At 69.8% G+C, this 115,343-nt stretch carries 92 protein-coding genes, 3 tRNA genes and 4 pseudogenes (2 of these 99 only partly in view); 52 read left to right on the forward strand and 47 right to left on the reverse strand.

Translation table 11 applies throughout. The features are described 5' to 3' along the window. The 3 genes in view from OG310_RS16715 to OG310_RS16725 are tightly spaced (each overlapping or abutting the next) and all read left to right on the forward strand, a layout consistent with a single transcriptional unit that may run on beyond the window. Positions 1-2,728 carry the 3' portion of a DEAD/DEAH box helicase family protein gene (locus tag OG310_RS16715; RefSeq protein ID WP_329456677.1) on the forward strand. The gene continues 263 nt to the left of window position 1, outside the view, so 2,728 of the gene's 2,991 nt are visible here — the last part of the coding sequence; its start codon lies beyond the left edge, outside the window; it ends in the stop codon at positions 2,726-2,728. After that, positions 2,725-4,344 (forward strand): hypothetical protein, encoded by a 1,620-nt coding sequence (locus tag OG310_RS16720; RefSeq protein ID WP_329456678.1) that lies wholly within the window; start codon positions 2,725-2,727, stop codon positions 4,342-4,344. Before OG310_RS16715 ends, OG310_RS16720 begins: the two co-directional genes overlap by 4 nt. Further along, the gene (locus OG310_RS16725) at positions 4,341-5,894 is read left to right on the forward strand and encodes a class I SAM-dependent DNA methyltransferase (protein WP_329456679.1); all 1,554 of its coding nucleotides are present in this window, start codon (positions 4,341-4,343) and stop codon (positions 5,892-5,894) included. The genes OG310_RS16720 and OG310_RS16725 overlap by 4 nt, the downstream gene beginning before the upstream one ends. Before the next feature lie 56 nt (positions 5,895-5,950). On the opposite strand, the pseudogene OG310_RS16730 reads toward OG310_RS16725, so the two are convergent. The 3 genes and pseudogenes from OG310_RS16730 to OG310_RS16740 form a co-directional block, all read right to left on the reverse strand. Beyond that, a pseudogene (locus OG310_RS16730) lies at positions 5,951-6,950 on the reverse strand (tyrosine-type recombinase/integrase); the annotation flags it as partial. 274 nt (positions 6,951-7,224) lie between these two features. Continuing rightward, on the reverse strand, positions 7,225-8,562 hold the full coding sequence (locus OG310_RS16735) for a ricin-type beta-trefoil lectin domain protein (RefSeq protein WP_329456680.1): 1,338 nt from the start codon (positions 8,560-8,562) through the stop codon (positions 7,225-7,227). 782 nt (positions 8,563-9,344) lie between these two features. Beyond that, entirely contained in the window at positions 9,345-9,938 is a 594-nt protein-coding gene (locus OG310_RS16740) for a snapalysin family zinc-dependent metalloprotease (RefSeq protein WP_329456681.1), read from the reverse strand. Between the two features lie 427 nt (positions 9,939-10,365). Between OG310_RS16740 and OG310_RS16745 the strand changes: the two genes are divergently transcribed. After that, positions 10,366-11,598: a metallophosphoesterase gene (locus tag OG310_RS16745; RefSeq protein ID WP_329456682.1), complete on the forward strand. Its 1,233-nt coding sequence runs from the start codon at positions 10,366-10,368 to the stop codon at positions 11,596-11,598. 156 nt (positions 11,599-11,754) lie between these two features. On the opposite strand, the gene OG310_RS16750 is transcribed toward OG310_RS16745, so the two are convergent. Beyond that, positions 11,755-12,012 (reverse strand): Smr/MutS family protein, encoded by a 258-nt coding sequence (locus OG310_RS16750; RefSeq protein ID WP_329456683.1) that lies wholly within the window; start codon positions 12,010-12,012, stop codon positions 11,755-11,757. Positions 12,013-12,213: 201 nt separating this feature from the next. Here OG310_RS16750 and OG310_RS16755 point away from each other — a divergent pair, with 201 nt between their 5' ends. Further along, on the forward strand, positions 12,214-12,945 hold the full coding sequence (locus tag OG310_RS16755) for a TetR/AcrR family transcriptional regulator (protein ID WP_329456684.1): 732 nt from the start codon (positions 12,214-12,216) through the stop codon (positions 12,943-12,945). Between the two features lie 265 nt (positions 12,946-13,210). On the opposite strand, the gene OG310_RS16760 is transcribed toward OG310_RS16755, so the two are convergent. From OG310_RS16760 to OG310_RS16770, 3 genes are all read right to left on the reverse strand, one after another. Then, positions 13,211-15,484, reverse strand: a complete 2,274-nt coding sequence (locus OG310_RS16760) for an NEW3 domain-containing protein (protein ID WP_329456685.1) — start codon at positions 15,482-15,484, stop codon at positions 13,211-13,213. A 268-nt stretch (positions 15,485-15,752) separates the two neighbouring features. Then, the gene (locus tag OG310_RS16765) at positions 15,753-16,232 is read right to left on the reverse strand and encodes a hypothetical protein (RefSeq protein ID WP_329456686.1); all 480 of its coding nucleotides are present in this window, start codon (positions 16,230-16,232) and stop codon (positions 15,753-15,755) included. Between the two features lie 250 nt (positions 16,233-16,482). Further along, the gene (locus tag OG310_RS16770) at positions 16,483-17,781 is read right to left on the reverse strand and encodes a cytochrome P450 (RefSeq protein ID WP_329456687.1); all 1,299 of its coding nucleotides are present in this window, start codon (positions 17,779-17,781) and stop codon (positions 16,483-16,485) included. A 1,308-nt stretch (positions 17,782-19,089) separates the two neighbouring features. On the opposite strand from OG310_RS16770, the gene OG310_RS16775 reads away from it, so the two are divergent. Beyond that, positions 19,090-20,976, forward strand: a complete 1,887-nt coding sequence (locus tag OG310_RS16775) for a galactose-binding domain-containing protein (protein WP_329456688.1) — start codon at positions 19,090-19,092, stop codon at positions 20,974-20,976. 234 nt (positions 20,977-21,210) lie between these two features. On the opposite strand, the gene OG310_RS16780 is transcribed toward OG310_RS16775, so the two are convergent. Together OG310_RS16780 and OG310_RS16785 are read right to left on the reverse strand one after the other, a co-directional pair. Then, positions 21,211-22,362, reverse strand: coding sequence for a hypothetical protein (locus OG310_RS16780; protein ID WP_329456689.1), 1,152 nt, complete (start codon positions 22,360-22,362; stop codon positions 21,211-21,213). Positions 22,363-22,387: 25 nt separating this feature from the next. After that, entirely contained in the window at positions 22,388-22,732 is a 345-nt protein-coding gene (locus OG310_RS16785) for a PadR family transcriptional regulator (RefSeq protein ID WP_329460213.1), read from the reverse strand. Between the two features lie 159 nt (positions 22,733-22,891). Between OG310_RS16785 and OG310_RS16790 the strand changes: the two genes are divergently transcribed. After that, positions 22,892-24,190, forward strand: a complete 1,299-nt coding sequence (locus tag OG310_RS16790; protein ID WP_329456690.1) for an MFS transporter — start codon at positions 22,892-22,894, stop codon at positions 24,188-24,190. A gap of 221 nt (positions 24,191-24,411) precedes the next feature. Then, the gene (locus tag OG310_RS16795) at positions 24,412-26,079 is read left to right on the forward strand and encodes an L-lactate permease (RefSeq protein WP_329456691.1); all 1,668 of its coding nucleotides are present in this window, start codon (positions 24,412-24,414) and stop codon (positions 26,077-26,079) included. 233 nt (positions 26,080-26,312) lie between these two features. Here OG310_RS16795 and OG310_RS16800 read toward each other — a convergent pair whose 3' ends face one another. Beyond that, positions 26,313-26,897, reverse strand: coding sequence for a flavoprotein (locus OG310_RS16800; protein ID WP_329456692.1), 585 nt, complete (start codon positions 26,895-26,897; stop codon positions 26,313-26,315). A 268-nt stretch (positions 26,898-27,165) separates the two neighbouring features. Between OG310_RS16800 and OG310_RS16805 the strand changes: the two genes are divergently transcribed. Then, positions 27,166-27,852, forward strand: coding sequence for an NADPH-dependent F420 reductase (locus OG310_RS16805; protein ID WP_329456693.1), 687 nt, complete (start codon positions 27,166-27,168; stop codon positions 27,850-27,852). Positions 27,853-28,020: 168 nt separating this feature from the next. Here the strand turns inward: OG310_RS16805 and OG310_RS16810 are convergent, their stop codons facing one another. Together OG310_RS16810 and OG310_RS16815 are read right to left on the reverse strand one after the other, a co-directional pair. Continuing rightward, on the reverse strand, positions 28,021-29,109 hold the full coding sequence (locus OG310_RS16810; RefSeq protein WP_443078858.1) for a HoxN/HupN/NixA family nickel/cobalt transporter: 1,089 nt from the start codon (positions 29,107-29,109) through the stop codon (positions 28,021-28,023). 248 nt (positions 29,110-29,357) lie between these two features. Further along, positions 29,358-31,790 (reverse strand): terpene synthase family protein, encoded by a 2,433-nt coding sequence (locus tag OG310_RS16815; RefSeq protein WP_329456694.1) that lies wholly within the window; start codon positions 31,788-31,790, stop codon positions 29,358-29,360. A 241-nt stretch (positions 31,791-32,031) separates the two neighbouring features. Between OG310_RS16815 and OG310_RS16820 the strand changes: the two genes are divergently transcribed. Next, positions 32,032-32,640 (forward strand): HhH-GPD-type base excision DNA repair protein, encoded by a 609-nt coding sequence (locus OG310_RS16820; RefSeq protein ID WP_329456695.1) that lies wholly within the window; start codon positions 32,032-32,034, stop codon positions 32,638-32,640. A 208-nt stretch (positions 32,641-32,848) separates the two neighbouring features. On the opposite strand, the gene OG310_RS16825 is transcribed toward OG310_RS16820, so the two are convergent. Further along, the gene (locus OG310_RS16825; RefSeq protein ID WP_329456696.1) at positions 32,849-34,438 is read right to left on the reverse strand and encodes a helicase HerA-like domain-containing protein; all 1,590 of its coding nucleotides are present in this window, start codon (positions 34,436-34,438) and stop codon (positions 32,849-32,851) included. Positions 34,439-34,525: 87 nt separating this feature from the next. Here OG310_RS16825 and OG310_RS16830 point away from each other — a divergent pair, with 87 nt between their 5' ends. Next, a complete protein-coding gene (locus OG310_RS16830) occupies positions 34,526-34,828 on the forward strand; it encodes a type II toxin-antitoxin system VapB family antitoxin (RefSeq protein WP_329456697.1) in 303 nt (100 codons plus the stop codon). A 124-nt stretch (positions 34,829-34,952) separates the two neighbouring features. After that, positions 34,953-35,630 (forward strand): LytR C-terminal domain-containing protein, encoded by a 678-nt coding sequence (locus OG310_RS16835; protein WP_329456698.1) that lies wholly within the window; start codon positions 34,953-34,955, stop codon positions 35,628-35,630. A gap of 318 nt (positions 35,631-35,948) precedes the next feature. On the opposite strand, the gene upp is transcribed toward OG310_RS16835, so the two are convergent. Further along, complete coding sequence (gene upp, locus OG310_RS16840) at positions 35,949-36,584, reverse strand: uracil phosphoribosyltransferase (RefSeq protein WP_329456699.1); 636 nt, start codon at positions 36,582-36,584, stop codon at positions 35,949-35,951. 377 nt (positions 36,585-36,961) lie between these two features. Between upp and OG310_RS38565 the strand changes: the two genes are divergently transcribed. From OG310_RS38565 to OG310_RS16865, 5 genes are all read left to right on the forward strand, one after another. Further along, positions 36,962-37,231 carry a hypothetical protein gene (locus OG310_RS38565; protein WP_443078859.1) on the forward strand — a complete coding sequence of 90 codons (270 nt, stop codon included), beginning with the start codon at positions 36,962-36,964 and terminating at the stop codon, positions 37,229-37,231. A 201-nt stretch (positions 37,232-37,432) separates the two neighbouring features. Continuing rightward, positions 37,433-37,975 carry a tRNA adenosine deaminase-associated protein gene (locus tag OG310_RS16850; RefSeq protein WP_329456701.1) on the forward strand — a complete coding sequence of 181 codons (543 nt, stop codon included), beginning with the start codon at positions 37,433-37,435 and terminating at the stop codon, positions 37,973-37,975. 68 nt (positions 37,976-38,043) lie between these two features. Further along, on the forward strand, positions 38,044-38,508 hold the full coding sequence (gene tadA / locus OG310_RS16855) for a tRNA adenosine(34) deaminase TadA (RefSeq protein WP_329460215.1): 465 nt from the start codon (positions 38,044-38,046) through the stop codon (positions 38,506-38,508). 31 nt (positions 38,509-38,539) lie between these two features. Next, positions 38,540-38,627, forward strand: a tRNA-Ser gene (locus OG310_RS16860). 440 nt (positions 38,628-39,067) lie between these two features. Then, positions 39,068-39,763 (forward strand): DUF4232 domain-containing protein, encoded by a 696-nt coding sequence (locus OG310_RS16865; protein ID WP_329456702.1) that lies wholly within the window; start codon positions 39,068-39,070, stop codon positions 39,761-39,763. A gap of 824 nt (positions 39,764-40,587) precedes the next feature. Here the strand turns inward: OG310_RS16865 and OG310_RS16870 are convergent. Continuing rightward, entirely contained in the window at positions 40,588-41,376 is a 789-nt protein-coding gene (locus OG310_RS16870) for a DUF4232 domain-containing protein (RefSeq protein ID WP_329456703.1), read from the reverse strand. A 136-nt stretch (positions 41,377-41,512) separates the two neighbouring features. Here OG310_RS16870 and OG310_RS16875 point away from each other — a divergent pair, with 136 nt between their 5' ends. Next, the gene (locus OG310_RS16875) at positions 41,513-42,382 is read left to right on the forward strand and encodes a PhzF family phenazine biosynthesis isomerase (RefSeq protein WP_329456704.1); all 870 of its coding nucleotides are present in this window, start codon (positions 41,513-41,515) and stop codon (positions 42,380-42,382) included. Positions 42,383-42,655: 273 nt separating this feature from the next. Here OG310_RS16875 and OG310_RS16880 read toward each other — a convergent pair whose 3' ends face one another. Beyond that, entirely contained in the window at positions 42,656-43,636 is a 981-nt protein-coding gene (locus OG310_RS16880; protein ID WP_329456705.1) for a terpene synthase family protein, read from the reverse strand. Then, the gene (locus tag OG310_RS16885; protein ID WP_329456706.1) at positions 43,633-45,504 is read right to left on the reverse strand and encodes a cytochrome P450; all 1,872 of its coding nucleotides are present in this window, start codon (positions 45,502-45,504) and stop codon (positions 43,633-43,635) included. Before OG310_RS16885 ends, OG310_RS16880 begins: the two co-directional genes overlap by 4 nt. A gap of 271 nt (positions 45,505-45,775) precedes the next feature. Here OG310_RS16885 and OG310_RS16890 point away from each other — a divergent pair, with 271 nt between their 5' ends. The 4 genes from OG310_RS16890 to OG310_RS16905 all read left to right on the forward strand — a co-directional run bounded on the left by OG310_RS16890 (position 45,776) and on the right by OG310_RS16905 (position 48,735). After that, positions 45,776-45,940: a hypothetical protein gene (locus OG310_RS16890; RefSeq protein ID WP_225020364.1), complete on the forward strand. Its 165-nt coding sequence runs from the start codon at positions 45,776-45,778 to the stop codon at positions 45,938-45,940. Between the two features lie 53 nt (positions 45,941-45,993). Next, positions 45,994-46,287: a Dabb family protein gene (locus tag OG310_RS16895; RefSeq protein WP_329456707.1), complete on the forward strand. Its 294-nt coding sequence runs from the start codon at positions 45,994-45,996 to the stop codon at positions 46,285-46,287. Positions 46,288-46,456: 169 nt separating this feature from the next. Beyond that, a complete protein-coding gene (locus tag OG310_RS16900; protein ID WP_443078654.1) occupies positions 46,457-47,611 on the forward strand; it encodes a SigB/SigF/SigG family RNA polymerase sigma factor in 1,155 nt (384 codons plus the stop codon). A gap of 233 nt (positions 47,612-47,844) precedes the next feature. Continuing rightward, positions 47,845-48,735 (forward strand): RNA polymerase sigma factor SigF, encoded by an 891-nt coding sequence (locus tag OG310_RS16905; RefSeq protein WP_225020359.1) that lies wholly within the window; start codon positions 47,845-47,847, stop codon positions 48,733-48,735. Between the two features lie 407 nt (positions 48,736-49,142). Here the strand turns inward: OG310_RS16905 and OG310_RS16910 are convergent, their stop codons facing one another. Then, positions 49,143-49,367 carry a hypothetical protein gene (locus OG310_RS16910; protein WP_329456708.1) on the reverse strand — a complete coding sequence of 75 codons (225 nt, stop codon included), beginning with the start codon at positions 49,365-49,367 and terminating at the stop codon, positions 49,143-49,145. A 380-nt stretch (positions 49,368-49,747) separates the two neighbouring features. Here OG310_RS16910 and OG310_RS16915 point away from each other — a divergent pair, with 380 nt between their 5' ends. From OG310_RS16915 to OG310_RS16935, 5 genes are all read left to right on the forward strand, one after another. Continuing rightward, positions 49,748-50,308 (forward strand): MarR family winged helix-turn-helix transcriptional regulator, encoded by a 561-nt coding sequence (locus OG310_RS16915; protein ID WP_329456709.1) that lies wholly within the window; start codon positions 49,748-49,750, stop codon positions 50,306-50,308. Positions 50,309-50,325: 17 nt separating this feature from the next. After that, positions 50,326-52,869, forward strand: a complete 2,544-nt coding sequence (locus tag OG310_RS16920) for an MFS transporter (RefSeq protein WP_329456710.1) — start codon at positions 50,326-50,328, stop codon at positions 52,867-52,869. A 266-nt stretch (positions 52,870-53,135) separates the two neighbouring features. Further along, positions 53,136-53,963 (forward strand): YceI family protein, encoded by an 828-nt coding sequence (locus tag OG310_RS16925; RefSeq protein WP_329456711.1) that lies wholly within the window; start codon positions 53,136-53,138, stop codon positions 53,961-53,963. Positions 53,964-54,040: 77 nt separating this feature from the next. Next, positions 54,041-54,511 carry a PPOX class F420-dependent oxidoreductase gene (locus OG310_RS16930; RefSeq protein ID WP_329456712.1) on the forward strand — a complete coding sequence of 157 codons (471 nt, stop codon included), beginning with the start codon at positions 54,041-54,043 and terminating at the stop codon, positions 54,509-54,511. Positions 54,512-54,531: 20 nt separating this feature from the next. Then, positions 54,532-54,969 (forward strand): nitroreductase/quinone reductase family protein, encoded by a 438-nt coding sequence (locus tag OG310_RS16935; protein ID WP_329456713.1) that lies wholly within the window; start codon positions 54,532-54,534, stop codon positions 54,967-54,969. A 607-nt stretch (positions 54,970-55,576) separates the two neighbouring features. Here the strand turns inward: OG310_RS16935 and OG310_RS16940 are convergent. From OG310_RS16940 to OG310_RS16960, 5 genes and pseudogenes are all read right to left on the reverse strand, one after another. Next, positions 55,577-56,383, reverse strand: a pseudogene (locus OG310_RS16940) (TetR/AcrR family transcriptional regulator); the annotation flags it as partial. Positions 56,384-56,599: 216 nt separating this feature from the next. After that, positions 56,600-57,460 (reverse strand): response regulator transcription factor, encoded by an 861-nt coding sequence (locus OG310_RS16945; protein WP_329456714.1) that lies wholly within the window; start codon positions 57,458-57,460, stop codon positions 56,600-56,602. 81 nt (positions 57,461-57,541) lie between these two features. Beyond that, positions 57,542-58,483 carry an amidohydrolase family protein gene (locus OG310_RS16950; RefSeq protein ID WP_329456715.1) on the reverse strand — a complete coding sequence of 314 codons (942 nt, stop codon included), beginning with the start codon at positions 58,481-58,483 and terminating at the stop codon, positions 57,542-57,544. Positions 58,484-58,570: 87 nt separating this feature from the next. After that, on the reverse strand, positions 58,571-58,711 hold the full coding sequence (locus tag OG310_RS16955; protein ID WP_329456716.1) for a hypothetical protein: 141 nt from the start codon (positions 58,709-58,711) through the stop codon (positions 58,571-58,573). 89 nt (positions 58,712-58,800) lie between these two features. Further along, on the reverse strand, positions 58,801-59,925 hold the full coding sequence (locus OG310_RS16960; protein WP_443078655.1) for a DUF2797 domain-containing protein: 1,125 nt from the start codon (positions 59,923-59,925) through the stop codon (positions 58,801-58,803). An 89-nt stretch (positions 59,926-60,014) separates the two neighbouring features. Between OG310_RS16960 and OG310_RS16965 the strand changes: the two genes are divergently transcribed. Continuing rightward, positions 60,015-60,995, forward strand: coding sequence for an aldo/keto reductase (locus OG310_RS16965; RefSeq protein WP_329456718.1), 981 nt, complete (start codon positions 60,015-60,017; stop codon positions 60,993-60,995). Between the two features lie 130 nt (positions 60,996-61,125). Here OG310_RS16965 and OG310_RS16970 read toward each other — a convergent pair whose 3' ends face one another. Continuing rightward, the gene (locus OG310_RS16970) at positions 61,126-62,556 is read right to left on the reverse strand and encodes a SulP family inorganic anion transporter (RefSeq protein WP_329460217.1); all 1,431 of its coding nucleotides are present in this window, start codon (positions 62,554-62,556) and stop codon (positions 61,126-61,128) included. Positions 62,557-63,320: 764 nt separating this feature from the next. On the opposite strand from OG310_RS16970, the gene OG310_RS16975 reads away from it, so the two are divergent. Further along, on the forward strand, positions 63,321-63,776 hold the full coding sequence (locus tag OG310_RS16975) for a MerR family transcriptional regulator (protein WP_443078860.1): 456 nt from the start codon (positions 63,321-63,323) through the stop codon (positions 63,774-63,776). Positions 63,777-63,800: 24 nt separating this feature from the next. Further along, positions 63,801-64,541, forward strand: a complete 741-nt coding sequence (locus OG310_RS16980) for a peptidase E (protein WP_329456719.1) — start codon at positions 63,801-63,803, stop codon at positions 64,539-64,541. Between the two features lie 188 nt (positions 64,542-64,729). Here the strand turns inward: OG310_RS16980 and OG310_RS16985 are convergent, their stop codons facing one another. Next, positions 64,730-65,233, reverse strand: coding sequence for a PASTA domain-containing protein (locus tag OG310_RS16985; protein WP_329456720.1), 504 nt, complete (start codon positions 65,231-65,233; stop codon positions 64,730-64,732). Between the two features lie 5 nt (positions 65,234-65,238). Continuing rightward, positions 65,239-65,751 (reverse strand): SigE family RNA polymerase sigma factor, encoded by a 513-nt coding sequence (locus tag OG310_RS16990; RefSeq protein ID WP_329460219.1) that lies wholly within the window; start codon positions 65,749-65,751, stop codon positions 65,239-65,241. An 829-nt stretch (positions 65,752-66,580) separates the two neighbouring features. Between OG310_RS16990 and OG310_RS16995 the strand changes: the two genes are divergently transcribed. The 3 genes from OG310_RS16995 (at position 66,581) to OG310_RS17005 (ending at position 70,149) form a co-directional block, all read left to right on the forward strand. Then, on the forward strand, positions 66,581-68,122 hold the full coding sequence (locus OG310_RS16995; protein WP_329456721.1) for an ice-binding family protein: 1,542 nt from the start codon (positions 66,581-66,583) through the stop codon (positions 68,120-68,122). A 301-nt stretch (positions 68,123-68,423) separates the two neighbouring features. Then, on the forward strand, positions 68,424-69,017 hold the full coding sequence (locus tag OG310_RS17000; RefSeq protein WP_329456722.1) for a DUF5819 family protein: 594 nt from the start codon (positions 68,424-68,426) through the stop codon (positions 69,015-69,017). Continuing rightward, complete coding sequence (locus OG310_RS17005) at positions 69,007-70,149, forward strand: HTTM domain-containing protein (protein WP_443078657.1); 1,143 nt, start codon at positions 69,007-69,009, stop codon at positions 70,147-70,149. The genes OG310_RS17000 and OG310_RS17005 overlap by 11 nt, the downstream gene beginning before the upstream one ends. Positions 70,150-70,265: 116 nt before the next feature. Here the strand turns inward: OG310_RS17005 and OG310_RS17010 are convergent. Together OG310_RS17010 and OG310_RS17015 are read right to left on the reverse strand one after the other, a co-directional pair. Next, positions 70,266-70,338: transfer RNA gene (locus OG310_RS17010), tRNA-Arg, on the reverse strand. Between the two features lie 169 nt (positions 70,339-70,507). Next, a tRNA-Ser gene (locus tag OG310_RS17015) sits at positions 70,508-70,598 on the reverse strand. A gap of 316 nt (positions 70,599-70,914) precedes the next feature. On the opposite strand from OG310_RS17015, the gene OG310_RS17020 reads away from it, so the two are divergent. After that, positions 70,915-71,361, forward strand: coding sequence for an SSI family serine proteinase inhibitor (locus OG310_RS17020; RefSeq protein WP_329456723.1), 447 nt, complete (start codon positions 70,915-70,917; stop codon positions 71,359-71,361). A gap of 229 nt (positions 71,362-71,590) precedes the next feature. After that, the gene (locus tag OG310_RS17025; RefSeq protein ID WP_329456724.1) at positions 71,591-75,934 is read left to right on the forward strand and encodes a PAS domain-containing protein; all 4,344 of its coding nucleotides are present in this window, start codon (positions 71,591-71,593) and stop codon (positions 75,932-75,934) included. A gap of 150 nt (positions 75,935-76,084) precedes the next feature. Here OG310_RS17025 and OG310_RS17030 read toward each other — a convergent pair whose 3' ends face one another. The 4 genes from OG310_RS17030 to OG310_RS17045 form a co-directional block, all read right to left on the reverse strand. After that, positions 76,085-76,510 carry a PPOX class F420-dependent oxidoreductase gene (locus OG310_RS17030; protein ID WP_329456725.1) on the reverse strand — a complete coding sequence of 142 codons (426 nt, stop codon included), beginning with the start codon at positions 76,508-76,510 and terminating at the stop codon, positions 76,085-76,087. Between the two features lie 299 nt (positions 76,511-76,809). Further along, positions 76,810-78,462 (reverse strand): long-chain fatty acid--CoA ligase, encoded by a 1,653-nt coding sequence (locus tag OG310_RS17035; protein ID WP_329456726.1) that lies wholly within the window; start codon positions 78,460-78,462, stop codon positions 76,810-76,812. Positions 78,463-78,867: 405 nt separating this feature from the next. After that, on the reverse strand, positions 78,868-79,416 hold the full coding sequence (locus OG310_RS17040; protein ID WP_329456727.1) for a SigE family RNA polymerase sigma factor: 549 nt from the start codon (positions 79,414-79,416) through the stop codon (positions 78,868-78,870). A gap of 604 nt (positions 79,417-80,020) precedes the next feature. Further along, complete coding sequence (locus tag OG310_RS17045) at positions 80,021-80,332, reverse strand: hypothetical protein (protein WP_329456728.1); 312 nt, start codon at positions 80,330-80,332, stop codon at positions 80,021-80,023. Positions 80,333-80,728: 396 nt separating this feature from the next. On the opposite strand from OG310_RS17045, the gene OG310_RS17050 reads away from it, so the two are divergent. Continuing rightward, positions 80,729-81,616 (forward strand): bifunctional DNA primase/polymerase, encoded by an 888-nt coding sequence (locus OG310_RS17050; protein WP_329456729.1) that lies wholly within the window; start codon positions 80,729-80,731, stop codon positions 81,614-81,616. A 285-nt stretch (positions 81,617-81,901) separates the two neighbouring features. On the opposite strand, the gene OG310_RS17055 is transcribed toward OG310_RS17050, so the two are convergent. From OG310_RS17055 to OG310_RS17070, 4 genes are all read right to left on the reverse strand, one after another. Next, positions 81,902-83,002 carry a PRC and DUF2382 domain-containing protein gene (locus tag OG310_RS17055; RefSeq protein WP_329456730.1) on the reverse strand — a complete coding sequence of 367 codons (1,101 nt, stop codon included), beginning with the start codon at positions 83,000-83,002 and terminating at the stop codon, positions 81,902-81,904. A 683-nt stretch (positions 83,003-83,685) separates the two neighbouring features. After that, positions 83,686-85,248 (reverse strand): M1 family metallopeptidase, encoded by a 1,563-nt coding sequence (locus OG310_RS17060; protein ID WP_329456731.1) that lies wholly within the window; start codon positions 85,246-85,248, stop codon positions 83,686-83,688. A gap of 340 nt (positions 85,249-85,588) precedes the next feature. Then, positions 85,589-86,011 carry a hypothetical protein gene (locus tag OG310_RS17065; RefSeq protein ID WP_329456732.1) on the reverse strand — a complete coding sequence of 141 codons (423 nt, stop codon included), beginning with the start codon at positions 86,009-86,011 and terminating at the stop codon, positions 85,589-85,591. 6 nt (positions 86,012-86,017) lie between these two features. Then, positions 86,018-86,500, reverse strand: a complete 483-nt coding sequence (locus OG310_RS17070) for an LLM class flavin-dependent oxidoreductase (protein ID WP_329456733.1) — start codon at positions 86,498-86,500, stop codon at positions 86,018-86,020. Positions 86,501-86,844: 344 nt separating this feature from the next. Between OG310_RS17070 and OG310_RS17075 the strand changes: the two genes are divergently transcribed. After that, positions 86,845-88,032 carry an ISAs1 family transposase gene (locus tag OG310_RS17075; RefSeq protein ID WP_329456734.1) on the forward strand — a complete coding sequence of 396 codons (1,188 nt, stop codon included), beginning with the start codon at positions 86,845-86,847 and terminating at the stop codon, positions 88,030-88,032. 97 nt (positions 88,033-88,129) lie between these two features. Here the strand turns inward: OG310_RS17075 and OG310_RS17080 are convergent, their stop codons facing one another. Continuing rightward, on the reverse strand, positions 88,130-92,347 hold the full coding sequence (locus OG310_RS17080) for a carboxypeptidase regulatory-like domain-containing protein (RefSeq protein ID WP_329456735.1): 4,218 nt from the start codon (positions 92,345-92,347) through the stop codon (positions 88,130-88,132). A 266-nt stretch (positions 92,348-92,613) separates the two neighbouring features. Here OG310_RS17080 and OG310_RS17085 point away from each other — a divergent pair, with 266 nt between their 5' ends. Both OG310_RS17085 and OG310_RS17090 read left to right on the forward strand, forming a co-directional pair. Further along, entirely contained in the window at positions 92,614-93,582 is a 969-nt protein-coding gene (locus tag OG310_RS17085) for a winged helix-turn-helix transcriptional regulator (protein WP_329456736.1), read from the forward strand. A gap of 394 nt (positions 93,583-93,976) precedes the next feature. After that, positions 93,977-94,267, forward strand: a complete 291-nt coding sequence (locus tag OG310_RS17090; protein WP_329456737.1) for a hypothetical protein — start codon at positions 93,977-93,979, stop codon at positions 94,265-94,267. Here OG310_RS17090 and OG310_RS17095 read toward each other — a convergent pair. Beyond that, positions 94,245-94,370 carry a hypothetical protein gene (locus OG310_RS17095; RefSeq protein WP_329456738.1) on the reverse strand — a complete coding sequence of 42 codons (126 nt, stop codon included), beginning with the start codon at positions 94,368-94,370 and terminating at the stop codon, positions 94,245-94,247. The genes OG310_RS17090 and OG310_RS17095 overlap by 23 nt on opposite strands. A 93-nt stretch (positions 94,371-94,463) precedes the next feature. Further along, positions 94,464-95,369, reverse strand: a complete 906-nt coding sequence (locus tag OG310_RS17100; protein ID WP_329456739.1) for an ISAs1 family transposase — start codon at positions 95,367-95,369, stop codon at positions 94,464-94,466. Between the two features lie 142 nt (positions 95,370-95,511). On the opposite strand from OG310_RS17100, the pseudogene OG310_RS17105 reads away from it, so the two are divergent. Then, positions 95,512-95,923, forward strand: a pseudogene (locus OG310_RS17105) (MerR family transcriptional regulator). A gap of 376 nt (positions 95,924-96,299) precedes the next feature. Here the strand turns inward: OG310_RS17105 and OG310_RS17110 are convergent. The 6 genes from OG310_RS17110 to OG310_RS17135 all read right to left on the reverse strand — a co-directional run bounded on the left by OG310_RS17110 (position 96,300) and on the right by OG310_RS17135 (position 102,172). Further along, positions 96,300-96,998 (reverse strand): type 1 glutamine amidotransferase domain-containing protein, encoded by a 699-nt coding sequence (locus OG310_RS17110; RefSeq protein WP_329456740.1) that lies wholly within the window; start codon positions 96,996-96,998, stop codon positions 96,300-96,302. Between the two features lie 420 nt (positions 96,999-97,418). After that, on the reverse strand, positions 97,419-98,675 hold the full coding sequence (locus OG310_RS17115; protein WP_329456741.1) for a hypothetical protein: 1,257 nt from the start codon (positions 98,673-98,675) through the stop codon (positions 97,419-97,421). Between the two features lie 80 nt (positions 98,676-98,755). Further along, complete coding sequence (locus tag OG310_RS17120) at positions 98,756-99,256, reverse strand: SigE family RNA polymerase sigma factor (protein ID WP_329456742.1); 501 nt, start codon at positions 99,254-99,256, stop codon at positions 98,756-98,758. Positions 99,257-99,768: 512 nt separating this feature from the next. Continuing rightward, positions 99,769-100,257: a hypothetical protein gene (locus OG310_RS17125; protein ID WP_329456743.1), complete on the reverse strand. Its 489-nt coding sequence runs from the start codon at positions 100,255-100,257 to the stop codon at positions 99,769-99,771. Positions 100,258-100,572: 315 nt separating this feature from the next. Further along, complete coding sequence (locus OG310_RS17130) at positions 100,573-100,728, reverse strand: hypothetical protein (RefSeq protein WP_329456744.1); 156 nt, start codon at positions 100,726-100,728, stop codon at positions 100,573-100,575. 265 nt (positions 100,729-100,993) lie between these two features. Next, the gene (locus OG310_RS17135; protein ID WP_329456745.1) at positions 100,994-102,172 is read right to left on the reverse strand and encodes a fibronectin type III domain-containing protein; all 1,179 of its coding nucleotides are present in this window, start codon (positions 102,170-102,172) and stop codon (positions 100,994-100,996) included. Positions 102,173-102,513: 341 nt separating this feature from the next. Between OG310_RS17135 and OG310_RS17140 the strand changes: the two are divergent. The 5 genes and pseudogenes from OG310_RS17140 to OG310_RS17160 all read left to right on the forward strand — a co-directional run. After that, a pseudogene (locus OG310_RS17140) lies at positions 102,514-102,786 on the forward strand (UTRA domain-containing protein); the annotation flags it as partial. A gap of 40 nt (positions 102,787-102,826) precedes the next feature. Continuing rightward, positions 102,827-103,174: a hypothetical protein gene (locus tag OG310_RS17145; protein ID WP_329456746.1), complete on the forward strand. Its 348-nt coding sequence runs from the start codon at positions 102,827-102,829 to the stop codon at positions 103,172-103,174. A gap of 817 nt (positions 103,175-103,991) precedes the next feature. Beyond that, entirely contained in the window at positions 103,992-105,800 is a 1,809-nt protein-coding gene (locus tag OG310_RS17150) for an RNA-binding domain-containing protein (RefSeq protein WP_329456747.1), read from the forward strand. Between the two features lie 849 nt (positions 105,801-106,649). Further along, a complete protein-coding gene (locus OG310_RS17155) occupies positions 106,650-107,393 on the forward strand; it encodes a DUF4231 domain-containing protein (RefSeq protein ID WP_329456748.1) in 744 nt (247 codons plus the stop codon). Beyond that, positions 107,390-107,848 (forward strand): hypothetical protein, encoded by a 459-nt coding sequence (locus OG310_RS17160; protein ID WP_329456749.1) that lies wholly within the window; start codon positions 107,390-107,392, stop codon positions 107,846-107,848. Before OG310_RS17155 ends, OG310_RS17160 begins: the two co-directional genes overlap by 4 nt. 145 nt (positions 107,849-107,993) lie before the next feature. On the opposite strand, the gene OG310_RS17165 is transcribed toward OG310_RS17160, so the two are convergent. Both OG310_RS17165 and OG310_RS17170 read right to left on the reverse strand, forming a co-directional pair. After that, positions 107,994-109,241, reverse strand: coding sequence for an XRE family transcriptional regulator (locus OG310_RS17165; RefSeq protein WP_329456750.1), 1,248 nt, complete (start codon positions 109,239-109,241; stop codon positions 107,994-107,996). Between the two features lie 158 nt (positions 109,242-109,399). After that, positions 109,400-109,735, reverse strand: a complete 336-nt coding sequence (locus tag OG310_RS17170; protein WP_329456751.1) for a winged helix-turn-helix domain-containing protein — start codon at positions 109,733-109,735, stop codon at positions 109,400-109,402. Positions 109,736-110,330: 595 nt separating this feature from the next. Here OG310_RS17170 and OG310_RS17175 point away from each other — a divergent pair. The 7 genes from OG310_RS17175 to OG310_RS17205 form a co-directional block, all read left to right on the forward strand. Then, positions 110,331-110,453: a hypothetical protein gene (locus OG310_RS17175; protein WP_329456752.1), complete on the forward strand. Its 123-nt coding sequence runs from the start codon at positions 110,331-110,333 to the stop codon at positions 110,451-110,453. Positions 110,454-110,542: 89 nt separating this feature from the next. Next, positions 110,543-110,845: a hypothetical protein gene (locus tag OG310_RS17180; RefSeq protein WP_329456753.1), complete on the forward strand. Its 303-nt coding sequence runs from the start codon at positions 110,543-110,545 to the stop codon at positions 110,843-110,845. Continuing rightward, a complete protein-coding gene (locus OG310_RS17185; RefSeq protein WP_329456754.1) occupies positions 110,845-111,108 on the forward strand; it encodes a hypothetical protein in 264 nt (87 codons plus the stop codon). The genes OG310_RS17180 and OG310_RS17185 overlap by 1 nt, the downstream gene beginning before the upstream one ends. Further along, the gene (locus OG310_RS17190) at positions 111,105-111,749 is read left to right on the forward strand and encodes a GGDEF domain-containing protein (protein ID WP_329456755.1); all 645 of its coding nucleotides are present in this window, start codon (positions 111,105-111,107) and stop codon (positions 111,747-111,749) included. The genes OG310_RS17185 and OG310_RS17190 overlap by 4 nt, the downstream gene beginning before the upstream one ends. A gap of 92 nt (positions 111,750-111,841) precedes the next feature. Next, entirely contained in the window at positions 111,842-112,876 is a 1,035-nt protein-coding gene (locus tag OG310_RS17195) for a DUF2637 domain-containing protein (RefSeq protein ID WP_329456756.1), read from the forward strand. Then, positions 112,876-113,247: an RRQRL motif-containing zinc-binding protein gene (locus tag OG310_RS17200; RefSeq protein WP_329456757.1), complete on the forward strand. Its 372-nt coding sequence runs from the start codon at positions 112,876-112,878 to the stop codon at positions 113,245-113,247. Before OG310_RS17195 ends, OG310_RS17200 begins: the two co-directional genes overlap by 1 nt. Before the next feature lie 91 nt (positions 113,248-113,338). Further along, positions 113,339-115,343 carry the 5' portion of a cell division protein FtsK gene (locus OG310_RS17205; RefSeq protein ID WP_443078661.1) on the forward strand. 182 nt of this gene lie beyond the right edge of the window, so the window shows 2,005 of its 2,187 coding nt (coding positions 1-2,005); the start codon lies at positions 113,339-113,341; its stop codon lies beyond the right edge, outside the window.

Raw genomic sequence — 115,343 nt, forward strand, 5'->3', positions numbered from 1 at the left:
AAAGCACCCCAAGCGCGCCTGGCAGGGACGCTCCCTGCCCTTCCGCTACGGAACCAACGGCCACGTCTGGCGCTTCCGCAACGCCCTCGACGCCGAACGCCTTGACGGCACGCCTGCTCCCGACGCCCCAGAGGGCGGAGCGCGCAGTCGCTACGTTTTCGCCCCGGCCCGCCCGGCCGCTGTCGCCCGCTGGAAACGCGATGCCGCGCGCAATCCCGAAGCGCCAACCCTGCGAGCCCGACTGCGCCGCCTGCCTACCGTCCTCCTGGATCCACAGCGGCAGTTGTACGAGGCTCAGCGCCGCTCGATCGAGGGTCTGGAGAATTCCCTCGCGGCGGATCAGCCAAGGGCCTTGATCCAGATGGCGACCGGTTCCGGCAAGACGTACACCGTCGTACAGGCGAGCCACCGGCTCCTTGAGCACGCGAACGCCCACCGGGTCCTCTTCCTCGTAGATCGCAACAACCTGGGTGACCAGGCACGCGACGAGTACCGCGACTTCGTCCCGGCGGGTTCGAAGAAGGCTCTGCACGAAGAGTTCCCTCTCAAACACCTCTCGGGCGGGAAGTCGGGCCTGGCCGACTCCGACAAGATTGTGATCACCACAATCCAGAGACTGTGGTGCAAGCTGTCCGGTCAACCCCTGCCGGAACCGGGCAGTGAGGGCGAGGAGGGATTTGAGGCTGATGGCACGGCAGGGCTCACGGCTGGGCGTCCCGAAGTCCTTTACTCGGCCGAGCTCCCGCCCGATTACTTCGACTTCATTGTCATCGACGAGTGTCACCGCTCGATCTACGGGACCTGGCGGCCCGTCCTTGAGTACTTCGACGCGCACATCGTGGGCTTGACCGCGACCCCGATCGGGCCGACATTCGCCTTCTTCAACGAGAACCTCGTCAGCACGTACTCGTTCGAGGAAGCCGTCGCCGACGAGGTCAACGTCGACTACGACGTCTACAAGATCTCGACACGGATCAGCCGTGAGGGCTCGCTGATCCGGGCCACGACGTCAACAGTCGCCCCCGATGGCGCGATCGAGCAGCTGAACACGGTTCTCGCCCACGTAGATCGCGTGACGCGAACACAGCACTGGCGCCAACAGGAGGAGGACGAAGCGTACGCACCGTCCGACCTCAACACGCGCGTGGAGTCCACCGGCCAGATCCGCACGATCATCAAGACCTTCAAGGACAACCTCTTTACGGAGATCTTCCCGCCGCAGGTGGACCTCGGCACCGGCGAGGTTGTCCACGAGCGGAAAGTCGTGCCCAAGACGCTGATCTTCGCGGCAAGCGACAGACACGCAGACGCGATCGTGGACGAGGTGCTTCGCGCGTGGGACGGCGTCGGAGATGGCTTCTGCAAGAAGATCACCAGTGCGGCGTCCCGCCCTAACAAGGCCATCCGAGACTTCCGCAACAAGCCCGAGATCCGGATCGCCGTCACCGTCGACATGATCGCCACTGGTACCGACATCCCTGCTCTGGAGTGCCTCGTCTTCATGCGGGACATCCGAACCTGGTCGTACTTCGAGCAGATGAAAGGCCGCGGTGCTCGGATCATCAAGCCTGAGGTACTGAAACAGGTCACCGAGGACGCTCTGTGCAAGGACCGCTTCGTCATCGTCGACACGGTCGGAGTGACCGAGCACGCCATGGTCGACGCGAGACCGCTCGTACGAGACGGGATGGCAGAGACCCCCAGCCTTGAAAGGCTTCTCAAGGAGTGCGAGGACGGACGTCCGCTGTCGGCTGACGACGTCGCCACGCTGGCCGGCCGTCTCAGCCGTCTCGGCCGGCGCCTGGACGACGAGCAGCTCGCCCGGATCGAAGGCAGTGCGGGTGGCAGGAAGCTGACCGAGCTGGTGACGGGCCTCGTCCTGGCGACCGACCCCGACAGGCTGACAGGGGAGCGAGTGAGGGCCGCTGTGGGGGACGCAGTGTCGGGCCTTCCGCAAGCCGACGACCTGGGGAACGCCGAATCGGACCCGGAATCGGCTGAGGACGCGATCGACGCCATGCTGATCGAGGCGATGCGTCCCTTCATGGAACGGGATGCGCTGCGCGAGGCGCTGCTGGAGGCAGCGAGAGAGCGTCGCTGGATCAAGATCGACCACCTCAGCCGGGACGGCGGTGTGATCGCCGAGGGCGTGACAGATGTCATGCGCGCCGAGCGGACGGTAACGGACTGGCGCAAGTACATGGAGGACCAGCGGGAACGGTTCACCGACCTACGCATCGCCTTCGAGGAACGCTGGCCACTGAGCGAGGTACGGGAGCGGATCGACGAGGTTCTCGGTCTGGTCAGTCCGCCGCAGCAGCGCTGGACTCGCCAGCGGCTCTGGAAGGCGTACGTCGACTTCGGCATTGCGCGTAACGGGCGGCGAAGAGGTGCGGGGCTGCCCGAGCTGCTGTCGGTACTGCGCTTCGAGCTGGGACTCGACGGGGATGAGTTCCGGCCATACCGGGATACCGTGGAGCTCCGCTTCCAGGAGTGGCTCGCGCGGCAGGAGACGGCGGGAGCGACGTTCACGGAGGACCAGCAGGAGTGGCTGCGGCGCATCGTGGGCGTGGTTGCCACCTCGGCAACCGTGTCGTTGGACGCGCTGGACCAGCATGCGGTGTGCCGGGCTGAGGGCGGCTGGAGCAAGTTCAGGGAGGTGTTCGAGGGAGGCCCCCGGACACCGGACGAGCTGATTGATGAACTGGATCGGGAACTGGGTGCGTGAGCGTGGATAGCGGTGAAGGGGCTTTGGGATCGCCGGGCAGCTCGGAGGGAGTGGGGCTGCTGCCGATCGGCTGGGCCTGGGCCGACCTAAACGACCTTCGATCCACAGATGAACGCCCCGTCACGGATGGCCCTTTTGGGTCGAATCTAGCATCACGGCACTACACCGAATCGGGTGCGCGGGTGCTGCGCTTGCAGAACATCGGGGACGGTGAGTTCCGTGACGCGCGAGCCTACATCTCGATGGATCACTTTGAGCGACTGACCTCGCATGAAGCACTGGCTGGCGACCTTGTGATCGCATCCCTGGGAGATGACCTGCCGCGAGCCTGCATCGTTCCGCAGGATGCGGGTCCGGCGATCGTCAAAGCCGACTGCATTCGCTTCCGAGCGCATGCGGACATCTCTACTGGATGGCTGCTTCGGTCCCTGATTTCCCCAGCAACCAAGCGGCACGCGGCTGCCAGTTTGAAAGGCATTGGACGCGCCCGCCTAGGGCTGAACGGAATCCGATCACTCCCCATCCCTGTCCCACCTGCCGCCGAACAGCACCGCATCGCCGACGCCCTGAACGAGCGCCTCGCACGGCTGGAAAGGATCGAGTCGCGTCTCCTAGTTACTCAGCGGCGCTTGGAGAAGCTCCGCGACTTTGTCATGCTCGCCGCAGCGACAGGTGTTCTGGCGTGGGATGCCGCCCCACAGCAGATGCCCATCGCCGGCTCCCCAGCAGTCAAAGACGGCACTCTGCCCCCGCTCGCCGCAGGCTGGCGCTGGGCCCGGCTCCAGGACATCGCCGACGTCGTCGGCGGCGTTACGAAGGACTCCAAAAACCAGGACGACCCCGTCCTGTCCGAAGTTCCGTATCTGCGTGTGGCCAACGCACAGCGTGCCCGGCTGGAACTGTCGCAGGTAGCCACGATCCGCGTCGCGCCGAAGACGCTCGACAAGCTCCGACTCCGTGACGGCGACCTATTGATGACTGAGGGCGGCGACCGGGACAAGCTCGGACGCGGATGGATCTGGGAAGATCGGATCGAGAACTGCATCCACCAGAACCATCTGTTCCGCGCCCGGATCTTGGAACAGTCGACGCGCCCTAAACTCCTTGGCTGGTACGTCAATTCGGCGGCACGTTCCTGGTTCGAGGCAAACGGCAAGCAGAGCGTGAACCTCGCCTCCATCAGCATCTCCAAGGTCAAGCTACTCCCGGTTCCAGTACCGCCAACTGACGAGCAGGCGCAGACGGATTTCGTCGAGCTCGGGGAGCGAGTCCTCGCGCGCGTCGATCGTCTCGTGAACGCCTGCGAAACGGGCCTCGCCCACACCACCGCCCTCCGCCATGCTCTCCTCGCCGAAGCCTTCGCTGGCCGCCTCGTCCCCCAGGACCCCGACGACGAGCCCGCCGAGGATCTCCTCAAGCGCATCCGCGCCGAGCGCGAGGCCGCCGAGGCAGAGCGGAAAGCAGCACGGCGGGCTGCCGCCCAGGCCAAGCGGAAGAGCCAGGCCAAGTCCAAGGTTCCTGTCCCGGCAGACGCCTCGCCGCCCCCTGCCCCCACCACAGACACCCCCCTCCCTGAGGGCGAACAGACCTCCCTCCCCCTGGAGTTCAACGCGTGAAGCTGGAAGCCCGCCGTCTCGTCGAGCGGCTCTGGAACTACTGCAACGTTCTGCGCGATGACGGCGTCTCGAGTCTCGAGTACCTGGAGCAGCTCAGCTTCCTGGTGTTCCTCAAGATGGCCGCCGAGATGGAAGAAGCCGATAGGGACCTTCCCCAGGACAAGCGCCGCCGAGTCCTGCCGGACACCGAGGACTGGCGTAACCGAGGCTGGACGGACCTGCTTGACCGCACCGGCAGCAGCCTGGAAGAGGAGTACACCCAGCTGCTCACCGACCTGGGCAAGCAGGGTGAGGGCGAGAACACCACCCTCGGCCTCATCTTCTACCGCGCCCGCAACCGGCTCCAGAACCCCGCCAACCTCCGCCGCCTCATCGTCGACCTGATCAACAAGGAGAAGTGGCTCAGCTCCAGTAAGGACATCAAGGGCGACGCCTACGAGGCGCTGATCGCCCGGAGCGCCGAGGACACCAAGGCCGGCGCTGGGCAGTACTTCACGCCGCGCGTGCTCATCGAGTCCATCGTGCGGTGCATGCGGCCCACCCCGGACGACACCATCACGGACCCGGCCTGCGGCACCGGCGGCTTCCTGCTCGCCGCGCACGGTTACATCGTGCAGGAGTACGGCGAAGACATGTCCACGGAGGAGTCCGCCCGTTTCGACAAGGGCGCAATCTGGGGCACCGAACTTGTCCCAGCAACTGCCCGCCTCGCCGCCATGAACCTGCTCCTCCACAAGATCGGCAAGCCCGAGGGCGAGCCCCTCATCCATGTGGAAGACGCCCTTGCCAGACCTCCCGCCAAGCGAGCCTCGATGGTTCTCGCCAATCCGCCCTTCGGCAAGAAGTCCTCGATCGTGATCACCAACGTCGATGGCTCGGTCAGCCGCGAGGACATGTCCTACCACCGAAAGGACTTCTGGGAGACCACCACCAACAAACAGTTCAACTTCGTCCAGCACATCGCGAACCTACTCACCGACAACGGCCGTGCCGCCGTAATCCTCCCCGACAACGTGCTCTTCGAAGGTGGTCGGGGCACGAGCATCCGCCGCGAACTGCTCAAGCGCTACAACCTCCACACCATGCTGCGCCTGCCCGCCGGCATCTTCTACGCTGGCGGCGTCAAGGCCAACGTCCTCTTCTTCGACGCTGCCCCACCCCGCCGCAGCGAGGACGAACCGCCGCACACGCAGCAGCTCTGGGTGTACGACCTGCGAACCGGCAATCGCTTCACCCTGAAGCAGAACCCACTGCTCCCCGGGCACCTCGAGGACTTCGAAAAGCGTGCGTTCGGCGTAGGCATCGGCGACCAGGATGGCGCCATCGACCGCCGGGTTCCCGAAGGCCGCCTCCAAGTCTTCGACGGTGCCGAACTCGTTGCTACTAAGGACGTCAATCTCGATATCGGCCTGATCGAACCGGAGGCGGCCGAGGCCAAGTCTCTGACCGAACTAACGCTCGCTCTCTCTGCAGACCTGCACGGGGCGCTGCTGGAACTGGAACACCTTGCAGCCGATTTGGACATTCAGTTGCCGCCGGCGGCGACGTAGCTGCGGCAAGGGAGTTATGTGCATAGCCGGTTAGGACTGGTCTGCTCATCGTCCCCCTACCACTCGTCGATGTCGCCGTACTTCCCCGGGTTCCGAGCGCGGTCCGCAGCCTGTGCACAAGCCTCAGCGAAGGCCGCCTCCACGGCGTCCTTGTCCGTGCCTCGCACCTGGGCCTCGACCTCCTGGCCTGACCGGGTCGTCGGGCCGTGCGCCAGGCCGAGGCCCGGTCGGTGTAGCGGTCGGTCTCGAAGTCCCAGGCCGGTACCGACCACTGCTCAGGGAGTCCAGTCGCTGTGCGTTCCCCACCGGGGAGGAACAAGGCCCGTGCTTGGAAGACCAAGGCCCGCTCCGGCACGCGGTCGCGGATAGCGCTCGTGCCGCTGGGGCACTGGTGCTCCCAGCGCCAGCGGTCCCATTCCTCGACCCCGGCGGTGTGGTCGGGCCAGTCCTCGCTCCAACGTCCGACGACCTCTTCGGCGTGCTCGCGGTGGAGGAAAGGCACACGACGCCCGCCCAGGTAGGCGACGTGAACCACCAGTTCGGCGGGAACGGGACTCTGGCCGGCACCCGGCGCAGCGCTTCCCACGGTCTCGTCCGTGCCCCACAAGAGGCCGCCCACCTTGGCGGCGGTGTCCTTGAGGACGCGGCTGGTCAGGTGCTGGTAGCGGCGTCGCATCCGGGCGGACTTGCCAGGTTCCCAGCCCATGATGGAGTCGACGATCGCATCGGAGACGCCGAGGATGAGCAGGACAGTGGCCGCGGTGTGGCGGGCGTCGTGAAGACGGGCATCACGAACGCCAGCGGCCTTCAATAGCTCCTTCCACTTGTGGTAGTCCGTGTTCGGGTTCAAGGGCTCGCCGGTGGGTGAGGTGAACACGTACCCCTCTCCCTCCACAAGTCACGCGCCCGAGCTCGCTCGTGGGCCTGCTCCTCGCGATGCTGCCGGAGTAGCTGGAGCAGCTCGTCGGGCACGCCAATGGGCCTCTGGCCCGCCCGGGACTTGGCGTTCTTCGTCTCGCGTCGGGTGTTGATCTTCTGAGGGCAGAAGCCCGGCTCATGCTCTCACCGGGCATAGCGTCGAAGGGCCCCACCGGTCGCGGTGGGGCCCTTCGACGTTCCCACGACGGCGCGGTCTCATCCGGAGTCTTAACGAGACCGGCCGGCCCCCTCCGTACCGCTTCGGCCGACCGTGCCGAGCGCGATCAGCCGTTGCGGGTCGATACGGTGCGGGTCGGTGCCGTGCGGGTCGGTGCCGTGCGGGTCCAACTCGCGTCCGCCTTCCCACCGGTCCCCGAGCGGTTTACGGTGACAGCCGACAGCGTCTTGACTCTCATCGCACGGCGAACTTCTGGGCCGCGGAGCCGTTGCAGTCCCAGATCTGCAGCCGCGTACCGTTCGCGGTGGCACCCGACGGCGAGTCGATGCACCGGCCGGTGGTCGGGTTGGACATCGAGCCGTCGGCGTTGGCGACCCAGTTCTGGTAACCCCCGCCGTTGCACGTGGCGAGCTGGAGCTTCGTACCCGCGGCACTGTTGCCGCCGGCGATGTCCAGGCACCTGCCGAGGGTCCGCAGGGTCTGGCCGCTCCAGGTCCAGTGCTGGTCCTGGGCCGCCGACTGGCAGTCCCACAGCTGGACCGCGGTGCCGTCGCCGCCGGTGTCGTCCCCGGCCACGTCCACGCACTTGCCGCCCGGGCCGGCGATCGTCCCCGAACCGCCGCCCCCGGAGCCGGGTGCCTTGTTGTAGACGGCCACCGAATCGATCACCATCTTGCCGCCGGAGACCGTGGCCGCGTTCGGGCCGCCACCGAAGGCGTCCGGGAAGCCGCCGCCCATCGCCAGGTCGTAGATGATGAAGAACGGGTGATCGATCGCGTCGGACCAGGTCGTCGCGTCCACCTGGTTGGCTTTGACGGTGAAGAAGTTGTTCCCGTCGAGGTAGAACCGGATCTGCTCCGGCGACACCGAGCGGTCGATCTCCGCCGCGTAGTCGTGGAAGCCGGTCTGGCAACCGGAACAGGCCCGCTCACCCGAGCCGATGCCGGTCGATTCGTTGCACGGCCCGCCCGGGCTCACCCCGCAGTGGATGGTGCTGAAGTCGGAGCTGCGGCCGTTGATGTCCTCCATGATGTCGACCTCACCGGACTTCGGCCAGGACACACCGGCCCGCAGCGGTGCGCCGAGCATCCAGAAGGCCGGCCAGTAGCCCGCACCGTTGGCGGTGCTGACGTTGGGCTGCTGGAGGACCGACTCGATGCGTACGACTCCGCCGGCCGGAGCGCCGAAGGTTGCCGCCTGGGTCTCCACGCGCCCGGACGTCCATCCGGCCCGCGGGTCGGAACCGGAGTGCTGGGCCTGGAGCACCAGGTGACCCTGGCCGTCGTGGAAGACATTCGACGTGCTGCTGGTCATGGTCTCGATCTCGCCGGTGCCGAAATTGCTGCCCGGCCCGGTGTCGTACTTCCACTGGCTCTGGTCGATACCGGTGCCGGACGCGCCGTTGAAGTCGTCGCTCCAGGTGAGCGTGAAGCCCGACGGCGTCGGGGGCACTGCCGCCCCTGCGTCCGCTGTCGCGACGGCGGTGGCCGCCACCGTGAGCGCGACCACAGGAACCAGCTTGAGCGTTCTCTTCCACCTGTCGAGCTGCGGTCTTGCACGATTGAAGCGCATGTGTCCGACCTCCGGGGAAAGGGCAGGATGCCGCGTGTCCGCTATGCCTCCGGCGGGGCACCACTGGGCGCACGATGCCGACGGACGTCAGCCGGCCCGGCAGGACAGACACGGGACCTTGTCATGGACACAGCTTGTCGATCGGCCCGACATTCGACAAGACGGTCGGCGCTTTTTGCCGTCACGGAGCACCCGAACTCCGGGCACTCGGCAACCCCCGTTTCACCGGTCTCACGGCTACCCCGGCCGACCCGCCTCGTCCCTGTCCGCGACCGCCGTTCCGCGAGATTCTCGCGGCGACCGAGAACCCTTGGTCCGTCACGGCACCGAGCAGCCGCTCTCGCCGACGACCACTGCCCCGGGTCGCATTCGCCGTCCGCGAGGGGTACGACCACTCCCCGAACGGCATCGCGCGACGTACGACGGAACTCACCGGCAGCCATCCGACGGGAGTACGCGCCACTCGACGTCTTCCACCGGCCGCGAGCCGCCCGCTCACCCGGCTCATGCCGGCGGTGGACGATCCAACGTCCCTCGCCGCACCAGGAAGGACCCCGCGTCCTTCGTCGCCGCTCCCACCGGGCGCGACACGGAAAGCCCCGCCTCCCGGCGCCTTCCACGGGGCTCTCCGCGTATGTGCCCCAGTGGGAAGCACCCGGCCGTCCTGCCTGGGTTCCTGGCGTCCTGCCTGGGTCCCTGGCGTCCCGCTTGGTAGCGGGCGTCCCACCTGATCGCGGGCGTCCTGCCTGGTCGCAGATGTCCTGCCTGGTTCCGGGTGCCCGTCAGCGCGCGTCGGCGAGGACCGGCGCCTGCCAGACGTCGATCACGATCCGGTGCTGCTTCGGGCTCAACGCCGCCTGGCCACCCGCGTAGTTCCGGTCGACCTTCGCCGCCTCTGCCGCGCTCGGCTTGGCGTCGGTGCACGACGTACCGGGACCGTGGCCGGACATCAACTCCGAGCACGGACCGGTGTAGTCGTCAGGCAGCCCGAGGATGTGCCCGGTCTCGTGCGCCGCGATCCGGGTCATGTCGTAGCCCTCATCGACCGCTTCCTGGCCCAGTTGCACCTGCCCTCTGCTGCCTCCCGGGACGATCGGCCCGAGCGTCGTCTGGGGCCAGCCACTGGTCGCCACGTAGACGAAGTTGGCAGATCCAGGCGAACTCGCGGGCTGCAGGCGCACGTTGTGTTCTGCGGCGTTCCAGTTCTTCGCGCCTTGCGTGATCGCGCCCGCCCACTGTCCTGCTCGGCTGGCGTCGTAGGTCAAAGTGACCACCGCTGCCGTCGTCTTCGGCGCCGGGTGCGCCAAAGCCGCACCGGACGCGGCGCCCAGCATGGCCGGGATCAGTGCCGCCACGGCTGCTATCCGCTTGATCATGAGCCTCGTTCCCCTCCCTGACGTCGGGTGCCTGTGAGCCACAAGGGCACCACGCCATCAGCGGACGCCACAAGTAGGCCTCATACAAGGGCAGTTGATGGAGATCACCCACAGCCGTGATCTTTTGTGCCGCGTCCTGTGCGTCACGGGCAGCCTGCCTGACGAGGCCCCCACGGGGTTCGGGTGGTTCCCTGGGCGCCGTGTGACGGACGATGGGTGCTGACGGGTGCGCGCGAACGTGAGGGGCAGCGTAGTGACAGACAGCGAATCCATCCGGGCGGAGTCGGACCTCCGGCCACGCGGTGGGGGGCAGGAGAGCACCGCGGCCGCTGCGGCCGTGGACGGGGCGGAGCCCGCACCTGACCCCGTGTCCGAGGAAGGCGAACCGCGTCCTCGGCGGTCCCTGCGTCGACGACTGGGCGGGACCGTGGTCCTGCTCGTCCTCGCGATGCTCTTCTTCCTGCCCTGGTGGACGCTGTTCGCCTCCGGCGCCGACTGGCCGTTGCCGGTCTTCCTCTCCGGCACGGTCGTCTTCGCCGCTTGGCTGGCCTCCTTCCCCTTCCTCATGGGCGCGGGTCACGGGCGGCGTCGGGCCGACCGGGCGGCCCGCATCGCGGACAGCTCCCTCGGGATGATCTGGGTGCTGTTCACCTGGTCGGTGCTGGGCGGCCTGGCGCACCTCGTGCTGATCGCGTTCGGCCTCGGTGGCGCCGAACCGGCCCGGAGCATTGCCGTGGCCGTCGCCGTGGTCTCCGCCGTGCTGCTGGCATGGGGACACCACGAGGCCATGCGCGTGCCCCGGGTGAAGCGGCTGGACGTGCGCGTCCCGCGGCTCGGCACAGGTCTGGCCGGCACCCGTGTCGTGGTGCTGGCGGACACCCACTTCGGGCCGATCGACCGGGCCGACTGGTCGGCGAGGGTCGCCGAGGCTGTCAACGCGCTCGACCCGGACATCGTGGTCCACGCGGGTGACATCGCGGACGGGACCCCCGCCCAGCGCCACGGGCAGTCCGAGCCGCTCGGGACGATCCGGTCGCGGCTCGCGAAGGTCTATGTCACGGGGAACCACGAGTACTTCGGAGAGGCTCAGGGCTGGCTGGATCGCATGGCGCAACTGGGCTGGGAGCCGCTGCACAACCGCCATGTCGTGGTGGAGCGCGGAGGTGACCTCCTTGTCCTGGCCGGCGTGGACGACGTGACCGCCGAGTCCTCCGGCGTGGCCGGACACCGTGCGAACCTGACGGGCGCGCTGGCGGGGGCGAATCCGGAACGGCCGGTCCTGCTCGTCGCCCACCAGCCCAAGTACGTCGGGCAGGCCGCTGCGGCCGGCATCGATCTGCAGGTCTCCGGGCACACGCACGGCGGCCAGATCTGGCCGTTCAACTTCCTGGTCCGCATCGATCAGCCGGTGGTGCACGGCCTGAGCCGGCACGGCGAGCGCACGCAGCTCTACACCAGCCGGGGCACCGGCTTCTGGGGGCCGCCGTTCCGTGTCTTCGCACCGAGCGAGATCACGCTGCTCACCCTGCGGCCGGGCAGCGAGGGGCCCACCTCAGAGCGCACTGAAGAGACGGCCACGGACACCTCAAACGCCACGGACGCCACAGACACCTCAGACGCCACGAACTCGACGGCGGGCACGGGGGTCGACGACAGGTGACCGCGGGGTGACGCCCGGGCTTTCGGCCGGGCTCGGCCGGCAGGGCCCGGGCTTTCGGTCGGCAGGGCCCTGCCGTCGTCGGGTCCGTCCGACCAACTCCGTAGAACGGATCTCGCCAGAGAAGGGCTCGGACAGCAGAACCGACGGTCCTTGAGGTCAGTCCCGCCGGCTTGCGAAGTGCACGAGGATCCGCCCCTCGTTGCCTTGGGCGATCTCGAAACGCTCGTACAGCTTGCGCATGTGGGGCTGGTTCAGGAAGGCGACGACGCGTCCCCGCAACTTCCCCGACCCCTTGCCCGGAATGATCTCGACCGTGGTCTCACCCGTCGCTTTGGCCTGGAACATCGCCTGGCGGAGAGCGACTTCGATGTCGCGGTTGTTGCGGAAGATCGGATGGAGATCCACCGTGAGCATCGCGCCCCCTCCAGTTGAGTCACGCGCCGCGGATCACCGCACGGCTTCGTTCCGCCCAGCCTACGGCCGGTTTTCCCAGGCCCTTGCAGTTGTCCCAAGTTCCCTGCGGCTCCCTGCTCCGGCGCACGCGCGGGTAGCGCCCAAGTCCGACGAAGCCGCTCACAAAAGTGAGACACAATAACGCGGGCCACGATGCATCGCATGGAAGAGACCGCGGGAGCGACGAGGACGACAGGACCGCGGGCCCGCTACCGGGAGCAGACCCGCGGGGAGATCAAGGAGGTCTCCCTGCGCCAGCTGGCCGCGGGCGGCATTCCGGCGATCGCCCTCACGCGGATCGCCAAGGAGCTCGGACTCTCCGGCCCCGCCCTGTACCGCTACTTCGCCGGCCGGGACGACCTGCTCGGTTCCCTCATCGGCGACGCGTACGAGGCCCTTGCCGCGGCCGTCGCCACTGCGGCGGAGGAGTCAGCGAAGTACACCCCGCGCCATCGCCTGCTGTCCCTGGCAGGTGCCGCGCGGGCGTGGGCCGTGCGGCAGCCCCACCGCTACCTGCTGATCGCCGGATCACCGCTGCCCGGTTACACGGCCCCATCGGACACTCTCCTGCAGGCGCGAGCGGCGCTCGGGCCGTTCCTGCGCGTCTTCGAGTCCACGCGGCCCGGCCCCGCGGTCCTGCCGCTCGTCGAGCAGATGACCGTGTGGGCACGCGAGGACCGGACGGTCGCCGACTGGGTGGCGGAGTACGTCACGGCACCGGACGGCGAGGACCGCGCGGGCCCCGCGCTGGCCGGGTCCGTCATGGCGTGGACCCGTATGCACGGAGTGGTGAGTCTGGACGTCGCGGGACAGTTCAGCGGCATGGGCCACAAGCCGGGCACGCTGCTTGAGGTGGAGATGAACACGCTCGCCGACACCTTCGGGCTCGACTGACCCGAACCGTCGTTCTTCTTCGGGCTCGACCGGCCCATCGTTCCTCAAGGACGCCACGGACCGGCCCATCGTTCCTCAAGGACGGCACGGCGGCAGCTTTCGCCGGCGCCGGCCTGCCCTTCCGCGGATCCGTCCCCTTCGTTTTCGTTCGCGGGCGTCATCGGCAGCGACGTCCCGCGCACGTTGTCTTCACACCGCGCAGAGGGCGGCGCCAGCCGGTGGCTCCTCACGGATGCGCGAAGACCCACCGGCCGCCGGGCGGACGCTACTCGGTGGTCAGGTCGTCGAAGTCGACCTCACCGGTGGTGCCCGGGTTGTGCGAGGTGGCGAAGATGCCGACGTCCTGGGTGGCCGCCGCTGTCGGGACGTCGGCGGTGCCTACGGCGTTCCACGTGGTGCCGTCGGTGGAGTAGTAGCCGCTGAACGTGGTGCCGTTGCGCACCAGTTTCAGCCACGAGGGATACGTCGTCGTGCCGGCCGCGCTCTCTGTGTCGAGGTGGCCGTCACCGTCGCTGTCCGAGTCGAGGAGGTACCCGTGGCCGGGTGTCTCCACCAGGATCGCGAAGCCGGGTGAGCCGTCGGCGTCGGTGATGTCGTTGCGGGCCATGAGACCCGTCTTCGCCCAGACGTCGGTGTCCGACTGGGAGTCGATCTTCACCGTGGTCGTCGAACCGTCGTGTTCGGCTCCCGGCAGGTACAGCGCGCCGTACTCGTTGATGCCGTTGTAGAGGTCGGCTCCCTGCGCGCGGATGCCGAGCCGGGTGCCGAGGCGGCTGAAGTCGGCGCTGGTCGAGGAGAACGTCGTGTACGGCGCCCCCACCGGCCTGTCGACGGTGACCGTGGCGCCGGCCGAGTCCTGTGCACGGACGGCCGGCAGGTATCTGTACGTGGCGGTCGCGTCGACCGAGCCGGAGGTGAACAGATCGGTGGACGCCGGGATCGTGACCAGGTAGGTGCCCGTCGCCGTAGCGCCGGCCCGCACCTCACGCACGGTGGTCGCGGAGGTCGGGACCGCCGTCACACCGGCCGACGGGGTCAGCTTGAGGTCGACGTTCCTGACGGGGCTTGAGCCGTTGTCGGAGAAGGTCGTGGTGACCGTGTACGGCGTGCCGTCGGCGGTCGGCGCGGACGGCGCGGACCAGCTCACGGCCACCGCGGTGTCCGGCCTGGTCGCGGGGGCGGTGTGGTCGAGCGGGTGGACACGGAACAGGGCCACGCCGTGCGACGGGACGTCGGCCGCGATGGTGCCCGTCGACTCGCTGCTTCCCCGGGTCCACAGGTCCCGCAGGGAGTAGTCGGAGGCGGCGGGCAGCCCGAGGGCCGCGGCGGTGGTGGACACGGAGCGGGTCTGGAGGCCCGTGTTGAACAGGCCGACGAGGGCGTCGCCGTTCTTCTCCCTCTTCGCGAACACCTGCGAGGTGGCGTCGTGGGCGAGCCGCTTCGCGTCGATACCGTCCTGGTCGACGGACAGGACGTCGGCGTTCTTCAGCAGGGCGAGGTCGGTCGGGTCGAGATGGGTGAGGTCCGTGCCGAGCATCAGCGGCGACGAAGCCAGTGACCACAGACTCGTCTGCGTCTTGCGTTCGTCGAGGGTCAGGCCGTCGTTCGCGCCGTTGCCGACTTCGAGCGAGTCGTAGTCGTTGAACCCGCCGGGGCCGCCGTACGGGGCCCAGGCCGCGGCCTGGTCGAACCGTGTGGAGACCGACCCCCACGAGGTCAGCGGGAAGCTGCTGTCGTCCTTGCCGCAGTAGCACTCGACGTCGCCGCCCGTGCGCCAGCCGTCCGCGAGGTCCGCCCAGGTCGCGGCGTTGTTGATGTCGAGGCTGTTGGACAGTTCCAGATGGATCGGGCGCCCGGTCCGCTTCAGGGCGCTCGACCAGGCCCGTACGTCCTGGACGTCCGGCGTGCCGACGCCGTCGATCTTGAGGTAGTCGACTCCCCAGCCGGCGAACTGGCCGGCCCACGAGTCCACGAAGGCCTGCGCCCCGGGCTTGGTGTAGTCGATTCCGACCATGCCGCCGCAGTTGTAGTTGCTCTCCGCGGCGGACGTGGCGATGTCGTCGGCGTGGTAGGTCGTGCCCTTGATCGCGGTGTTCCGCGCGACGGCCTGGTGCGAAATGCCGGGCGTCACGTACAGGCCGAACTTCAGCCCCAGGGAGTGCACGTAGTCGGCGACGACCTGGACGCCGTCCTCGCCTCCCTTCGGCGGGAACTTCGTCTCGTCGGTGACCCAGCGGCCGTACTGGTCCACGTCCGGGCCCTGGCTTCCCGGGCAGTGGTACCAGAAGTCGTCGACGTTGACGTAGACGTAGCCCTCCTTGGAGAGGCCGCTGCTCTTCATCGCCCTGGCGGCCGCCTCGATGTTCTGCGCTGTCGGGTTCTTACGGACGGCGCTCCAACTGCTCCAGCCCAACGCGGGTCTCGCGCCGGCGCCGTTGTCCGCGGCGTCGGCCGCCGGTGCGCTGGTCGCGGTCAGACCCGCGACGAGCAGTAGTCCCCCGGTGAACGCGGCCAGCAGGCCACGTACGGATCTCTTCATTGAGACGTCCTCCACGGCCGCGCCACGACGGCGCGGCAGCACACAATCGGGTCTGGTCCAGCGGGTGTTCGTGCCGGTAGGCGATCAGCGGCTCAAAATCGACTGCGAAGTGAACACAATCGAACGCGATCCTTCAGATATCACCAACTGGTCAGATCCATGTCAAGGGTGCCTGTCCGCCCGGCCCGCACCCACGACGTGCGGCAGGACGGGGAAAGCACGCCGGGAGAGACGTCGGAGGCACTCGCCCGCGCGTCCGCTCCGGTCGTCAGCCGAGATGCACGCTCCAGATGTCGCCCTGCCCCGGCCAGTCCCCGCGCTCGTCCTCCGCCGCCACCACGACGACCTTCACGGGGCCGGCCGCGAACCGGTACTCCGTGAAGTCGCCCTGCTCGGACCGGGTGCGAACGGGCACGTCCGGGCGCCGGGCGACGGCATCCGCGAGGTCGCGCCACGGCATGAAGCGGGGGAAGGACACCCCGGTGACCCGGCACCACTCCACAACGATCCCCGGCTGGGCGGGAATCCGGTGAAGCTCCAGGGACGCGCCTCCCAGCGTCCAGGCCGGGCCACCGAAGCAGTCCAGAGCGAGTAGCCCGTAATCCCTGCGAAGCCAGTTCCTGCCCGCTGACTCCTGAGTGAAATCCAGCGGCAGCAGCTCATCGATCTCAGTCAGCGGACAACCGGTACCGAACCCGAGCAGGTGCCCGGTGGACACCCATTGGACGAGAAACTCGACGGCTGTCACGGTTCTGCCCCTCAGCTCGATCGCGGCATGGGCACCCCGCCGCTCGTCCGGACCCGGGCGGCCCCGGGCCCGGCCCGGACGAGCGGCGGGCCCGGTCCAGGACGAGCGGCGGGCCCGGCGGCTCCGAGGCCGACCGCCCCGGTCGCGGACAGTTCCGGGTCCCGACGGCCCCTGCCTCCAGGCAGCCACGGATCCGAACGGCGCTTGCCCCCGGACAGCCACGGACCCGGGCAGTACTCGATATGGCGGCTCAGCGCAGGTGGACCGGCAGTGCGTCGACCCCGTAGACGATCGACACCTTCCGGAACGCCAGGTCCCTGGGCTCGACCGCGAGCCGCATCTCCGGGAAACGGCTGACCAGTTGCGGGAAGGCCGCGCGGAGTTCCATCCTGCCCAGTTCCGCGCCGACGCAGCGGTGGATGCCGTAGCCGAAGGCCAGGTGGGGCGAGGCGGGCGGGCGGCTCGGGTCGAAGGTGTCCATGTCCGGCCCGAGGCGCGGGTCGCGGTCGGCGGCGCTGAGGGAGACGATGACGATGTCGCCCTCGGCTATCTGTACGCCGCCGATCTCGTTGTCCTCGCGGGCGAACCGGGGGAACGCCGTCTGCACCACCGTGAGATGACGCAGGAGTTCGTCGACGAACGGTCCGGCGACCGCCGCCGGGTCGGGCGCGTCGCGCAGGGCCGTGAGGTGCTCGCGGTCCTGCAGCATGATGAGCGTGCCGAGGCCGAGCATGCTCGCGGTGGTCTCCAGCCCGCCGGTGAGGACACCGTCGGCGAGACCGGTGAGTTCCTCGTCGGTGACCTTGTCCCCGTGTTCCCGTACGAGCATGCCGAGCAGACCGTCACCGGGATCGCGGCGCTGCTGTTCGATCACGCCGCGCAGGTAGTTGCGGGACTCCGTGATCGCTCCGAACGACGCGCCGACTCCGCCGAGGACGTCGAACCGCGCGACCGAGAACCGCTGGAAGGCGTCCCGTTCCTCGTAGGGCACGCCCAGGAGTTCACAGATGACCAGCGCCGGGACCGGCATCGCGAAGTGCTCGATGAAGTCGACCGTGCCGTCCGGCCCCGCCGCGTCGGACAGCGCCGCCAGCCGCTCCTCGACGATGGCGTGGATGCGGGGAGCGAGGCGGCCCAGGCGCCGCATCGTGAACTCGGGGGTGAGCAGCCGCCGCAGATGCGTGTGGTCCGGCGGGTCCGTGAAGCCCAGACCGCCCGGCTCGTGGTGCTCGTCGACGCCGCTGCGTCCGATGAGGTGCGCGAAGTCGTTGCTGAACGCGCGGGCGTCGCCGAGGACCTGGCGGGCCTCGTCGTAACTGGAGACGAGCCAGACCGTCATGCCGGGAACGGGGAGCCTGCTGACGGGTTCCCGCTCACGCAGCGCACCGAGTTCGGGGAGCGGGTCGAGGCCTTCGCGGCGCAGGGGCAGGAGGGCGGCGTCAGGGAGCTTCGACAGCGTGGAGAGGTCAAGGCCGGTGCCCTTGCGCCGGAGCCGCGAGAAGTAGCGGCGCGCCAGCCAGGCGGTTACGGCCGTACGGGCCGAGCGCACCGAACGGGCGGGGCGGTCGGGGCCGCTGGGGCCGTCCGCCTCCGCGGGGCTGCTGTCCGGACGGCCGGCGGGCGCGGCGGAACCGGGGGCGCGGGTGGAGCCGCTGGGAGAGGAAGGTGCGGAAGGTGGGGACGAAGGGGAAGCAGGGGAAGGGCCGGCGAAGGCGGAAGCCGCGGAAGCTGTGGAAGCTGTGGCGGTGGCGGCGGCGGGTTGTGGTGCGGACGGGCCGGAAACAGCCACGGTGGCGGCAGCGGTACTGGCACCGGCCCCGGCCGAACTAGCGGGCGCGGTCGGCGCCGAGGGCGCCGAAGGAGAGCCGCCGTGCCCGGCCTTCTTGATACGGAGGGAACGCGTGGGGCGGAGAGAACGTATCGGAGGTATCGGCATGTATGCCTACTCGCATCTGTGAGGTGGATCGAACGACGTCGTTGCCGCGGGCCGGCGCGAGGGCCGACCGGAGGGACGGCCGCGGGCCTCTGCGTTGCTCGCGCCGTCCACCGGGCCACGGGCTCCGGCGTCCACCTGTTCCACGAGGACGGGTGTGCGCCACGCTCACTGTCCCCCCAGTTCGGCTCGCAGGTTCCCGCGTCACGGAGAGGCCCGTCGGGGTCCGCGGCCGGCACGTCGAGGCCACGGGGCTGCGCCGCGCCCCCGCGCGCACCACCACGGTCTCCGCTCCCGCCGCGTCCCGATGCCCCCCACGGTCCGCTTCCGGTCCGGTCAGCCTACGGATCCCCGGAGTTGTCCGGTATCCCGGGTCTTCGTACGGTTCACGCCGACCGGTCCGCACGCGGCGATGGGGCGCCGGAACGCTCTGCGCGCACGCCCGCCGGCCCGGACACCGAAGCGCCCTCCCGCCGCACCTCCCGGCCCGTCCGCGGCCCGCCACCCGGACGCCTCCGCCGACACCCGCCGAACCGCAACGACCCGCGCGCCTCGATCGGGGACCACGCCCGTCGGTCGGCGGCCCGCCCGTCGATCAGGCACCACACGCCTCGATCAGCGGGCCCGCGCGCATCGGTCCGCTGGACCTACGCGCGTCCACCGGCCGGGCCTGCACGCTCGATCGGTGAGGTCCGCACACCAGCATCCGGGGACCTACGCGCGTCACCCCGCGCCCTGCGTGCGCGGTCCCCGGCCGGTGCACCGCGTGGGTGCGGCAGCCGGTCGAAAGCGGCGCTGTTCCTTCTCTTGACAGTGGTACGAGCCGGGTCGATTCTCCTGAGAGCGCTCTCAGCTCCCCCTGTTCCGGTTACCGCGCCCCACGGGTTCGGTAACCGTGCACCCCCATGAGGTGAAGGAGTAAGGATGTCGTTCAGACCCAAGCGCCGGCAGAGACGTCTGGCCGGTGGGCTGTTAGCGGTCGTCGCGGCCGCGGCCGTCGCGTTCGCCGGCTCACCCGCCGCATCGGCACAGCCGACGGGCACCACCCACCCCGCTCAGTCCGCCCGCAATACGTCCCCGGCGCAGAAGACCGCATCCCCGGCCACCGCGCAGAAGACCGCCGCGTCCCGGGCAGCCGCCCCGAAGGCGGCCGCCGCCCCGGCCGCCGTGCCCGCGGCCCCCACCGGGTTCACCACCACCTGGAGCGACGACTTCAACGGGCCCGCCAACACCGGCCTGGACACCGGGAACTGGCGGTACGACGCCGGCGAGGGCTGGACCTTCGGCACCGGTGAGATCGAGACGATGACCAACAGCACGTCCAACGTCTACCAGGACGGCAACGGCCATCTGGTGCTCAAGGCCCTGCACTCCGGTACCGATCCCAACGCCGGCTGGACGTCCGGTCGCGTCGAGACGCAGGCCGACGGGTTCGGCGCACAGCCCGGCGGGGTCGTACGGATGCAGGCGTCGATCCAGCAGCCCAACGTGACCACGGCCAACGGCGCCGGCTACTGGCCCGCGTTCTGGATGCTCGGTTCACCGCTGCGGGTCGGCGTGCCCTGGCCGGGCTCCGGCGAGGTCGACATCCTGGAGGACGTCAACGGCCGCAGCTCCGTCTTCGGCACCCTGCACTGCGGGGTCAGCCCCGGCGGCCCCTGCAACGAGAGCAGTGGTGTGGGCAGCGGCGAACACGCCTGCGCCGGCTGCCAGACCGGCTACCACACCTACGCGGTGGAGGTCGACCGCTCGACCTCACCCGAGCAGATCCGCTGGTACCTGGACGGCGCCAACTACTTCACCCTGCGATCCGACCAGGTCGACGCCACCGCCTGGGCGAACGCCGTCGACCACTCGTACTACATCATCTTCGACCTGGCCATGGGCGGCGGTTTCCCCGGCGCCTTCGGCGGCGGGCCGAACGCGAACACCGTCTCCGGCGGCCAGATGAACATCGACTACGTCGCCGTCTACAACAAGGCCCCCGCCGGCAACGCGGGGCTCGGTGCCAACATCGCCCAGGGCAAGCCGACCACCGCGTCCTCCACGGAGAGTGCCGACTTCCCCGCCTCCAATGCCACCGATGGCAACATCACCTCCCGCTGGTCGAGCGGGTTCTCCGACCCGCAGTGGCTCCAGGTCGACCTCGGGCAGTCGTACAACCTCTCCCATGCGACCCTGACCTGGGAAGCCGCCTCCGCGTCGGCGTACCAGTTGCAGACGTCCGACGACGGGACCAACTGGAGAACGATCTACAGCAACAGCAACAGTCCTGCGGACCTCCAGGACACCGCCCTCTCCGGCTCCGGCAGATACGTACGCGTCTACGCCACCTCCAGAGCCTCCCAATGGGGCGATTCGCTCTACGAACTGGCGCTCTACGGCAGTCCGTCCAGCGGCGGCGGCACGGGTGACCCCGGCGGCGGCACCCTCCTGTCGCAGGGGAAGCCCGCCACCGCCTCCTCTTCCGAGAACTCGAGCTTCGTCGCCGCCAATGCCGTGGACGGCAACACCAACACCCGTTGGTCCAGCGGCTTCTCCGACCCGCAGTGGCTCCAGGTCGACCTCGGCGCGACGCACACGCTCAGCAAGGTCGCACTGAACTGGGAGGCCGCGTACGCCACCGGCTACCAGATCCAGACGTCCACCAACGGCACGTCGTGGACCACCGTCTACTCCACGACGACCAGCACCGGTGGTGTACAGACGGTCCCGGTCACCGGCTCCGGCCGCTATGTACGCGTGAACTGCACCGGCCGTGCCACCCAGTACGGCGACTCTCTCTGGGAGTTCCAGGTCTACGGTTCCTGAGCGGTCGGACGACGCGACCTTCGCGGGCGCCCGTCGGACAGCCGATCCCACGACGGTCCGACGGGCGTCTCGCTCCGTTCCCCGCTCCCCGCCCACCACGAAGGGGAAGCAGGTGGGCAGAGGCCGGGGACGCGGGACAACGGAGTACCCGGGCAGACCCCCGTCCGGTCCGGGCCCCGTTCTCCGACAGGGGCGGCCGGCTCAGCTCCCCTGACGTGAGTCCTCGATGCGTTCCTACGTGAGGCCCTCCGACGTCCCGCCGTGCCCCGGCGAACGGCCGTGTCCCGCGGGCCCGGCGGACCGCAGGGACCGCACACCCAGCACCGTCAGGGTCACCGTCGTCGCGACGACCGCCGCCAGCAGGATCACGTTGCCCAGGGTCATCGCCCCGGGGGCCGCGAGCCGGAGCAGCAGGGACAGCATGGCGGCGCGCAGGCACAGCATCAGCACGCCGACTGCCGCCAGCGCCAGTAGCGGGGCTGGGTCGCCGCGTTCGCGACGGGTCGCCACCAGGTAGGCGCTCGCTCCGAGGACGTACACCGCGCCCGTCGCCCACTGGGGGTCGGCGCCCGTGGGCCAGGCGACCGTCGCGGCGCCTATCGCGACACAGGTCGCCATGAGCGCGAGGCCCGACGGGATACCGGGGAGGCGCGCCGGGGGTGCGTCACTGTGAAATCCGGCGTACACCCCTGCGACCGTCAGCCAGGCGAACACCGCCCCGGACACCGTCAGCAGCGCCAGGTCGGCGGCGTCGTCCGTGCCGCTCACGAGCGCCAGCGTGTCGGGAAGCGACGCGAGAACAACCAATCGCCGCGCCGCCCGGCGTTGGTCGCGGGCGAGTGCCCCGTATGCCGCCGTCCACAGCAACGGCAGCGTCCACAATGCGACTTCGCGCGTGCCGGAGACCCAACCGTGGCCGGTGAAGCCGGTGACGAACAGGGCCTGGCCGGTGGCCGAGCTCTGCGCCCAGACGAGCGTCAGCACCCGTTCCGTCAGCGCCTGGGCCGCCAGGAGCAGCACCCCGCAGACGGCGAACATCCGCACCGCCCGGCCGAGCGCCGCGTACCCGGCCGGCGATCCGGCCGCGCCGAGCCGCGTACGGACCGCGAGCGCCGCGACGCTGGCCACCTCGCCTGCGGCCGGGCGCAGTTCGTCCAGGTCGGCGTCGTCGAACCCGTACAGATAGGTCTCGACCATCTCCTCTTCTCGCGCCTCGCGGTAAGAGGAGGGAAGCAACCGCAGGACGCGCCGATAGCGTCTCTCCAGCAGCGTCATCGTGGCGGTCGCGGCCGAGCCAGCCGTCGTGGCGGCCGTGGTGGTCTCGTCCCCCGCCGCGTTCGGATCCGCGGTCGAGCTTGTGTTCCTGCTGGTCCTTGGCCTGGTCATCCCGTGTCCCCCGTCGCACTCCAGGTCATGCCGTGCCTCCTGCCGGGCGTACCGCCCCGGGGCGGCCGCCCGCGGCCATCCGCTCCGTCGCGGCCCGCGCGCCGGCGGCCATCCGCGCCGCCTCCTCGGTGAGCGCGGCGGCCCCCTCGTCCGTGAGCCGGTAGTAGCGGCGGAGCCTGCCCTGCTGCACCTCCTCGCGGTCGAGCACTATCAGCCCGTCCCCCGACAGCCGGTCGAGCACCCCGTACAGCGTGCCGACCCGCAACCGCACGCTTCCCTCCGAGAGTTCGTCGACCTCCTGGAGGATGCCGTACCCATGGCGCGGCTCGTCGGCCAGTGCGGTGAGCACGAAGAAGGCCGCCTGCGTCATGCCACGGGTCGTCGTCATGGAGTCCACTATATCTTGTCTCCCGATATATATCGCGGACCCGAGTCGAAAAGTTTTCAGGACGTCAAGCTTTGTTCTGAAGTCACCTCCGCGAGTGACCGCACCGTTGACATGAATAGGACCAGGTCTTAGCGTCCGCGAATGCTGAATACGGTGTGGCAGCAAGCGCGCGGTCTGACCAAGGACCAGCGCAACGCGTTCATCGCCGCCTATCTGGGCTGGACGATGGACGCCTTCGACTACTTCCTCGTCGTCCTCGTGTACAGCGAGATCGCCGACGAGTTCCACGTCTCGCTCACCGACATGGCGTTCCTGACCACCGTCACGCTGATCATGCGGCCGGTCGGCGCGTTCGTCTTCGGCCTGTGGGCCGACAAGCGCGGCAGACGTACCCCTCTCATGGTCGATGTGCTGTTCTACTCCGTCGTCGGTTTCGCCTGCGCCTTCGCGCCCAACTACGCGGTGCTGCTGGTGCTGCGCCTGCTCTACGGCATCGGCATGGGCGGCGAGTGGGGTCTCGGCGCGGCGCTCGCGCTGGAGAAGATCCCGGCGGAGAAGCGCGGCTTCTGGTCCGGCATGCTCCAGGGCGGCTACTCCTTCGGCTACCTGCTGGCGGCCCTCGCCTTCCTCTTCATCGAGCCGGTCTTCGGCTGGCGCGGCCTGTTCGCGTTCAGCCTGGTCCCGGCGCTGGTCGCGCTGTTCGTGCGGAGCAGGGTCGGCGAGAGCGAGACCTGGAAGGCGACCGCCAAGGCGAACAGCACGCCCGCCCGGAAGATCTTCCGCAACCCGGTCGTGCTGAAGCGGTTCGGCTATCTCGTCCTGCTGATGACCGCGTTCAACCTCATGTCGCACGGCACGCAGGACGTGTACCCGACCTTCATCAAGAAGGGCCTCGGGATGACGCCGACGACCGCCATCTGGATCGCCGTGGTCTACAACGTCGGCGCCATGCTCGGCGGCCCGCTGCTCGGCGCGTACTCCGAGCGGTTCGGACGGCGGCGGATGATCGTGATCGCGGGCATCGCGGCGCTGCCGATCGTCCCGTTCTTCGCCATGTCCCGCACGGCGGGCCTGCTGGCGCTGAGTTCGTTCCTCATGCAGGTGTGCGTGCAGGGCGCGTGGGGGGTCATCCCCGCACATCTCAACGAGCTCAGTCCGGACGCGATCCGCGGCTTCTACCCCGGCGTGACCTACCAGTTGGGCAACTGCATCGCGGCGCTCAACCTGCCGCTCCAGGAGTCGATCGCCGGCCACTACAGCTACCAGACCGCGCTGATGGTGACGGTCGCGCCGACGCTGGTGCTGATGATCGTGCTGACGGCGTTCGGCAAGGAGGCACGAGGGCGGCGCTTCGGGTCCGAGGATCCGCCGGGCGTGGCGTCGTCGGCGCCGGCCGCTCCCCCGGCGGCGGCGGGGGGCGCGCCCGCCGCGTCGACCTGACGGTTCGTACGCCCGACGGGGCCGGGGGGAAGGGGTGTTGCGCACCTCTTCCCCCCGGCCCTTTCCGATGCCACCATGATCGAGCCACATGGACGGACGGCGTTCATGCACGTGAATTTCTGAACGCCGCCGCACCCGAACAGCGCCCGTACACGGGACGACGTCAATCGATCGCTGGCCGCGAACCAGCGCCGTGACCAACGGAGGTGGGCCGCAACCTCATGCACTACATCCAGAACCTCCCCCTGGAGTCCGTCGGCTGGTCCGCCCTGATCGCGGCCATCCCGCTCCTCACCGTCCTCGTCCTCCTCGGTGTCTTCCGCTGGAAGGCGCAGTGGGCCGGACTCGCCGCGCTCGGGGTCTCCCTCGTGGTCGCGCTCTTCGCGTACGGCATGCCGGTCGGCATGACCTTCGACGCGGCCGGATATGGCGCCGCCAACAGCGTCCTGACCGTCCTGTGGATCACCTTCAACGCGATCTGGATCTACAACCTGACCGTGGAGACCGGGCACTTCGCCGTGTTGCGCCGGGCCTTCACCGCCATCAGTGACGACAAACGCATCCAGGCCATCGTCATCGCGTTCTCCTTCGGCGCCCTCATGGAGGCGCTGGCCGGCGGCGGTTCGCCGATCGCCATCTGCTCGGTGATGCTCATAGCCGCCGGATTCCCGCCCCTCAAGGCCGCCGTCATCGCGCTCCTCGCGGATACCGCGCCCGTCGCGTTCGGCGGGATGGGCAACCCGATCACCATCCTCGGTACGGTCACCCATCTGAACCCGGACGACTTCGGCGCCATGACCGGCCGCCAGGCACCGATCCTCGCCTTCTTCGTCCCTTTCCTGCTCGTCGCCATCGCGGACGGGCCGCGCGCGATCAAACAGGTCTGGCCGGCCGCGCTGACCGCGGGTGCCACCTTCTGCGGTACGCAGTTCGCGTTGGCGAACTACTGGGACTACAAGCTCTGCGACATCTTCGCCGCCATCGTCTCCGCGGGCGCGGTCGTGGCCCTGAACCGCGTGTGGCAGCCGTCGGACACCGGCCTCCCCCCTCGCGCTCCGGGCACGCCCCCGGTGATGGCGGGCGGCGCGGCGGACCACGACGCGGTCGCCGAACGGCGCGCGGGGCGGCCCGAGGGCGGCGACTCGCGGCGGGACGTGGTCACCGCGTTCGCCCCGTACCTGATCGTCGTGGTGCTGTTCTCGCTCGCGCAGGTCGGCCCGGTCAAGACCTGGCTCGCCAGGGGCACCGCCAGTTTCCAGTGGCCGGGTCTCGACCACATCACCACCAGCGGCGGGTCCCCTGTCGCGACGGTCTTCACCGTGCCGTGGGCCTCGACGGCCGGCACCCTGCTGTTCGTCTCCGGCATCCTCACCACACTGGTGCTGCGACTGGCCCCGCTCAAGGCCCTGCGGGTGTACGGCGCCACGATCCGCCAGTTCGGCTGGGCGATCTTCACGGTGCTGTGTGTCTTCGCCCTGTCGTACGTGATGAACCTGTCCGGCCAGATCACCACCCTCGGTATCTGGCTCGCGCAGACGGGAGCGGTCTTCGCGTTCCTGTCCCCGCTGGTCGGGTGGTTCGGGGTCGCCGTGACGGGGACCGACGCCGGCTCCGACGCGCTGTTCGGCGGGCTGCAGCTCACCGCCGCGCATCAACTCCACGCGTCACCCATCCTGTTCGGCGCGGCCAACACCACGGGCGGGGTCCTCGCCAAGATGATCTCGCCGCAGAACCTGGCGATCGGTACGGCGGCGGTCGGCGCGGTGGGCGCCGAGGGCACGCTGTTCCGCCGGGTGTTCGGGTGGAGCATCGCGATGCTCGTACTGCTCTGCCTGATCGTCTACCTGCAGTCGACCAGTGTCCTCGGCTGGATGGTGGTGGGCGGCTGACGGGCGAGGAGTGAGGGCCGCCGACCGGGCGGGCCGGGTCGACGGGGTGCGCGCGTCAGCGCCTTGCGGCAGGCGCTACGGGCCCCGCCGAGGCCGCGGGCCCAGCCTCGTTGTGCGGTCAGCGGTCGACGGGCAGCGGTCGGCGGTCGGCGGTCGGCGGTCGGCGGTCGGCCCAGCCGCTCCGCGCCGTTCACGCCCCTGACCGGCGCGTCCACCGCCTGACCTGCTCTTCCTTATGTTCCACGTGAAACATCCCGGCCGGGTCCCACCACCGGCGCCAGCAGTTCCAGGGCCTCCTCCCACCGGAAGGCCTCCCCGCCGCCCTCGGGCGTCGGGGCGTCGGGCGCGTACGACCCGAGGAGCACCCCCATGGACCGCAGTCGGTCCAGACTCTCGCGATAGGCGGGATGAGCGGCCTGCGCACGGTTGAGACAGGGCAGCGCGGCGATCGGAATGCCCATCCCGTACGCCTCGCAGAGAATGCCGACGGCGAGCGTGTCGGACATGCCCGCCGCCCACTTGTTGATGGTGTTGAACGTGGCGGGCGCCACCGCGATCGCGTCGGGTGGCGGCAGCGGTCGCGGCTCTCCCGGTCTGCGCCACGCGGACCTGATCGGGTATCCCGTCTGCGCCTCGATCGCCGCCTGGTCGATGAACCCCAGCCCCTGCGGCGTCGCCACCGCACCGACGTCCCAACCGCCCTCCTGCGCGGCCGAGATGAGCCGGCCCACCGAGCCGGCGACCCCGGCCGCACAGACGACGACGTAGAGGAACGGCTTGGCCTCCGGGCCACCGACCGGAGCGGGTCGCGTCTCCATGAACAGCTCGCTTCCGCCTCGCAGCCGGTAGGACAGGGCCAGCCTACGAGGGGCAGCACGGAGGTACGAGAGAGCCGCCGGTCCGGTCCTGTCCGGCCCAGGTCGTATCGCGCCCTGGGGGACGTCGCGCCTGCGGCGTCCCGATGATCACGTCGGTCCCCCGTCCAGCACCCGGAAGAGACGGGGCAGGACGGCACCGGAGAAACGGGGACCACTCCACGTTCACCGGAACCGGAACACAACCGCCGCCGTGGTGGTTTTAGCCTTCATGGCTACTTTGGGACTCATCGGCAGTGGATACATCGGCGGAACACTCGCGCGTCTCGCCGTGGACGGCGGGCTCGACGTCGTGCTCAGCAACTCGCGGGGCCCGGAGACCCTCGCGGACCTCGTGGCGGAGCTCGGCCCCCGCGCCAGGGCGGCGACCGCGGCCGAGGCCGCCGCTGCGGGCGACTGGGTCGTCGTGACCATCCCGTTCAAGGCGTACACGGCGCTCCCGCGTGAGCCGCTCGCGGGCAAGACCGTGATCGACACGAACAACTACTACCCGCAGCGTGACGGGCAGTTCGAGGCCCTGGACAACGGCTCCACGACCAGCAGCGAACTGCTTCAGCAGTACCTCGGCGAGTCGGCGCACGTCGTGAAGGCGTTCAACAACATCTTCTTCAAGCACCTCGCCGTGCTGGCCAGGCCCGCGGGCGCAGCGGACAGGACCGCTCTCCCGATCGCCGGTGACGACGCGGAAGCCAAGCGCCACGCGACGGAGCTGCTGAGCCTCCTCGGCTACGACACGGTGGACGCGGGCGTGCTGGCCGAGGGCCGGCTGTTCGAGCCGGGCACCCCGGCGTACGGAGCGCCGTACGCCCACAACCCGGAGGCATCCTTCGCCGACCAGGAGGCGGGCCCCGCGCCGGCCGCCGAGGTTCGCGCGTTCCTGGCGAAGGCGCAGGGCTGACGGTCCCGGCCGTCCGGTCCGGGCATCCGCGCGCGGTCAGACCCGGACCGGGCTGACCCAGCGCGGACGCCCGGCGAGGGCGCCGACGTGGGGCCTGCCCGGTACGGCGTCCGCTGTTCCGGGCATCGGCCTCGCGCCCAGGAAGCGCCCTCTGCCGGGCCGACTCGATCAGTCCTGGGCGTCCTCGCCCGGCGACTCCTGTGCCGGGCGCAGGCCCGCGGTCCACTTCTCCTCGATGCGGCCGAACTTCCAGACCGCCATGGCGACCAGCCAGGTCACGAAGAACAGTCCCACGATGACGAACCCGACGATGTTCAGGTCGAGCCCGCCGACCCAGTCCCAGAACGCGCCGTGCAGCCGCAGCTTGTCGGCGAGCAGCCCCAGCAGTTCGACCGTGCCGATGAGCACCGCGACCGCCACGGACAGGCCGGTGATGGTGAGGTTGTAGTAGACCTTGCGGACGGGCTTCGAGAAGGCCCAGCCGTACGCGAAGTTCATGAACGAGCCGTCGATCGTGTCGAGCAGGGACATACCCGCCGCGAACAGGACGGGCAGGCACAGGATCGCGTACCAGGGCAGCCCGGAGGCGGCGCCCGAGCCGGCGAGCACCAGCAGGGCGATCTCGGTGGCGGTGTCGAAGCCGAGCCCGAACAGCAGGCCGAGCGGATACATCTGCCAGGGCTTGGAGATGGACTTCATCAGGCGGCCCAGCAGACGGTTCATCAGCCCGCGCTTGTTGAGCTGCTCCTCCAGCGCGTCCTCGTCGAAGATCCCGGAGCGCATCTCGCGAAACACCTTCCAGATGCCCACGAGCAGGACGATGTTGATCGTCGCGATCAGGTAGAGGAAGGCGCCGGAGACGCTGGTGCCGATGATGCTGGTCGTGTTGTGGAGGCTTGAGTTGTCGTCCTGCACCGGCCCGGCGATCGCCTTCAGGCCCAGCGCCAGCAGGAAGGTGAGCCCGAAGACGATGCTGGAGTGCCCGAGCGAGAACCAGAAACCGACGGACAGCGGTCGCTTGCCCTCGCCCATCAGCTTCCGCGTGGTGTTGTCGATGGCCGCGATGTGGTCGGCATCGAAGGCGTGCCGCATGCCGAGGGTGTACGCGGTGACGCCGATGCCGATACCGAACGACTTGGTACCGACGCTGTAGTGCTCCGGCGCGACGATCGCGATGAGCGTGAACCAGCCGATGACGTGGAGCGCCACGATGAACGCCGCCATTCCGCCGAGGCGGGACCACTCCTTGCGGCTCATGGAGGCGCGCATGCGGCGCGTACGGGAGCCGCCCACGGTCGCGGTGGGGGCGGAATCCGAGCTGGTGTACACGGTGGCGGACCTCATCTTTCGGGCACGGGAAGCCAACTGCCTCGGCCACTTTGATGCTGATCTCCCGTAGTTGCAAGCCGTTCGCAACGAAAAGGTCCTACCAACGCACATTAAACCCGGCGGGCGGCCCTGTGTCCAAACCCACAGAGCCGCCCAAGAACCGCCCGCACCTGCGGTTATGCCACGCCGACGACGCCTGTTCCGGAGGCCGCCGAGGGCAGCCCGAAGGGTCCGCACGGGGGGCCCACGGCGCCCGCGGCCATCCGGGAACCCGCCCCGGCGTCCGCACCGGCCGCCCCGCCGCCGGCGCCCTCGGCGCGACCGAGGTCCGAACCGGCGGCTGCGCCCGTGCGCGGCGACGGCAGGCAGATCCGCGCCGCCGCCGTCCCGGGTCCCGTGAGGGTGGGCGGCAGCCAGCGCGGTTCCCGCCGGTCCTGCAGGAGGTCCGCCTCCGTGTAGCGGTGGCAGCCCTCGTGCCAGACGAGGATCCCGGAGAGCCAGTTCGCCAGTTCCTTCACGTAACCGTCGAGGGCCGCACGCTCCGCGGCGTCCAGGTCGAAGTCGTCGCACAGCACCGGCAGCTCGTGCGCCACGAGGTGCTGGAACTGGCGCATCCTGCCGTGCATCAGGTCCACCACGATGCGCAGCCCGGTCGGGTAGTCGCAGTCGAAGAAGTTCTGCACGACGAGGATTCCGTTGTGCACCTCGCCCTCGAACTGGATCTCCTTCTGGTACGAGAACACGTCGTTGAGCAGGCACGCGTAGTCCTGCGCCGCGTTCTGCAGGGCCTGCACAGTGCCGCTGTCCAGCACCTCACGGGGGATCGTGTCGCCGAGGCCGATCCTGCACAGGCTCATCGTCATGTCGGAGCCGAATGTCCTGCGCCGCATCTCGATGTAGTCGACCGGGTCGGGGATACGGTTCTGCGCCTGGTTGGCCAGCTCCCAGACCCAGCTGTCGATCATGTCGTCCACGGACTTGCGGAAGGTCCGGCGCCCGCTGTCGGGCAGGGGACCGGCCGTACGGGTCCACAGGTCGGCGAGGCCCCGCTCCAGCGCGTTCGCCGGGGGCGGGACAGGCGCCATGTCCAGCGGCATGAACAGCCGCAGCCGCTCGTTGCACGCCTTCGCGCCGGCAAGGTCGCGCGTCGTTCCGTGCACGACGGGGTAGTAGTCGTCGCCGTACGTGCCCCAGGTCAGCCAGTCCGACGTCAGGTCGAGGCCCTCCGCCGTCGCGTCCGGGTGGATGCCGGCCGAGCACAGCGGCAGGTCGATGCGGCGCAGCCGCCCTTCGTCCCAGACACCCGAGTTGGGCACGCCGGGCTGTGCGTCCAGGATGCCCATCCGGTGCGCCCACTCGACGACGTGCTCGCGCGAGGCGTCGAGGTGGGGACTGAGACTCGCCTCGAACGGCATCCCGAGGTCGGGCACGATCGAGGGACCCACCTCCTGGAACGGCACATGGCAGTGGCCGCGCAACCGCGCGTCGCCGCCCGCCGTGAGCGTCTTCAGGAACTCGGAGGCCGCCGTGCCGAGGCCGGCGGGGGTCATCGCGAAGCGCGAGCCGTACAGGCCCGCGAGGCCGCCACCGGGCAACGGCGGGACAGCGTCCTTCGGGCCTCCGCCGTTCATGTAGCGGCTGGAGCGCATGTGCCACTCGTGGCCGCCGGACTGCCAGTCCTGGAGGCCCTTGATGTACGCGAGAGTGTCGGCGACGCCCTTGGGCGGGGTGCCCTTCTCCGCGAAGAGCGGGCCCAGTTCGGTGAGCGCCGTGTTGTCGAACTGATGGAGCCGCGACGTCAGCAGGTCGTTGACCGCGTCGGCCGCCTCCTGCGTCGTACAGCCGAGGAACGTCTCCAGGACCAGCACGCCATTGCTGAGTTCACCCTCCTCCTCGACCTCGCGCTGGTAGGAGAAGAGGTCGTTGCGCAGGTGGACACCGTCCGAGAACGTGTCACGCAGCACGTGCAGCGCACGGGTCTCGGCCAGTTCGGCCGGCACCTCGGCGCCCACCGCGTACTCCACGATCCCGGCGGACCAGGGCGCGCCGCCGACCTTGCGGCGCATCTCGATGTACTCGACCGGGTTCGAGACCCGCTCGGCGTCGATGTTGGACAGCTCCCAGAGGGACTCGTTGAGCAGGTTCTCGGTGCTCTCGCGGAACCGGCGCCGCCAGTCCAGGGACATGCTGGGGACCGTGCGGGCCCAGAGATCGGCGAGGCCCGCCTCCACCGGGTTGACCGGCTCGGGGAACCCGTCGGCCAGGTCCATCGGCATGAACGCGGGCAGCCGTTCCAGGTACGCCTTGCCGCCCTCGCGGTCACGGTCGCGCTTGAACGCCTCCAGGAAGTGGTCGTCGAAGAAGAAGACCCACACGTACCAGTCGGTCACCAGGGACAGCTCCGGGCCGTCGCAGTCGGGGTGCGTGTAGGAGCAGAGCAGCCCGTAGTCATGGGCTTCCAGGTCCTTTGCCTCCCAGATGCCGGAGCCCTCCAGCATCCCCATCTCCCGGGCCCAGTGGCGGGTGTGCTCTCTCGCCTCCTCCAGGTGCGGATTGAGCCGGGCCGGATACGGCATGTAGAAATCCGGCAGTTCAAAAGGCTGTGTCACTGGCGCGCGGCCTTTCCGACGATTCGGAGGGGAGATCTGCTGCGCCGGAATGGGCCGATCAGGGGCGTGGGCATCGCGCGCCCGGAAACCGCGAGAAGCCGCCCCCCTGCCGTGCCACCCGGTCGGCTCAGCATTACCCCTACCGAGTGTCCGCCACCCGTGCCACGGAGTAGTCATACAAACACATCGAACCTGTGGATTATTTTCTGCGGGCCGCGCCGAGCCGGGTGACGATATCGGCATGAGCGACACCAGCCACACCCTCCGCATCGCGCAGAATCCCGGGGCCGACGAGCTGCTCGGACGCAGTCCGCTCGCCGCGCTGGTCGGCATGCTGCTCGACCAGCAGATCCCCATGGAATGGGCCTTCACGGGCCCCTACACGCTGGCCGAGCGCATGGGCGCGGACGATCTGGACGCACGGCGGATCGCCGCGTACGACCCGGAGGCATTCGTCGCGCTGTTCATGGAGAAACCCGCCATGCACCGGTATCCCGCCTCCATGGCGGGGCGGGTGCAGCAGCTGTGCCAGTACCTGGTCGAGATGTACGACGGGGACGTGGTCGCCGTGTGGGAGGGGGCGTCCTCCGGCCAGGACGCGCTCCGCCGGCTGAACGACCTGCCCGGGTTCGGAAAGCAGAAGGCCCAGATCTTCCTCGCTCTCCTCGGGAAGCGGCTCGGAGTACGGCCGGAGGGGTGGCGGGAGGCCGCCGGCCACTACGGGGACGAGGGGGCGTACCGGTCGGCCGCCGACATCACGGGACCCGAGTCGCTCTCGAAGGTGCGCGACTTCAAGCAGGAGGCGAAGCGGGCCGCGAAGGCCGCCCCGCCGAAGAAGGAAGCGCCATGACAGGCTGCGCGTCCCTCGCCGCCCCGCCGAACGCGCGGGGCGGCGAGGCACCACGACGACCCCTGCTGCCATGAGGAGTACGACGGCCTGTCAGCTCTCGGTCCCGCCGGCTTCGCGCGCCCATGGGCGGAATCGCGGACGCGGTCGGCACGCAGGGACACGAGCTACGGGCCCTCTAAGGAGTTGGCTCCCGGGGGCCACGCCCCGCTCAGCGCCTGCGGGCCGTGCCGAGGACGGAGCGGGTGATCTCAGGGCCGACCGGCGTGCCCACCGACCGCGCCAGGGTGGTGAAGACACCGCTGCCTGCCCCATGCCCCGCCACGGACGGCTCGGGGACCTCCGGCTCCCGGCGCTGCTCTCGGGCCCCCGGGGCGGTCCGGTCCACGCGCAGCGCCTCCTCGGCGTGCTCCGCCTCACGCACCGCCCGTTCCGCGTTCTCCTCGGCTGCCCGCTGCTCCGCCGTCGGCTTCTCGCACGGGGGCTCCCGGCCGACGGCCCCGGCGTGCCCCCCGTGGAGTGGCGAGGCGGCGGTCGCCGCGCAGGGCTCCGTGGGTCCCGTGTGGAAAGCGGGATCATGCAGCCGGGTCACGGCGACGGGCAGCGGGACGCCGTTCCCGCCGAGCGCGGTGACGACCGCCTCACCCGTACCGAGCCCGGTCAGCACCTCCTCCAGGTCGTACGCCGACGTGGGGAAGGCGTGCACGGTCGCCTTCAGCGCCTCCGTGTCCTCGGGACCGAGGGCGTGCTGCACCCGGTTGCCGAGCTGCGCGAGCACGTCAGGGGGCACGTCCTGCGGCGTCCGCGTCACGAAGAACACGCTCACGCCCTTGGAACCCAGGAGCCGCAGGGTCCGGTTGACCGATTCCAGGAAGGCCGCGGACGCGCCCCTGAACAGCGCGTGCGCCTCGTCGAAGAAGAAGACCAGCTTCGGGCGCTCCACGTCACCCGCATCCGGCAGGTCGTGGAAGAGGCCGGCGAGCAGCCACATCAGGAAGGCAGGGACAAGCTGTGGGCGCTCCGGCACCGCCGCGCACCGCAGGACACGGACGTGCCCCCTGCCGTCCCGGACCCGCGGCAGCTCGGTCGTGTCGAACTCGGGCGCGCCGAAGAAGTTCCCCCCGCCCTGCTGTTCCAGGACCGCGAGGGAGCGCAGGATCGCCCCCGCCGTGGCGGTCGAGATCCCGCCGAGGCTCTGGAGCTCCGTCCGGCCGCTGTCGGAGACGAGGAAGGCCACGACCGCCCGCAGGTCCCCGAGGTCGAGGAGTTCAAGGCCCTTGCCGTCGGCGTAGTGGAGAACCAGTCCGAGGGCCCGCTCCTGGGTCCTGTCGAGTCCGAGGACCGTCGAGAGCAGGACGGGACCGAAGCTCGTGACCGTGGCCCGCACCGGCATCCCGGGGCCGACGCCGCCCGGCGTGAGGAAGGCGGCGGGAGCGCCCGCGGGCGCCCGGGTCCGGCCCACCTCCGCGGCCCGCCGGGCGCTCTCGCCGGCCGGATCATCCGGTCCCGCGGGCCCGGACGCCCCGCTCGCCATGTCCGCGAGGAACACCGGCACGGCCTGAGCCGACAACTGTCGCACCATCAGCCGACGCGTGGTCTCCCTGCCCGTCGCGGCCCCACCCGCGATGAGCCCGTGGCGGTTCAGCGTCGCCAGCGGCATCCGGACCGGCGCGCCGGTCCGGGGGACCCCGTCCCACAGCAGCGTCCCGATCTCGAGGGCGGGGCCGGTGAAACCGTACGCGGCGGCGATCGAGGCACCCGGAGTGCCCGAAAGGTCACCGGAGGGCGCGGTTCCGCTCATTTTCTCTCCCTTTTGGACGCGAAACGCCACCTTTGCACCCCGGCGGGCAGGCTGCGCCCGGACCCGCTCGCCCGGTAGGCTTTCCGTGTGATCTTCAAGCGCATCGGAAACGGGAAGCCGTACCCCGCTCACGGCCGGGAATCCGTCCGGCAGTGGGCGGATGTCGCGCCGCGCCCGGTCCGCCTCGACCAGCTCGTGACCACCAAGGGCCAGCTGGATCTGGAGACGCTGCTCGCCGAGGACTCCACCTTCTACGGCGACCTGTTCGCCCACGTCGTGAAGTGGCAGGGCGACCTCTACCTGGAGGACGGACTGCACCGGGCGGTGCGCGCCGCGCTCCAGCAGCGCCAGGTCCTGCACGCGCGGGTGCTGGAGCTCGAAACGGGGTGACGGCGGGTCAGGCGAACGACCCCCGGGGCGCCCACTGGTCCTTTCGGGGGCAATCGGCGCTCCACCCTTGCGATCCGCTGATCGTTTAGTAGGAATCAATCATGGCGCGCACTACGCTGCGCACATGAGCATGCTCACCCCCCCTGGGCTCGGCGGTAAGTACCGCATCACGGGCGACAAGTTCCCCCGCATGCGCCGTCCCCGCCGCCGCGGCCGAGCCGCTTTCGCCGTCGTCGTGGCCGTGGTGGTCCTCGGGCTCGTCGGGTGGGGGACCCAGCAGCTCATCCACGTCTTCTCGGGTGACGCGGACAAGGCGGTCGCCGCGAAGAAGCCGGACTGCAAGCCGGCCACGACCCCGGTGAAGACCCTGCCGAAGCCGGGCCAGATCACGGTCAACGTCTACAACGCGACGACCCGCAGCGGGCTCGCCCAGCAGACCGCGAACGAGCTGAAGAAACGGGGCTTCCTCATCGGCAAGGTCGGCAACGCGTCGGCGGCGTACGACAAGAAGGTACCCGGCGCTGCCGTCCTGGTGGGCGGGCCCGGCTCGGCGAGCGGGACGTTCAGCGTGCTCGGCACGCAGCTGAAGGGCGCCGCGCCGAAGACCGACACCAGGACCGGCAAGGACGTCGACCTCGTCATCGGCACGGCCTTCAAGGCCCTGACGGTGCAGAAGGTCGCGGACACCCAGCTGGCGTCCCTCGCGCAGCCGGCCCCCCGGCCGGGGTGCGCGACGAGCAGTCAGCGGCCCGCCACGAAGGCCGGTGCGAAGGCGGAGACGGGCCCGGCCTCGCACAGCTGAGGCTCCGCACCACGCCGGGACCGCGCCGGTGACCGCCCCGGTGCTACGCAGACGTGCCGCCGCGTCGGCATGAGCGCCCGGGAGCCGGGCCGCGCAGACTGGCGCAGGCGGCCGAGCCAGCGCGGGACCGCCGCAGCAACCGGGACCACTGCAGTCACCGCAGTCACCGCAGTCACCGAGTCACTGCGATAACCGGAGCCGCCGGGGCAACGCAGGCAACGCAGGCAACGCAGGCAACGCAGGCAACGCAGGCAACGCAGGCAACGGGAAACGTCACCGGCAGCCGCATCCGCCCCCGCTGACCGGGCGGGCCCGACCTCAGGCGGACGTACCGTACAGGCGGTCGCCCGCGTCGCCGAGGCCCGGCACGATGTAGCCGTTCTCGTCGAGCCGTTCGTCCACAGCGGCGGCCACGACCGTCACCGGTGCGCCCGCGAGTTCGCGCTCCAAAGTCGCGACGCCCTCGGGCGCGGCCAGCAGCACGACGGCGGTGACGTCGTCGGCGCCGCGGCCGATCAGCTCACGGATCGCGGCGACGAGCGTGCCACCGGTCGCGAGCATCGGGTCGACGACGTACACCTGCCGGCCCGAGAGGTCGGCGGGCAGCCGGTTCGCGTAGGTCGACGCCTGCAGCGTCTCCTCGTCGCGGACCATCCCGATGAAGCCCACCTCGGCGCTCGGCAGGAGCCTGACCATGCCGTCGAGCATGCCGATGCCGGCCCGCAGGATCGGCACGACGAGGGGCCGCGGGTACGACAGCTTCACGCCGGTCGTCGCCGTGACGGGCGTCTCGATGTCGACCTGCTCGGTGCGCACGTCGCGTGTCGCCTCGTACGCGAGCAGGGTGACCAGCTCGTCGGCGAGGCGACGGAAGGTGGCCGAGTCGGTGCGCCGGTCGCGCAGGGTGGTCAGTTTGTGCGCGACCAGCGGGTGGTCGACGACGTGAATCCGCATGTCGAAGAGGGTAACCGGAGGCCAAGGCACTACGCGCCGCAGCGGCCGTCGCATCAACGCCGCCGGGGCCGGGAAGGCGGTCAGGAGCGAAGGCACGATTCCTGCCGCACAGGGACACGCATGGGGTGGCGCGTATGTCGGAGGAACGGGACGACCGCGGGAACGGCAACCAGGGACATAACGGCCCGGGAGGGCACGACGGCCGGGGACACGACGACCCGATGGGACACGAGGACCAGCGGCACGACGACCCGGCGGGACACGAGGACCAGCGGCACGACGACCCGGCGGGACACGACAACCCACACGAGGACCGGGGGCGCGACGGCCCGGTGGGAGACGAGAACCCACATGACGATCGAGGTCACGACGACCCGATGGCAGACGACAACCCACACGACGACCCGGGTCACGACCCGAATGCCGATGGCGAACGGACTTTCGACCGCAAGCGGGGCGCCCCCGGGACCCCTCAGCCGGATTCCGGCCAGGACCGGGAGGCGGCGGACGCGGAGCGCCGCCGCAGGCGCGCCCGGTTCCTGAGTGAACTCGCCGAGGCGAAGGCGCTGCGCGAACGCGTCAGGCCGCACCACGCCCGTGCGGAACGGCTGCGCGGACAGCTCCGGATGCGCTCATTCCGCTGGTAGCCCTTGGCAACCGGCGGCCAGGATCGGCCATTCCGGGTCAGCCCCCGACGGGTGGCGAACGGACCCCGAATAAAATGTGCGCACGACGCAACGGCGGAAGACCTCTCGCGAAGCGCTAGTTTCTGCCACGATTCCGAGTGGACGGGGCACAGCGCAGCGCACCGCCCGATCGTCACACCTCCGACCAGTGGGAGAGTCACGGTGTACTTCGCCGCACTGCTCGCGCGCACCGAAGACGGGTGGGAAGCGAGCGATACAGACCTCGACGACGTGGAAACCCTCTCGGACCTGACCGATCTGGCCCGCGAAGCGTCGGTCGACGAGGACGTCGTCCTCCTCTTCATCGAGCAGGAGGACGCCTGGTTCGGCATCCTCCGCATCGAGGGCGAGGACGACCCCCGTATCTACGTCTCGGACGCGGCAGCCGCCGCACGCTCCTCGTACGGGGAGATCCTCATCGACGAACTCACCGGCGGCGACGAGGACGATGCCTCCGCCGACCTCGACACGCTGGACCTCGACGGGACCGAGGACGGCGAGAGCGACCTCGACGACGACGCGGAGGACACGGACAACGATCCCCCCGCCGGCGCGGGGGACCATCCGGCCGGGCCGGTCGGCGACCGCGAGATCCTGACGGACCTCGGGCTCACCGAGCCGGAACTGCTCGCCGTGGAGACCGACGCGATGGCGGAGATCGCCGAAGCGCTGGGCGCCGCGGACATACTGGAGACCGTGCGCTAGTGGTCGACCGCGGACCGGACGGCCGGACCGTCCCGGCCGATCCGGTGCGCGACCCGTGGCGTACGTGGATGCGTCGCGCCCTCGACGAGGCGGCACGGGCGGCGGCGAGCGGCGACGTGCCGGTCGGCGCCCTCGTTCTGTCCCCGGCCGGTGCCGTGCTCGCCACCGGCCACAACGAACGCGAGGCGACCGGCGATCCGACGGCCCACGCGGAGGTCCTCGCCCTCCGCGCGGCCGCCGCGCGCCTGGGCGAGTGGCGGCTGACGGGCTGCACGCTCGTGGTCACCCTGGAGCCCTGCACGATGTGCGCGGGCGCCCTCGTCCAGGCCCGCGTGGACCGCGTGGTCTACGGAGCCCGCGACGAGAAGGCGGGCGCGGCGGGCTCTTTGTGGGATGTCGTACGCGACCGTCGGCTCAACCACCGGCCCGAGGTCGTCGAAGGCGTGCTCGCCGAGGAGTGCGGAGCACAGCTGAAGGCCTTCTTCACGGGCCGCCGCGCCCCGGGTCCACCGCCCCCGGATACGGATTTCTGAACACGGCCCACCGTGGGCTAGGATCTCTCCCGGTAGCGTGTCCGAGCGGCCGAAGGAGCTCGCCTCGAAAGCGAGTGTGGGGAAACTCACCGAGGGTTCAAATCCCTCCGCTACCGCCAGCAACATCCGCCCCCGATCTGTGCACACAGGTCGGGGGCGGTTTTTTGTCGTCCCCTCCTTTGCGGGGTCGCGGGCCGGTCCTTTGCGGGGTCGCGGGCAGGCCGGCCTCCTTTTCCCGGAGGCCGGCCGCGCGGCTGCCCGTACTGCTGCCCCGGACGTTCCGGCACCGGCCGCCCCTTCACGCCGATGACGGGAGCAGGGGCCGGGGGCCCGGGAACGGGGGTCAGGGATCAGGGAACAGGCCGGACGCAGGCAGGGGTCGACCGAATCACGCGGTTATCGGCCCATGCGTCCTCCCCGCGAGTCACGGGCCTTCCACCGGACTGTCACGGGGGTGTAGCGGCGGCGGCGGGGCGTGAACTCGGCGGGCTCCGGGCGGATCGCAGGAGGCAGAACAGCCGGCCCGGCAGGGGCCGGCAGCCGAACCTACGGAGTAGCCATGCGCATGCAGAAGATCTCACTCCTCACCCTCGTCGCCGTGGCCGCCGGCCTCTCCCTCACGGCCTGCGACAAGGGCGGCGACAGCGCCGGCGCTGCCGCGGGAGCGAGTTCCGCCGCGTCGGTGAGCGGACAGGGCGGCTCGGATGCCTCCGGCTCCGCCGACGGGTCCCCGAGCGGCACGAGCGTCGCCGACACCTCGGGCTCCGCCGCTCCCTCGGGTTCCGCCGCTCCCTCGGGTTCCGGCACCGGGTCCTCCACCCGATCCACCGGGTCGAACGGCTCCTCCACCGGCTCCTCGGCGGGCAGCACCTGCCGCACCACGAACCTCGCCTTCACCACCTCGGGCGGCATGGCGGAGGGCGAGATCCTCGTCAACATGAGGAACACCGGTCCCAACGCCTGCACGATGCACGGCTTCCCCGGCGTCGATCTCAAGGGCCGTGACGGGACCGTCAGCGCGGGCCGCAGCACTCTCAACGCCCCCGACGTCACCGTGGCGCCCGGGCAGGAGACCCGCTTCACGCTGCACTACCCGCCGAACGGGACCGGCGGCTCCGGCGTCACCTTCACCAGCATGATCGTCACACCGCCCAACGAGACCCACTCCCGCACCCTGTCGCAGGGCATCAATGTCCCCGCCGACAGCGACTCCGCCCCCACCATCACCGTGGACCCGGTCGGCGCGGGCAAGTAACCGTCCGACCAGGTTCCTTGGGATCCCCCACGCCACGGGGACCCACCGCGCACGACCCCGGCCGCATCGGGCCGAGAAATCCACAGCGTCCACGATCCCGCCCCCTCCGGGCGGGATTCGACGCGTGTGCGCTTCCGGCCGGACGCCGGCGGCGCGCCGGTCCCGGGCCGTACGGCTCGCGTGCGGCAGGGCAGGGACGCTGCGGCGTGGCCGTTACGGGGGGCGTGCGCTCGGGAGGTCCGGAGCTCGGAGCGTGCGCGGGGAGCGTGGTTGGGGAACGTGGTGTGGGAAGGGCGGGGTGCGGTCGTGGGCGCGGCGTGCGAGGCGTGCTCGCGGCGGTGGGAGGCGACGAGGGCGGCCGGCGGAACAGCCACGGACGAGGGACCGCCCCCGATCCGTGGCCGGGTCGGGGACGGTCCCTCGTCCACAGGTTTCTTCGCGTACGGAGTCCGTCACCGTAGGAGGCTTTCGCTTGAGCAGGGCCCCGAACCGCACGGGGTCGGCTGCCGTCCGCAGCCTCCCGGCGCACAGGGTCCGCTCCGTCTGCAGCCCCCTGGCGCGCGGGGTCGGCCGCCGTCCGCAGCCCCGGTGCACGAGCTCCACTGCCGTCCGCAGCCCTGTGTAAAGGATCTGCTGCGGTACGCAGCCCTCGCCATACGGGTCTGGTCCGCGCCGAGCCCCTCACCCACGAAGACCGGACGTACGTACGGACCAACGTACGTACGGGTCAACGTACGTACGGGTCAACGTACGTACGGGTCAACGTACGTACGGGTCAACGTACGTACGGGTCAACGTACGGGGCGACGGAACAAAGACGCCGCTCAGTTCGGTCCGGTGCCGGACTGGAAGGAGCCCACGATCGTCGCGGCGGCGCTCGACGGCTGCTTGCTCACCTCGCCGCCGGACCAGCTCGCCTTGAGGAACGCCTTCTCGTCGGGCGGCGTGATCTCCACGGCGGCCGGGTTGACGGTCGCGCCGCCCACCATGCCGGGGTTCGGGAAGCGGAGCGTGGCCCAGGCGCTGTGTCCGGGGCTCAGCGACACGACCTGCTTCTGGGTGCCCTCGCGCTGCGGGTCCGTGGAGACCTGCTTGCCGGAACCGTCGACGAACGCGAAACCGGGGAAACCGTAGACCGTGCAGGTGCGGCCGGAGGTGTTGGTCAGCACCAGCGCGAAGTTCTCCTGCCCGGCGCCCGGGTCGTTCGCGCCGACGGACGCCTTCAGGTCCGAGGTGTGGCAGCGGCTGCCGCTCGCCGACGTGGACGTGGACGTTCCGCCGCTGTCGGTGGACTGTCCGGCCGGCTTGGTCCCTGCCCCGGAGGGAGCCTGGGACGACGCCTGCTGCTGACCGGCGGGCGAGGTGGCGCCGCTCGGCGTCTTCGACGTCCCGCTCGTGTCGTCGCTCGCGGACTGCGACGGGCTCCCGCCGTCGGTCGCGGGGCCCGCCGTACCGCTCACCTGCTGCGGCGACGCCGGGTCGCCGTTGCCGCAGCCCACGAGGACCGCGCCGGAGGCCGCCACGAGCGCCAGCGTGCTCGCGGCCAGCCGGGTGCGGGACGACCGGCTGCCACGTACCGCCGTCGTGCCCCGTCGCTCCAGGTTCTTCGCCATGTCGTGCCACCCCGTCCGTTCCGTACTGCGTCGCTTTTCTGTGTACACCACGTCCGATGACGGCCCGCCCGGAAAAGTTCACGGAAGTTGTCGCGGGTTCCCGCGGGCGCCCCGCCCGGATGACAGCGTGACGTACATGACTAAGGCATCCGGACTGACGTCCGACATCCTCCGCTACGCCGCCTTCAGCTCCGACCCGAGGGGCGGCAACCCGGCGGGGGTCGTGCTCGACGCGTCGGCCCACGACGACGCGGGCATGCTCGCCGTGGCCGCCGAGGTCGGCTATTCCGAGACGGCGTTCGTCACGGCGGGGGACCCGGCGAAGCGGCGGTTCACGCTGCGGTACTTCAGCCCGCTCGCCGAGGTCGGCTTCTGCGGCCACGCGACGGTCGCCACGGCCGTCGCCCTCGCCGAGCGGGTGGGACCGGGCGAGCTGGTCTTCGAGACGCCGGTGGGCGAGATCCCGGTCCTGACGTCGACCGGTCCCGGCGGAACGGTCCGGGCGACGCTCACAAGCGTCGCGACCCGATCCCGCCCCGCGCGGGACGACGAACTCGACGCGACACTCCAAGCGCTGGGCTGGGCCCGGGAGGACCTGGATCCCGCGCTGCCGCCGCACGTGGCCTTCGCGGGCAACGACCACCTCGTCCTCGCGGCGGCGAGCCGGGCACGGCTCGGTGACCTCGCGTACGACTTCGACGCTCTGGCCGGGGTGATGCGCGGCCACGGGTGGACCACCGTGCACCTGGTGTGGCGGGAGTCCCCGACGCTCTTCCACGCCCGGGACCCGTTCCCCGTGGGAGGCGTCGTCGAGGATCCCGCGACGGGCGCCGCCGCTGCGGCCTTCGGCGGCTACCTGCGCGCGCTGGGCCTGGTGCCGGGGGCCCTGGCGATCACGGTCCGCCAGGGCGAGGACATGGGCCGCCCCGGCGAACTGCTCGTGGAGGTCGACGCGTCCGATCCCCGTGTCCGGGTGTCGGGGGAGGCCGTGCCGCTCGCGGGGTGAGGCGGGCGGCGGGGCGGCGACTGTGGCGGCCACCGGCCGTGTGGTGCCCGGTCCTGGGGATCGCCGGGACGCGGGCGCGGCTGAACGGCGTCCGCTCAGAGCGTCGCGTGTCCGTGCAGCGCGCTGTCGCATGGGTCCGGATCAGGGCGTCGCGTCCGTGCGACGGTCGGTCGTACTGCTCCGGATCAGAGCGTCGTGTCCGTGCAGCGCGCTGTCGCATGGGTCCGGATCAGGGCGTCGCGTCCGTGCGACGGTCGGTCGTACTGCTCCGGATCAGAGCGTCGCGTCCGTGTAGCGCTCCGTCGTACTGCTCCAAAGGCGTACGCCCTCCACCAGTTGGCGGGTCGCGCGCAGGTACCAGTCGGCCTCGGGGTGGTGGGCCGCCAGGTAGTTCCGGAGGATGTCGCTCCTGGCACCGAGGCGGTCGATCTCGGTGCGGACCGCTTCGACGGCCGCGGACCTGCTCAGGCGGTGTTCGCGCCGCAGGATCACGATCATGTTGAAGGGACACGAGTGGCGTTCCTCGCGCTCCAGTGAGTACAGGTCGTTGATGAGCGTCGCGGTGTCGGCGACATGGGCGCGCAGCAGCCGTAGTTCGCGTTCCGCGTGGATCTCCTCGGGGAGCACGGTGCCCCGGACCCGCTCCAGCATGTTCATGAACGGGTACAGGCAACTGGCGTGGCGGCGCAGGTGGACGGCCTGGCGCACCGTCGGCAGGGTCGCCGCCGTCCGGTGGCAGGCTTCGGTGACGAAGGTCGTCAGGCACCGCGCCCAGTCGCGGCTCGCGCGGCGCGACCAGGTGGCCGGCATTCCTGTGCGCTGGCGGCGCCACAGGTCCCGCCAGGCGGCGAGCAGGTGCAGGGGGCCGGCGCCGCCGGCCGCGGACTCGATCGGACGGCCGTACTCGATCGAGTGGTGATCCGCCGGCGACGGGGGATCGGCGCCCGGGTGGTACGCGGCGGTGTCCGGGTCCTCCAGGACGTCCAGCAGCCGCCGGACCAGGTCGCGGGTGCCGGCGAGGTCGCTGCCCGACGGGCCGTCGAAGTGGTCGTCCAGGATGGTGAACCAGCCGAGGGTGTCGACGAGGAGGTTCTGCTCCTCACCCTCGATCCCCGGGTACGCGTAGGCGATCAGGTCGGGCAGCGCGTACGCCTCGTAGCGGGCGAGCGCGGCCTCCGGGAGGAGGCCGTGGCGCAGCAGCCAGGCGGCGTGGTCGTCCGTCAGCGGACGTCCGACCGCTCCGGCCATCATCATCGGGCCGCTTCCTCTCCCGATTCCGTGCGCGGGGCGAACCGGAGGGACAGGCCCTGGGCCTGCACCGTCGTCCAGACGACCTCCTTCGCCTCGGCGCCGGGGACCGGGAGGAGGCGGAATCTCCGCAGCAGCGTGGCCGCCGCCACGCCGAGTTCGGCCCAGGCGAGGTCCTCGCCCACGCACTTGTGCTTGCCCGCCCCGAACGGCATGGCGGCGCGGCGCGCCACGCCGCCCGCCTCCGCGTCGGCCTCCCAGCGGTCGGGGTCGAAGGTGTGCGGGTCGGGAAAGAACTCGGGGTGCCGGTGCAGCGCCGTGAGGCTGAAGAGGAGTTCGGCACCGGCCGGGATGCGGTGGCCACCGAGCGTCAGGTCCTTGGCGGCGGTGCGCATGAGGAACGCGTTCGGCGCGTGCAGCCGTAGCAGTTCCCGCAGGGTGTCGCGGGTGTAGGGGAGGCCGTCGAGCGTCTCGGGGGTGAGGATGTCGTCGGGGGCGCGGGCCACGTCGCCGAGGTGTTCGTCGAGTTCGGCCACGACGCGCTCGTACACCTCGGGGTGCCGCACGAGTTCGTGGAGCAGCCAGGTCATGGTCGTGGAGGCCGTCTCGGTGCCCGCGCCGAACATGGTGATGGCCTCGGAGCGTACGTCGGCCTCGGTGAGCGGCTCGCCCGTGGCGGGGTCGACGGCCCCCCGCAGCAGGGACAGCAGCGTGCCCTCGCCGTGGGCGCCGGTGCCCGGTTCACCGACGGCCCGGTCCACCACCTGGTTGATGACGCGGACGGCCTCGTCGAATCGCCGGTTGATCTGCAGGGGCACCCGGGAGAAGGACGGGTGCGGATAGAGGGAGTGGAAGATCTGGCCCTTCACCAGGTCGGGCAGCGCCCGGTGGAACGCTTCTGCCAGTTCGTCGTCCAGCCGGGCGCCGAAGAGGGTACGGGTGACGACATCGAGGGCGAGGTGGTTCATCTCCTTCGCGACATCCACGACCTGTCCGTCGCCCCAACGGGAAGAACGTTCCCGCACGACCTCCTGGATGACCGGTACGTAGCCGGCGACCCGGGCCTTGGTGAAGGCGGCCGTCATGCCCCGGCGGCGGTCGCGGTGGGCCTGCCCCTCGGACATCAGCAGCCCGTCGCCGAAGGCGTCCTTCAGGGTCTGCTGCACGGCGCCGCGCGGGGCGTCGTGCGCGAAGGTGACCAGCAGTTCGTGGACGAGCGCCGGCTCCGTGACCACGTACACCTTGCGCAGGCCCAGCTGGATCTCCACCACGCCGCCGACGCCCGCGAGCGATTCGAGGAATCTCAGCGGGTCGCGCAGCAACGGAATCACGTGCCCGGCCCAGGGAACACCGCCGGGCGCGCGCGGCGGGCGGACCGCCGGATCGTTCCGGCGCGGGTCCCCGGAGCGATCGGAGCGATCGGAATCGGGAGTCAACGTGGCCACGTCATCAGCCTTCCGTGAGCGGTCGCAACTTTTATTGACGGCGCAACAATTGCCGTCCGACACAACTTCTGCCGTCAACCGGGCAGACGGTTCCAGCATCTCACGCTGCGCGATACGGTGATGACTACAGGTAATCAGTGCACGTCGTTCGGCATATGCCAGAAGTCCCTGTCGGGCCGGGCCAGTCCGGCCGAGTGCCCGCCGCGAGAGAGCTGGTACGTACGAATGCACTACGGGTGACGGATCGATCTGCGTTGACACACCCCGGAATCGGGGCGCCGAACGGCTCGGGAAACGCGATCCGGGACAGCCCGCCACGTCGAACGGGAGCACCTTGCGCCCCCTGGACCTCGGGCCGGCGGCCACCGTCGCGCGGTATGCCGGCATCCCCCGCGCGCCGACGGCAGCGGGCGAACCGGAGGGTGGCATGGCCGCACGGCCGTCGCCACGCCGCCCGCACGAGGCCGGCACACCCGACCTCGACGCGGCCCTTCGAACGTGCCGCCGACGGGGGACGTGACCGTCCGCACCGGACCCTTATCACCCTCGCGGCGTCCCGCTCCCCCCGCCCGTCACGTCCGACGCCCGGTAAACACCGATCCCACACCGGAAACTGGCGTTCGTATGGTTAAACTCACGGCTACTGCATGTGGACCCATCACATGGACCGAGAGGCAGCCGGCGGGAGGGTGGAGGGCCGATGGCGACGGCACGGAAGGTCATCCTTTATGCGATTGTCGTCTTCATCCTCTATACGATCATCACGTCCCCAGCCCGAGCGGCCGACCTGGTGCAAGTAGGGTTCGAAGGGATATCCAACGCCGCGCAGGGCGTCGGGCAGTTCTTCACCCAGCTGATCCAGTAGCCCCCGGAACCCGGCAGCGCGGCACGCCGTCCCGTCCCGGAAGCGAGTGCCCCGTGATCCGCCACCTGGTTCTGTTCAAGCTCAACGAGGGCGTCTCCCACGACGACGAGCGCGTTCTCGCGGGCGTCAAGGCGTTCCAGGACCTCGGCGGGCAGGTGCCCGAGGTCGAGTCCTGGGAGTTCGCCCGCAATGTGAGCGGCCGTCCGAACGCGTACGACTACGCCATCAACACGGCCGTCGCCGACCGGGACGCGCTGGGCCGCTACGCCGAGCACCCCCAGCACCTGGCGGGCGTCGCGCTCTGGCGTGAGTTCGCCACCTGGGTGATCGCCGACTACGCGTTCTGATCCTTCACCTTCTGCCCCACGTCGGGATGACGTGGGGCATTTGGTGTTTAAGAGAGAGATTGTCCTCAACACGGAGTTATCAGGTGCTTGCGCATGGTGCGCATGTGTTGTGATGCTATGACCGCTTTTGACCGATCAATTGACTGCAGTTGACGAGGGGTGGCGTGACGTGCCGGCCAGTACAACGCCTCAAGCGCCGCCCCAGGAGGACCCGTCACCCGCGGACGCCCGGAGCGCGCCCGATCCCGGGGACCCCTCCGCCACCCCTGCCGGGCCCCAGGCACCCGTCCCCGCCACGACCGCGGGGCCGCACCCGGCAACCGGTGCCGCACACGGCCCGGAAGCAGCGAGGGGCCACGCGGCGCAAGACGGCCCGGAGGCCGCCTCGGAGCCGGGCGCGGGGCCGGAACTGCCGGGCACGGGGCCGGAACACGAGCCGGAGCAGGAGCAGGAGCGGGCACCCGCCCCGCGACGGACGGCCGGGGCGAGTCCCGCCGCCCCGCACTCGCCCTTCCCGCAGCGCCCGGCGGGCGGGTCCTCGCGACCGACCGAGAACCAGAGCCGGGCGGCCGACACCAGGGCCCTCACCCAGGTCCTCTTCGCGGAGCTCAAGACGCTCGAACCGGGCACCGAGGCGCATCGCCGGGTGCGCTCGGCCCTCATCGAGGCGAATCTGCCGCTCGTGCGCTACGCCGCCGCCCGTTTCCGCAGCCGCAACGAGCCGATGGAGGACGTGGTCCAGGTCGGCACCATCGGCCTGATCAACGCCATCGACCGGTTCGACCCCGACCGGGGCGTGCAGTTCCCGACGTTCGCCATGCCGACCGTCGTCGGCGAGATCAAGCGCTACTTCCGGGACAACGTGCGGACCGTGCACGTACCGCGCCGGCTGCACGAGCTGTGGGTCCAGGTCACCGGCGCCACCGAGGACCTGACGACGGCTCACGGACGCTCGCCGACGACCGCCGAGATCGCCGAACGGCTGAAGATCTCCGAGGACGAGGTGCTCGCCTGCATCGAGGCGGGCCGTTCGTACCACGCCACCTCACTGGAGGCGGCGCAGGAGGGCGACGGGCTGCCGGGGCTGCTCGACCGGCTCGGGTACGAGGATCCGGCGCTGGCGGGTGTCGAACACCGCGACCTCGTACGGCACCTTCTCGTACAACTGCCCGAGCGCGAGCAGCGCATCCTGATGCTGCGCTACTACAGCAATTTGACGCAATCCCAGATCAGCCAGGAGCTGGGAGTCTCCCAGATGCATGTGTCAAGGCTTCTTGCCCGAAGCTTTGCACGCCTTCGATCCGCAAATCGGATCGAAGCCTAACCCTCACGGGTACTTCCTGATTTTCCGTCATGTGCCGTTCCTGAGGCTTCAGATGGGCTTTTTCCTGCGCTGACGTCGTCGCTACAAGTCGACATGTCACTACAGCGTGTTGCCGACATGTGACATTCTGCGGGTACCGCGTTTGGTTCAGCTCCACCGCCGGTATTCAGGTGGAGGCTGCGTTCATCCAACGAACGCCCAGCGCGACCGTCCCGCGACCTCAAGGGGGTGGCATGTCCGCAGAACAGGGCAGCCCGAAGGTGCTCACGCTCACCAAGAGCGCTCCCGCGCCCGACGCTCTCGACACCGTGGTGGCCCAGCCGCCGGTGCCGTCCCAGCCGGAAGCCATCGATACCCGCACGTTGTCCCGGTCCCTGTTCCTGCGGCTCGCCGCGCTGGACGCCCAGGGCCCGGAAAGTGCGGAAAGCCCGGAGCGCACCTATGTGCGCGACACACTCATCGAGCTCAACCTCCCGCTCGTGCGGTACGCGGCAGCGCGTTTCCGCAGCAGAAACGAGCCAATGGAGGACATCGTCCAGGTCGGCACGATCGGTCTGATCAAGGCCATCGACCGTTTCGACTGCGAACGCGGCGTGGAGTTCCCGACGTTCGCGATGCCGACGGTCGTGGGTGAGATCAAGCGCTTCTTCCGCGACACGTCGTGGTCGGTGCGTGTCCCGCGCCGCCTACAGGAGCTGCGGCTCGCGCTGACGAAGGCCAGCGACGAACTCGCGCAGAAGCTGGACCGCTCCCCCACCGTGCCCGAACTGGCCGCCGTACTGGGCGTGTCCGAGGAGGACGTGGTCGACGGGCTCGCGGTGGGCAACGCGTACACGGCGTCCTCGCTCGACTCGCCCTCACCCGAGGACGACGGCGGCGAGGGGTCGCTCGCGGACCGGCTCGGCTACGAGGACCTCGCGCTGGAGGGCGTGGAGTACCGGGAGTCGCTGAAGCCCCTGCTGGCGAAACTCCCGCCGCGTGAACGGCAGATCATCATGCTCCGCTTCTTCGCGAACATGACGCAGTCCCAGATCGGCGAGGAGGTCGGCATCTCGCAGATGCACGTCTCGCGCCTGCTGACCCGGACGCTCGCGCAGCTGCGCGAGGGGCTGATCTCGGACTGATCCTCCTGGCCGATGCCCTCGGGGACAGGCCAGGACGGAACCCGTGACAAGGGGCACACCGGCGAACGTGGGCGCCGGTGGGCCGGCCGCCGGGTGCGTAGGCATGCGCCGCGCCGACGGACGGCCGCGTTCCGTTGGCCGTACACGCGTCCACCGCGCAGGTGCGCGCGCCTTCTCGCGCACGCACCCGACCGCTTCTCGCGCCGGGAGCCGAGCACGTACACGGCCGCGTACGGTCACACGCGACGCGCATGGCCGCGTATCCGCGCCCGGACACACGCGTGCGCGCGTACCCGCGTACGCGCGCAGTCGCGTGCCTCAGGGGACGCGTAGGGCCGTGTTCCTCATGAACGCGCGCGACGGGGCGAGACCCCGGCGCCGTGTACGGCTCCATACGCGGCGGAGCGTCAGCTGAACGCCAGCCAGGCCACCACGGCCAGGACGACGACGACCAGGACGACGCCGACGATCACGCCGACCTTCGGACCGCCACTGCTGCGCTGGACGGCCGCCGGCTGCCGCTGCGGTTCGCCCTCGTCGACAAAGGCGCGGAACATCTGCGTGCTGCCGCCGGGGTCGGGATTGCCAGGTGTGCCCTGAGGGCCCTGCGGGGCATGAGGGTTGTGTGCCATGAGGCGAGACCCTAGCGAACCCGTGGGTTCCGCCCAACCCCGGCCCCGAAAAGGGTTGTCGGGCTTTTCGGGAACGGACATGGCCGCGACGTGCGGGAGCTGTGCCGGAAGAGCGGACGGCGCATACGCCGGACGTTCCCGGGGCAAACGTGCGAACGCGCATCCGCCCGGTCGACAGCGGTCGATCTGTGCACAGGTCACTCACACTTCGCACTCAGATTTCGCATGTATGAGTTTGTTGTCGAACGCATGCGCAAGCATATTGATCATTCCGATGTGAAGATTTTGTTTTTCCATGATGAATGCCGTAGCTTTTCGTTTGCCTGCGGCAACCAACGGATTTATGGTTGCCCGAAGCAACGAAGATGTCGGGAGGGCTCATGGCCACACAGAGCCGGTACGTGGAGGTGGCTCGGCACATCACGGCCCTGGGCGCCGTCAAACGGGCACTGACCCGGGCGCTGCCAGCCGAATGTCCGGGCGGCCCCGCCGCCGTGCTGTCGCTGCTCCACACCCACGGCGAGCTGCGGATGAGCAGGCTCTCGGAGCTGCTCGCCGTCGACATCTCGGTGACGAGCAGGCACGTCGCACACGCCGGCCGGCACGGCTGGCTGGAGCGTCTGCCGGACCCGGCGGACGGCCGGTCCCGCCTGCTGCGGCTCACCCCCGCCGGGCAGGAGATGGTCGCCGCGCTCGGTGAGCGTGCCGTCGAGATGATCACCGGCACGCTGGCGAACTGGTCGGATGACGACCTCGACGCCCTCACGGCGATGCTCGGGCGGCTGCGCACGGACTTCGGCGACTGCCGGATCTCCCACGGCGACCTTCCGCTCGCCCCGCACCGCGGCGACCCCCCGGAGCAGGACCCCGGCCGGGGCACCACGGACCCCGGCGCGGCGGACGACCGCCGGCCCCGTTCGCCCGCACCCACACACGCGTAGGACAAGGAACAGACCAGATGGCTACATCCACACCCGTCGGTGTGCGGGGCGGCCACGCCAAGCACGGCGGCGAGCCAGCCCCAGCCCCAGCCCCAGCCCCCGGCACCGGTACACCGATGACGCACCGCGAGATCATGCAGGCACTGTCCGGGCTGCTGCTCGGCCTGTTCGTCGCGATCCTCTCCTCGACGGTCGTCACGAACGCGCTGCCGCACATCATTTCCGACCTGGGTGGCGGGCAGAGCGCGTACACCTGGGTCGTGACGGCCTCCCTGCTGGCCATGACGGCGACCACCCCGCTGTGGGGCAAGCTCGCCGACCTGTTCAGCAAGAAACTGCTGGTCCAGATAGCACTGAGCATCTATGTGCTCGGGTCGATCGTGGCCGGCCTCTCGGTCAACTCCGAGATGCTGATCATCGTCCGGGTCTTCCAGGGCATAGGCGTCGGCGGTCTGTCGGCGCTCGCCCAGATCATCCTGGCCGCGATGATCTCCCCGCGTGAGCGGGGCCGGTACAGCGGTTACCTCGGCGCGGTCTTCGCCGTGGCCACCGTCGGCGGGCCGCTGCTCGGCGGTGTCATCACCGACACCTCCTGGCTCGGCTGGCGCTGGTGCTTCTACGTCGGGGTGCCGTTCGCTGTCATCGCGCTGATCGTCCTGCAGAAGACGCTGCACCTGCCGCTGGTGAAGCGGAAGGTCAAGGTCGACTGGCTGGGCGCGTTCTTCATCAGTGCCGCGGCCTCGCTGCTGCTGATCTGGGTGACGTTCGCCGGCAACAAGTACGCCTGGGCGTCGTGGCAGACGTACGCGATGGTCGGCGGCTCGGTCGCGCTCGGCCTGATCTTCCTGCTGGTGGAGTCGAAGGCCAGCGAGCCGATCATCCCGCTGCGGCTGTTCCGCAACCGGACGATCACGCTGGCGTCGCTGACGTCCCTGTTCGTCGGTGTCTCGATGTTCACCGGCACGGTCTTCTTCAGCCAGTACTTCCAGCTGGCGCGCGGCAAGAGCCCGACGATGTCCGGTGTGATGACCATCCCGATGATCGGTGGCCTGTTCGTCGCCTCGACCGTCGCTGGGCAGGTCATCACCCGCACCGGGCGCTGGAAGGTCTGGCTCGTCACCGGTGGCTTCCTGCTGACCGGCGGCCTCGGCCTGCTGGGCACGATCCGCTACGACACCACGTACTGGCAGATGGCCATCTACATGGCCGCCATGGGTCTCGGCATCGGCATGATGATGCAGAACCTGGTGCTGTGCACACAGAACCAGGTGCAGGCCAAGGACCTCGGCTCCGCCAGCTCCACCGTCACCTTCTTCCGCTCCCTCGGCGGTGCCCTCGGCGTCGCCGCGCTGGGCTCCATCCTCAGCGACAAGATCGGCGACTACGTCAAGGACGGCCTCGGCGCGCTCGGCCCGCAGGGCCGGGCCCTGGCCGCCAAGGCCGGGAGCGACGGGGCGATCCCCGACCTGGGTTCGATGCCCGCGCCGCTGCGGCACATCATGGAGGTCGCTTACGGGCACGGTGTCGGTGACGTCTTCCTGTACGCAGCACCGTGCGCGTTCGTCGCGTTCGTTGTCACCTGGTTCATCAAGGAGGTCCCGTTGAGGACACGTGCTGTCGGCGACCCGTCGCAGAACCCGCAGGAGCCGGCCCCGGCCGCCACCGGTGGAGCCGCGCAGGTGCCGGCCGCCGCGCAGCCGCCCGCCGCCCCGTCCGACCCGCAGGCCGCCGGGGCGACGGCCCCGATGGCGTCGCTCGACGCTTTCGCGGATGCGGGGGCGCCGCCGCTGCCCGAGGGCACGCCGGTGCACGGCCTGGTCCGCAGCGCCGAGGGCGCCGCGGTGCCCGGTGCGGCCGTCACGCTCATCTCGCTGGCGGGCCGCCAGCTCGGCCGCTCGGTGGCGCGCCCCGACGGCGTGTACGCCGTGGACGCCCCCGGCGCGGGCAGCTATGTGCTGATCGCCGCGGCCGACGGCTTCCAGCCGCAGGCGGCCACGATCGTGGTGGGCGCCGAGCCGCTGCCGTTCGACATCCTGCTGTCCGGTACGAGCGGACTCGCGGGTTCCGTACGCGCCGCCGACGGTGGCTCCCCGATCGGCGGCGCGATGGTGATCGTGACCGACATCCGCGGCGACGTACTCGCCTCGGGCATGTCCGACCCGGGGGGCGAGTTCGCCTTCGGCGAGCTGGTACCCGGCTCGGTGACAGTGGCCGTCAACGCCTCCGGCCACCGGCCCCTCGCCCTGCCCGTGGAGATCGGCGGCCAGGGGGTGACGAGGATCGAGGCCGTCCTCCAGTCCGGCGCGCTCGTACAGGGCACCGTCCGGGCGGGCGCCGGCCGACGCCCGCTGCCCGACGCGCGGGTCACGCTCGTGGACGCCGCGGGCAACGTGGTCGCCACCTCCACGACCGGCGACGACGGCGCGTACGCCTTCGCCGACCTGAACTCCGGCGACTACACGGTCATCGCGACCGGCTACCCGCCGGTCGCCGGCTCGTTGAGCGTGGCGGGCCGCGGTGTCGAAGGACACGACATCGAACTGGCCCACCCCGGCGCGTAGGGGAGTCGCCCGGGCCCGAGGGGCCCGTGCTGTTCATGAGAGCCCCGGGCCGCCCGGCGGGCGCAGCTCCACGGAGTGCGCCCGCCGGCCGTGGCCCGGGTCGGGGGAGAACGGGGATCGGCGGGTGAGGGCAGGGCGCGCCGCGCGGCCCGGCGAAAGCCGGGCACGTGAGCGGCGGCACCCGGCCCCGCCCGTCCTGGAGGCCGCCGCCGGCGACCACGCCGGCGGCGCCTCGCCGCACAGCGAGACCAAGGAGAGAACGCGGGATGGGACTTCGCGCACAGGTGAGGACGCGGGACGGCTGGGCCGTACAGCACGCCGTCGTCACCCTCACGGACACCAATGGCAACCAGGTGCTGCGCGCCTCGGCCGACCCGGACGGTGTCGTCACCGCGCCCGAGACGCTGACGCCAGGGCCGTACACGGTCATCGTGACCGCGGTCGGCTACGCCCCGTCGGCCGCGACGGCCCTCGTCACCGCGAGCGGACGGGCCGACGTCGGTACGGTCGTACTGGCCCGGCAGGGCGGCTTCGAGCTGCCGCCGCCCGGCTCGTGGAGCATCGACCCCGTGCACTCGTCGGTGAGCGCCGTCGCCCAGCACCTGGGCATCTCCAGCGTGCACGGCAGGTTCAACGAGTTCGGCGGCACGATCGAGATCGTCGAGAACGGCAGCGAGTACACGGCTTCGCGCGTCGAGGCCGTCATCGGCGCGGCCAGCGTCGACACCGGCAACGCCCTGCGCGACAAGCACCTGAAGTCCCCCGACTTCCTCGACGTCGAGACCTTCCCGGAGATCACCTTCCGCAGCACGGGCCTCACCCCGGCGGGCACCGACCGGTGGACCGTGCACGGAAAGCTCGCGCTGCACGGCGTCGAGCGGGATGTCGACCTGGCGCTGTCCTACCTGGGCACCGGCGCCGACCCCTGGGGCGGGGTGCGCGCCGCCTTCCACGCGACCACGGAACTGCACCGCGAGGACTTCGCGATGAACTACAACCAGGTCGTGCAGGCCGGGATCGCGATGATCGGCGCCGTACTCAAGGTGGAACTGCACATCGAGGCCGTCCAGGGCGACCTGCCGCCGATGATGTGACCGCGGCGAGCCCCCGGTCACCGGGGGCGTGTCGCACTCGCCGGGCCCCCGGGCCCGGCGAGTCGTAGGCTGCCGCCATGGCTCCCAACATCGCAACGAACACCGCCGTCAGCCGTGACGAACTCCTCGCCTTCGTCCGGCCGCGGCACCACGCCATCCTCCTCACCACCCGCGCCGACGGCCGCCCCCAGGGCTCGCCCCTGACCTGCGGCGTCGACGACGCCGGCCGCATCGTCGTCTCGACGTACCCGGAGCGCGCCAAAACGAAGAACGCGAAGCGCGACAAGCGAGTCAGCGTGATCGTCCTGTCCGACGAATGGAACGGCGCCTGGGTCCAGGTCGACGGCACCGCCGAGGTCCTGGACATCCCCGAGTCCGTCGAACCGCTCGTCGAGTACTTCCGCAATATCTCCGGCGAGCACTCCGACTGGAACGAGTACCGCGAGGCGATGGTCAAGCAGGGCAAGTCCATCATCCGCATCACGCCCGAGCGCTGGAGCCCGCTGTCCACCGGCGGCTTCCCCGCCCACCTCGCACCCCAGAGCTGAGCCGTGGAGGCCGAAGAGCGATGAGCGAGACCGAGCAGCCCAACCCCAACGACGTCGTCATCGCGGAGTTCCGCGCCAACAAGGGCGTCGTGACCGACGCGATGGGCGGACACTTCCGGAGCGTCCACCTGCTCCTCCTGCACCACACGGGCCGCCGCAGCGGCCGCGCGCTGATCAATCCGCTGGTCTACTTCACGGACGGCGACGACTACGTCGTGGCGGGTTCGAACGGCGGCGCCGAGAAGGAACCGCTCTGGGTCGCCAACGTCGAGGCCCTGGACGAGACCACCGCGGAGATCGGCGAGCGGACCCTGAGGGTGCGCCCGAAGATCCTGCGCGAAGGCGACGAACGCGACCGGCTGTTCGGGCGCTTCGCCGCGTACTGGCCGGACGCGCACGAGTACGTGACGCACACCGACCGCCCCTTCGCGATGGTGGTCCTCAGCCCCGTGGCGTGACGCGGGACGCCGGACTCAGGGCGCCGGACTCAGGGTTCCGGACTCAGGGTTCCGGACTCAGGGTTCCGGACTCAGGGTTCCGGACTCAGGGTTCCGGACTCAGGGTTCCGGACTCAGGACATCGCCGGAGGAACGCAGGGCTCAGAGGGCGCCGGGGGGAAGCGGCGCGCCGGCGCCACGACGGGGCGGCTGAACCTCGGGCCCTCGCGGCGGTGAGGTTTGACGTCGGGCCCTCGCGGCGGTGGCGCCGGGCTCGGGCGTCGCGGCGGTGGCGCCGGGCTCGGGCGTCGCGGCGGTGGCGCCGGGCTCGGGCGTCGCGGCGGTGGCGCCGGGCTCAGGGCCTGACGGAGCCGCCGCCGTTGCCGTCCCCGACGACATCCGCGGTGGCTGCGGCCCCCGTGTCCTGGCGGATGCCGTGGTCGGACCCCGGAGCGGTGCCGTCCCCGGCACCCTGGCCGGCGTTCTCGCCGGCGTCGGGACCGGCAGCCCCGCCGGCGTCGTTGCTCGCGCCGGCGCCGAGGCCGGAGCCGGCGTCGTGGCCGGGGCCGGGTCCCCGGGCCGTACCCGCGTCGGTGTCCTGTCCGGCCTCCTGACCGGCGTCCTGGTCACCGCGGGTCCGTACGGCCTCGATGCCCGCCACCAGCAGGTCGAGCGCGATGCCGAAGTCGCGCTCCCGCATCTCCCGCACTGTTGCCCCGTCACGTGCCCCCAGCAGGCCGCCCCGCTTCTCGAACGCCTCCCTGAGGCCGGGCCGTTCGTCGATCGAGCCCATCGCCAGGCGGTAGTACTCGTCCTGGCTGAACCCCGCGTCCGCGCATCGCTGCACGAAGTGGCCCTCGATGGTGCCGAATCCGTACACGAACTGGAAGACGGCCGAGATCGCGCCCCGCTGCACGTACGGCGGCAGGCCGGTACTGCGCACGACGGACTGCACGGCGCTGGAGAACAGGGTCGCGCACGGGCCGATGTTGAGGTACTTGCCGATCAGCGGCGACGCCCACGGGTGCCGGACGAACACGGACCGGTAGCTCGTCGCCAGGGCCCGCAACTGCTCCCGCCAGTCCGGTTCCTCACCACCCGCCACATCCGGCACCCGCACCTCGCCGAAGACATGGTCGAGGGAGAGCTCCAACAGGTCATCCTTGGTGTCCACGTACCAGTACAGGGACATCGCGGTCACGCCCAGCTCCGACGCCAGGCGCCGCATCGAGAACTTCTCCGGGCCCTCCGCGTCCAGCAGATGCACGGACACCTCGGTGATCCGGTCCCGGTCCAGGCTGGTGGAGTCACCGCCGCCCGCGCCCGTTGGCGGCTGCTCCTGCCGTTCGTGACGCCGGCCGCGGACCTTCGGCTTGCCCTCCAGCCACACGCTCGTCCTGGCGGGACGCTTCGCGCGATCGGTTCCGGCGACCATGGGCCAGCCTCCTCGGTTCCTCCGGCCGGGTGGTGCCGGACCTTCTGCGGGTGGTACGGATCGGGCGGCCGGCGCGCTCAGCGCCCGCTCGCGGACGACGGCCGGTGGGCCGCCCTCCGTACGCCTTCCCGTACCGCTCCCATGATCCACCCGGTTCCGGATGTTATGCCGTGGCTGGTGCTGATCCTTTCCTCGCGTTACCGGGACGACCTGCCGTCAGCGGGTCGTGCCGGGCTCCCCCGGCTTGATCAGATAACCCGCGCCGCGCCGGGTGTGGATCATCGGCGGGCGCCCGACGTCGATCTTGCGGCGCAGGTACGAGATGTACAGCTCGACCACGTTCGCCTGGCCGCCGAAGTCGTAGGACCAGACACGGTCGAGGATCTGAGCCTTGCTCAGCACACGGCGCGGGTTGCGCATCAGGTACCGAAGGAGCTCGAACTCCGTGGCCGTCAGGTGGATCGAGTCGCCGCCCCGGGTGACGTCGTGGCTGTCCTCGTCCAGCGTGAGGTCGCCGACGACGAGCATCGACTCGCTGCGCACCGTGGCGACTCCGGAACGCCGGATCAGCCCGCGCAGCCGGCCCACGACGTCCTCCAGGCTGAACGGCTTGGTGACGTAGTCGTCCCCGCCCGCCGTGAGACCCGCGATCCGGTCCTCGACGCCGTCCCTGGTGGTCAGGAAGAGAACCGGTACCTGCGGCAGCTCGGTGCGCAGCCGGCTCAGCACCGCACGGGCGTCCGCCGCGTTCGTCGCGGCGCCGCTCCCGGCAGCCTCACCGGGCGCGCTGTCGCCGATCTCGCCACGAACGGCCGCCGTCCCCGCACCCGGGGCGCCGGCCGTCGCCACCGCACCGACGAGTGAGACATCCCATATCACCGCGTCGGGGGCGAAATCCCTAGCCGAGTCCATCGCGGACGCGCCGTCGCCCGCGCTGAGTACCTCCCACCCCTCGTACCGCAGGGCCATCGAGAGCAGCTCGGTGAGCGACGCCTCGTCGTCGACGACGAGAACGCGAACGGGGCTCCCGTCCGGCTTCAGCATTTCGGTACGCCCGCGGGGCGAGGTGATCGTCATGTTCCTCACCCTCGGCAGAGCCTCTGAGAGCCGTCTTGCCCCTTTCTGTGAATCGCCTGAGAAAAGCCTCTCAGAAACTTTTCAGAGAACGTCGCCCTCCGGCCCACCCCTCCCGGCGGCGACCTCCCCGTCCACTCCGAACAGCGACGCTCCGTTTCCGTAGCAGACCGCTCGCAGCCAGTCGTCGCCCAGACCCAGCCGCTCCAGGGCCTCCAGCTGGTGCACGTACGGATACGGAATGTTCGGGAAGTCCGTCCCCAGCAGGACGCGGTCCCCCAGGGCGGCCAGGCGCGCGAGCGTCTCGGAGTCCCGGCGGAAGGGGGCGATGTCCTCCGTGAAGTCCGTGAAGGCCATGGTCGTGTCGAGCCGCACCTCGCCGTACTGCTCGGCCAGCGTCATGAACTCCGCGTACTCCGGCATGCCCAGGTGCGCCACGACCAGCCGCAGCCGCGGATGACGGGCCAGCAGCGCACGTATCGGCCCCGGGCCGGTGAACCTGCCCGGCACGGGCCCCGACCCGCAGTGCGTCACCACCGGAACGCCCGCCTCGGCGAGCAGTCCCCACGCGGGGTCGAGCAGCGCGTCATTCGGGTCGTACCCGCCCACCTGCACATGCGCCTTGAAGACCCGGGCCCCGCCCGCCACCGCTTCCTTCACGTACGCCTCGACGCCCGGTTCCGGAAACAGCGTCGCCGTCCGCAGGCAGTCCGGCGTACGCGCGGCGAAGTCCGCGGCCCACGCGTTGAGCCACACCGCCATGCCCGGCTTGTGCGGGTAGAGCATCGACGTGAACGCGCGCACGCCGAACCCGCGCAGCAGCGCGATCCGTTCGTCCTCCTCCTGCCGGTACTGGATCGGCCACACACGCCCCACCAGAGGCCCCGCGCCGTCGAAGTACGCCCACACCTTCTTCAGCACCCGGTCGGGCATGAAGTGTGTGTGCACGTCGACGAGAGCGGGTAGCCCCACCCGCTCCCGGAACGCCCGCACCGCCGCCCGCTCGTCCACCCCTTGATCGCTCATGACCTCCACTCTCGGCACGCGTGCGGGATCTGTCCATGACCGCTCATGTGCCGGATCCGCTCGCGGCAGCTCACGCGCCGTCCCCGCTCACGCGGCGTTCACGTGCCGCGCGTACGTGTCCACGGTCACCGGTGTGCTGTACCTGCTCACGGCTGTTTGTCTGCCGTGCCTGCCCGCGTGCGCCCGCGTGCCGGAGCCGCTCGCGGCCGCTTGCCCGTCGCCACTCACGACACGCCACCTCTCACGGGCCGCTTCCGTTCACGATCACACGTGCGTGCCGCGCCGCTTCCCGGCCGCTCGCGGGCCCGAGCCGACGCTCAGAACAGGCCGCCCTGCACATCGCGGCGTATCTCGCGCGCCGGCAGGCTCAGCGGTTCTCCGGCCGCCGCCCCGCCGGGTGTCAGGCGCTCCAGCCCCCACCCCCGCATCAGGCGGCTGTCCACGACCACGACGCCCTTCCCCGCGACGGCAAGGTGCAGGTCGGGCCCCGCGACGGCGACCAGCCGCCCCGCGATCCCGCCGCCGTCCACCAGCTCCGTCACCACCGCGGCCACCGGCACGGCAGGCGGAATCGATGCCCCGGGCCGGGCCGGCCCCGGGTCCGAAGACCGGCTCGAATCCGGACTCGCATCCGAATCCGAATCCGGCGCCGCGGCCAGGTCCGGCGCCGGAGCCGATCCCGCGGACGACATCGCCTCGGCACGCGGCGTCGGCCCCGGAGCGGGCGGGCGCTCCAGTCCGAACACGCGCGCGTGGTCGACGGCCTCGAACACCAAGGGCTCCAGCGACTCCGGCCACCGCGGCAGAGCCACCGCACGGGCGTGCAGCGCTGCCAGCTCGGCGGCGCGCTCACGCTCCGGCGGCAGGCTCGCGCGCGCCGTCCGCTTGTCGGCGTACGGGATGCGGTCCGGCACCCCGAGCGCCGCGCGCAGCAGCTCCTCCGTACGGCGCGCCGCCATCAGCGGGCCCCGGCCGAGCCAGCTGAAGGTGACGGCGCCCTGTTCGAGCAGGCGGGCCGAGCCGCGCGCCTCGGCGGTGATGCCGACCTTCCGCATCCCCGGACCGAACCACGCCAGATAGACGCGGTAAGGGCGCGGATCGTCGGCCACCGTGTCGGCGGCGACCGAGCGCAGCCGGTCGAGGCGTGCGCACTCGGAGCACTGGGCCCCTGTGCTCCGGGCCGGCACCTCGGCCGCCAGCGGGCACCCGCCGCGCCCCGTGCCGGTGCACCGGCGCGGGCCCACGGCACGGAACGCCACCTCGCGCCCGTACACCAGCTCGCTCAGCCGCTCCACGGAATCGCGGCCTCCCTCTCGTGCACCCCCTCCACCCCCGTTCTCCCCCGCCCCTCCGGCCGACCGGGGGGACCTCCAGACCAGCCGGGGCCCGGGGGATCCACCGCCACCCCACCGGAGCCCGCCACAACGCCATGTGTCCGACACTTCTCCGAGAGTAGAGGGCAGCACTGACAACGCCCCTCGCCGGAGTAGCGTCAGAAAGGTACTTATCGCTACGAAAAGGACGTACCGCAATGAAGCACGTGCACCTCGCAGGACTCGACGTCGCCCGCATCGGGCTCGGCTGCATGTCCATGTCCGCCTACTACACCGGCGCCGGAACGGACGAGGCGGAATCGATCCGCACGATCCACCGCGCCCTCGACCTCGGCGTGAACCTGCTGGACACCGCCGAGGTCTACGGCCCGTACGTGAACGAGGAACTGCTCGCGAAGGCCCTGACCGGCGGCCGGCGCGACCGCGCCGTCGTGGCCACGAAGTTCGGCTTCCTGTCCCACCGCCCGGACGGGACGAGCTCCTACGAGCCGGACAGCAGCCCCGCCAACGTCCGCACAGCGCTCGAAGGCTCGCTGCGGCGCCTGGGCACCGACCACATCGACCTCTACTACCAGCACCGGGTCGATCCGGGCACGCCGATCGAGGAGACCGTCGGGGTACTCGCCACATTCGTCCAGGAGGGCAAGATCCGCCACCTCGGGCTCTCCGAGGCGGCCCCCGACACGATCCGCCGCGCCCACGCGACCCACCCGATCTCCGCCCTCCAGACCGAGTACTCGCTGTGGAGCCGCGACCCGGAGGCGGAACTGCTCCCGTTGGTGCGCGAGCTGGGTATCGGCTTCGTCCCGTACTCCCCCCTCGGCCGGGGTTTCCTCACGGGCACCGTACGGTCGACGGACGGCCTCGACGCCGACGACTTCCGCAAGAGCAACCCGCGCTTCACCAAGGACAACCTCCGGCAGAACCTGCGGATCGTCGAAGAGGTCGAGTCCGTCGCGAACGAACTCGACGCCACCCCGGCGCAGGTCGCCATCGCGTGGCTGCTGGCCCAGGGCGAGGACATCGTGCCGATCCCCGGCACCAGGCGGGTGTCCCGGCTGGAGGAGAACGTGGCGTCCGACACCCTCGAACTCACCCCGGAGCAACTGGCCCGCCTGGACGCGATCGCCCCGGCGGCCGGGGACCGGTACGAGGACATGAGCGGCGTGGACCTCTGAGGGCACGGCCGGTGGGCGGCCCGGCAGCGGGGGCCGGGGCGTGGCGGGGCGTCGGCGGTCCACGGGTCGCCCCGGGCCGGGGACGTCCGGCGGGCCCCGGGCTCAGTGATTGCCGGAACGGGCCCCGGGCTCAGTGATTGCCGGCCAGCTCGCCGCTCAGCCGGGCGTGCATGGCCGCGCTCGGCTCGTTCAGGCCGGTGATCGTGACTCTCTTCCCGCGCTGCGCGTACTTCGCCTCGACGGCGTCCAGCACGGCCACCGACGACGCGTCCCACACATGCGTGCCCGACAGGTCGATGACCACCTCGTCCGGGTCCCCCGCGAAGTCGAACCGGGCGAGCAGGTCGTTGCTCGACGCGAAGAACAGCTCCCCCCTCACGGAGTAGACGATCCGCCGGCGCCCCGGGTCCGTCACCGACGTGACGCCGGCGAACCGTGCGACGCGCCGGGCGAAGATCACCATCGCGACGACCGTGCCGACGACGACACCGATCGAGAGGTTGCCGGTCGCCACGACCACGATCACGGTCAGCACCATCACCACGGTCTCGCCGGCCGGCATGCGCTTCAGCGTCGCGGGCCGTACGGAATGCCAGTCGAACGTCCCGACCGACACCAGCACCATCACCGCGACCAGCGCGGCCATCGGGATGTCGGAGACGACCGGCCCGAGCACGATGCAGAGGATCAGCAGGAAGAAGCCCGCGAGGAAGGTGGACAGACGCGTCCGCGCCCCGCTCTTGACGTTGATCATCGTCTGGCCGATCATCGCGCAGCCGCCCATGCCGCCGAAGATCCCGGTGACGATGTTGGCGATGCCCTGGCCGATGGACTCGCGGGTCTTGTCGGAGCGGGTGTCGGTGATCTCGTCGACGAGCTTGGCCGTCATCAGGGTCTCCATGAGCCCGACGAGGGCCATGGCCAGCGCGTACGGCGCGATGACGACCAGCGTGTGCACCCCGTACGGGACGTCCGGCAGCCCCGGCACGGGCAGCGACGACGGCAGTCTGCCCTTGTCCCCCACGGTCGGTACGGCGATCCCGGCGGCCACGGTGATCAGCGTGAGGACGACGATCGACACGAGCGGCGCGGGCACGGCCTTCGTCAGCCGGGGGAACAGCAGCATGATCACCAGACCCGCCACGGCCAGCGGGTAGACCGGCCAGGGCACGTCGCGCAGATTGGGGATCTGGGCCGTGAACAGCAGGATGCCCAGCGCGTTGACGAATCCGACCATCACCGAGCGCGGCACGAACCGCATGAGCCGCGCGACACCGGCCGCGCCGAGCCCGATCTGCAGGATCCCGGCCAGGATGACGGTGGCGATCAGGTAACCGAGCCCGTGCTCGCGCGCCACCGGGGCGACGACGAGCGCGACCGAACCCGTGGACGCGGAGATCATCGCCGGCCGGCCGCCCACGAACGCGATCACCATGGCCATGGAGCAGGCCGCGAACAGGCCGACCTTGGGGTCGACGCCCGCGATGACGGAGAAGGAGATGGCCTCGGGGATCAGTGCCAGTCCGACGACCAGCCCGGCCAGGACCTCGGTGCGCAGCAGTTTCGGCCCGAACCCCGGCCCGAATCCCCAGCCGGACGCGAACCGGGCCCCCCAGCCGGATCCGGGACGAAACTCCCGGCCGGCGGCCCCGGCTCCGGGACCGTACCCGGCCCGGAGCCCCGGGCCTGGTCCGCCCCGGCGTGCCACGCGACCGGGACGCGCACCGGCGGCCGGTTCGCCGAGCGGGGTGGCTGGGTCGCCGGGCGGGGTGGCCGGTTCGCCGAGCGCGTCGTCCGGGTCGCTGAGGGGATCGCCGGGCCCACGACCGGCAGCCACTTCGCTGAGGCCGGGGTCCGGCTCCGGGCCCGGGCCCGGGTGCTCCCCGAAACCCGCACCGGAGGCCTTCGCGGACGAGGGACGGGGGTCTGGCGTGGGAAGGCTGGGCAAGGGAGAACCACCTGAGGGCACGGGTACATCGGGTACTCCAGGTACCCCGGGGGACAGAAGAGGCCCGGAGACAGGAGAGGGTCGGACGGAAGTCGGACCGAAGTCGGACCGTGAGTCGGGCTCCATGACGGATCAAAACCCTACCCTGACGTAAGGGTAGAGATGCGTCTCCCCGGATGGGCGTCCCCCGGGCACCGCCAGGAGCGGTCGGACGGCCGGCGGCTGAGATGCTTCTTCCCCCGCCGGACGGGCAGCTGACGGGCAGCTGACGGGCAGCTGACGGACAGCGGACCAGACGACAGGACACGACGGAGGACGGACGGGTGCCGACGGGCGGCTCCGGACACATGGAGCACAGGGAGCAGGCGGACATGCACATGCAGAGCACGGGCGCACCGGACGTGAGCATGCAGGGCACGGGCCTGCACGACACCCACATGCAGATCGGCGAGGTCGCGGCGCGGACCGAACTGTCCCTGCGCACGATCCGGCACTACGAGGACGTCGGTCTCGTCACCCCGTCGGCCCGTTCGCAGGGCGGCTTCCGCCTCTACACCGACGGAGACGTGCGGCGGCTGATGGTGATCCGCCGCATGAAGCCGCTCGGCTTCACGCTGGAGCAGATGCGCGACCTGCTCCAGGTCACCGACCGGCTGGACGCCGCCGAACCGCCGACCGACGAGGAACGGGCACAACTCGCCGCCCGGCTGACCGAGTTCGAGGAAGCGACGGCGAAGCGGGCGGCGGAGCTCCGCGTACAGCTCGCGCGTGCCGAGGAGTTCGCCGAGACGCTGCGGGCGAGGGCCGCGAGGGCGGCGGCGCAGGGCCGCTGAGGCACGCCGCTAGGCTGCCGGTCCATGACAGCCCCGCAACCCACCATCCTCGCGACGTCCGGCGGCATCCGCCCGGGCCGGCGGACGATGATCTCCTTCGACGCCCTGGTCCACCACGCCGTCGAACTGTCGGGCGTCCACGGCCGTCGGCCCCGGATCATGTACATCGGGACGGCGATCGGCGACGCCGAGCACTTCGCCGCCCGCGCGGCCGAGGCGGCACGCGAGGCGGACTTCGACCTGACGCCGCTCCACCTCTTCCCCATGCCGAACCTGGACGACGTCGAGGGCACCGTCCTGGAGCAGGACGTCGTCTGGGTGATGGGCGGCTCCGTGGCCAACCTGCTGGCCGTCTGGCGCGCCCACGGACTCGACGCGATCCTGCGCCGCGCCTGGCAGGCCGGCGTGGTGCTGACCGGCGTGAGCGCGGGCTCGATCTGCTGGTACGAAGGGGGCACGACGGACTCGTTCGGCCCCGAACTGCGCCCCGTCACGAACGGCCTCGGATTCCTCCCGTACGGCAACGGCGTCCATTACGACTCCGATCCGGGGCGCCGCCGCCTGGTCCACGAACTCGTCGCGGACGGCACGCTGCCCACGACGCACTGCACGGACGACGGCGTGGGCCTCGTCTACCACGGGACGACCCTCACGGAGGCCGTCGCCGAAACCCCGAACGCCCTGGCCTACCACGTGGTGCTGGACGGCGAGGAGGCCGTCGAGACGGCGCTGCCGCCACGCCTCCTGCCTGCCCCTCGCCGCTGAGGGCCGACCGCCGCACGCCGGTTCGTGGTCCCGGACCCGCCCGGAACCGGACGCCGGACGCCCGGCCCCCGGAGCCGGACGCCGGACCGGCCTCGTCCGGCGCCGCCTGGGGCCGGGCCGGGCCGCGCCCGTAGCATGAGGCGGGAGGGGTGGCCCCGGGTTCAGCGGGGCCACCCCTCCCTGTCGGATCAGCGTGCGCAGAGGGTCAGACCGACCGTGTCCCCCACGTGGACGACCGTCGGGGCGTGCGGGGAGACCGCGATGACCGAGCCCGGCTTGCAGCCGCTGGGCGACGCCTTGCTGATGGTGCCGAGCTTGAGTCGGGCCTTGGCCACCAGCTCCGCCTTGGCCATGTCCAGGTTGAAGCCGGCCACGTCGATGGGGATGTCGCCGAACTGCACGGTGGTGACCTTCTTGTCCGTCGTGGCGGTGGTCGCGGCGGCCGGCCGCGAGAGGTGCGAACCGCCGGACGAGCTGGTGGCGAGGGCGGTGCCCCCGCCGGCCACGATGAGGGCTGTGGCGATACCGGCGATGGCTGCGGTCCGCTTACGTCGGGCTCCCCGCGCGATGGCGGCCGTGTCGAAGCGCGGCGCCTCGGCGCTGTTCGCGAAATCGGTCATGGTGTTCACCAGTTCCTGCTCGAAGGGTGTGTAACCCGTGCAGCCGGAAGGCCACGAATCATGTGAACTCATCGGGCTCATTCCGTCGGCTGCCGCGGTGAAGGGTCGGAGAGTGCGGGGAACTGGCCTCTGAGCTTCTCGATTCCGCGAGCGAGCTGGGAGCGTACGGTGCTCGGTGAGATCCGCAGGTCGGCCGCGATCTCGGTATCCGAGAGATCGTGGAAGTACCGCAGTACGACGACCGTGCGCATGCGCATCGGCAGACCCTGTATGGCGCGGATCAGCTGATCCCTGGTGTCCACCTGCCCGTACTCGTCGCCCGGAGCCGCCCGGTCGCCGCCGTCCTGGTACGGCTCCGTGCGGCGGAATCTCCGCCACCGGTCATTGGCCAGGTTCACCATGATTCGCCGCACATAGGCTTCCGGGGCCTCCTGTGCCGCGATCGTCCGCCACTTGCGGTAGGCCCGCTCCAGGGTCTCCTGGACCAGGTCCTCCGCCGCCTCGCGGTTTCCCGTCAGGACGAGCGCGACGCGGAACAGTACGGCCGACCGGGCGACGGTGAAGCCGTGGAAGTCGTTCTCCGCCGCCACGGGCTCGCCGACTCCGGTACGCGGTATCCGCCCGGTTGCCAGATCCAGATCCAGATCCACACGCCCCTCCCTTCCTGTCACCCGTCCTCAACGTGGAACCGGCCGGGTCTGCTGCATGGCCATGATGAGACCTGGGTCACATGACTCGGCCGCCCGGCCGGGTCGGGGGACGAAGGCTTGCGGACCCGTGCGGCCCGGGCCGAGCCGTCCGGGCGAGCCACCGCGCTCCGGAGCGCTCCGCGAGCCCGGGCCGCCCGTGCCGGGCGGGATGTGCGGAGGCGGGCGGCCGACGACGACACCATGCGACGGGGTCAAGTGGCCGATTCAGCAGCGCTGTTCAGAAGGCCACCCGGGAACTCCGAGGCGGGGCAGCCACGAGTCGGGCACGGACGGCGAATGAACGCGCGGGCGACGGCGCCCAGGTCGGCCCGGCGGAACATCGGCGCGCGGACCCGCCACCACCGTCCGCCTCAGCGAGAACCACCGCAGCGCCATACCGGCCGGCGCCGAAGTGGCGGCCCCGGAAGGGAACTCCGGCGGGGCGCGGGGGCGGCATAGCCCGAGGCCGACGGACCGATCGCCCCCGCGCCTCGCAAGGTCGCCGGACCACAACGGCGCCCCATGCAGGAGTAACCGCTTCATTTTTCACGAAGCAGATAATCATGAAAATAGAGATTACCTGCAGAGGGAATTTAGAAGACCACTCGAATGCGCAAGTGACACATCCCTAATACGACAAGCGCACTCACCAACAATGTGCGGCAGACGGCTCTGAGCGCATCGGGACCACCCCCGGCGCCGCCGCCGCCCTCACAGGAATTGGTTCTCCATGAAACGCAACATCCTCGGCATGCCATTTCGGCGCCGCAAGTCGGCATGGGCCGGCTCCGCACTCGCCCTAGCGCTCGCGTTGGGCATGGTGGCGATGAACCCGACGACGGCGAGCGCCATCGCCGTCCCCGTTCCGCTGGGTACGGCCAGTACCTTCGCCGTCCTGGGCGGGCAGTCGGTCACCAACACCGGACCGACCACAGTGACAGGAGATCTCGGCGTGAGCCCGGGAACGGCGATCAGCGGATTCCCGCCCGGTCTCGTCAACGGCGCCACGCACTCCGCGGACGCCGTGGCGCTCCAGGCCCAGACGGATCTCACCACGGCCTACAACCAGGCGGCCGGTCAGGCTCCCGACGCCAGCATCTCGGGGGACATCGGCGGACTCGAGCTGGCCCCCGGGGTGTACAACGGCTCGTCCTCCATCGGCCTCACCGGAACGCTGACCCTCAACGCCGCCGGTGACCCCAACGCCGTCTGGGTCTTCCAGATCGGATCGACGCTGACGACCGCGTCGGCCAGCCGGGTCCTGCTGATCAACGGCGCCTCGCCGTGCAACGTGTACTGGCAGATCGGCAGTTCGGCCACGCTCGGGACCAACACCACGTTCGTGGGCAACATCCTCGCGCTGACATCGATCAGCGCCAACACGGGCGCGACCATCAACGGCAGGGCCCTGGCCCGCAACGGGTCCGTCACGCTGGACACGAACACGATCACCCGTCCCTCGTGCGCCGCGGACACGACCGGCGGTACCACCACCGGCACGACGACGGGCACCACGACCGGCACCACGACGGGTGTCCTCGGTGGCGTGCTCGGCGGGGTGCTCGGCGGCACCACCACCGGCACCACCGCCGGTACGACAACCGGCACCACCACGGGCACGACGACCGGCGGCACCAACGGCGGCGTCCTCGGTGGCGTCCTCGGTGGCGTCCTCGGAGGCGCCGTGACGGGCGGTACCACCGGTGGGACCAACGGCGGCACCAACGGCGGCGTCGTCGCAGGCACCACCGGCAGCACCACCATCGGCGGCAACATCGGCGGCGCCACGACCGGCGGCAACATCGGTGGCAACGGGAACGGCCACCACCACGGCCACCACTACGGACACGGTCACGGCAGCAAGCCCGAGCAGGGTCACGACCACGGCGGCAAGCCCGGTTACGACGAGAAGCCCGGCAAGCCGGGCGGCTACGAGCAGGACCAGGGCTACGGCGACAAGCCCGGCAAGCCGAGTGACGACCACGACACCTACCCCGGCAAGCACGAGGGCCAGGACAAGGGTGACCACGGCCAGGCCGGACCGGGCGACGACCAGGGCAAGCACGAGGGTCACGACGACAGTGACCACGACCAGGGCGAGCAGGGACACGACCAGGGCAAGGAGCAGGGTCCCGACCACGGCTCCGACCACGGCGATCAGGGCGACCACCCCGCCGACCAGCAGGGCAGCGACAACCAGGACCAGGGCTACCACGGTGAGCAGGGCGAGCGCCCCGCCGACCAGGAAGCACACGAAGCCCACAGCAACTGAAGCCGGCCCCCTCAGGGCCCTACGCGGGAACGCGTGAGCAGTCCCGAAGGAAGCCCGGCCTCAGGGCGGCGTGCGTCTCGGATCGTCCTCGATCCCGGCGCACGCCGCCCGCCCCGGTTTCCAGCACATTCATGACGAACCATCACATCGGAAGGCCGGTGGGCCTGTGCCAGGCGGCGTTGAGACAGCAGAACTGAGGGACCGGGAACAGGCCGGTACCGGAAGACCCCCGCAGGAGGGGACGGGCGCGCCACCGGCGCACAGCCGAACCGCCGGACAGCCGGGCCCGTTGAGGTGGGGCATGCGGGCGGTCGCGGCCCTGTGCCTGGCGGTGTCGCTCGTCCATCTGCTCATGGTCTTCCTGCACGTGGCTCCTCCGAACGACATCTCCCAGCGGTACAGCCGGCAGATCAACGCCTGGGTGTATCCACTGTTCGAGCAGAACTGGAAACTGTTCGCGCCCGACCCCGACTCGGTCAACCGGCAGATCTCCGCGAGAACAGCGCACACGGACGCCGACGGCACCATGACGGTGAGCACCTGGTTCGACCTGACCGCCGTGGACAACGACGCGGTCAAGCACGATCCCTTCCCGAGCCACACAGCGCAGAACATGCTCCGCCGCGCCTGGACCACGTACGTCGACACCCACGGCGGGGACGACCACCCCCACTCGGACCGTGCGTACATGATCCAGCAGTACCTGCGGAACATCGCCGTGGACAGGGTCACAGAGCATCGCCGGGGGGCCTTCGAGTCCATCCAGATCCGGGTGCGCACGCTGCCCGTCACCGCGCCCCTCCCCGACGGCACGGCCCGCCCGCCCGCAGCCGGCCGCCCGGCCTTGGAGACCCGCTTGCTGCCCTGGTGGAAGGTGTCCTCCCGTGGAAACTGAGCAGATTCCCGCAGCCGCGTCCGTACCGCGTCAGCAGTCCCGCCGGCCCAAGGACATCCCCGTTCCCACCCGGCTCCTCGACCGGGCCGGAGCGCTCTGGGCCCTCCTGATGGAACGCCCCGTCTCCCTCTACGCGGCATCCATGCTGCGCATCGGGTACGGGCTCCTGTACCTCGCCTTCCTGCTCCGGGAGTTCCCCAACCGGGACACGATCTGGGGCCCCGACTCGCCGTGGACCCCGGAGTTGGCGAAGGAACTCTTCAGCCAGACGGGTTGGAGCAGCGTCCTCACCCTTTCCGGCAACCACGCGTATTTCGAGATCTGCTACACGTCCGCCGTCCTCGTGTCCGCCCTGTTCGCACTCGGCTGGCGGACCAGGGCCATGTCCGTGCTGTTCGCGGTCGTGGTGGCGTCGTTCCACGCCAGGGCGATCCTCATGACGGACGGCGGGGACAACCTCGTCCTCCTCATGTCCGTCTACCTCGTCTTCACGGCCTGCGGCCGGCGCTGGTCGCTCGACTCCCGCAGGGCCCGGCTCCGCTCCCCGGGCGGCGGCTCGCCCCGCCGGGCAAACATCCGCCGCTGGACCGTCAGGAAGGCGAGCGGACCACTGCATCCGTTCGCGGCGGCCCGGGAGACCGTGACGGTGGTCCTGCACAACTGCGCCATGCTGGTCATCGCCGGACAGCTCTGTGTCCTGTACGGATCCGCCGGCCTGTACAAGGTGCAGGGTGGGACGTGGGGCAACGGAACAGCCCTGCACTACGTCCTGAACCTCGACCTTTTCCGGCCGTGGCCCGCTCTGTCCCAGCTGGCCGACGGCCACGCGATGCTGATCGCGGTCATCGGCTACCTGACCGTGCTGGTCCAGGTCGCGTTCCCGTTCGCCCTGTTCAGCCGGCTCAAGTACCCGGTCCTGGTGATGCTCCTCGGCATGCACGCCGGCATCGCGGTACTGATGGGACTGCCCCTGTTCTCCGGCGCGATGATCATCGCCGACGCGACGTTCCTCCCGGACCGCTTCTACCGGTCCCTGGGAGCACGGGGACGCCAGGCCCTGCACGCCCTCCGCACGACCGGCCGCGCCTCAGGGGCAGCGGTGCCTCGGGAGGATCCCGCCCTGCACACGTGAGCGACAGCACTCGGGTACGGCAGCGGCCGGTCGGCCGGTCGGGTTGCTGTACTTCGCTGCTGTACGGACAACGTGAAAGGCCCCGCCGGATGATCCGGCGGGGCCTTTGACCTGTGTGCACTCGGCAGGATTCGAACCTGCAACCTTCTGATCCGTAGTCAGATGCTCTATCCGTTAAGCTACGAGTGCTCGCCCGGGGGGCTGTTTCGTCCCCCCTGCGGTGCGAGAACAACATTACATGACCTGCGGCTCCAGGTGAAATCCATTCACGCCACCCTGTTGACCTGCGCAAACGACGCCCGCGACCCCGGGCTGGGAACGACTGAAGCCCCGGCCTTGAGGCCGGGGCTTCTCAGTGCGGAGGCGGAGGGATTTGAACCCTCGATGGGCTTTAAGACCCAAACCGCATTAGCAGTGCGGCGCCATAGACCGGACTAGGCGACGCCTCCAGCGCCCGCGTACGCGCGGGCGGCTTGTGCAGATGATGACACACCCTGGGGCGCGCTCACCAATCGCTTCTCACCGTACCGGGCGGGCACTCGGCATGGCAAAGCACTCGCCAAGCGCAACGTCGGCGGCGTTGTCGCGTTGGTGCTGTGAGAGCCCGGGAGCAGTCCGGGACCACCCCCTGTTGGAGTCACCTTGCCGCCTCGTGCGCGTGTCCACCGTCGCCCCGTATCCCTCGTAACCCCCGCGTCCCCCGCGTCCCCCGCATCCCCCGCGTCCCCCGCATCCCCCAGGTCCTGGAGAACCCTCACGCCCCGCGTGCCCCTGCTGTCCGTGTTGGCGCTGGCGCTCGCCGGTCTCGCCGCCGCCGCGCCGGGTGCGTCCGCCGCTCCGGGTGGACCGGTGCGCGACGCGCTCATCGTCGTCGTCTCGGACCCGTCGGGGGTCCCGTCGGGTGTCCCGTCGGAGGTCCCGGACAGCGTGGCGTCCACCACATACGAGCTGCGGTGCGCGCCCGCCGGCGGCACGCATCCGGACGCGGCCGCCGCGTGCGAGCGGCTCGACGGGATCGGGACCGACGGCCGGGACCCGTTCGCACCGGTGCCCGCCGGCCAACTGTGCACGCAGATCTACGGCGGTCCCGCGACCGCGCACGTCACCGGTGTCTGGCACGGGCGCGCCGTCGACGCCACCTTCGACCGGCGCAACGGGTGCGAGATCGCGCGCTGGCGGCAGCTCGTGCCCGTACTGCCCGATCTCGGTTAGCCGGCGGCGGGCAGGGGGCGGGCGGGCGTGGAGAGGTCGTGCGCGCGGCATGGCCATCCTGTCGAGCCCGCCCACCTCGGCGCTCACGTGCTCCGCACATCCGCCATCCGCCGTCGCGCCCACATCCCCAGCCCTTAGACTCCCTCCCGTGACAGGCAGGGTCCCGGCAGGCAAGATGGGCCCCGCGGCAGGACCGCACAGCTCGGTGGGTCAGGGAGGAAGCGTCGTCGTGAGCAGCAGGCCATCCCGAGGCGCTGCTCGCCTCGCAGCCATACTCGACGCGCTGCCTGACGGCCTCGTCCTCGTCAACGCGAACGGGACCGTCGTCAACGCCAACGCGATCGCGCTGGAGATGTTCGAGTCGCCGGGCACCGCACTCGTCGGCCGGGGGCTGCTCGATCTGCTGCCCGAGTTCGACTCCAAACTGATCCCCGGTTCGATGCGCAGGCCCGCCTCGACGGACGCGCGCGGCCGTACGAAGCCGACACGGATGACCGCCCGGCGCACGGACGGTGCCGAGTTCCCCGCCGAAGTGACGAGCGCGAGCCTGGACAGCCGGGACGCGTACCGCGACCCGACCGGCGGCTACAACGGCGACGAACTGCTGATGCTGGTCGTACGGGACCTCACGGGCACCGTGGACACCGAGGCCGAACTGGCCCGTTCGCAGCGGCAGACCGAGATGATCCTGCGCGCCGCGTCCGAGGGCGTCGTCGGCACGGACACCGACGGCCGGGTCGTCCTCGTGAACCCCGCGGCCGCGCAGATCCTCGGTTTCCGCGCCACCGACCTCGGCGGTCGCGAACTGCACACGCTGGTCCTGCACTCCCGGGCGAACGGCGATCCCTTCCCGTACGACGAGTCGCCGCTCGCCGACACCCTGCGCTCCGGTCGCAAGCACCGGGTGCGCGGCCAGGTGCTCTGGGCGAAGAACGGTTCCCCGGTACCCGTCGACCTGACCACGGCCCCGGTACGCGACGGCGACCAGCTCGTCGGCGCGGTCATGACGTTCATCGACCGCCGCGCCCACGAGGAACTGCTCAAGAGCCACGCCGACGAAGTCGACGAGATCAAGGAGAGCGCGGCCACCGAGCTGAAGGCCGTGACCGACCGCCTCACCGGCGAGCTCACCGCGACCGAGCGGCGCCTCACCTCCGACCTCGCGGCGGCCGAACAGCGGCTGACCGCGGAACGCGACGAGGTCGAGGAGCGGCTCACCGCGCAGCTGCGGGAGACCGAGGAGGCCGCGACGGCCGAACTCGCCGACCGCAGCGACCGGTACGCGGCCGAAATCGAGGAACTCACCGAGCAGTACGAGTTCGTGTCGGCGCGCCACGCCCAGCTGACCGCCGTGCTCGGCGACGCCCTGCGCGGCCCGCTGGAGGAGCTGCGCGGCGAACTCGCCACGCTCGCCGCCGACCCGGCGGGCCAGCTGTGGCCCGAGGCCAACCAGATCCTGCACCACCTCGCCGCCGGGTACGCGAGGATGACCACGCTCGTCGACAACGTGCTGGGCTACCAGCGCCTCGACGCGGGCACCGAGCAGCTCTCGAAGATGAACGTCCTGCTGGACGGCGTCGTCGCGGCCGGCGTCGACGGGGCGGTCGAGCTGATCGGGCCGGGCAGGGCGCAGTTCGCCGTGCACGCCCCGCCGATCGAGGCGGAGGTCGACCCGGGCCGGCTCGCGACGGCGCTCGCGCACCTCGTCGCCGACGTGGCGGGCGTGGACGCGACCGGCCGCACCCGGCAGCAGCAGGTCCAGTCCGGCGGCTACATCGACTCGACGATCCTGGTCGCCGCCGCGCAGCGCGACAACGTCGTACGGATCGAGGTGCGCGGACCGTTCCCGGGCGGTGACCCGGTGCACGGGCCGATCGTCCAGGGCATCGTGCGGGCGCACGGCGGCGTGCTCCGGACGCACGAGGTGCCGGGGATGAGCGGTCGCGCCTACGCGCTGGAACTGCCCCTCGGCGAGGGCGGCGGCACGATGCAGTCGGCGCGGGCCCTCGCTCCGTACCAGGAGGCGACCGGCGCGCCTGGCACGACCGTGGGCGGCGGCGACGTTCCCGTACCCACACAGGGTGCGGGCGGCACCGGAGGGGGCGGACGCCGGCGTGCCCGGCGGTCGTCCACCGACGCGTTCCTCGATTCCCCGGTGGGCGAGGACACTCCGGAGCCGCCGACCGGCCGGCGCAGGGCACGGCCGTCGACCGAGAACAGTCAGGGCGGCGCTCCGCGTACCGGGGCCGACGCGGCTGTCACCTCGGAGCGGGGCGCGCGGGCCGCAGCAGGCGCGATGCGCCCGAGTGGCGTGCCCGGTGCGGGCCCCGGTGCGGGCAGTTCGGGCGCGGGCGGCTCAGGCGTCACCGCTCCCGGCGACAGCCCAGGCCCGGCCGCCCCGGGCGTGAACGGCTCAGGTGTCACCGGCGGCGCTCCCGTGGGCCCGGCCGCGCTCGGTCCTGGCACCGGTGCCGGGGGAGCTTCGGGTACGGGACGCCGGCGCGGCCGGCCCAGTCCCGCCGACGGTCACGGGGACGGCCACGGAGGCCGCGCCCAGGGCGCCCTCGTACCGGCCGCCGAGAGCGTCCGCGGCCCGGCAGGACAGCAGCACGCCACCGTGCCGCCGCAGGGCGTGCCCCTGTCGCACCACCGGGCCGCAGGAGCGGAGGCGGGCGCTCAGCGCGCGCTGCCCGCGCTGCCTTCGGGCCCCATCGCACCGCAGCCCGCGCTCGCGGACGCGCCCTCGCTGGCGCCGGTACCGCCGCTGGGTGGCGGGGCAACGGCCTACGGAACCCAGGGGCCGCACGAGACCCAGGGTGCCCGGGGGACCGCTGTGGCGGCGCAGGGTGGGCCGGGCGCGCCAAGTGCGCACGCCCCCGCGCATCCGCAGTCGCAGCCGACCGGCCGCCGGGCGCGACGCGCGCTGTCGCAGGCACCGGACCATCCCGTCGAGCCCGAGGGGCCGCGCTCGGCGTTCGCCCTGCCGCCGGGCGCCGCCGACCGCACCGACGACTCACTTCCCGGCCGTCACGACGGTGCCCGCACGGCGCCGGACGAGGACCACACGCCGCCGCAGGCCCACCCGCTCCATGGAACTCACGGGGCACAGGGGGCTCGCGGGCCTCAGGGAGCTCAGCTCGGCTATCAGGACGCCGGGAACGCCGCCGACCTCGGGCACGGCCGGACCCGGAGCGCCGGGCACCAGTCCCCGGGCCAGGCCCAGGGCCAGAACCAACAGGGACAGAACCCGGACCAAGGCCGGAATCCGGAACGGGGAGAGGGGCAGGGCCGGACGCGGAATCCGGCTGCGGCCCCCGCACCTTCGAGCGGCCGTGAGGCGCAGGGCGAGCCCCGGCGCGCCGCGACGCCGACCGCCCCAGCCCCCGCCCCCGCCCCCGCCCCCGCACGGCCGTTGCCCGTCGCGCAGCCGCTGCCCGACGAGACGCCCCCGGCCGGCACCGCCACCGGATCCGACACCCAGGGCCGCGCGTTCAGCGTGCGCACGCTCGGACAGGGTGTGCCGTTCGCCCGCGGGGGCCACGCCCCCGGCACTCCCGCCACGGGCCCGCTCGCCGCGAACCGCAGGCGCAAGCTGGGCAACCGTACGGAACCCGCATCCGAGACCGGTGGGCAGCCCCAGGGCCCGGCGCCGTCCGGACCGCAGAGCACGTCCGTGCCCATGCCGCCGCCGGCGGGCGGCCCGGGCGCCGGCGGCGGGCGCGCGGAGGGACGTTCGTACGCGATCGGCGCACCCGACGAGGGCGCGGAAGGACCCGAACCGCTGGACGGCCCCGGCGGCGCCGTCGAGGTCGCCAACCGCCCGCAGCCCCGGCCCGTCGACGACGAACTGCCGCCCGAGCCGTTGGACAACCCCCGCCGGCTGCTGGTCTGGCCGGCGCCCGACGTCTCCACCCAGCAGGCGCTGAGCGAACGCGGCTACCGGCCCGTCGTCGTGCACTCCCGCGAGGAGGTCGACGCACAGATCGCCGCGTTCCCCGCGGCGCTGTTCGTGGACCCGCTGACCGGGCCGATCACCCGAACCGCGCTGCAGTCCCTGCGCCAGGCGGCCGTGGCCGCCGAGGTGCCCGTCCTGGTGACGGCAGGGCTCGGCCAGGCGAACCGTGAGGCGGCGTACGGCGCCGATCCCGCGGTGCTGCTCAAGGCACTGGCACCGCGGGACAGCGAGCAGCACCCGCCGCGCGTCCTGCTGATCGAGGGGCACGAGGAGATCGCGCTCGCCCTGAGGTCGACGCTGGAACGGCGCGGCATGCAGGTCGGCCGGGCCGCCGACGACAACGAAGCGGTCGCCCTCGCCGGCCAGATGCGGCCGAACCTCGTCGTCATGGACCTCATGCAGGTACGGCGCAGGCGCGCGGGCATCATCGACTGGCTGCGCGCGAACGGCCAGTTGAACCGCACGCCGCTGGTCGTCTACACGTCCATGGGCATCGACCCGGCGGAACTGCCGCGGCTGGTGTCCGGCGAGAACGTGCTGTTCCTCGCGGAACGCTCGACGAGCGACGAGGTTCAGGCCCGCATCGTGGATCTCCTGGCAAAGATCGGCACGAACTGAGCGCGCGGTCCGTTCGTCCACGGTCCGTACGTCCGCGGCCCGTCGTCCGAGGCCCGCGGACGAACGGACCACGAACCTGCCTGCTGTGGACCTCGCGCCGCGGACCTCGGACCCCGCCCGGTGGCGGGAGAGAGGGGAGGCGGCAGGCGCTCAGCCCGCGTCGGGGCCCCAGCCGTACGCGTGGGTGAGCGGCAGCCGTAGGAGCAGTCGGCGCTGGCTTACCATCGCGGCGCGGAACTCCGCCCAGTCCGGGTGTTCCCCGCGCAGCGCGCGGTAGTGGGCGACGAGCGCCTCGGCCGCGTCGTCGTCCGGTTCACGGGTGACCGCCCCGAGCTCCACGACGCCCTCGCCCACCGCGTACGCGCCGAACGTCGGCGTCGTGACGTAGAAGCTCGCCCGCGGATCACGCCGTAGGTTGCGGGTCTTGGCGCGGTCGTCGGTGACCGAGATCAGCAGGATGCGGGGCTCCGGATCCCACAGGTACGAGACGTTCGACAACTGCGGCCGGCCGTCGCGCTTCTGGGTCGTAAGGACCCCGGTGGGGGTCGTACCGAACAGGCTCCAGGGCTCGCTCACTGCGGTTCTCCTCCCGGGGACACGGACGTCCCGGGTCCCGGGGGATCACATGGATCCCCTTGCATCGCGTGGACCCTGGGGATCCAGGGAGTCCGGGGAATCCTGCGGATCCCTTGAACAGTGATCCTCGTCCTTCGTCCCTGCGACGGCAAGGCAGACGCACCGTCAGCGGGTGGCCCGGCGCTCGGGCGCCGGGGCACGCCCCGGCTCCGGCGCCCCGCCATCCGCGACTCCGCCACCGCCTCAGCCTCGGCCTCGGCCGCCACCCGATCGCCCGGCCGACGCGCCTCATCCGTCCGCTAGAGCCGCGTCACGTCCAGCTCCCCGTTCGCGTACTGCCGCCTGATCACCTTCTTGTCGAACTTCCCCACACTCGTCTTCGGCACCGATGCCACCAGCGCCCAGCGCTCCGGCACCTGCCACTTCGCGACGAGGCCGGTCAGGTACTCCCTGAGCTCCGGGAAGCCGGCGGTCGCACCCTCCTTCAGGACGACGGTGGCGAGCGGCCGTTCGCCCCACTTGTCGTCCGGCACGGCCACCACCGCTGCCTCCGCGACCGCCGGGTGCCCCATCAGGGCGTTCTCCAGGCTGACGCTGGAGATCCACTCACCGCCGGACTTGATCACGTCCTTCGCCCGGTCCGTCAGCGTCAGATAGCCGTCGTGGCTGATGACGCCCACGTCGCCGGTCCGCAGCCAGCCGTCCTCACTGAACTTGTCCTCCGGCGTGAGTTCCTTGCCCGCACCGCCGTAGTACGCGCGCGCCACCCAGGGGCCGCGTACCTCCAGCTCGCCCGCCGACTCGTTGTCCCACGGCAGGAACCTGCCGTCGGGGCCCGCGAGCCGCGGCTCGATCCCTATGGGGAAGCGGCCCTGGGTGATCCGGTAGGGCCACTCCTCCTCGGGCGCGATCCCGGCCGGCGGGTCGGAGGTCGTGCCGAGCGGTGACGTCTCCGTCATGCCCCAGGCGTGCAGGAGGCGGACGCCGAGCTTGTCGTACGCCTCCATCAACGACGGCGGGCAGGCGGAACCGCCGATGGTGACGCGGGCCATGGACGTGAGGTCGCGGGGCCGTTCGGTGACCTCGGCGAGCAGGCCCTGCCAGATGGTGGGGACGGCGGCGGCGTGCGTGGGCCGCTCCCGCTCGATCATGTCGGCGAGCGGGGCGGGCTGCAGGAACCGGTCCGGCATCAGCATGTTGGCGCCGATCATGAACGTCGCGTGCGGGACGCCCCAGGCGTTCACGTGGAACTGCGGCACGACCACGAGCGTCAGGTCCCGCTCGGTCAGGCCGAGCGCCGTCGTCGTGTTGGCCTGCATCGAGTGCAGGTAGATCGAACGGTGCGAGAACACGACGCCCTTGGGGTCGCCCGTGGTCCCGGAGGTGTAGCACATGGCGGCGGCGGAACGCTCGTCCAGCACGGGCCAGTCGAAGGCGGTGTAGTCGGCTGACTGCCCGGCGAGGAGTTCCTCGTAGTCGTGCACCTGCGCGTCCGCCTCCGCGAGCACCGAACGGTCCCCGGGACCGCTGACGACGAGGTGCTCGACCGTCGGAAGGTGCGGCAGGAGCGGGGCGAGGAGCGGCAGCAGCGAACCGTTGACGATGATCACGCGGTCTTCCGCGTGGTTCGCGATGTAGATCAACTGCTCGGACGGCAACCGCAGGTTGAGCGTGTGCAGGATCGCGCCCATCGCGGGGATGGCGAGATACGCCTCCACATGCTCCGCGTTGTTCCACATGAGGGTCGCGACGCGCTCGTCGTCCGTCACCCCCAACTCGCTGCGGAGCGCAGCGGCGAGCTGTACCGCCCGGCCGCCGGCCTCCGCGAAACTCCGTCGCCTCGGCTCGCCCTCCCCGGTCCAGGTGGTGATCTGCGACTTCGCGTGGATCGTCATGCCGTGACGAAGGATGCGCGTCACAGTCAGCGGTACGTCCTGCATCGTGCTCAGCACGGCGTCCTCCCGAGAGCGGTGTTCCACGGCGCGCGGCGGCGGCGGGATGCCTGACCTGGATTCTGCGCGGTCAGCGGCGTGAAAGTCACTACCCGGGAGTACACAAGCGGGTCCGCGCTGCCGGAAGGGAGCTCTCCGGGTCCACACGGTCGACGGCCCCCGGGTCCGCTCCGTGGTCCGCCTCCTGCCCGCCTCCCCGGCCCTTACTCCCATCCGGGGCCGGGACGGGGGCCCGTCCCGGGCCGGGGCAGGGGCCCCTCCCATCCGGGCGGGGTGCCGGGTCGAGGTCAGGGTCAAGGGCGGTCGGGATCACGGAGGGTCGGGAGCACGGACGGTCGGGGTCAAGGCCGATGAGGTCCGGGGTCCGGGCCGGTTCGGGGTCCGGCCCGGGGTCGTGTCCAGACGTCAGTGGACGGGCGCCAGTTCGGGATCCTCGCGGAGCTTCGCCAGCGCCCGCGACACCGCGCTCTTGACCGTGCCGACCGAGACGTCCAGCACCTCGGCGGTCTGCGCCTCGCTCAGGTCCTCGTAGTACCGCAGGACGACCATCGCCCGCTGCCGGTCCGGCAGCCGCAGGATCGCGCGCCACATCGCGTCGTGCAGCACCTGGTGCTCGGCGACGCCGATGTCGTTGCCGGCGGCGGGCTCCGGCAGGTCCTCGCACGCGAACTCGTCGACCTTGCGCTTGCGCCACTGCGACGTGCGGGTGTTCACCAGCGCGCGGCGCACGTAACCATCGAGGGCGCGGTGGTCCTCGATGCGTTCCCAGGCGACGTACGTCTTGGTGAGTGCGGTCTGTAGCAGGTCCTCCGCGTCCAGCGGATTCGCGGTGAGGGAGCGGGCGGTCCGCAGCAGTACGGGTCCCCGCGCCCGTACGTACGACGAGAACGACGCGTACGGCGCGTGGCCGTGGCTCGCGGCCCTGGAAGCGCTCGTGCAGACAGGCGTGGTCATGTCCTCAACGCTAGGAGCGACGGCGTTCGCGGGGATCGCCCCCAAGTCCCGAAGCCGTATCCCCCTCAGGGTGTAGTGCTCCAGGCAGCCCCACCTCCTGTGGGTGGAGGGCGGGACGACAACGGACTCAGGGTCGCCCCGGAGACTGAGGCCCCGGACCGGCCCGGGACCGGACCCGGACGGGCCGGGGACATCGTGCGGACGGGCCGGGACATCGTGCGGGCGAGCCGTGCAGGGGATCCGGGCGGAGCGGGTGGCGGGTCCGGGGCTCTCCCACTGCTGCGGCCCCGGCGGGTCCGGGGCTCCCCGCCTGCTCCGGCCCCGGCCGCCCGACTCACCCCCGTCGCACCGGTCACAGCGGTCCCCCTGCGCACGTGGGGGCGCCCGGCCCCGGGCTCCCGACGCCCCATCCCCCGGGGCGTCCGCGATGTCCCGGGGCCGCCCGCCCCCGCCCCTCGCCATCCGGACACATGGCACAGCGGTCCGCGCGGGGCGCTCTCGCACCCGCAGGGCGCACTCCCGCACCCTTCGCGCAGACCGCCACTGTCACCGCTCGGTCACTTCCCCGGGAGCCCCGGTCCCCCCGGTCCCCCTACCGCGCGGGTCACCACAGGTGGTGGAAGGCCACCGAGACGTTCTCGTTGTGCTGGTCGATGGCCGTGAAGGCGGATCCCACGACATTGGCGGTGTTGTTCTGGTTCGAAGCGCCGGCACCGGTCGCCACCTGCTGCGTGGTGGTGGAGTTGCCGTAGTTGTTGTGACCCACGCCGCTGCCGGTGAGGGTCGCCACGGTCGCGTTCGATCCGTCGTCCGCGCCACTGCCGTTGTCAGCTGTGGCGACCCCCGTGAACAGCGCGGCGGCGAGGGGAAGAGCGGCAACAGCGGAGATGACGCGGACGGTACGGATGCTTGCCATGTCTTGTTCCTCCAGAGAACCAGATGTGCAGCTGCGTACAGCTGCGTACAGCATGAAATGCGGCTTTTCTCCGAGGCAGTTGGCCGACCGCCCCGGTCGTGTTCTCGACGTCGCGAGATCAGAATTGCCCACCGAATCCCCGTCGAACCAGTCCGGACGGGCTGATTCCCTCGCAAGCGTGAGGACTTGTCGATAAACCCCTTTCATGACTTCAATCGGACGATGTGGATCGCGCTGGACAGCGTCGGCCGGACCGGAGAAGGGGTGAACCGTTCCGGCGGATATCCGGCAAGTCACCCGCATCCCGGCGCGCCGCCACCCGGGCCATCCCGCACGCCCGAACACGCAATCGAATACCTCTTCCGTGCAATCGAACGATTGTGCGAACATAGATCCATGGCCACCACCGCCCGGCACGCCGCCACCCTGGCTCTCGCGCACGCGCTCTCCGCCGCCGAGCGCGGACTCCCCGTCTTCCCCCTGTCCCCCACCAAGCTCCCGGCCTTGCGCTCACCCCACCGCGACCAGCCGGCACCCGTGCACTGCCGGGGCGAATGCGGCCTCCCGGGCCACGGCGTCTACGACGCGACCACGGACCCCGCGGCCGTTCGCGCACTGTTCGACGCGGCGCCCTGGGCGACGGGGTACGGGATCGCGTGCGGGCGCCCCCCGTACCACCTGATCGGCATCGACCTGGACATCAGCGGCCACGAACCCACGGCGGGGACCACGCCCGACTCGGTGGCCGCACTCCAGCAGATCGCGTTCGAGCACCTCTTCACGCTGCCGGAGACGGTCACCGTCCTCACCCCCAGCGGCGGCCGCCACATCTGGCTGAGCGGGCCACCGAACGTGGTCGTACCGAACTCGGCCGGCCGGCTCGCGCCCGGCATCGACGTCCGCGGCACGGGCGGCTACCTGGTGGGCCCCGGCTCCGTCTCCACGCGCGGCGCGTACCGGCTCGCCCCCGGCACGGCCGACCTCACGGCGCCCGCGCCCTGCCCGCGCGCCCTGCTGCGCCTCCTCACACCTCCGGCCCGCACCCCGCCCGCCAGGCCGGGACTCCCCGGGCAGCAGGGCGAGGGCCTGGTGCACTTCGTCCTCGCCGCGCACGAAGGACAGCGCAACACGCGCCTGTTCTGGGCCGCCTGCCGCGCGTACGAACACGGGTTCGGCGAGCTGCTCGCGGACACCCTGGTCGAGGCGGCGCTGCACACCGGGCTGACGGAACAGGAGGCACGGGCGACCATCGCCTCGGCACGACGGCTGACGCGCACGCGCTGAGTCCCCGGCCGGGGCCAGGGAAGCACCGAGGGCCGGGGAGCACCGGCGGCCTGTGCGCCCGGGGAGCACGTACCCGCCCCGGGCGCACAGGCCCTCGGCTGTTCCACGACCGCGGCGGCGGCCCGGCCGAGCCCACCGGCCGGGGCCGCGTCACCCCGGGCCATGCACGGGACGCACGCGTGGCGTCGTCCGGTGCCATCACACCGGACGACGCCACGTACCGCCGTCGACCGCGGCGGTACGGCCCGACGGCGGCCGGAAGCGGCCGCCGTCAGATCACCGCCATCAGGAACGAGGCGTGTCACCCCGGCCCGGGATGTGCCCCTTCGTCCCGTCCTCGGCCTCGGTCTGGGTCTCGATGCGCTCCTTGCGCACGGTGCCCCTGACCGTCTGCTGCTCGACCTTCTCCTCGATCGTCAGCCGCACGCGTTCCACCGGCTCGGTGTGCATCTCCACCACAGGGCGCTCCCCGTGCAGCGTGACCTCGCGGTCCGCCTCGGAGATCTCCGCGTTCCGCATCGCGGAAGCGCGGTCGGTGTCCGTGATCGGCTCCCGCACGACGCGTACTTCCTCATGACGTACGGGGATGGTCTGCTGCTCCTCCTCCGTCACGACGTACTTGTGCAGGTGTGCCGTACCGGACTCGTGGCGCTCCGTCCCGACGTGCATCCGCTCCTCGGAACGGGTCATCGCGACGTCGTCGACCCTGGACCGGTCACGGTCCTGGGCGCCGGCCGTGCCCATGCCCCGGGTGGTGTCCGGGTGCGCCGTCCCCGACATGCGCGTGCCGGCCGTTCCCGGTGCGTCCATGTCCCGCGAGGTGCTGTCCTTGCCGAGATCCTTGTCGAGAGCCGACGTGCCGCCGCCCATGGGCGCGCGCGACTGCCGCATCGCGGAATCCTGGTCCATGGTCCCGGACGTGCCGCCGCTCCCGGCGTCACGCCGCCCGGCCGCCACGGCACCCATCGCACCGGCACCGCCCATGGCGGCCACGCCACCCTTGGCGTCAGGACCACCGTCGGTCTTGGCGGGCTTGGCGCCCTGCCGCTGATCCTGCGCAGCGGCGTCCCCGTCGATGCCGTAGTACGTGTAGAGCCGGTGCTCCTCCTGCTCGGACAGGTGCCCGCCGGCATCGATGTCGACGTTCGGAGCGTCCTTTACCTGGTCCCGGCCGTACGGGACTTCGAGATGGTCCTGCACCAGACTGGCGTCGTGCGTGGGGATGAACGACTCACTCGAACCGAACATCCCGGTCTTCACGGTGACCCACTCGGGATTCCCCGTGGCGTCGTCGTAGAAGACGTGCTTCGCACTGCCGATCTTGTTCCCGCCGGAATCGTAGACGGGGTGGTCCAGGACCGCGGGGATCTGTTCCTGTGTGATCATCGCGCTTCCTCCTTGGTTCCCGATTCGAGTACCGGGTATCCACATCCCGCCTCAGAACCCAGCAGACCAGGATTAATCCCAAGAAATCTGAATATCACGCCACGTCAAGACCATCGCCGCAGGTCAACGACGTGCCAGCCGAACACAACCCGCCCGAACGGCCCGAGCGGGGGTCCCGCACCCGGTCTGCTCCGCCGAAAACCCCCACCGGCCGGGCGGGGCTGCCGGGTGGGGTCCGCCGAATGCCGACGCCCGAAGGGGACCGCCGAGGGGCGAGTCGGATGAGGGCCGTCGGGCGGTGACCGTCCAGGCGCTCCGGCTCCCCCGGTGGCACGCACGCACCGGACGGCGTACAAGGGACGTGGGCGAACCACCGTGGGCGGTGTGTTCGCGGCGGACCCCGGGACGGCCGCCCGGTGCCGGGAGCCGACCGCGCCATGATGGAGCGTCCGGCTCGTCGGCCGGGAGACCAGGGACCCCGTCAAGTCCCTCTTGTCGACGGCCCGTACGAGGGTGCGCGACGCACGTGTGCTTCTTCCTCTGCGGTGCGCGGATCACGCCCTCGATCTGCCGCCGCACGTCCAGGCCACAACAACCGATCACGTCGAGCGCACAGTGCCGACCACGGCCGTCGCGGCCGACGGCTGCGGCGTCGACCTCGCCGCAACCCGCAGGGACAGTGTTCAGTGCGCCTTCGAACGTGGCTCCCGGACCGTGGCCGGGGCCGACCAGTCAGGGTGACCGACGGCCGGCGGTGTCGTCGCGCCGTAGATCCAACTCCTGATGTACGCGGTGAGATCGCGCCCGGACACCGAGTTCGCGGTGTCGATGTAGTCCTGCGTCGTCGCCGACGTGCTCCGGTATTTCTCGAAGAACGTACGCTCGATCGCCCGGAAGGTCGCGTCGCCCACCAGGCGGCGAAGGCCGTCGAGCATCACCACGCCACCGGCGTTCGTCCCGCCCAGCACATCCGCCGTGTCACCGGGGCGACCGGGCGGTCCGTACTGCGGGCGGTTCGCCTGGTCGAATTCGTAGGCGCGGTGGATGTTGTCGTCGTATGTGCCGTTCTCCGCGTACCCCTTGTCCGCCATGAACCGGAACGTGTAGTAACTCGCGTGGCCTTCGCTGAGCCACATGTCGTCCCAGTTGTTCACCGAGACAGCGTCTCCGAAGTACTGGTGGACCAACTCGTGCACCATGGTGCCCTCGTCGCCGTGGTCGGCCTTCGTCAGTCCCGCCGTGGCGCTGAAGGTGCTCAGAGTGGGGGATTCCAACGCGGCGGCGTATCCGCCTTTCAGTCCCAGCACACCGTACGTCTCAAAGGGGAACGGGACGCCGAGCTCCCTCTCCACCCAGTCGACCTGACCGGGTACGAGTTTCACCTGCGGCGCCGCCTTCTCGAAATCGTCGGTGTCGACGTAGCTACGAAGCGGCAGCCCGTGCGGGCCACTCTGATCCAACTCCTTGAAGTGCCCAACTGCCGCCTGTATTACGTCCGTCGGAATCGGATCGCGGGTGGAGTACACATAGGTGGTGCGATCGCCCACGGTCCTGCGCGACCGCAGCGTCCCGCCGGCCACCGCCTGAAGATCTTTCGGAGTGGTGATACGGAAGGTGACCCGCGCCTTGTCGCGGGGGATGTCGTTCATGGGGAAGAATAGATGTGCCCTGTCCGGTTGGCCGAAGAGGGCGAATCCGTCGTCTCGGTTGTACCAATTCAAGAAGTTCGGGGACACAGTCGGAGTCGAGGGTGATGGCGGATTGGCGGTCCGGTCGGCACTGAAGCCGATATGCACCCGAAACAGCTGTCCCTTCGCCGGTGGTTTCTTCGGCGTGATGAAGAGCTTCTCGCCCGAGCTGTGGAAGGCCGCCTTCTCGCCCTGCACCGTGACAGATTCGATGTGCTGACCGGCCGAATCCAGGCTGAAGCCGGCGAGCGCCTGCGTAGCCGTGGCCATGATGTCGACGGAAGACTCCATGGTCATCACGCCTGGCCGGTAGCCGTACCCCACGTCGTACGACTGGACGTCGTACCCCCCGTTGCCGAGAGAGGGAAAGAGCCGATCCCCGGCGCCCACCGCACCGGGCCGGGGCCTTTCCCGGGCAGACACACCGGTGTGCGGCGCGAGATTGTGGGCGGGATCCGCCCGCGCCGTGGAGGCTGCGGACAGGGAGCCGACCGACACCGCCATGGCCGCCGTCAAAGCGATGAATGACACCCTCGTCGTACCAGTTGCCTGACGCATGCCCAGGACTTCCCTTCGGTCGGCGGACTCGGACGCCACGGCGCACAGCGAATTCGGCCCCGCTGTGCGCCATGTCGTGTCACGTCGAAACCGTGCCCGGAGAAGGTCTCAGTCCCGCAGCACCCCTTCATCGGTGCCGGCTCAACCACACCTCGACCACGTACGACCGGGAGCGAGGCCGGTCCCTTCCCCGCCTGTGGCCTGCAATGGAAGCGCAACCGTCCTGGGCCGGCGATCAGTTCACGCGGGCGGGCCGAGCGGAGGTCAACAGCCTGGTGCGATACCGCCGGGTTGATCTCCCTGGTGCACATGCCCTCCGCGTGCCCTTCAGCAGCATGGGTCACCAGGCGACGGTCCGTTCGCGGATCTCCACGGCCGTCTCGTCGAGCATCTGCGGAGTGCTGCTGAACCAGTCCTGCAGATTCAGGTCCACGATGAGTTCGTCCGCGCCCGCCTCCGCGGCTGTGTGGATGTCATCAATGATCTGGTCGAGGGTGCCGACGAAAGTCGATCGGTCGCGTCCTGCGGGTCGGTCGGTGAAGGTCACGTTTCTCACCACGACCATCTCCATCCGGCTCGCGTCCCGGCCGTACTCAGCGGCCATCTGCCGAATACGGTCCCAATGTGCGCGCAGCTCCGCGGCTCCGGCCGGCCCGGGTGTGGTGAGGAGCGGAAGCCAGCCGTCCGCGCATCGGGCGACGCGCTGCAGGGCCCTCGAACTGCCGGTGCGGCCCAGGTTGCTGGCACCGCCGCCGAGCATCACGGGGATTTACGATGCGGGCTTGGGCAGAACCGCGGCGTTGTCGAAGACCACGCGAGGGCTCCGGAAGTTCACCGGGTCGGGTCCCCACACGGCGTCGAAGACATCCAGCGTCTCGTCGAGGAAGCGGCCGCGATCCGCTCGGGTGGTACCGGTGGCTCGGAGTACGTCGGTGGACCAGCCAGTGCCCATTCCCGCGACCACGCGGCCCCCGCTGATCTGATCCACCGTGGCCAGCGCCTTCGCCGGCTGTACCGGTGTGTGGAGCGCGGCGATCAGAACGGCGGTACCGAGGCGCACCTCTTCGGTCACCACCGCCGCTGCCGTGAGGACTGCCAGAGAGTCGGCGTTCCGCCGCCCGCTTTCCGGCCACGGCACATTCGGCGGAGCGTACGGTTCGACGGGGGTCTCCGCGTAGAGCAACTGCTCGTACGTCCACAAACTGGAGTATCCGGCCGACTCGACCGGATCGTGCTGAAGGTCGACTCCCAATCTCTGGGGCAGACGAAGTCCGAGTTTCGTGTTATGCCTCCGATGCAATCAAGATGGTCGCGTCCGGCGCGGGAATTGAGCCGGGCCTCAGACATTCCCCCGCTTTCACCGGTAGGGCACGGATTCAATCCGCTCCGCGCCCCTCCAGTGCGAGTCTCGAACCCTCACACAGGTGTGAAGGTCAAGTCGTAGGCTTCAGCACATGAGCAGGGCCCCGGCAAAGTCGCCGTTTAGCGCTGTGGCGTGGGGTTTTGTGGTGGGGTAGAGGTGCGCGGGCGTGTTCCAGTCCGGTTGGATGGAGGTTCCTACGCCGTACTGTCCGACCAGGGGATCACGCCCGCGCCATGTCATCGTCTCTCATCCCCGCGCCTGTTCGCACGCCCGTCCCGGATCACGAACTCCTCATCCAGTTGCTCGGCCGGATACCCGACCCACGCTGTCGGCGCGGGGTCCGTCATCCGGTGGGCGCTCTGATCGCGGTGGCGGTGTGCGCGGTGGTAGCCGGAGCACGCGGGTTCACCGCGATCGGGGAGTGGGCCCGGGACGCCGGGGGTGTGGCGCTTGCCCGGCTGGGGCTGGAGCGGGGCGGGGCGGACGAATCCACGCTGCGGCGCCTGTTCGCCCGCCTGGACGGGTGCCATCTCGATGCGGTGCTGGGTGCCTGGGCGGCGACCAGGACCGCGCTCGTCGCGGGCCGCAGGGTCATCGCCATCGACGGCAAGACCGTCCGGGGCGCACGCGGCGGCAGTTCTCAGGCCCCGCACTTGGTCGCCGCCCTCGCGCATGGCTCGGGTGCGGTGCTCGGCCAGATCGCGGTGCGGGAGAAGAATAACGAGATTCCCGCCGCCCGGGACCTGCTGGCCGCGCTCGACCTGGCCGGTGTGGTGATCACGATGGACGCGATGCACACCCAGCACGACACCGCGACGCTCGTGACCGAGGCCGGAGGCGACTACGTCCTGACCGTGAAGGCCAATCAGAAGTCGTTGTTCGCCCAGCTCAAGGCCCTTCCCTGGACGTCGGTACCTGCTGTCACCAGGACGGACCGAGGACACGGACGCCGGGCCACCCGGACGATCAAGGTCATCGACGTACCGGCGTGGATCGAGTTCAGCGGAGCCGTGCAGGTCGCCCAACTGCGGCGCACCGTCGCCAGGAAGGGTCGCCGGACCGTCCACGAGCTGCTGATGATGCATCTGTGGGATACCGGTCCCAAGCGGCAGGCAGACCTTGCTGCCGCGTTCGACACCGACTCGGCGTCGATGAACCGTACTGTCCAACGGCTGGAACGCGCCGGCTTCGTCCGCCGTCGCCCAGACCCCAGCGACGGGCGCGCCACACTCGTCGAGGCCACCCCTGCCGGCGTCGGCCTGCGCTCGCAGGTCGAAGACCTCTGGGCCGAGCTGGAAGCGGCGACCGTGGGAGAAATTCCGTCGGAGCAGCGCCAAGATCTGCTCACAGCCCTGGAGCGCTTGGAGGCCAACCTGGCTGGCGCGCCGTCCAGTGCACAGGATCCTGCTCCGCGGGACTAGGGTCCGTGCTCGGACCCATCCTGCCGGAGCGGGATCAGAACGACGGCGGGCGGGCCGGTCCCGAAGGACCGACCCGCCTTTTTTCCGTGGTGGCGGACTACTTGCGCTTGAGGGTGAAGTCCTTGTGCGCGGTGGATCCCTGCTTCGGCCTCACTTCGGTCGTGACCGGCTGGTAGCCCGCCGCGGAGACCCGGAAGGTCAGTGAGTTCTCCCGCGAGGCCAGCGCCAGGGTGTAGTTGCCGTGCTCATCGGTCGTGAGGGTGTGCGCCCCCGTCTTGCCGGTGATCAGGACGGTGGCACCCGCCAGCGGCACGGCGCCGCCGCGCGGGGTCTTGCCGAGGACGGTTCCGCTCACCGTCGCCCAGGGCTTGGGCGGGGCGACACGGAGCCCCACAGCGACCGGCGGCACCCCGTACGGGGTGTTGCTGCTGAACGCGAGCTGGGCGTCGTACTCACCCGGCTGCATGATCTCCGGCACATCGGAGTCCAGCGTGACCGTGATGGTCGCGCTCGCACCGGGCTGCAGGGTGACCTGGCTCCTGGACTCGCTCAGCCAGGTGACCTCGGCCCGATCCTGCTGGTCATATCCCGGGAGGTGCTCCACGGTGTTCGCCACCCCGTTATCGGTGTCCGGGCCGCCGAACTTGTAGAGGCCCAGGGCGCTGCCACTGCGGTAGGTCGCGGTGGGGGCGTTGGGCAGCGGGCTCCATGTGCCGCTCTGCGGGTCGAAGGCGAAACCCTCGTTGGTGATGGTGGTACCGGAGACACCGCTGGAGATGACCAGCAGACCGTTGGCGGACGTGTAGCTCGAACCCCACAACGGGATCGGCATGTCGGGAAGTCGGGACCAGCTGTTGGCGTCAGGGTCGTAGACGTACGCGTGTTTGATCGTCTGGTTCCCCTCCACTCCGTCGGTCTGTGCCGTTCCCCCGGCGCAGTAAAGGTTGCCGTCGATGCCTGCGCACGACTCCCAGGCGACCTTCTCCGGGTACGAGGCGATCGGCGACCAGCTGTCGGTGGCCGGATCGTAGACGTCGGCGTCGGTGGTGTCACAGATCCAGGTGCTGCACCCGCCGATCGTGTACAGCTTGCCGTCGAGCGTCGCGGTGCCCGCTCCACCGTACGGCCGGGGCTCGGGTGCGCCGGTGGTCCAGGTGTTTGTGGCGGGGTCGTAGATCTCCAGCTTGGGGTCGGGGTCGCCGAACTGTGTGGAGCCGTTGAAGCCGCCCGCGGCGTAGAACTTGCCGTTGATGAAGCCGTGGGCGGGGGCCTGCCTGAGATCCTCCGCGCTGGCCAGCTGGGTCCAGCTGCCGGTGGACGGGTCCAGGGCGTAGAGGTCGCTGCTCGGCCCGTTGTCCATGTACCCGTAGGCCGAGTAGATCTTGCCGTCATACGCGCCGGCCGCGTTGTCCGCCACGCTCTGCGGGAAGAGCGAACTCTCCCAGGCGTCCGCGGACGGTCCGGTCTTCGCTGTGGCCTTCGCTGCGGTTTTCGTTGTGGTGAGCTTGGCTGTCAACGGGAGCGGGGAGAAGTCCCCCTTGACGCGCTGCAGTGGTGCGCCCTGGGTGGCGGTGGTGTGCGAACCGCCGGACCTCTCTCCCACCCGGAGGGTGGCCGGGGCCCCGCCGGTGTTCTTGACCGTCAGTTTCCGGGTGGTCCGTTCGCCCCAGCCGACCGATCCGCTGATCGGGCCCGACGTGATCTGCAGCCGGCCGGCCTTGAGTTTGTAGGAGGCAGGGACCGTGCTGTCGGCGGCGACCTTCAGTGTCTTGGACAGAGCGGTGTACGGGGCCTTCGCCACAGCGAGGTCACGCTTGCCCGTTTCAGGGGAGAAGAGGGAGTAGTAGCCGTCCCCGAGCTTCGGGTCCTCCGGGGTGGCGACTGTCGTCGCGGTCGCGGCCGGGTCGTCCTGGCTGGTGACCGTGGCGCCGATCAGACCGCTGCCGGTGTTGGCGTCCGTCACCGTGCCCACTACCAGGCCGCCCGGTGTGGGGGTGAAGGCACGCTGCCCCATGAAGACGTTGTCCAAGCCGAAGTACTCGCCCCCGTTGCCGGGGTCGCTGCTGTAGTGGAAGCGGACCCGGACTGACTTCTTCCCGGCGTATTCGGTCAGCGGTATCTCCACCCGATCGGGACCGAAAGTCCCGGTGACGGTGGTCCAGACGTTCGTCCAGGTGGTGCCGCCGTCGTCCGAGACATCCACATTGATGTGCTGCTCGGGCCAGTTCTGGAGCATCGTATTGAAGGCGAGTTCCGGCACGGTTGTCCCGCTGAAGTCGTACACCGGGCTGATCAGCTGGGAGTCCAGAGTGACGCCGAATCCGTAGTAGTCGCCGTCGGCGATGGCGAACGCGCCGTCCCCGCCGGTCTTGTTGCCCCGCGCGTGAGGGTCGTCGAACTCCCAGCCGCCGGTGGTGCCGTCCGCGTTGACGACACTCCAGCCCTGCGGAGCGGAGGTGGTGGAGGTGAAGCTCTCGGTGGACCCGACCAGATGCACGGCGTAGCCGGGGGCCGTGGCCTGCCATGGATCCGTCGGGACGGGGAAGTTCACGGTCCTGCGTGTGTCGCCGAAGGTGACGGTCTTCTTGACCTCCTGGTATCCGGGCAGGGAGGCGGCAATGTGCAGGGTGTAGTCGTGCCCTCTGGGCAGGGTCAAGGTGTACGCGCCGGTGGCCGGGTCGGTCCACACGGGACCGCCGGGCACGCCGTCCGCGGTGATCTTGGCGTAGAGCGGCCAACCGTGGCCGGAACCGTCGGTCACCTTGCCGGAGATCGTCTGGCTGGGCAGCGGGGACAAGGCGAAGTTCTTCGTCAGAGTGGCGCCTTCCGCGATTGCCACGGACTTGCCCGTGCCGCTGGCATAGGCGAAGGCGTCGACGGCGACGTCGTAACTACCGACCGGGAGCGTCAGCGAGTACGCGCCCTTCGCATCGGTGTGGACGGCCGAGTCCCCGACCGTGACGGCCGCTCCGGCCACCGGCTTGCCGGTGGCCTTGTCGGTGACGGTGCCGGACAGGTCACCGTGCGGGCCGCTGCGGAACGCCGCCAGGCCCTTGGGGGTGCCCAGGCCGGTCGGGCCGTCGTAGCCGGCGGTGCCGCTGCACAAGTAGGCGGGATCGCAAGTGCCGTTGCTGCCACCGGTCACGTCGTTGAGCCCGGTCCCGGAATACGTATAGGGATACGAGTTGGGGTACGTACCGGGGACGGGAGTGCCCGCGGCGGCGTACACCCCGGCGATGATGGGCGCCGCGACGCTGGTGCCACCGTAGACCTGCCAGCCGCTGCTTCCATAGGTCTGGTAGACCGCGACGCCGGTGGCCGGATCGGCGACGGCAGAGACGTCGGCGACGGAGCGGTGTCCGCAGCCGGTGTCCTTCTGGAAGGCCGGCTTGGGCTCAAAGGCCGAACAGCCGGAACCGGCGCCGTCCCAGGCGGTCTCGGACCAGCCGCGGGCGGCGCCCGGGTCGGATGCCAGCGAGGTGCCGCCGACCGACGTCACGTACGGCGAGGCGGCGGGGTAGGCCACCCCGAAGCCGGAGTCACCCGACGAGGCGACCACGGCCACACCGGGGTGGTCGTAGTGAGGGTCGAACGCCGCTGCCTCGGCGGGGTCTTCACCGCTGCCACCACTCGGGTAGAGCGAACCATAGGAGTTGGAGACGTACTTGGCGCCGAGCGCGACCGCTTCGTCCACCGCCGCGCCGAGGCTCTCGATACTGCTGTCGTCGGCTTCGACCAGCAGGATGCGCGCGTTGGGCGCGGCCGCGGAGACCATGTCCACGTCCAGCGATATCTCGCCAGCCCAACTGGGGTCCGCTTCGGGATAGTTGGTGCCGCCGCGCTGGTCGACCTTGCGGAAGCAGCCGTTGTCGGTGGTGCAGGCGGACAGCCCGTACTGCTCGCGGTATACGGCCAGGTCCGCCTCGGCGGCGGGGTCGTCGAAGGCGTCGACGATGGCCACGGTCTGTCCGGTGCCGCCGCCTTCGGGCAACGCGTAGGCGTCCTGCAGGTCGGCAGGTCCGTAACCCGTGGGGGTGTCCGCGGCGGACCGCAAGCCCCTCACGGACTTGATGTCGGTACGGCGAAGGGCATAACAGGCGGCGTCGCCCTTCGCGGGCGTGGCACAGGCCGGTTCGTAGGGCAGGCGCTGGTCGGCAGAGGCGGCGGCGGGCGCCGGCGCCAGACCCGGAGCCGTCGAAGGCGCCGCACGAGCCGGCGCCTGAAGGCCCAGCACGGCGATCACGGCCGCAGTGAGCGCGATGATTATCAGATCGAGGGCGCGGGTTCTGCCCTCTCTCCTGCTGAGTTGGGACACGTTCGACTCCCTGTATTGCGGGCGGGGCGCGGTTTTCGTCGCGGACACGTCGGGTGAGGTGACGGATCCGCGGGGGATCGGGTGGCCGACGATGTGGACCGATCGCGGGGTTCTGGGACGGCGCAACAGGCTGGCGTGAACGATCAGAGTTAAGGCTTGTGGCCGGGAGATGTATAGATAAACTTGTGTCTGGTATCGCCACTTGGCGGATCGCGCCACTACGGGGCCGCCGGCCCGCCGGCCGGTGACGACCAGGAGGACGCCCGGTGCTCGGTGCCCTTGGGATCAGCGAGTTCGATGAGCGGGTCTATCGCGCCTACTTGGCCAAGCCGGACCGGTCAGCACGCGAGATCGCCGAACATCTGGGCACCACACCCAGTCGGATACGGCACGCGGTGGCCCGGTTGGTGGAACTGGGCTTGCTGCGAAGAGAACGACAGGGCCAGTACCGTCCCGTCAGCCCGCGGACCGCGTTGAGCGCACTGCTCGCCACGCGACGAGCCGATACCGAGGCGGCGTTCACCTCCGTGTGGGACGCGGTCGACGACCTGGCGAGTGAGTACCGTGCCAACCGACTGCAGGGGGATCCGAGCCAGTTGGTGGAGGTGATCACCGGCGAGGAGGCGGTCACCCTACGGGTGGCCGAGTTGACCCAGTCGATGCGCACCCACTTCTGGGTTCTTGACCGGCCCCCGTACCTGGGCCCCTACACCGTCGAGTTGGAGGAGAACTTCACGATGGACCTGCTGGGCCGCGGCATCGACATACGGTCCGTCTACACCCCGGAGGCGCTGGAGCAGCCCGGCCGATTCCAGCTGATCACCCGGCTCGCCAACCTCGGCGAACAGGCCCGGTTCCTGCCGAGCCTGCCGTTCAGGCTGCGGATCATGGACCGTCGTGTCGCGCTGCTCGCGCTGATCGGAGGACGGTACGACAGGATCGCCGTCGTCCATCAGTCGGGTCTGCTCGATGCGATCCTCGAGCTGTTCGACACATATTGGCAGCGGGCACAACCCGTCGTCTCGACGACCCCGGTGGCCCCGGATCAACCGAGCGCGGATGACCTGTTGCTGCTGAAGATGTTGCAAGCGGGCTACAAGGACCAGGCGATCGCCCGGCAACTCGGGACGAGCAGCCGCACCGTGACCCGCCGGATCGCCGCGATCGCGTCGCGGCTCGGCCTCGACACCCGCTTCCAGATGGGCACCGAAGCCGCCAAACGAGGCTGGATCTGAGGAGAGTCGGGCGGGGTGGAATCGGTCATCAAGCGACGAGGCACCGACCGGCGCGGCGGCTGCTCCCGTAACCGCGGCCACCACTGCGACAAGTGCCACCGCATCGCCTACGCCCTCGGGGTGGAATCGGTCATCACGCGCCGAGGCGCCGAGCACGGCTCGGGCCTCGCGTGCAACGCTCGGACGTCGAGCCGCCCTGGGGCATACGAACCGAGCGTTGACGCGCACGTGTGTCCCGTGTGAGTACTGATGTTGTAGCTGTGGTGTCGTCGCGCTGAGACCGATGCCCGGGGTGAGTGACCTCCTTGGCTTGGAGAGGCTCGGACATCCGGCAGGTCCACAGGGTGGTGGTAGTAGTACCGGGAGCCCGAAGCAGTACGGAGAGGAGACCGGGATGGCTGATTCCCGGGAGATGGCTGAAGGTCCCACGTCGAAGGCGTTGGCTTGTGCATCGGCGATACGAGTCGGAGGTGCGCTGTACATCCTGGCGGAGGTGGCCGGACTGGAGGACGCCTATTACGGTGCGGACGCGGGGATCCAGGCCGGGATGATCGCGCTTACACGGGAACGTGAACTGAAGCACGACGTCATTCGCTCTGCCATCGACGACTGCTCGTCACTGAGCACACGGTATCCGGACAGGGCTCCGGCAAAGTCGTTGATCATGCCGTCAGGAACAGGTTGATGGGGCGGTCGGTGTCGCGTGCGTGATGCCGTAGGGCGGCGGCGATGTTGTGGTGGCCGTCGAGGCGGAGCAGGGTGATGGCGGTGTTGCGTAGGCCCGCCATGACGCGGGGTGCCTGCCCGGTGCGGACCTGGGAGCGGTCCTCGTCGAAGGTGACGTCACGGACCCAGTGCAGGCGGTTCTCGATCTCCCAGTGCTACTGCACCCATGCGGCCAGGACTGCCGGCGGGGCAGTGGTGGCGTCCGCGCTGGTGATCAAGTAGACGATCTCGACGGTCCGGCGACCCTTCCTGGCGACGGTGCGCCGCAGTTGGGCGACCTGCACGGCTCCGCTGAACTCGATCCACGCCGGTACGTCGATGACCTTGATCGTCCGGGTGGCCCGGCGTCCGTGTCCTCGGTCCGTCCTGGTGACAGCAGGTACCGACGTCCAGGGAAGGGCCTTGAGCTGGGCGAACAACGACTTCTGATTGGCCTTCACGGTCAGGACGTCGTCGCCTCCGGCCTCGGTCACGAGCGTCGCGGTGTCGTGCTGGGTGTGCATCGCGTCCATCGTGATCACCACACCGGCCAGGTCGAGCGCGGCCAGCAGGTCCCGGGCGGCGGGAATCTCGTTATTCTTCTCCCGCACCGCGATCTGGCCGAGCACCGCACCCGAGCCATGCGCGAGGGCGGCGACCAAGTGCGGGGCCTGAGAACTGCCGCCGCGTGCGCCCCGGACGGTCTTGCCGTCGATGGCGATGACCCTGCGGCCCGCGACGAGCGCGGTCCTGGTCGCCGCCCAGGCACCCAGCACCGCATCGAGATGGCACCCGTCCAGGCGGGCGAACAGGCGCCGCAGCGTGGATTCGTCCACCCCGCCCCGCTCCAGCCCCAGCCGGGCAAGCGCCACACCCCCGGCGTCCCGGGCCCACTCCCCGATCGCGGTGAACCCGCGTGCTCCGGCTACCACCGCGCACACCGACACCGCGATCAGAGCGCCCACCGGATGACGGACCCCGCGCCGACAGCGTGGGTCGGGTATCCGGCCGAGCAACTGGATGAGGAGTTCGTGATCCGGGACGGGCGTGCGAACAGGCGCGGGGATGAGAGACGATGACATGGCGCGGGCGTGATCCCCTGGTCGGACGGTACGGCGTAGGAACCTCCATCCAACCGGACTGGAACACGCCCGCGCACCTCTACCCCACCACAAAACCCCACGCCACAGCGCTAAACGGCGACTTTGCCGGGGCCCTGAGCACATGAGGATCGGAGAACTCGCAGAGCGTACGGGCGTATCGCGTCGACTGCTGCGCTACTACGAGCAGCAGCGGTTGCTCACACCGAGACGCGCCCTGAACGGTTACCGCGAATACAGCGAGTCACACGTCGACATCGAGCTGCAGATCAAGGGACTGCTCGATGGCCGGACTGCCGACGCGCATCATTCATGAGCTCCTGCCATGCCTGGACAAGCCGCAGACCATCTACGTCCCCTACGTGTCACGTGAAATGATCGCCACACTGGAACGCGCACAGGTTCGACTGTCCGAACGGATCGAGTGTCTGACTCATAACAGGGACGCAATCGCCGATTACCTCGAAACGGTTCTCGGCGCCCGCTCGACGAGCACCGACAGCATGGCCATAACGTGCCGAGTATCGCGTCCATGATCCAGTGATGCTCGCTCAGAGACCGCTCGTCCTCCTCGACGGTCTCGCCGAAGACCGCATAGCCACTGAACGAGGCCGGAGTGCCCGGATTGCGGCAGCCTCCCGAAAACCGCGCCGATCACACGCTGCCCCACTGACGCGACCGGCTGGACTGCGGTAGGGCTCCGGGCCGGGTTCGGGCTTCGGGCCGGGGGCCGGGCCGGGCTTCGTGGCAGGACTGGCCCCCGCCCGCGGAACCGATCCGCCGGCACCTCTGACAGATCCGCGTCCTGCCCAGCCGGGACCTTCGCCGCTCCGCACCGTCCCGCCGACCGGGACACACCTCCGGACTGTGCGGCAGTACGTGCGGGCAGTGACGAGGCGCTTCGTCGGGACCTCACTGGGCCTTGAGCGTGTCGATCAGCTTCTCGGCCAGCGCCGCGCTGGACTGGGGGTTCTGGCCGGAGATCATCTTGCCGTCCTCGACGACGTTGACGCCCCATGCCCGGATCGACTGTATTTTCGCGCCGCGGGCCCTCAGCGCGTTCTCCACCAGCCACGGAGCGAATTCGGCCGAGCCGTGCTTCTCTTCCTCCTCGTTGGTGAAGCCCGTGAGCGTCTTTCCTTCGAACAACCAGCGCCCTCCCGGCTTGTTCGCGCTGAGCAGGCCCGCGGGGCCGTGGCACAGGGGAGCGATGATCTTTCCCGCGGCATCGAAGTCGCCCAGGACACGGCCCATGTCGGGGTCGTGAGCCAGATCCTCCATCGGACCGTGGCCACCGACGAGGAGCGTCGCGTCATAGTCGGCGGCGCGGACGTCCGAGAGCGGTGTGGGATTGCCCAGGATGTCGGAGTGATCGTCGATATACGCGGCGAACTCGGGGCCCCGGGGCCCGGCCCCCTCGGTGCTCAGGCCGTCCGGGTCCGGTGTCGGGTGGCCCACCACGGTGGAGGCCAGGTCGACGTTGAACCCCGCCTCGGTCATCGTGCGGTGGGGGACCGCGAATTCCTCGGGCCAGTATCCGGCGGGGAGCGTCGTTCCGTCGGCCCCCGTCCAGTGGTCGACGCCCGACAGGATCATCAGCACATTTGTCACGGCACTTACACCTTTCCTCGGGGTCCGGATCCGAAGGACCGGGACCGTACCGGACGCAGGAAAGGGGCGCCGTCTACCGCGTGCGGCGGACCTTCCCGCCTACTCCCATCACAACAGGAGTGGGGCGATATGGCGACCGCTGGAAGTTTGTGGTACGCCGCCGTCGCGGCTCAGGCTGTCCGGTCGGCTCCCGGTGGACGCCCTGGGTGACGGCCGGCAGCCGGCTGGCCGGCGCCCACGTCCGCGCCCCGTCCAGGGCCCGAGTGAGCAGATCACCCGCTCGACGACCACCTCACAAAACTGTCGGCCGACCGCCTGCACCCGACCGGACCGGATCTTTGCGACCGGCAGAGAACAGTGCCCCGCCCCGCTTGCACGCCACGAACGCGCCCGGCACATGGCGGGAGGCGGTGCCCGCCTTCAAGAACTCCGACTCCACTTCAACCATTGCCTGCTCGTGGCGATCTTCGTCAACTGATCGAGGCTGAGCGCGGGGGTCGTTCGGGTTTTTGGGCCGAACTGCTGAGCGCCGTTGCTCTCGAAGACCACGACACGCAGCCCGTCGGGCCTCATCGTGTCGGCTCGCCACATCACCATGCCGGTGCCGGCTTTCTCACCAGGGCCCTTGTGCCTCGACACCTGCGTGCCATCCGGCAGCGTGGTCGACCCGTCGCCGAAGAGCTGGCCCCTGACATCCGACATGTTCCGCTGCACGTTGATCTCCAGCCGCGTCACTCCCTGCCCGTCGTCGACGAGGAGGTAGGTGTATCCGCCATCGTCGCCGGTGTCCTGACCGGTGACCTTGATGCCGACGGGCAGCAGGGAGCGCAGCGTCTTTCTGAGCGTGTTTCCATCAGGACCCTGTACGACCGCGGGCGGTTCAGGTGTGCGGGGATGCCGCTCGGACATCTGCCTGAGCGGCTCGCGCCAGACATCAGACGTGACCAGCTTCTTCAACTGGTCCGGGTTCAGGGGCGGTTCGGAACGGGAGATCGTGGAGTCCTTCTCCGTGGGCGCGTTCCACTCCTGCACCTCGACCGTACCCCCGCCAGGTGTGGCCACCGTCGCGGTCCAGAGCTTGGTCTTCTCCCGCTTGTCCGGATACTCGTACCCCTTCACGATCATGAGCTCGGACCCGTCGGGCAGGGTGCTTCTCGCGCAGGCGTCGTACGGGACGGTCCCCTTGTCGGGGCAGGTGACGCGATCACTCGTACCCCCGTTCGCCCCTTCGACCGCCAGAGTCACCGCGGCCGGCCCCTTGTGGTCGTCGTACACCAAGGAGACCGTGGGGCCCTGTACCTCGTCGACACCGGTGGCCTCGACGCCGGTCATCGACCCGGCGGGCATCACCTCGCGCATGGCGGCGACCATCTGCCGCCCCGTGAACGCGGTCGACGAGGAGGACACGGCGGACGGGACGGCGGCTCGCGAAGCAGCGGCAGGCGTTCCCGTTCCGCCGGCGCCCACGATTCCGGCACCGTAGGCACCGCCGAACGCCACAGCTCCGGCGACCAGGACACTCCCCGCGACCGCAACGGTCCGCCTCTTGGCCTGCCTGCGGCGTCCCCTGGCCAGCCCTTCCTCGACCAGCGCACCGCTGTCCGCGGGGGTGAACACGCCTCCGGTCCGGCGCACGGCCAGGCCGAGCTCATCAAGGAATCTCTCTTCTTGCGGCATGCCGAAGTCACTCCCCTGCTCATACGTCAGACAGAACAAATCGGGGTCCGGCCGATGGTCAACCGGCCTCATCCCGGGTCTCAGGACGGCGCGAACTCGAAATAAGTGCCACCGAGTTGCTCCCGCAACTTGGCCAAGGCGCGCACCGACCTGGTACGTACGGCCGCCGGGCTGGCGCTCATCGCCTGCGCGGTCTCCTCGATGCTGCGGTCCTCCCAGTACCGCAGAACCACCACCGCACGGTCCTTGGGCGCGAGTTGGGCGAGCGCATCAAGGAGGGCGAGACGCAGATCGGCATCGTCGCCCGACCAGGAAACCCCCTCGGGCAGTTCGCCGAGAGGCCGTTCCGTGGCGGAGCGGCGGCGCCGGTAGGTGAGGAAGCTGCGCACCAGCACGGACTGGGCGTAGGCAGCGGGGTTCTCCACACGCGAAGCGCCCCACACCGTGTACATACGGCCCAGCGTCTCCTGCACCAGGTCCTCCGCCAGATGTATGTCACCACTGGTCAGAAGGCATGCCGAGCGAAAGAGATGGCCCGCCCGGCTCGCCGCGAACTCTCTGAAGCCGTCCGCGTGACTCACGCGTCCACTCCTGCTCTTCGCCCTCACGTCCTTACTGACGCGGTGGGGGCCAGGAATGTTTCACCCGGGTCCCTGCGAGTCTCCCGAGTCCGACCCGCGGCGGATGAGTGGCACCTGCCGACCGGCCGGAGCACCGCGGCATCGCCCGCCCTGCGGGTGGCGCCGGCCATAGGGCGGGGGCGGTAGACGATGCGTCAGGTCGCGAAGGAGGGGGACCGGGGAGCACGGGGGGACACCGGGGAACACGGGGAAGGAACAGCGGGGAACACCGGGGGAATGGCGGGGGATGGAAGCTTCCGGCGGGGCATTCCGAGTGGTGGGTGTGGTATTCGAACCCACGGTGACATTGCTGCCACGACGGCTTCAAGACCTTTCGACGTGCAAGCGCGCCTGTCGCTGAGCCCCAGGTCAATCGGATGTGAGCGTCCCAGCGGCACCGTCGTCCTTACCGTCGTGCCCACTACATGCCCCAAGCCCGGGGTCGCACCCGCTGTGCCGCGTGCGTGGCAATTTCAGTCGACCAGCGAGGCTCGGATGCGGTCGATGGCCCGCAAAACCTCGACTCGGTTCTTGGCGCTCTTGATCCACGACGGCAGTCTGGCGACAACCGTCATCTTCCGCCCCTCCGAGTCCCAGGGAGGTCGTTCGCGCAGCGGCGCCTGAACGAACTGCCTTATCAGGTCCAGATGCTCGGGGTTGTAAGCCCACACCCAGCCATGACGCGTCTCGGCCTGCAGCCACAGTGGCAGGCCGAAATACGGATCTAGGGCCTCCCCTCTCCCCCGGAACAGGCGCAGCCCATCAGCCGCATGACGAGTCAGGCCACAGGTCCGGCAGGTGAGGCGCCGCGGCGCGAACAGCGCGGCACTCGCCTCCCCGGACACAAGTGCTGCAGGGGATACGTGCGCGATGCCGGTGCACTTCGGGCAGCGCACGAGCACGTGATCAATGAAGTCGTACTTCGTGTGCCGTGAGTCCCGGAACCGCCGTGGCGAGAGCATGACGGCAGTATGCGTCGCGTCCTGGCGTATCGGTGACATGGGGAACGCACACGTGAAAGCCTCCGACCGATCTCGTTGGCCAGAGGCTTCCAATGAGGCCGCCGCCGAGGGCAGTTCCGCCAGAGGTGGCGGCGAACGCTGCTGCTGGGACGCCGAGTATGAGATTGATACGTCGCCACAACTTGACCTGCTCGAACCACCCGAGGGACTGTGACTGCGCGCTCCCCGGACACCCGGTATCTGGTCTGTCACCGGTTGTCGTCGCCTAGTTAGTACCGAGCGCCCTTACACGGCCCAGGGACGGCCCAGGGACGATCAGGCGGGCTGGTCCCACTCGTCCAGCTTGATCTTCACCTGACGGTTGTGGTCGGCGTGCCAGATGACCGTGCCCGCTACCTCGGCCCCCAGGGCCGGCAGCTCCATGCCTTGTGGCACCCCGGTGATCTCAGCCAGACCCACAGCTTCGGGCACGCCATCAATGGCGACGAAGACACCGAACCGCTGGCAGCCGATGACCTCTCCTGCGACCAGAGCCTGTCCGCCCGCTCATGTCAGAAGCCGGACGCTCAGGGTTGCTGCCGGCACCGTGTCGGGGACGTTATCGCCCGTGCCGTATCGCGCGACGACGACTCGGGACCGGTCGGGGGGCCGGGTCACGCCGCCGTGACCCGGCACCCCTCAGAACCGGGCGTGCCTCTGATCTTCGCCGGCACCGCCTCGAAGCGGGTCTGTCGTACTACTTCGCGAGCGTCTTGTAATTGACGCGCGCGGACTGCGGACCGGGACTCTGCGTGTCATTGTCGGCCGCGATACTGATCGCGTACGTGGTCGACTTCGCGAGGCTCACGATGTCGTACACAGGGGCGTCCGAAGAGCCGTGCGCGACGCCGTTCACGTACCAGCTGTAGCGATTCGCACCAGTGACGGCATTCGCGGTGCAGTGCAGAGCCGTCGCCTTGGCCGTGCACTTGAGGCCCTTCGGCGCGGTGAAGGTGAACGGCTTGGTGACCGCATGCACCACACCGGACTTCGGACCGGCCGAACCGGCACCGACCGCGGCAACCGAGAAGTCGTATCCGGTATTGCTCTTCAGCCCGGACACGTTCGCAGTTGTGCCCGTGGACGCGCCCACGACGGAATCTCCGTTGTAGATGAAGTACGACTCCGCACCGGGAACGGCGGTCCACTTCAGGGACGTCACGCTCGTGTTGGTGGACGTTACCGTGACACCGGTCGGCGCGGTGGTGGGAATGGTCGCTGCGGCGTCCTTGCCCGCGAACGTGAACGTCGTGTCTCCGACAACCTCTTTCGAGATGATGCCGGAACCGGTCACGCCGGAACCGAGGGAGAAGCCGGTGTCGAGCACCCGCGCCTTGGGAAACGCGGTGCGCCATTCGGCGAGAGTCCCGTGATTCGCGGAACCGGAACCGCCGGTGTGCTCCGGTGCCCCGTCCTTGACGAACTGCGCGGCGGAATCAGAAACCCACCAATCGCCCCCGTACACCTTTTCGCCTACCAGGATGGCATCCGCCTTACCGTCGCCGTCGAAGTCGGTCACGAGCTGAACGCCCGGCTCCATGGCCGTACCCGTCCAGTCGAGCGACGGAGTGCCGGTGTCCGCGAGAGCCATCGGAGACGACCAGTACTCGGCAGCCTTGGCGGTGCTGTCGGTCCCGACCGTCGCAACGCCGATACCGTTGTCGCCCACCGTGACGTGTCCGTTGGCGCGGGTGTCGGAGAGAGCCGACACGAAATTGCCGGAACGCACTGTGACACTGGTGTCAGCCTGCGCACCCCCCGCAGTAACGATGGTGGCCGCCGCTACGCCCGAGACGGCGACAGCAATCGCAATGCGATTACGCACGTGTTCCTCCTGATGTTTTGTCGTGCAGGAACATGCCACGATGTTTTCCATCGGGCTCCCTTGGTCCGGTCGGACGTCAACCGGCGGCACAAGCGGCGAAAAGCCCCCCTGCTGTGCCGACTGAGCTACGCATCCCGGAAATCCCCGTCCGCCCGTCCCCACCCTTCTGTGACTGCGACAGAAAGACCTGCGGCCGCTCGGAATGGTTGCAGGCTCGTTCGGCTGAGTTCGCCTACGACAACGGCGTCATCCGTGCGCCGGGCCGGTGGACTACGACTTCCCATCCGGCGGCCTCGGCGCGATCCGGCGACTACTGCGCACCGCGCTTTTGCGGAGAGTGAGGGCGGGTGGCTTTGATCGCGAGTCGTGGGGACCATCCCCGCGAGGGCGGGGGTGGTCCCCACCGAGGACGGGTGGGGAAGGGCGCGGGCGGGGTGAACCGCATGGCCGTGATCGGTGTGACCGTCACCCATGCCGAGGAGCAGCCGGAGCCCAGGCAGGCGTGCGGCAAGGAAGCCGCGCTGCTCGGCATCCAGAAGGCGGCGCTCGTGACGCACATCCGGCGGACGTACTACAGCGACCAGGGGCAGCCGGTCGAGACAGCGGACATCGTGGTGCCCGCGGCTCACTGCGAGATCGTGTACGAGATTCCGATCAATAGCTGATCGGCGGCTCCACGTCCAAAGTCCCATCACGACCTGCATCATGGCGATCGTGGGGATGGCTGTGGAACTGCACTCTGCTCGGCCGGCTCGCAACTGGAACAAGGCGCGCCCGACGTTCTTGCGAGGGTGTTACGGGCACGGGGAGGCACTGACCGACGCGTTGGGATCGCTCTACTACCTCGGCGTCCCTGGTCAGCTCACCGCTGTCGACCTGTACGGGCGCACAGTATTGAATGGGCAGGGGGCCGAAGCCGCCCTCAACGAACTGCCCGGGTCGAAGGAACAGTGCGCGGACGAGCAGCAGCGCGCAGCACTGGATGATCTCGGAGCAGTACTGGCCGCATGCGTGACCACCCGGGGCAGTTGCGTCGCGTTTTGGGGTGACTGAAGTGCGGGCGTCAGCACTGATCGCCGCGGGCACTCGCGTGCCCCATCCGTGCCCGAAAGAGCGGGAAACCAGGGGGAACAGCGGTGCCGGGCGGGCACCGGACATGGCGACGGCCCCCGACCGTCTTGCCTGGTCAGGGGCCGTTCACGTGCGGTGGGTGTGGGATTTGAACCCACGGTGACATCGCTGCCACGACGGTTTTCAAGAGCGTTGGGTTCGAAGCACGTCCAGCCTCCTGACCTGCGTGCAAGGCGTACCAGACCTATGAATCAAGGTCCTTGGCCCACAGATGGCCCACAGCTCCCGCGGAGACCTGACCTCTTCGTCCCGAAGCAACTTGGGCGGGTACCCCTCTCACCTGTCGCGATGGTGCGCAGGCGTCCGTACTTGTCCGCCGCTGTTCGTCGGGGTTGTCACGCAGTTAGACACTCGGGCCGTGCTCGGCGAGCGCGTTTCGGCAAGCAACCATGAGAAGCGTCAGCGCTGACGCGAGACATGCCCAACCCAGCCCAGAGCCAGCACCACAAGCCTCCGACGCAGATCCCCACTGTTTGTGGAGCTGAGAGGCTTGATCAGCCGAGATCAGATACTCAGCGTGATTGGAGCGGCCGCTTAGTGGTGTCCTCGGCACTACGCTCCGTCGCTACGCTGCACCTACGGTGACGGAGCGTAGTGCCGAGGACCCGGGGTAGCGGTGTGCTTGGAGAAAACATGAAGATTGCTTGGGCGAATCTTGACCTTTGTGGATCTGGAACGCCCAGGTCACGCGGGTTTGGGGATGTGGCAGATCCACAACCAGCACCGCTAGGCTCACTTTGTGGATCTGACTGAGCTGGCAACCGTCATTGCTGATCTCCGAAGCGAAGGCAGCGACTTCGCGGAGGTCGAGGTCAAGCGTGCCGCTGACGGGTTTCCTCAGAGCGTTGCGCCAACCATCTCTGCATTCGCCAATACTCCAGGTGGCGGGACCTTGATCTTCGGTCTGGATGAATCTGATAATTTCAGCTCTGTAGGTGTTTATGATCCAACGGCTTGCAAAGCTGCGCTGGCGTCATTGTCGCGTAATGGGATCGAGCCAGCGGTCAATCCCCGTATGTGGGATTTCGAGTTCGAGGGCAGGCCTATTGTTGCGGCCCAAATTGACGAGCTTGCTAGCTCGGTTAAGCCCTGTCGCGTCAAGGGGACAGGGAAAGCTTATCTCCGCTCGTATGACGGAGACTATGAACTCTCTCAGCTAGAGGAGCAGGCTTTCATTGCGAATCGCGATACACCGCGATTCGATCAGGCCGTAGCGGGTGACTCCAGCACGGATGACTTGGATGGCACCCTGCTCGAGTCGTATGTCGAGAACTGCCGGGCCACGTCTCCGGCCCTTGCTCGATTTGACCGGGATGAGATCCTTTTCCGTACCGGCGTTGTTGCAGGCCCTGATCGGCGGCCCACGGTGGCCGGCCTCCTTGCGCTGGGTGTCTATCCGCAGCAATTTTTTCCGAACTTGGTTATCCAAGCTAGCGTTGCTCCGGGGCCTAGCGATCCCCCCGGTACGCGAGCTGTCGACGCTAAGAGGTTTGATGGACCCATTCCTCTGATGCTTGAGCAGGCGTTGAGCTGGGTTCAGAGAAACACAAGAACTAGAGTCCGTTTTGGCTATGACGGCCATGGTAGGGATGAGTCGGAATATCCGGTCGAAGCCGTTCGTGAACTCTTGTCGAACGCTCTAATCCACCGGGATTTGGGCCCTTACGCGCTTGGTGAGGCCATCACACTTAAGATTGACAACAGCCTGCTCATCCTGAGCAACCCCGGAGGGCTCTGGGGTCTGAGCGTAGATCGGTTGGGTCTTACCGGAGTGACCTCTGCGCGCAACGGTTACCTTGTGCGGATTTGTCAAAACGTCCGCTATTCGCGAGGCCAGCGAGTGGTAGAGGCCCTCGCGTCAGGCATTCCTACGGTCCTTAGGTCCCTCCAGGAGGCCGGCATGGTGCCTCCGCGTTTTCACGACCAGGGTGTTAGATTTACAGTGCGTGTACCCAATCACACCCTTTTGGCTCCCGCTGATCTTGAGTGGTTGGCTTCGCTCAACCCTTCTGCGCCTCTCAGTGATATCCAGAGGCACGCTCTTGTTGCGATGAGGCACGGCACTCGCTGGACAAATAAGACGCTTCGTGACGCTTTCCCTATGGACTCGCTCGAAGCGAGAAATACGCTAGCTGGGCTGGTTGATGCGCAAGTCGCAGAGGCTGTCGGTGAGCGAGGGGGCAGGATTTATCAACTCGCCTCAAACCTCAACGAGGGGCTGCGCTCCGAACAACAAAGTATTCCCCTGGTGGCCGAGGGGGGTGGGGCACAAAGCGAGCGTGCTGATGATTTCGTGAACGTTGAAGAAGATGTGACTCCGCGCTCACGAGGTGCGCGACGTGAGAACGCAAATAGAATTGCTGAATTTCTGAAGAGTGGTCCTTCGTCGGTAAGCGACATTCGCGATTCTACGGGGCTCTCGATCCGGCAGGTTGAATATGCCATGGATTTGTTGAGGGCGGAAGGGAAAATCCTTCTGTTGGGGAAACGTGGCGACCGGAGCAGTCGCTGGTCCTTGACTCAGGTTGGACCCGCTGGGGAGAGCTAACAGGGATCGGCGGAGCGGCTTTGGGGTGGAGCTGCTTTGGCGCGAGTGATCATGGCCCCTTAAGCTTCCGGCGAGTCGGGCAATCTGTGGAGTTGCTCGTTGAAGCGCGACGTCGGGGCCATGATCTTCGAGGCTCGCGCCAAAGTGGCTGCTTAAAGCCGTGGAGCCGGCTGCCCCAGCCCCAGAGGGTGTCCCCTACTTCATGCCCGCTGTCGCAAGCGCGCCGCCGGGCGGGGCCGCCGCCAGCGAAGACAGGGCGGCTGCCCCGCCGACAAGGCGGCGCGCGCCCGCGCCGTGCGCGGGTCTTGATGGAAGGCTTTCAAGACCCCTCCCCGAAATAGGCCTGGACGTGTCCTGACCTGCTTCTTTCGACTATGGTCCACTATTTGTGGCTCCAACTTGGCTAGAGGTTGGCCACGAGCAACTGTCGATCATCTAGTGAGGGCGGAACACCGGGAGCCACCCGCACGTGGGCACCGGCGGCGTGAGCTGACCAGCATCTCTCAGAAGAAGGCGAACCGACTCCGGCCTACCGCCACATCACGGGTTTCACGCAGCCCATGGGCGCAACAGCGCTCGTTTGTAGGCGGCGCTGCGGACGTGCCTCAACTCCGAAGCCCGTTCGGCAGCTGCCGCGGAGGGTCTACGTTTGATCCTTGCCTTCTGAAACTCCCTGAATCTCATGCGTTTCTTTGTTCAACTCACGCCTCATAACACCTCGCCAATCACAAGGCGCTATTGCGACCCCTTCGTGAAGCCCCGTACCTTCGGAGATTCATCCATCCGGGGGGGAATCACTTGACGTCTGATCCGCACGAGGAGTACAGGGAAAAGTTTTCCACGTTCAGCATGAAAGAGGCGGACCTACGGGCGGCTAAGGCGCTTCAGAGGATCGGCTGGCTGATCCTATTAGGTTCCTTAACCCTGACAGGATTACTCGGGTACACCGTCATCGTCGGCCTGTGGAGGGCGAATGATGGAGTTACCAAATGGCTCTCCCTGATTATCTTCAATATCTTATGGATCGCGTGCGCATGTTGGCTGTACAGCAACCATAAAACCCTGGCAAAAAAGACGAGTGAATTCCGTGATGCACTGCAGAAACGCCAGACGGCGGCCGCTCAACTCCCCCTCGATACGACCTCGGGACTGCGCGTCTACCGGGAGGCCTCGCTCGATGTCATCGCGTCCTACCGGGCGCAAGCTGGCCGCAATAGGCGCGTGCACAACTCGTTCCAACTAGTCATTATCACCGGGTCGATCGTGGTATCCACCCTCACAGCGATGAATGAGGGATCGAACGCAGCCCTATCCATCGTCACCTCATGCTTGAGCGCACTGGTCGGCGTCTCCGCCGGGGTCACCGGATATTTCAAGTTCCGAGAGCGCGGTACCACCTCACAGTCGACAGCAGACGACATTGAGAAGAATTACAACGCCAGCGGGTTTCAGCTCGGTGACTATGCAGAACTGGATGAGGACCGTCGGCTAATCCGCTACGCCGGAACGGTCGAGAAGATCAAAGAAGAACAGCGTAAACGCGAAATTCAGCTGGAGCAGAGCGCCTCACGTGACGAACGCTCAGCACAATGAACGGCGAAGGTGCCGAACGCTCTCGCTCACGGGAGCGGGCCGTATCGTTGACGAAGGTCCGGTGGCTGCTGGCACCGCGCTGGCAGTGGCGCACCCGCCAGCTGCGGGCCGCCCACGGGCCCACTCTGCCGTACGAAGTCGCCTGGGGCTTGGTCGCGCTCGCTGACGATGCGGCTAACCTGCCCTACGTGCGGCGGCGCGCCCGCTCCGTGCCCGGCTTGCCCCCGGGGGTGATGGTCGATGTGTGGGTGCAGCTCGACCCGGTGGAACAACAACGGCGCCGGGCCTGGCTGACCCGTCTCAGCCGGACCCCACTTCACATGCTGGGGGTTCCGGAGGAACTGATCGAGCTGGCGGGCCTCCACGTCACCGAATGGGCGCTCCCGCCGGACGTGCCATCGATCTCGCTGGTTGTCCAACAACGTTCCTGGCCTGGGGGAACCGAAATCACCTAGTGAGGGAGGGGCACACGCTTCGCCCATACACTGCGGTCTATCCACATCGGAAGGCGACTGCGATCGTCGATAAGAGGTCGAAGTCGTGAACACAGAGCGGGAACGGCCTCTCCAAGAGGGGCCGCGCCCGCTCTGTTTGTTCCGATCAGGAGGGGAGGAACCCGGGCTTCTCCCTGCCCAGCTCCTGCAAGCGGTTCAGGTAGTTCTGTGCCCCTGGTTCGGTGCTGTAGCGCTGCCTCATGACGGCCGCGACTTCTCGACTTGTCATGATGAGCGAGGGGACCGATTGCCGATCGCCCTGTAGCGCGCGTTCTCCATGGATGAGTGCTTGCTCCAAGTCGCCCTCACGCGCCGCGGCTACTGCCAGAGTCACCCGCGCCTCCGAGTTCCGCATAGGCGACCGCTCGGTGCCGTCGAAGTCCGTTCCGGTGCGAAGCACCTCTTCCGCGAGCATCCGCGCAAGCCGGTCTTCGCCGACGAGGCGATAGCAGTCCATCGAGTAGAAGTCGAACTTCGCCGGGTCCACCACAAAGTGGTTGTCTAGGTTCTCGGGGGGTGGCATCCCCTCAAGGAGGCGGCGCCCCTTGTCGAGAGCCACTTCGACCTGTCGGCGGTCACCCAGCCGCGCCCACGCCTTGGCCTCCTGTCCGGCGAGCTGTACGGCCACGCCGTGGTTCGCTGCCACCCCCGCTCCGGCCTGCGCGGCCGCGATGACCCCGCGGTAGTCGCCGGTCGTGAGCGCGAACCATGCCCGCATTTCGTGCGCCCACCCGGCCAACTCGGGGTGGTCTGCCTCGGACGCGAGTGACAGTGCGGCGCGACGAGTGGACTCTGCCGCGTGGCGGTCCCCCGTGTCGTACTCGACACAGCCGACCAGCAAGGCGAGCCAACCCGACAGGGCGAGCACTTCGCGATGCTGGGCAAGGGTGAGGCTTTTTGTGTGCAGGTCAACGACGCGGCGAAGCCACTGCCGCCCCTCTATGAGGAGCTGAGCGCTCGGCATGTAGGGATATTCGGAGCAGAGTCGGTCCGTCGTGATCCGGAGAGCGTCGAGCGTGGCGCTGTCGACATCGGAACGGTTCAACCGACTCACGATCTCCAGAGTCTCCATCCCGCTCGCTGCCAAGATTTCCTTTCCTCCGTCTCGCCGAGATGGAGCAGGGAAAAGGGCGTGTGTCACCGTTCCGAGGGTGGCCGCGATGATCGGCTGATAGAAGTCGTTCGGGGCCTGACCCGACTCCCAGCGCTTCCACTGGCGAATCATGCTGTCCTCTGCCGGCAGCTCCGTGGGCGCGTGTGCGCGCAGAGCCCTGACCGCGTCACGCTGGGACCAGTCGCGGGCCTGTCGTTCAGCAGTGATGCGCCGCGCCCATGCGGGCCTGTCGTCAGTCATGCGCCCTCCTCCGAGTGCCTGCTCCGAGTCTCACGCGCGGACCGGGGGGACAGGGAAGGGGACAGGCGGGTGTCACCGGACATGTCCCCACTGCCTTTCCCTCGTCCCCCCACTGTCACTTACCTCACACGCTCCGTTACTCCCATGCTTGTTGCAGATCAAGCGCCACCCGGTGCGGAACGGCTTTCGAGCGCTTCGAGCCGTTCGGTCAATGTGTTGAGTTGGGAGCGGATTTCCTTGATGTCCTCGCGTACGTCGCCAACCGGCGCGGACCCATCGCTGACGAAGTTGCCCAGGTTCCCCGCCGACACGATCAGCCCTTCGGCGCGGAGTGCGGCAAGCCCATTTTGGATGGTCTGGCTCGCATACCCGAAGCGGTCAATCAGCTCGCGCTGAGAGGGGAGTTTCTCGCCCGGCTTCATCCTCTTGATGTCTGCGCGCAGCACGTCCGCGACCTGCACGGCCTTTGGTTTGGGACCTCCCGTGACAGTCATGCCTTGAGGGTACCCACCACAGCGAACTAGTGCGCATCACCTTGCGAGGCTTGTGCACCACAGCGAACTAGTGCAAGCTAGTCTACGAACGGGCGCCTTGAAACATAGGGGCGACCGGCTTGACCTGCTGTAACGCCCGGAGAGCTTCTGTGAAAAGGGCTCGACGGAAGCGGCAGTTGTTTGAAAATTCAACAGAGTGATTTGAGATGACGGGGTGTGAGTCCCCGTCCCCGTGGCGGCCGGGTAAAGGCCGTCGGCGGCGCACTTGCTCGTGTGGCAGCTCTGGAGAACGTCCGCGCGGCCATCCCTTCCTTTCAGGGAGGTCGGCCGCGTGTGCGCCACCTGGCCGCACGGCCGCCCTGCTGGCGTCAGAGCAGTGACGATGACGCACCCGATTGGGGCTCGGGACCGTCCGGCCGTGGCAACGGCCGGACGGTGAAGCCCGCTCACCAGTGATCACAGTCCCCGGCGGGCCCGCTTCGGCGTCGTCCGCCGGGTGGCTGTGGCCGCTCGTGGAAGTGGTCACCACATGAAGCAGTCCCCCGGGGAGCTTGGCGGCGCCCGGGGGACTGCGAGACAGGCCGTTGGAGGACCTGTGATTGCAGTTTGGCAGAACAACCCGTCGGCGGACGACCGCGACCAGGACGCCCGCGACTACGAGAACGCCGAGCAGCGCCGACAGGCGGAAGACCACCGCCGCCCCGGCCTCGGCCACTGACACACGCAACCCATGAACGGCGCGGCACCGGTGTTCGAGCACCGGTGCCGCCTGGGCCGTTCCCCCTTGCTGAGGAGAGTGCACGACCCATGAAAAGTATCGTCGCTGGTCACGTAGCTGTCACCACGACCGAGTTCATCGAACTCGCGCTCGGAACCCCCCTCGACCTGTGGCTCGGTCCCGAGGGCAAGGAGAGCCCCGAGGAGTACGCGGCCCGCCGGGACGCGGCCCGCGACATCCTCGCGGACGACCCGAGCATCCTCGATCGCGTCAGCGGCGTTGCCGCCGAGGCGATCGAGGCGTTCGCGCCGGACCTGTTCGACGTCATCACCCCGCTGCGTCCGGCCATCCGCCGTGGCCGTGCCCGCCGGGCTCGTCGGGCGGTGGCCTGATGGGTTGGCGCGACAAGGTCCGTGAGGCCGTGGTCACGCACACCACGGACCCCGAAGGCACCCCGAGTCTCGCGCGCCGGGCCACGCAGGTGGCGGCGGTCCTGGGAGACACGGCCGGTACGCATCACCTGACCGCGGCAGCCGTGGCCGTCTCCGGTCTCGGCAGCCTCGCCGTTGCCGCTGAGGGCGCGCTGTCGAACTACGTCTACCCGCCCGGCGAGTACGCGACGTTCGACACCGACCGCAAGGGCGGTGCCCGATGAGCAGCACTGTGACGACGCTCGCCGCGGCCCTGCCGCTCGCGGCCGGGTGGTCCCTGCACGGCTGGCGCCTGCGCCGCCGGATCGAAGCAGCGCGTCGCGACCCGCTCACCGGCCTCCCGACGCGGGACGCGTTCACGTCCCGGGCCGGGCGCCTCCTGGCGGCCGGCCGGAGCGCGGTCTACCTGCTGGATCTCGACCACTTCAAGCAGATCAACGACACCTTCGGCCACGCGGCCGGTGACGTGGTCATCCGGGCCACCGGTGAGCGTCTGGCCGCGTGGGCTGACGAGACCGGCGCCGCGGTTGCGAGGTTGGGTGGCGACGAGTTTGCTGCGGTCGACCTCTGCTACGGCAAGGCTGACCTGCTGTGGTCACTCGACCGCCTCACCCACACCCTCACGGCGCCGATGGCTCTGGAGGGGCACACGCTCGTCCCGCAGGCGTCCATCGGCGCGGTCCTCGCGGACCCGCACGATGCCGCCGATCTGCCGCTGCTGCTGCGCCTGGCGGATGAGCAGATGTACGTCTCCAAGAGCACTCGCAAGCCGTGGTCGATCGCCGATGACCTCTCGCCGGTCCTGCCCAGCGCCAACGGCCGCCGCGCCGGACGTACCGGCACCCACGACTGGGGGCAGCAGTGAAGACCCATCCGAGCAGCGAGCAGATCCGCTCCGCTGAGAAGACCCTCGCCGCGGGCACCTGGGCCATCACCGGCGGGGCCGTCCTGTACTCCGTGTTGACCGTGACGCCGCTGGTCCAGCGCGTCACCCCGGATGGTTGGGACTGGACGGGTCCGATCCTGCCGATCGTGGTGGATGCGGCCGTGGTCATCGTGGTCCGCCTCGACTCGGTCGTCTCCCGCCTTGGAGCGAGCGGGGGGAAGTGGCCGGCACTCCTGCGGTGGATGACCGGCCTGATGACCCTGCTGCTCAACATCGGCAACTCGGCTCTGGCCGGGGATGCCGTCGGTGTCGCCGTGCACGCAGTCGCGCCATGCCTGTTGATCGTCACGGCTGAGGCGGGGCTCGCCTACCGGCGGGCCATCGCCCGCGGCCTCGACAGCATCGCAAAGGATGAGGCGGCCGAACGCGAGCGTGAACGCCTGGCCCGGGAGGCTCGTGAACGGGCCGCGCGGGAGGAACGCGAGGCCCGTGAACAAGCTGAGCGTGCCGAGCGTGAACAGGAACGCGAGCGCCGTGAACGCCTTGAGCGGGAAGCGCGTGAACACGCTGAACGCCTGGCACGCGAACAGGCCGATCGTGAACGTGACACGGCCCGCGAGCAGCGCGAGCACGAGGCAGGCTTGGAGCGAGAGCGAGCCAAGCGCGAAGCGAACGAAAAGGCCGCTGAACAGGCACGTATTGACGCCCGCGAGGAGCGCGAACGCCGTGAACGGCGCGAGCGCGAGGAGCGTGAACACCAGCAGCACATCGCCGCGCGGGCCGCTCAGCAAGCCCAGATCCAGCAGCGCCAGACGCGCCGGGCACTGCCCGCCGCCCCCGCCGTGAACACCAGCGTGAACGGGGCCGTGAACACGCGGGCGGGCAGCGTGAACGCCCGGCCGGTGCCCGTGAACACCCCGGCCCCGGCGGGCCTGGTGAAGGTCTCCGAGGACGTTGCGCGGGCCGTCATCGCGGACCCGGTGAACGCTGGCCTCTCCGTGCGTCAGCTCGCCGAGGAGACCGGATGGTCCATCGGTTGGGTCTCTGCGCGGCGGGCCGAACAGCGCCAGGACATCGAGGAGAACGACACCGACGAGGCGGCCTGATGTCGCCGACGTTCGGCCAGTGTTTCGACCCGACTGGCGCCACCTACGGCGTGCCGACCTTCCCGTGGAAGTTCGCCCCCGCCGGGTACGCCACCCGCCGCCAGCTGCGGGCGCGCGGACTGCGGCCCGGCGGGCAGCCGATCGCAGCTCAGGTGATGCGCCGCTCCACCCGCCGCAAGTCGGGCGTGAGCGTCGCCTACCTGTACCGCATCGAGCGCGCGAAGCCCGTGCGGCCCATGACCCCCGGGCGGGCCGCGGCGCTCGCGAAAGCGATGCTCGCGCGCCGCACCTGCCCGCTCTGCCAGACGGACGCCGGGTACTGCATCCCGCCCTCACTCGGGGCGTGCGTGCCCTGCGCCTACCCCTCCTGAACAGCGCATCCATCGTTTCCCGGGCCCGGCCGCCCACCTCCTACAGCGACGGCCGGGCCCTTCCACTCCCTCGTGAAGGAGCAGCCTTACCGTGTCCGACATTCACGCCTCTGACCAGCCCCACGAGCATGCCGGGGCGGAAGTCTTCGACATCACCACCAAGCGCCCCACCACCCCGGCGCCCGCCCCCGTATCCGACCCGGCGCCGGTGACGGTGGCCGCGCCGGCCCCGCCGGTGCTGCACGACGAGGACGACGACGCACCCGCGTTTCGACCGGTCGACTCGCCCTCCCTGCCCTCACCGGGCATCACGGTCACCAAGCGCCGGCCGATCCTGCCCAGTTGGCTGACCTCCAAGCCCGGCTTCGTCTCCACCACGCAGCGCGCATTGGGCAACGCCTGGTACGCCACGGCCTACCACTCGATTCGCACCCCCTGGTACGCCCTCCAACTGGGCTTGCACGCTCCCCGCGGTACCGCCCGGCTCATCGGCCAGACGAACCGGTGGGTGTGGGACACGGAGGGCGCCCCGCTGCGCGCGTACGAGGTGCAGCACGAGAACACCGCCGAATACCTCAAGCTCTCCCGTCAGCGTGACGGCCGCGTGCGCCTGCGGGTCCTGACGGCAACGGTGGCGATCGTGTTCGGCCTGTCGTTCGCGCTGGTCCTGTACGTGATGGCGCCCGCGTGGCTCGCGGTGATGGCCTCGGCGGCGGTGCTGGTGGCCGGGTTCTGGGGAGCCCCGCAGGACCACCCGCTCATCTCCCCTGCGGTGCTGAAGACCGAGGTGCAGAAGCTCACGGGGTCGATCGTGCTGCGGGGTCTGGACAACATCGGCAACGCGAAGATTTCCGCCGCCATCAAGAAGGGCGGCGACATGAACGGCATGCACTTCACCAGCGAGATCACCCGCGACGGCCCCGGCTACCGCGCCGACGTGGACCTGCCCTGGGGAGTGACCCCGGAGGACATCATGGAGGCCCGCAAACCGCTCGCGTCCGGGCTTCGGCGCAAGGTCGGCTGCGTGTGGCCCTCGCCTGACCCGACCGAGCATGAGGGTCGGCTGGTCCTGTGGGTCGGGGACAAGCCGATGAACGAGACGACGAAGCCCGCCTGGCCGCTGCTCAAGTCGGGCACGGTCGACCTGTTCAAGCCCGTCATCTTCGGCAACGACCAGCGCATGAGCGACGTGTCCGTCACCCTCATGTTCGCCTCGGTCGTGGTCGGGTCGATCCCGCGCATGGGCAAGACGTTCCTGATGCGGTTGTTCCTGCTCATCGCCGCGTTGGACCCGCGCGCGGCCCTGTACGCGTTCGACTTCAAGGGCACCGGCGACTTCAGCGCCCTGGAACCGGTCTGCCACCGCTACCGGGCCGGTGACGAGGACGAGGACATCGAATACGTCCTCGACTCACTGCGCGAGCTGCGCTTGGAGTTGCGGCGCCGGGCGAAGGTCATCAAGTCCCTGCCGCGCTCACGGTGTCCCGAATCGAAGGTCACCCCCGAACTCGCCAACGACCGCTCGCTCGGGCTGCATCCGATCGTCGCGGGGTTCGATGAGTGCCAGGTGCCCTTCGAGCACGAGAAGTACGGCAAGGAGATCGAGGAGATCGCCACCGACCTGGGCAAACGCGGCCCCGCCCTCGGCATGATCACCCTGTTCGGCACCCAGCGCCCGGACGCGAAGTCCCTGCCCACCGGCATCTCAGCGAACGCGGTGCTGCGGTTCTGCCTCAAGGTCATGGGACAGCCCGCCAACGACATGGTCCTCGGCACGTCGATGTACAAGGCCGGGTACCGGGCGACGATGTTCTCCCGCTCCGACCGGGGCATTTGCTGGATGGCCGGTGAAGGAGACGACCCCCGCATCGTCGCGTCCGCGTTCGTCGACGCGGTCGGCGCGGAACAGGTCGCTGCACGCGCCCGGCAGGTCCGCGAGGAGTACGGCAACGTCACCGGCCACGCCATCGGCCAGACCCCCCAGCGCTCCGAGGGCGCCAGCTTCGACCTGCTCGCCGACATCAACGACAGCTTCGGACCCGACGAGGACAAGCTCTGGAACGAGCGCCTGGCCGGCCGCCTCGCCTCCCTGCGCC

The organism is Streptomyces sp. NBC_01497, assembly GCF_036250695.1.
In the GTDB taxonomy this organism is placed as follows: Bacteria; Actinomycetota; Actinomycetes; order Streptomycetales; family Streptomycetaceae; genus Streptomyces.

What these genes read in the sequence shown, in the direction of transcription:
- OG310_RS16735 (WP_329456680.1), bottom strand. Translation starts at nt 8,562, where the DNA reads ATGCGCTTCAATCGTGCAAGACCGCAGCTCGACAGGTGGAAGAGAACG.
- OG310_RS16740 (WP_329456681.1), bottom strand. Translation starts at nt 9,938, where the DNA reads ATGATCAAGCGGATAGCAGCCGTGGCGGCACTGATCCCGGCCATGCTG.
- OG310_RS16750 (WP_329456683.1), bottom strand. Translation starts at nt 12,012, where the DNA reads ATGCTCACGGTGGATCTCCATCCGATCTTCCGCAACAACCGCGACATC.
- OG310_RS16755 (WP_329456684.1), top strand. Translation starts at nt 12,214, where the DNA reads ATGGAAGAGACCGCGGGAGCGACGAGGACGACAGGACCGCGGGCCCGC.
- OG310_RS16760 (WP_329456685.1), bottom strand. Translation starts at nt 15,484, where the DNA reads ATGAAGAGATCCGTACGTGGCCTGCTGGCCGCGTTCACCGGGGGACTA.
- OG310_RS16775 (WP_329456688.1), top strand. Translation starts at nt 19,090, where the DNA reads ATGTCGTTCAGACCCAAGCGCCGGCAGAGACGTCTGGCCGGTGGGCTG.
- OG310_RS16780 (WP_329456689.1), bottom strand. Translation starts at nt 22,362, where the DNA reads ATGACCAGGCCAAGGACCAGCAGGAACACAAGCTCGACCGCGGATCCG.
- OG310_RS16785 (WP_329460213.1), bottom strand. Translation starts at nt 22,732, where the DNA reads ATGACGCAGGCGGCCTTCTTCGTGCTCACCGCACTGGCCGACGAGCCG.
- OG310_RS16790 (WP_329456690.1), top strand. Translation starts at nt 22,892, where the DNA reads ATGCTGAATACGGTGTGGCAGCAAGCGCGCGGTCTGACCAAGGACCAG.
- OG310_RS16795 (WP_329456691.1), top strand. Translation starts at nt 24,412, where the DNA reads ATGCACTACATCCAGAACCTCCCCCTGGAGTCCGTCGGCTGGTCCGCC.
- OG310_RS16800 (WP_329456692.1), bottom strand. Translation starts at nt 26,897, where the DNA reads ATGGAGACGCGACCCGCTCCGGTCGGTGGCCCGGAGGCCAAGCCGTTC.
- OG310_RS16805 (WP_329456693.1), top strand. Translation starts at nt 27,166, where the DNA reads ATGGCTACTTTGGGACTCATCGGCAGTGGATACATCGGCGGAACACTC.
- OG310_RS16810 (WP_443078858.1), bottom strand. Translation starts at nt 29,109, where the DNA reads ATGAGCCGCAAGGAGTGGTCCCGCCTCGGCGGAATGGCGGCGTTCATC.
- OG310_RS16820 (WP_329456695.1), top strand. Translation starts at nt 32,032, where the DNA reads ATGAGCGACACCAGCCACACCCTCCGCATCGCGCAGAATCCCGGGGCC.
- OG310_RS16825 (WP_329456696.1), bottom strand. Translation starts at nt 34,438, where the DNA reads ATGAGCGGAACCGCGCCCTCCGGTGACCTTTCGGGCACTCCGGGTGCC.
- OG310_RS16835 (WP_329456698.1), top strand. Translation starts at nt 34,953, where the DNA reads ATGAGCATGCTCACCCCCCCTGGGCTCGGCGGTAAGTACCGCATCACG.
- upp (WP_329456699.1), bottom strand. Translation starts at nt 36,584, where the DNA reads ATGCGGATTCACGTCGTCGACCACCCGCTGGTCGCGCACAAACTGACC.
- OG310_RS38565 (WP_443078859.1), top strand. Translation starts at nt 36,962, where the DNA reads ATGGCAGACGACAACCCACACGACGACCCGGGTCACGACCCGAATGCC.
- tadA (WP_329460215.1), top strand. Translation starts at nt 38,044, where the DNA reads ATGCGTCGCGCCCTCGACGAGGCGGCACGGGCGGCGGCGAGCGGCGAC.
- OG310_RS16865 (WP_329456702.1), top strand. Translation starts at nt 39,068, where the DNA reads ATGCGCATGCAGAAGATCTCACTCCTCACCCTCGTCGCCGTGGCCGCC.
- OG310_RS16870 (WP_329456703.1), bottom strand. Translation starts at nt 41,376, where the DNA reads ATGGCGAAGAACCTGGAGCGACGGGGCACGACGGCGGTACGTGGCAGC.
- OG310_RS16875 (WP_329456704.1), top strand. Translation starts at nt 41,513, where the DNA reads ATGACTAAGGCATCCGGACTGACGTCCGACATCCTCCGCTACGCCGCC.
- OG310_RS16880 (WP_329456705.1), bottom strand. Translation starts at nt 43,636, where the DNA reads ATGATGATGGCCGGAGCGGTCGGACGTCCGCTGACGGACGACCACGCC.
- OG310_RS16885 (WP_329456706.1), bottom strand. Translation starts at nt 45,504, where the DNA reads ATGCCACCCTCCGGTTCGCCCGCTGCCGTCGGCGCGCGGGGGATGCCG.
- OG310_RS16890 (WP_225020364.1), top strand. Translation starts at nt 45,776, where the DNA reads ATGGCGACGGCACGGAAGGTCATCCTTTATGCGATTGTCGTCTTCATC.
- OG310_RS16905 (WP_225020359.1), top strand. Translation starts at nt 47,845, where the DNA reads ATGTCCGCAGAACAGGGCAGCCCGAAGGTGCTCACGCTCACCAAGAGC.
- OG310_RS16910 (WP_329456708.1), bottom strand. Translation starts at nt 49,367, where the DNA reads ATGGCACACAACCCTCATGCCCCGCAGGGCCCTCAGGGCACACCTGGC.
- OG310_RS16915 (WP_329456709.1), top strand. Translation starts at nt 49,748, where the DNA reads ATGGCCACACAGAGCCGGTACGTGGAGGTGGCTCGGCACATCACGGCC.
- OG310_RS16920 (WP_329456710.1), top strand. Translation starts at nt 50,326, where the DNA reads ATGGCTACATCCACACCCGTCGGTGTGCGGGGCGGCCACGCCAAGCAC.
- OG310_RS16925 (WP_329456711.1), top strand. Translation starts at nt 53,136, where the DNA reads ATGGGACTTCGCGCACAGGTGAGGACGCGGGACGGCTGGGCCGTACAG.
- OG310_RS16930 (WP_329456712.1), top strand. Translation starts at nt 54,041, where the DNA reads ATGGCTCCCAACATCGCAACGAACACCGCCGTCAGCCGTGACGAACTC.
- OG310_RS16935 (WP_329456713.1), top strand. Translation starts at nt 54,532, where the DNA reads ATGAGCGAGACCGAGCAGCCCAACCCCAACGACGTCGTCATCGCGGAG.
- OG310_RS16945 (WP_329456714.1), bottom strand. Translation starts at nt 57,460, where the DNA reads ATGACGATCACCTCGCCCCGCGGGCGTACCGAAATGCTGAAGCCGGAC.
- OG310_RS16950 (WP_329456715.1), bottom strand. Translation starts at nt 58,483, where the DNA reads ATGAGCGATCAAGGGGTGGACGAGCGGGCGGCGGTGCGGGCGTTCCGG.
- OG310_RS16965 (WP_329456718.1), top strand. Translation starts at nt 60,015, where the DNA reads ATGAAGCACGTGCACCTCGCAGGACTCGACGTCGCCCGCATCGGGCTC.
- OG310_RS16975 (WP_443078860.1), top strand. Translation starts at nt 63,321, where the DNA reads ATGCAGAGCACGGGCGCACCGGACGTGAGCATGCAGGGCACGGGCCTG.
- OG310_RS16980 (WP_329456719.1), top strand. Translation starts at nt 63,801, where the DNA reads ATGACAGCCCCGCAACCCACCATCCTCGCGACGTCCGGCGGCATCCGC.
- OG310_RS16985 (WP_329456720.1), bottom strand. Translation starts at nt 65,233, where the DNA reads ATGAGTTCACATGATTCGTGGCCTTCCGGCTGCACGGGTTACACACCC.
- OG310_RS16995 (WP_329456721.1), top strand. Translation starts at nt 66,581, where the DNA reads ATGAAACGCAACATCCTCGGCATGCCATTTCGGCGCCGCAAGTCGGCA.
- OG310_RS17000 (WP_329456722.1), top strand. Translation starts at nt 68,424, where the DNA reads ATGCGGGCGGTCGCGGCCCTGTGCCTGGCGGTGTCGCTCGTCCATCTG.
- OG310_RS17040 (WP_329456727.1), bottom strand. Translation starts at nt 79,416, where the DNA reads ATGACCACGCCTGTCTGCACGAGCGCTTCCAGGGCCGCGAGCCACGGC.
- OG310_RS17045 (WP_329456728.1), bottom strand. Translation starts at nt 80,332, where the DNA reads ATGGCAAGCATCCGTACCGTCCGCGTCATCTCCGCTGTTGCCGCTCTT.
- OG310_RS17050 (WP_329456729.1), top strand. Translation starts at nt 80,729, where the DNA reads ATGGCCACCACCGCCCGGCACGCCGCCACCCTGGCTCTCGCGCACGCG.
- OG310_RS17055 (WP_329456730.1), bottom strand. Translation starts at nt 83,002, where the DNA reads ATGATCACACAGGAACAGATCCCCGCGGTCCTGGACCACCCCGTCTAC.
- OG310_RS17060 (WP_329456731.1), bottom strand. Translation starts at nt 85,248, where the DNA reads ATGCGTCAGGCAACTGGTACGACGAGGGTGTCATTCATCGCTTTGACG.
- OG310_RS17075 (WP_329456734.1), top strand. Translation starts at nt 86,845, where the DNA reads ATGTCATCGTCTCTCATCCCCGCGCCTGTTCGCACGCCCGTCCCGGAT.
- OG310_RS17090 (WP_329456737.1), top strand. Translation starts at nt 93,977, where the DNA reads ATGGCTGATTCCCGGGAGATGGCTGAAGGTCCCACGTCGAAGGCGTTG.
- OG310_RS17095 (WP_329456738.1), bottom strand. Translation starts at nt 94,370, where the DNA reads ATGGCGGGCCTACGCAACACCGCCATCACCCTGCTCCGCCTCGACGGC.
- OG310_RS17100 (WP_329456739.1), bottom strand. Translation starts at nt 95,369, where the DNA reads ATGTCATCGTCTCTCATCCCCGCGCCTGTTCGCACGCCCGTCCCGGAT.
- OG310_RS17115 (WP_329456741.1), bottom strand. Translation starts at nt 98,675, where the DNA reads ATGCCGCAAGAAGAGAGATTCCTTGATGAGCTCGGCCTGGCCGTGCGC.
- OG310_RS17125 (WP_329456743.1), bottom strand. Translation starts at nt 100,257, where the DNA reads ATGCTCTCGCCACGGCGGTTCCGGGACTCACGGCACACGAAGTACGAC.
- OG310_RS17135 (WP_329456745.1), bottom strand. Translation starts at nt 102,172, where the DNA reads ATGGAAAACATCGTGGCATGTTCCTGCACGACAAAACATCAGGAGGAA.
- OG310_RS17145 (WP_329456746.1), top strand. Translation starts at nt 102,827, where the DNA reads ATGGCGATCGTGGGGATGGCTGTGGAACTGCACTCTGCTCGGCCGGCT.
- OG310_RS17155 (WP_329456748.1), top strand. Translation starts at nt 106,650, where the DNA reads ATGAAAGAGGCGGACCTACGGGCGGCTAAGGCGCTTCAGAGGATCGGC.
- OG310_RS17160 (WP_329456749.1), top strand. Translation starts at nt 107,390, where the DNA reads ATGAACGGCGAAGGTGCCGAACGCTCTCGCTCACGGGAGCGGGCCGTA.
- OG310_RS17165 (WP_329456750.1), bottom strand. Translation starts at nt 109,241, where the DNA reads ATGACTGACGACAGGCCCGCATGGGCGCGGCGCATCACTGCTGAACGA.
- OG310_RS17170 (WP_329456751.1), bottom strand. Translation starts at nt 109,735, where the DNA reads ATGACTGTCACGGGAGGTCCCAAACCAAAGGCCGTGCAGGTCGCGGAC.
- OG310_RS17180 (WP_329456753.1), top strand. Translation starts at nt 110,543, where the DNA reads ATGAAAAGTATCGTCGCTGGTCACGTAGCTGTCACCACGACCGAGTTC.
- OG310_RS17185 (WP_329456754.1), top strand. Translation starts at nt 110,845, where the DNA reads ATGGGTTGGCGCGACAAGGTCCGTGAGGCCGTGGTCACGCACACCACG.
- OG310_RS17190 (WP_329456755.1), top strand. Translation starts at nt 111,105, where the DNA reads ATGAGCAGCACTGTGACGACGCTCGCCGCGGCCCTGCCGCTCGCGGCC.
- OG310_RS17200 (WP_329456757.1), top strand. Translation starts at nt 112,876, where the DNA reads ATGTCGCCGACGTTCGGCCAGTGTTTCGACCCGACTGGCGCCACCTAC.